The 115,343-nt window shown below is 56.0% G+C and carries 99 protein-coding genes and 3 tRNA genes (2 of these 102 only partly in view); 45 read left to right on the top strand and 57 right to left on the bottom strand.

Annotated features, from left to right (window positions below):
• The 3 genes from DUD43_RS13615 to DUD43_RS13625 form a co-directional block, all read right to left on the bottom strand.
• On the bottom strand, positions 1-1,120 hold the 5' portion of the coding sequence (locus DUD43_RS13615; protein ID WP_153230698.1) for a replication-associated recombination protein A. Its footprint begins 194 nt before the window's first position; 1,120 of the gene's 1,314 nt are visible here — the first part of the coding sequence; the start codon lies at positions 1,118-1,120; its stop codon lies beyond the left edge, outside the window.
• Between the two features lie 124 nt (positions 1,121-1,244).
• A complete protein-coding gene (lolA, locus tag DUD43_RS13620) occupies positions 1,245-1,871 on the bottom strand; it encodes an outer membrane lipoprotein chaperone LolA (RefSeq protein WP_153230699.1) in 627 nt (208 codons plus the stop codon).
• Positions 1,861-4,236 (bottom strand): DNA translocase FtsK, encoded by a 2,376-nt coding sequence (locus tag DUD43_RS13625; RefSeq protein ID WP_035272127.1) that lies wholly within the window; start codon positions 4,234-4,236, stop codon positions 1,861-1,863. The genes lolA and DUD43_RS13625 overlap by 11 nt, the downstream gene beginning before the upstream one ends.
• 43 nt (positions 4,237-4,279) lie before the next feature.
• Between DUD43_RS13625 and trxB the strand changes: the two genes are divergently transcribed.
• Both trxB and DUD43_RS13635 read left to right on the top strand, forming a co-directional pair.
• A complete protein-coding gene (trxB, locus tag DUD43_RS13630) occupies positions 4,280-5,236 on the top strand; it encodes a thioredoxin-disulfide reductase (protein WP_035272125.1) in 957 nt (318 codons plus the stop codon).
• Complete coding sequence (locus tag DUD43_RS13635) at positions 5,223-5,990, top strand: Smr/MutS family protein (RefSeq protein ID WP_153230700.1); 768 nt, start codon at positions 5,223-5,225, stop codon at positions 5,988-5,990. Before trxB ends, DUD43_RS13635 begins: the two co-directional genes overlap by 14 nt.
• Positions 5,991-6,239: 249 nt before the next feature.
• On the opposite strand, the gene DUD43_RS13640 is transcribed toward DUD43_RS13635, so the two are convergent.
• From DUD43_RS13640 to DUD43_RS13655, 4 genes are all read right to left on the bottom strand, one after another.
• On the bottom strand, positions 6,240-6,566 hold the full coding sequence (locus DUD43_RS13640) for a tetratricopeptide repeat protein (protein WP_153230701.1): 327 nt from the start codon (positions 6,564-6,566) through the stop codon (positions 6,240-6,242).
• Between the two features lie 215 nt (positions 6,567-6,781).
• Complete coding sequence (locus DUD43_RS13645; protein ID WP_035272122.1) at positions 6,782-7,828, bottom strand: peptidase M29; 1,047 nt, start codon at positions 7,826-7,828, stop codon at positions 6,782-6,784.
• A 68-nt stretch (positions 7,829-7,896) separates the two neighbouring features.
• Positions 7,897-9,228 carry an MFS transporter gene (locus DUD43_RS13650; protein ID WP_228125793.1) on the bottom strand — a complete coding sequence of 444 codons (1,332 nt, stop codon included), beginning with the start codon at positions 9,226-9,228 and terminating at the stop codon, positions 7,897-7,899.
• A gap of 59 nt (positions 9,229-9,287) precedes the next feature.
• A complete protein-coding gene (locus DUD43_RS13655; protein WP_035272120.1) occupies positions 9,288-9,785 on the bottom strand; it encodes a flavin reductase family protein in 498 nt (165 codons plus the stop codon).
• Between the two features lie 292 nt (positions 9,786-10,077).
• Here DUD43_RS13655 and DUD43_RS13660 point away from each other — a divergent pair, with 292 nt between their 5' ends.
• Together DUD43_RS13660 and DUD43_RS13665 are read left to right on the top strand one after the other, a co-directional pair.
• The gene (locus DUD43_RS13660) at positions 10,078-10,383 is read left to right on the top strand and encodes a Dabb family protein (protein ID WP_035272119.1); all 306 of its coding nucleotides are present in this window, start codon (positions 10,078-10,080) and stop codon (positions 10,381-10,383) included.
• A 147-nt stretch (positions 10,384-10,530) separates the two neighbouring features.
• Complete coding sequence (locus DUD43_RS13665) at positions 10,531-11,427, top strand: PaaX family transcriptional regulator C-terminal domain-containing protein (protein WP_153230702.1); 897 nt, start codon at positions 10,531-10,533, stop codon at positions 11,425-11,427.
• Between the two features lie 14 nt (positions 11,428-11,441).
• Here the strand turns inward: DUD43_RS13665 and DUD43_RS13670 are convergent, their stop codons facing one another.
• From DUD43_RS13670 to icd, 3 genes are all read right to left on the bottom strand, one after another.
• Entirely contained in the window at positions 11,442-12,776 is a 1,335-nt protein-coding gene (locus DUD43_RS13670; RefSeq protein WP_153230703.1) for a carboxylesterase family protein, read from the bottom strand.
• A 3-nt stretch (positions 12,777-12,779) separates the two neighbouring features.
• Positions 12,780-14,015: an acyl-CoA dehydrogenase gene (locus DUD43_RS13675; RefSeq protein WP_153230704.1), complete on the bottom strand. Its 1,236-nt coding sequence runs from the start codon at positions 14,013-14,015 to the stop codon at positions 12,780-12,782.
• 309 nt (positions 14,016-14,324) lie between these two features.
• The gene (gene icd / locus DUD43_RS13680; RefSeq protein ID WP_153230705.1) at positions 14,325-15,581 is read right to left on the bottom strand and encodes an NADP-dependent isocitrate dehydrogenase; all 1,257 of its coding nucleotides are present in this window, start codon (positions 15,579-15,581) and stop codon (positions 14,325-14,327) included.
• 267 nt (positions 15,582-15,848) lie between these two features.
• Here icd and DUD43_RS13685 point away from each other — a divergent pair, with 267 nt between their 5' ends.
• Positions 15,849-16,277 (top strand): DUF1841 family protein, encoded by a 429-nt coding sequence (locus tag DUD43_RS13685; protein ID WP_035272115.1) that lies wholly within the window; start codon positions 15,849-15,851, stop codon positions 16,275-16,277.
• A gap of 14 nt (positions 16,278-16,291) precedes the next feature.
• On the opposite strand, the gene DUD43_RS13690 is transcribed toward DUD43_RS13685, so the two are convergent.
• Positions 16,292-16,660, bottom strand: coding sequence for a c-type cytochrome (locus DUD43_RS13690; protein WP_153230706.1), 369 nt, complete (start codon positions 16,658-16,660; stop codon positions 16,292-16,294).
• A gap of 16 nt (positions 16,661-16,676) precedes the next feature.
• Positions 16,677-17,033, bottom strand: a complete 357-nt coding sequence (locus tag DUD43_RS13695) for a c-type cytochrome (RefSeq protein WP_152602615.1) — start codon at positions 17,031-17,033, stop codon at positions 16,677-16,679.
• 217 nt (positions 17,034-17,250) lie between these two features.
• Between DUD43_RS13695 and DUD43_RS13700 the strand changes: the two genes are divergently transcribed.
• The 9 genes from DUD43_RS13700 to DUD43_RS13740 all read left to right on the top strand — a co-directional run bounded on the left by DUD43_RS13700 (position 17,251) and on the right by DUD43_RS13740 (position 26,715).
• Positions 17,251-18,108 (top strand): AAA family ATPase, encoded by an 858-nt coding sequence (locus DUD43_RS13700; RefSeq protein WP_153230707.1) that lies wholly within the window; start codon positions 17,251-17,253, stop codon positions 18,106-18,108.
• 1 nt (position 18,109) lies between these two features.
• On the top strand, positions 18,110-18,730 hold the full coding sequence (locus DUD43_RS13705) for a GNAT family N-acetyltransferase (RefSeq protein WP_153230708.1): 621 nt from the start codon (positions 18,110-18,112) through the stop codon (positions 18,728-18,730).
• Entirely contained in the window at positions 18,720-19,892 is a 1,173-nt protein-coding gene (locus DUD43_RS13710) for a vWA domain-containing protein (RefSeq protein ID WP_153230709.1), read from the top strand. The genes DUD43_RS13705 and DUD43_RS13710 overlap by 11 nt, the downstream gene beginning before the upstream one ends.
• Before the next feature lie 436 nt (positions 19,893-20,328).
• Complete coding sequence (locus DUD43_RS13715) at positions 20,329-20,805, top strand: hypothetical protein (protein ID WP_153230710.1); 477 nt, start codon at positions 20,329-20,331, stop codon at positions 20,803-20,805.
• Positions 20,806-21,457: 652 nt separating this feature from the next.
• Entirely contained in the window at positions 21,458-21,925 is a 468-nt protein-coding gene (locus tag DUD43_RS13720) for a hypothetical protein (protein WP_153230711.1), read from the top strand.
• Between the two features lie 134 nt (positions 21,926-22,059).
• Positions 22,060-22,728, top strand: a complete 669-nt coding sequence (locus DUD43_RS13725) for an ABC transporter ATP-binding protein (RefSeq protein WP_153230712.1) — start codon at positions 22,060-22,062, stop codon at positions 22,726-22,728.
• Positions 22,718-23,974 (top strand): ABC transporter permease, encoded by a 1,257-nt coding sequence (locus DUD43_RS13730; RefSeq protein WP_153230713.1) that lies wholly within the window; start codon positions 22,718-22,720, stop codon positions 23,972-23,974. Before DUD43_RS13725 ends, DUD43_RS13730 begins: the two co-directional genes overlap by 11 nt.
• Positions 23,967-25,454, top strand: coding sequence for a TolC family protein (locus tag DUD43_RS13735; RefSeq protein ID WP_153230714.1), 1,488 nt, complete (start codon positions 23,967-23,969; stop codon positions 25,452-25,454). The genes DUD43_RS13730 and DUD43_RS13735 overlap by 8 nt, the downstream gene beginning before the upstream one ends.
• Entirely contained in the window at positions 25,447-26,715 is a 1,269-nt protein-coding gene (locus DUD43_RS13740) for an efflux RND transporter periplasmic adaptor subunit (protein ID WP_153230715.1), read from the top strand. Before DUD43_RS13735 ends, DUD43_RS13740 begins: the two co-directional genes overlap by 8 nt.
• A gap of 116 nt (positions 26,716-26,831) precedes the next feature.
• Here the strand turns inward: DUD43_RS13740 and DUD43_RS13745 are convergent, their stop codons facing one another.
• The 15 genes from DUD43_RS13745 to DUD43_RS13815 all read right to left on the bottom strand — a co-directional run bounded on the left by DUD43_RS13745 (position 26,832) and on the right by DUD43_RS13815 (position 41,399).
• A complete protein-coding gene (locus tag DUD43_RS13745; RefSeq protein WP_194273396.1) occupies positions 26,832-27,539 on the bottom strand; it encodes a DUF2968 domain-containing protein in 708 nt (235 codons plus the stop codon).
• 60 nt (positions 27,540-27,599) lie between these two features.
• Positions 27,600-29,003: a sigma 54-interacting transcriptional regulator gene (locus DUD43_RS13750; protein WP_153230716.1), complete on the bottom strand. Its 1,404-nt coding sequence runs from the start codon at positions 29,001-29,003 to the stop codon at positions 27,600-27,602.
• A 20-nt stretch (positions 29,004-29,023) separates the two neighbouring features.
• On the bottom strand, positions 29,024-31,096 hold the full coding sequence (locus DUD43_RS13755) for a pilus assembly protein TadG-related protein (protein WP_153230717.1): 2,073 nt from the start codon (positions 31,094-31,096) through the stop codon (positions 29,024-29,026).
• 34 nt (positions 31,097-31,130) lie between these two features.
• Positions 31,131-31,619: a DUF3613 domain-containing protein gene (locus DUD43_RS13760; RefSeq protein ID WP_153230718.1), complete on the bottom strand. Its 489-nt coding sequence runs from the start codon at positions 31,617-31,619 to the stop codon at positions 31,131-31,133.
• Positions 31,620-31,644: 25 nt separating this feature from the next.
• Positions 31,645-32,643 (bottom strand): tetratricopeptide repeat protein, encoded by a 999-nt coding sequence (locus DUD43_RS13765; RefSeq protein ID WP_153230719.1) that lies wholly within the window; start codon positions 32,641-32,643, stop codon positions 31,645-31,647.
• 5 nt (positions 32,644-32,648) lie between these two features.
• A complete protein-coding gene (locus DUD43_RS13770) occupies positions 32,649-33,629 on the bottom strand; it encodes a type II secretion system F family protein (protein ID WP_153230720.1) in 981 nt (326 codons plus the stop codon).
• A gap of 9 nt (positions 33,630-33,638) precedes the next feature.
• Positions 33,639-34,562, bottom strand: a complete 924-nt coding sequence (locus DUD43_RS13775; RefSeq protein WP_060186403.1) for a type II secretion system F family protein — start codon at positions 34,560-34,562, stop codon at positions 33,639-33,641.
• Entirely contained in the window at positions 34,563-35,897 is a 1,335-nt protein-coding gene (locus DUD43_RS13780) for a CpaF family protein (RefSeq protein WP_045930274.1), read from the bottom strand.
• A 27-nt stretch (positions 35,898-35,924) separates the two neighbouring features.
• On the bottom strand, positions 35,925-37,202 hold the full coding sequence (locus DUD43_RS13785) for an AAA family ATPase (RefSeq protein ID WP_228125794.1): 1,278 nt from the start codon (positions 37,200-37,202) through the stop codon (positions 35,925-35,927).
• 17 nt (positions 37,203-37,219) lie between these two features.
• Entirely contained in the window at positions 37,220-38,554 is a 1,335-nt protein-coding gene (locus DUD43_RS13790; RefSeq protein WP_153230721.1) for a type II and III secretion system protein family protein, read from the bottom strand.
• A gap of 84 nt (positions 38,555-38,638) precedes the next feature.
• Positions 38,639-39,592, bottom strand: a complete 954-nt coding sequence (gene cpaB / locus DUD43_RS13795) for a Flp pilus assembly protein CpaB (protein ID WP_153230722.1) — start codon at positions 39,590-39,592, stop codon at positions 38,639-38,641.
• The gene (locus tag DUD43_RS13800) at positions 39,592-40,080 is read right to left on the bottom strand and encodes a TadE/TadG family type IV pilus assembly protein (RefSeq protein WP_153230723.1); all 489 of its coding nucleotides are present in this window, start codon (positions 40,078-40,080) and stop codon (positions 39,592-39,594) included. Before DUD43_RS13800 ends, cpaB begins: the two co-directional genes overlap by 1 nt.
• Positions 40,077-40,616, bottom strand: a complete 540-nt coding sequence (locus tag DUD43_RS13805; RefSeq protein ID WP_228125795.1) for a TadE/TadG family type IV pilus assembly protein — start codon at positions 40,614-40,616, stop codon at positions 40,077-40,079. Before DUD43_RS13805 ends, DUD43_RS13800 begins: the two co-directional genes overlap by 4 nt.
• Complete coding sequence (locus DUD43_RS13810; RefSeq protein ID WP_228125796.1) at positions 40,598-41,107, bottom strand: A24 family peptidase; 510 nt, start codon at positions 41,105-41,107, stop codon at positions 40,598-40,600. Before DUD43_RS13810 ends, DUD43_RS13805 begins: the two co-directional genes overlap by 19 nt.
• A gap of 70 nt (positions 41,108-41,177) precedes the next feature.
• The gene (locus tag DUD43_RS13815; protein WP_153230724.1) at positions 41,178-41,399 is read right to left on the bottom strand and encodes a Flp family type IVb pilin; all 222 of its coding nucleotides are present in this window, start codon (positions 41,397-41,399) and stop codon (positions 41,178-41,180) included.
• A gap of 683 nt (positions 41,400-42,082) precedes the next feature.
• Between DUD43_RS13815 and DUD43_RS13820 the strand changes: the two genes are divergently transcribed.
• The 7 genes from DUD43_RS13820 (at position 42,083) to DUD43_RS13850 (ending at position 53,963) form a co-directional block, all read left to right on the top strand.
• Complete coding sequence (locus tag DUD43_RS13820; protein WP_228125797.1) at positions 42,083-43,834, top strand: ShlB/FhaC/HecB family hemolysin secretion/activation protein; 1,752 nt, start codon at positions 42,083-42,085, stop codon at positions 43,832-43,834.
• Positions 43,835-44,172: 338 nt separating this feature from the next.
• A complete protein-coding gene (locus DUD43_RS13825) occupies positions 44,173-45,936 on the top strand; it encodes a collagen-like triple helix repeat-containing protein (protein WP_228125798.1) in 1,764 nt (587 codons plus the stop codon).
• Positions 45,933-46,523, top strand: a complete 591-nt coding sequence (locus DUD43_RS13830) for a MarR family winged helix-turn-helix transcriptional regulator (RefSeq protein ID WP_228125799.1) — start codon at positions 45,933-45,935, stop codon at positions 46,521-46,523. The genes DUD43_RS13825 and DUD43_RS13830 overlap by 4 nt, the downstream gene beginning before the upstream one ends.
• A gap of 233 nt (positions 46,524-46,756) precedes the next feature.
• Positions 46,757-48,763, top strand: coding sequence for a collagen-like triple helix repeat-containing protein (locus tag DUD43_RS13835; protein ID WP_228125800.1), 2,007 nt, complete (start codon positions 46,757-46,759; stop codon positions 48,761-48,763).
• Between the two features lie 102 nt (positions 48,764-48,865).
• On the top strand, positions 48,866-50,401 hold the full coding sequence (locus DUD43_RS13840; RefSeq protein WP_194273397.1) for a hypothetical protein: 1,536 nt from the start codon (positions 48,866-48,868) through the stop codon (positions 50,399-50,401).
• Between the two features lie 84 nt (positions 50,402-50,485).
• The gene (locus DUD43_RS13845) at positions 50,486-50,938 is read left to right on the top strand and encodes a MarR family winged helix-turn-helix transcriptional regulator (RefSeq protein WP_228125801.1); all 453 of its coding nucleotides are present in this window, start codon (positions 50,486-50,488) and stop codon (positions 50,936-50,938) included.
• Between the two features lie 175 nt (positions 50,939-51,113).
• Positions 51,114-53,963 (top strand): M16 family metallopeptidase, encoded by a 2,850-nt coding sequence (locus DUD43_RS13850; protein ID WP_153230727.1) that lies wholly within the window; start codon positions 51,114-51,116, stop codon positions 53,961-53,963.
• Positions 53,964-54,054: 91 nt separating this feature from the next.
• Here the strand turns inward: DUD43_RS13850 and dnaJ are convergent, their stop codons facing one another.
• From dnaJ to hrcA, 5 genes are all read right to left on the bottom strand, one after another.
• Entirely contained in the window at positions 54,055-55,188 is a 1,134-nt protein-coding gene (gene dnaJ, locus DUD43_RS13855; RefSeq protein WP_009459542.1) for a molecular chaperone DnaJ, read from the bottom strand.
• A gap of 102 nt (positions 55,189-55,290) precedes the next feature.
• Positions 55,291-57,216, bottom strand: a complete 1,926-nt coding sequence (gene dnaK, locus DUD43_RS13860) for a molecular chaperone DnaK (protein WP_153230728.1) — start codon at positions 57,214-57,216, stop codon at positions 55,291-55,293.
• A gap of 174 nt (positions 57,217-57,390) precedes the next feature.
• The gene (grpE, locus tag DUD43_RS13865) at positions 57,391-57,975 is read right to left on the bottom strand and encodes a nucleotide exchange factor GrpE (protein ID WP_153230729.1); all 585 of its coding nucleotides are present in this window, start codon (positions 57,973-57,975) and stop codon (positions 57,391-57,393) included.
• A gap of 116 nt (positions 57,976-58,091) precedes the next feature.
• On the bottom strand, positions 58,092-59,177 hold the full coding sequence (gene hemH, locus DUD43_RS13870) for a ferrochelatase (protein ID WP_153230730.1): 1,086 nt from the start codon (positions 59,175-59,177) through the stop codon (positions 58,092-58,094).
• A gap of 63 nt (positions 59,178-59,240) precedes the next feature.
• Entirely contained in the window at positions 59,241-60,254 is a 1,014-nt protein-coding gene (gene hrcA, locus DUD43_RS13875; RefSeq protein ID WP_153230731.1) for a heat-inducible transcriptional repressor HrcA, read from the bottom strand.
• A 127-nt stretch (positions 60,255-60,381) separates the two neighbouring features.
• On the opposite strand from hrcA, the gene DUD43_RS13880 reads away from it, so the two are divergent.
• On the top strand, positions 60,382-61,281 hold the full coding sequence (locus tag DUD43_RS13880; RefSeq protein WP_153230732.1) for an NAD kinase: 900 nt from the start codon (positions 60,382-60,384) through the stop codon (positions 61,279-61,281).
• A gap of 6 nt (positions 61,282-61,287) precedes the next feature.
• Positions 61,288-62,937 carry a DNA repair protein RecN gene (recN, locus tag DUD43_RS13885; protein ID WP_153230733.1) on the top strand — a complete coding sequence of 550 codons (1,650 nt, stop codon included), beginning with the start codon at positions 61,288-61,290 and terminating at the stop codon, positions 62,935-62,937.
• A 176-nt stretch (positions 62,938-63,113) separates the two neighbouring features.
• Here recN and fur read toward each other — a convergent pair whose 3' ends face one another.
• Complete coding sequence (gene fur, locus DUD43_RS13890) at positions 63,114-63,569, bottom strand: ferric iron uptake transcriptional regulator (RefSeq protein ID WP_035272094.1); 456 nt, start codon at positions 63,567-63,569, stop codon at positions 63,114-63,116.
• A gap of 179 nt (positions 63,570-63,748) precedes the next feature.
• Here fur and DUD43_RS13895 point away from each other — a divergent pair, with 179 nt between their 5' ends.
• From DUD43_RS13895 to DUD43_RS13905, 3 genes are all read left to right on the top strand, one after another.
• Positions 63,749-64,183: an outer membrane protein assembly factor BamE gene (locus DUD43_RS13895; protein ID WP_416202951.1), complete on the top strand. Its 435-nt coding sequence runs from the start codon at positions 63,749-63,751 to the stop codon at positions 64,181-64,183.
• 25 nt (positions 64,184-64,208) lie between these two features.
• A complete protein-coding gene (gene dapB, locus DUD43_RS13900; RefSeq protein WP_153230735.1) occupies positions 64,209-65,000 on the top strand; it encodes a 4-hydroxy-tetrahydrodipicolinate reductase in 792 nt (263 codons plus the stop codon).
• A 243-nt stretch (positions 65,001-65,243) separates the two neighbouring features.
• On the top strand, positions 65,244-66,059 hold the full coding sequence (locus DUD43_RS13905; protein ID WP_153230736.1) for a sterol desaturase family protein: 816 nt from the start codon (positions 65,244-65,246) through the stop codon (positions 66,057-66,059).
• An 18-nt stretch (positions 66,060-66,077) separates the two neighbouring features.
• Here DUD43_RS13905 and DUD43_RS13910 read toward each other — a convergent pair whose 3' ends face one another.
• Entirely contained in the window at positions 66,078-66,800 is a 723-nt protein-coding gene (locus DUD43_RS13910) for a GntR family transcriptional regulator (protein ID WP_153230737.1), read from the bottom strand.
• Between the two features lie 136 nt (positions 66,801-66,936).
• Here DUD43_RS13910 and DUD43_RS13915 point away from each other — a divergent pair, with 136 nt between their 5' ends.
• The 3 genes from DUD43_RS13915 (at position 66,937) to DUD43_RS13925 (ending at position 70,423) form a co-directional block, all read left to right on the top strand.
• Positions 66,937-67,662, top strand: a complete 726-nt coding sequence (locus DUD43_RS13915) for an alpha/beta fold hydrolase (protein WP_153230738.1) — start codon at positions 66,937-66,939, stop codon at positions 67,660-67,662.
• Positions 67,659-68,906, top strand: coding sequence for an iron-containing alcohol dehydrogenase (locus tag DUD43_RS13920; protein ID WP_153230739.1), 1,248 nt, complete (start codon positions 67,659-67,661; stop codon positions 68,904-68,906). The genes DUD43_RS13915 and DUD43_RS13920 overlap by 4 nt, the downstream gene beginning before the upstream one ends.
• Positions 68,907-69,061: 155 nt before the next feature.
• The gene (locus tag DUD43_RS13925; RefSeq protein WP_021446915.1) at positions 69,062-70,423 is read left to right on the top strand and encodes an MFS transporter; all 1,362 of its coding nucleotides are present in this window, start codon (positions 69,062-69,064) and stop codon (positions 70,421-70,423) included.
• A 100-nt stretch (positions 70,424-70,523) separates the two neighbouring features.
• Here the strand turns inward: DUD43_RS13925 and DUD43_RS13930 are convergent, their stop codons facing one another.
• On the bottom strand, positions 70,524-71,813 hold the full coding sequence (locus DUD43_RS13930) for a C4-dicarboxylate transporter DctA (protein ID WP_153230740.1): 1,290 nt from the start codon (positions 71,811-71,813) through the stop codon (positions 70,524-70,526).
• Positions 71,814-71,984: 171 nt separating this feature from the next.
• Here DUD43_RS13930 and DUD43_RS13935 point away from each other — a divergent pair, with 171 nt between their 5' ends.
• Positions 71,985-72,656, top strand: coding sequence for a GntR family transcriptional regulator (locus DUD43_RS13935; protein WP_153230741.1), 672 nt, complete (start codon positions 71,985-71,987; stop codon positions 72,654-72,656).
• Here the strand turns inward: DUD43_RS13935 and murB are convergent.
• A complete protein-coding gene (murB, locus tag DUD43_RS13940; protein WP_153230742.1) occupies positions 72,653-73,663 on the bottom strand; it encodes a UDP-N-acetylmuramate dehydrogenase in 1,011 nt (336 codons plus the stop codon). The genes DUD43_RS13935 and murB overlap by 4 nt on opposite strands.
• Before the next feature lie 314 nt (positions 73,664-73,977).
• On the opposite strand from murB, the gene DUD43_RS13945 reads away from it, so the two are divergent.
• The 3 genes from DUD43_RS13945 to DUD43_RS13955 all read left to right on the top strand — a co-directional run bounded on the left by DUD43_RS13945 (position 73,978) and on the right by DUD43_RS13955 (position 74,282).
• A tRNA-Gly gene (locus tag DUD43_RS13945) sits at positions 73,978-74,053 on the top strand.
• A gap of 42 nt (positions 74,054-74,095) precedes the next feature.
• Positions 74,096-74,169: transfer RNA gene (locus DUD43_RS13950), tRNA-Cys, on the top strand.
• Between the two features lie 37 nt (positions 74,170-74,206).
• Positions 74,207-74,282: transfer RNA gene (locus tag DUD43_RS13955), tRNA-Gly, on the top strand.
• A 50-nt stretch (positions 74,283-74,332) separates the two neighbouring features.
• On the opposite strand, the gene DUD43_RS13960 is transcribed toward DUD43_RS13955, so the two are convergent.
• A complete protein-coding gene (locus DUD43_RS13960) occupies positions 74,333-75,985 on the bottom strand; it encodes a GMC family oxidoreductase (protein ID WP_153230743.1) in 1,653 nt (550 codons plus the stop codon).
• Positions 75,986-76,164: 179 nt separating this feature from the next.
• Between DUD43_RS13960 and feaR the strand changes: the two genes are divergently transcribed.
• Complete coding sequence (gene feaR, locus DUD43_RS13965) at positions 76,165-77,091, top strand: transcriptional regulator FeaR (RefSeq protein ID WP_153230744.1); 927 nt, start codon at positions 76,165-76,167, stop codon at positions 77,089-77,091.
• A 321-nt stretch (positions 77,092-77,412) separates the two neighbouring features.
• Positions 77,413-79,239: an esterase/lipase family protein gene (locus DUD43_RS13970; protein ID WP_228125803.1), complete on the top strand. Its 1,827-nt coding sequence runs from the start codon at positions 77,413-77,415 to the stop codon at positions 79,237-79,239.
• A gap of 180 nt (positions 79,240-79,419) precedes the next feature.
• On the opposite strand, the gene DUD43_RS13975 is transcribed toward DUD43_RS13970, so the two are convergent.
• The 7 genes from DUD43_RS13975 to DUD43_RS14005 all read right to left on the bottom strand — a co-directional run bounded on the left by DUD43_RS13975 (position 79,420) and on the right by DUD43_RS14005 (position 86,937).
• Positions 79,420-80,826: an efflux transporter outer membrane subunit gene (locus tag DUD43_RS13975; protein ID WP_153230746.1), complete on the bottom strand. Its 1,407-nt coding sequence runs from the start codon at positions 80,824-80,826 to the stop codon at positions 79,420-79,422.
• Entirely contained in the window at positions 80,823-82,007 is a 1,185-nt protein-coding gene (locus DUD43_RS13980) for an HlyD family secretion protein (RefSeq protein ID WP_228125804.1), read from the bottom strand. Before DUD43_RS13980 ends, DUD43_RS13975 begins: the two co-directional genes overlap by 4 nt.
• A 15-nt stretch (positions 82,008-82,022) precedes the next feature.
• Entirely contained in the window at positions 82,023-83,675 is a 1,653-nt protein-coding gene (locus DUD43_RS13985; RefSeq protein WP_153230747.1) for an MFS transporter, read from the bottom strand.
• The gene (locus DUD43_RS13990) at positions 83,672-84,271 is read right to left on the bottom strand and encodes a TetR/AcrR family transcriptional regulator (RefSeq protein WP_009459745.1); all 600 of its coding nucleotides are present in this window, start codon (positions 84,269-84,271) and stop codon (positions 83,672-83,674) included. The genes DUD43_RS13985 and DUD43_RS13990 overlap by 4 nt, the downstream gene beginning before the upstream one ends.
• 216 nt (positions 84,272-84,487) lie before the next feature.
• Positions 84,488-85,072 carry a hypothetical protein gene (locus tag DUD43_RS13995; protein ID WP_228125805.1) on the bottom strand — a complete coding sequence of 195 codons (585 nt, stop codon included), beginning with the start codon at positions 85,070-85,072 and terminating at the stop codon, positions 84,488-84,490.
• Between the two features lie 120 nt (positions 85,073-85,192).
• On the bottom strand, positions 85,193-86,359 hold the full coding sequence (locus DUD43_RS14000) for an MFS transporter (RefSeq protein WP_153230749.1): 1,167 nt from the start codon (positions 86,357-86,359) through the stop codon (positions 85,193-85,195).
• A gap of 62 nt (positions 86,360-86,421) precedes the next feature.
• Positions 86,422-86,937: a MarR family winged helix-turn-helix transcriptional regulator gene (locus tag DUD43_RS14005; RefSeq protein WP_109088201.1), complete on the bottom strand. Its 516-nt coding sequence runs from the start codon at positions 86,935-86,937 to the stop codon at positions 86,422-86,424.
• Between the two features lie 258 nt (positions 86,938-87,195).
• Here DUD43_RS14005 and DUD43_RS14010 point away from each other — a divergent pair, with 258 nt between their 5' ends.
• From DUD43_RS14010 to DUD43_RS14020, 3 genes are all read left to right on the top strand, one after another.
• Entirely contained in the window at positions 87,196-88,341 is a 1,146-nt protein-coding gene (locus DUD43_RS14010) for an aromatic ring-hydroxylating oxygenase subunit alpha (RefSeq protein ID WP_194273398.1), read from the top strand.
• The gene (locus tag DUD43_RS14015) at positions 88,341-89,579 is read left to right on the top strand and encodes an MFS transporter (RefSeq protein WP_153230751.1); all 1,239 of its coding nucleotides are present in this window, start codon (positions 88,341-88,343) and stop codon (positions 89,577-89,579) included. Before DUD43_RS14010 ends, DUD43_RS14015 begins: the two co-directional genes overlap by 1 nt.
• Positions 89,580-89,697: 118 nt before the next feature.
• Entirely contained in the window at positions 89,698-90,222 is a 525-nt protein-coding gene (locus DUD43_RS14020; RefSeq protein ID WP_153230752.1) for a DinB family protein, read from the top strand.
• Positions 90,223-90,393: 171 nt separating this feature from the next.
• Here the strand turns inward: DUD43_RS14020 and DUD43_RS14025 are convergent, their stop codons facing one another.
• The 3 genes from DUD43_RS14025 to DUD43_RS14035 all read right to left on the bottom strand — a co-directional run bounded on the left by DUD43_RS14025 (position 90,394) and on the right by DUD43_RS14035 (position 94,997).
• Positions 90,394-92,520 (bottom strand): TonB-dependent siderophore receptor, encoded by a 2,127-nt coding sequence (locus DUD43_RS14025; protein WP_322742801.1) that lies wholly within the window; start codon positions 92,518-92,520, stop codon positions 90,394-90,396.
• A 185-nt stretch (positions 92,521-92,705) separates the two neighbouring features.
• Positions 92,706-93,884: a multidrug effflux MFS transporter gene (locus tag DUD43_RS14030; protein WP_153231647.1), complete on the bottom strand. Its 1,179-nt coding sequence runs from the start codon at positions 93,882-93,884 to the stop codon at positions 92,706-92,708.
• Positions 93,885-94,052: 168 nt separating this feature from the next.
• Positions 94,053-94,997, bottom strand: a complete 945-nt coding sequence (locus DUD43_RS14035) for a helix-turn-helix transcriptional regulator (protein ID WP_153230754.1) — start codon at positions 94,995-94,997, stop codon at positions 94,053-94,055.
• Positions 94,998-95,267: 270 nt separating this feature from the next.
• Here DUD43_RS14035 and fdnG point away from each other — a divergent pair, with 270 nt between their 5' ends.
• The 5 genes from fdnG (at position 95,268) to DUD43_RS14060 (ending at position 101,985) form a co-directional block, all read left to right on the top strand.
• Positions 95,268-98,360: a formate dehydrogenase-N subunit alpha gene (fdnG, locus tag DUD43_RS14040; protein ID WP_153230755.1), complete on the top strand. Its 3,093-nt coding sequence runs from the start codon at positions 95,268-95,270 to the stop codon at positions 98,358-98,360.
• Positions 98,357-99,271 carry a formate dehydrogenase subunit beta gene (gene fdxH, locus DUD43_RS14045; RefSeq protein WP_153230756.1) on the top strand — a complete coding sequence of 305 codons (915 nt, stop codon included), beginning with the start codon at positions 98,357-98,359 and terminating at the stop codon, positions 99,269-99,271. The genes fdnG and fdxH overlap by 4 nt, the downstream gene beginning before the upstream one ends.
• Positions 99,255-99,908, top strand: coding sequence for a formate dehydrogenase subunit gamma (locus DUD43_RS14050; protein WP_153230757.1), 654 nt, complete (start codon positions 99,255-99,257; stop codon positions 99,906-99,908). The genes fdxH and DUD43_RS14050 overlap by 17 nt, the downstream gene beginning before the upstream one ends.
• Positions 99,905-100,777 carry a formate dehydrogenase accessory protein FdhE gene (fdhE, locus tag DUD43_RS14055; RefSeq protein WP_153230758.1) on the top strand — a complete coding sequence of 291 codons (873 nt, stop codon included), beginning with the start codon at positions 99,905-99,907 and terminating at the stop codon, positions 100,775-100,777. The genes DUD43_RS14050 and fdhE overlap by 4 nt, the downstream gene beginning before the upstream one ends.
• 302 nt (positions 100,778-101,079) lie before the next feature.
• Positions 101,080-101,985 carry an alpha/beta hydrolase gene (locus DUD43_RS14060; RefSeq protein ID WP_153231648.1) on the top strand — a complete coding sequence of 302 codons (906 nt, stop codon included), beginning with the start codon at positions 101,080-101,082 and terminating at the stop codon, positions 101,983-101,985.
• A gap of 51 nt (positions 101,986-102,036) precedes the next feature.
• Here DUD43_RS14060 and DUD43_RS14065 read toward each other — a convergent pair whose 3' ends face one another.
• From DUD43_RS14065 to DUD43_RS14110, 10 genes are all read right to left on the bottom strand, one after another.
• Positions 102,037-103,788 carry a DUF4153 domain-containing protein gene (locus DUD43_RS14065; RefSeq protein ID WP_153230759.1) on the bottom strand — a complete coding sequence of 584 codons (1,752 nt, stop codon included), beginning with the start codon at positions 103,786-103,788 and terminating at the stop codon, positions 102,037-102,039.
• A gap of 192 nt (positions 103,789-103,980) precedes the next feature.
• Positions 103,981-104,685, bottom strand: coding sequence for an RES family NAD+ phosphorylase (locus tag DUD43_RS14070; RefSeq protein ID WP_153230760.1), 705 nt, complete (start codon positions 104,683-104,685; stop codon positions 103,981-103,983).
• Positions 104,678-105,352 carry a hypothetical protein gene (locus DUD43_RS14075; RefSeq protein WP_153230761.1) on the bottom strand — a complete coding sequence of 225 codons (675 nt, stop codon included), beginning with the start codon at positions 105,350-105,352 and terminating at the stop codon, positions 104,678-104,680. Before DUD43_RS14075 ends, DUD43_RS14070 begins: the two co-directional genes overlap by 8 nt.
• Positions 105,353-105,668: 316 nt before the next feature.
• A complete protein-coding gene (locus tag DUD43_RS14080) occupies positions 105,669-106,823 on the bottom strand; it encodes an iron-containing alcohol dehydrogenase (RefSeq protein ID WP_035272065.1) in 1,155 nt (384 codons plus the stop codon).
• A gap of 11 nt (positions 106,824-106,834) precedes the next feature.
• Positions 106,835-107,497 carry an ABC transporter ATP-binding protein gene (locus tag DUD43_RS14085; RefSeq protein WP_042487268.1) on the bottom strand — a complete coding sequence of 221 codons (663 nt, stop codon included), beginning with the start codon at positions 107,495-107,497 and terminating at the stop codon, positions 106,835-106,837.
• A complete protein-coding gene (locus DUD43_RS14090; protein WP_009459230.1) occupies positions 107,487-108,236 on the bottom strand; it encodes an ABC transporter ATP-binding protein in 750 nt (249 codons plus the stop codon). The genes DUD43_RS14085 and DUD43_RS14090 overlap by 11 nt, the downstream gene beginning before the upstream one ends.
• Positions 108,233-109,219: a branched-chain amino acid ABC transporter permease gene (locus tag DUD43_RS14095; RefSeq protein ID WP_153230762.1), complete on the bottom strand. Its 987-nt coding sequence runs from the start codon at positions 109,217-109,219 to the stop codon at positions 108,233-108,235. Before DUD43_RS14095 ends, DUD43_RS14090 begins: the two co-directional genes overlap by 4 nt.
• Positions 109,216-110,112, bottom strand: coding sequence for a branched-chain amino acid ABC transporter permease (locus DUD43_RS14100; protein ID WP_035272061.1), 897 nt, complete (start codon positions 110,110-110,112; stop codon positions 109,216-109,218). The genes DUD43_RS14095 and DUD43_RS14100 overlap by 4 nt, the downstream gene beginning before the upstream one ends.
• A 173-nt stretch (positions 110,113-110,285) precedes the next feature.
• The gene (locus tag DUD43_RS14105) at positions 110,286-111,584 is read right to left on the bottom strand and encodes an ABC transporter substrate-binding protein (RefSeq protein ID WP_153230763.1); all 1,299 of its coding nucleotides are present in this window, start codon (positions 111,582-111,584) and stop codon (positions 110,286-110,288) included.
• Positions 111,585-111,681: 97 nt separating this feature from the next.
• Positions 111,682-113,157, bottom strand: a complete 1,476-nt coding sequence (locus DUD43_RS14110) for an NAD-dependent succinate-semialdehyde dehydrogenase (RefSeq protein ID WP_153230764.1) — start codon at positions 113,155-113,157, stop codon at positions 111,682-111,684.
• Between the two features lie 300 nt (positions 113,158-113,457).
• On the opposite strand from DUD43_RS14110, the gene DUD43_RS14115 reads away from it, so the two are divergent.
• Together DUD43_RS14115 and dbpA are read left to right on the top strand one after the other, a co-directional pair.
• Positions 113,458-114,246: an IclR family transcriptional regulator gene (locus DUD43_RS14115; protein WP_228125806.1), complete on the top strand. Its 789-nt coding sequence runs from the start codon at positions 113,458-113,460 to the stop codon at positions 114,244-114,246.
• A gap of 218 nt (positions 114,247-114,464) precedes the next feature.
• Positions 114,465-115,343, top strand: partial view of an ATP-dependent RNA helicase DbpA gene (gene dbpA / locus DUD43_RS14120; RefSeq protein ID WP_153230765.1) — the 5' portion only. 522 nt of this gene lie beyond the right edge of the window; only the first 879 of its 1,401 coding nucleotides appear in the window; it begins with the start codon at positions 114,465-114,467; its stop codon lies beyond the right edge, outside the window.

The following is a 115,343-nucleotide window of genomic DNA, read 5'->3' on the forward strand; positions in this document are numbered from 1 at the left end:
GCTCTTTCATCAGCTTGGTCGGTGCGTTGCGCAAATGCACAGGCACTTCGCGGCTTTTATCCTGCTTCACAAAGGCTCGGGCCTGGTTGTAGGCCATATAGCCGGCATTGCTCTTGGCTGCGATCGCCAGGTAAATCACGGCCTGCCCTAGTGCCAGCTCTCCTTCGGGGCTGCCCAGGCGCTCGAAGGTCAAGGCAGCATCGTTGGCAATTTGCATGGCGCGCGGATCGGCCAGACCGATATCCTCCCAAGCCATGCGTATGATACGGCGCGACAAATAACGGGCGTCTGCCCCACCGTCCAGCATCCGGGTCAACCAATACAAGGCCGCATCCGGGTTGGAGCCACGCACCGACTTATGCAAAGCAGAAATCTGGTCGTAGAAATTGTCGCCCCCCTTGTCAAAACGCCGTGAGTTCAAAGTCAGCGCGTTTTGCAGGAAGTCTGTCGTGACCAGCTCGGTGCCGGAGGTCTTGGCGGCCGTATTGGTCTGTTCCAGCAGGTTCAAGAAGCGGCGGGCATCGCCATCGGCATAGCCGATCAGGGTGTCAACGGCTTGATCCTCAAACTCCAGACCATCCAGCGCGTTCTGCTCCTGTACTCGGCGCAGCAACAACTTCAGCTCATCATCCGTCAAAGACTTGAGCACATAGACCTGTGCCCGCGACAGCAAGGCCGAATTGACCTCGAACGACGGGTTTTCTGTGGTGGCACCAATAAAGGTCACCAAGCCGCTTTCAGCATAAGGGAGCAGCGCGTCTTGCTGGGACTTGTTGAAGCGATGTATCTCGTCCACAAACAGGATGGTGTGCTTGCCCATGGCCAGATTCTGCTGGGCCTGCTCCATGGCAGCACGAATATCTTTCACACCCGAAAAAACGGCGGACAAGGCGATGAACTCGCACTCGAATGCACTGGCCGTCAAACGCGCCAGCGTGGTTTTACCCACACCCGGCGGCCCCCAGAAAATCATGGAATGCGGTTTTCCGGACTGAAAAGCCAAACGTAGTGGCTTGCCCTCGCCCAACAGGTGAGACTGCCCCACCACCTGATCCAGAGTTTTGGGGCGCAGTGCTTCGGCTAAGGGTGCGGAGGGTTCTTGAGCGAACAAATCACGCATGGCGATCGCCCTTCCTAAAATGGCAAGACCTGGCCAAACGAGCCAGGTCTGTATTGAAAACTTGATTTGCTGGAGTCAGCAAGAGGCTAACCCCGGCTATCTCTGCGCAAGAACAGATTGCGCCTCAAGGCATGGAGACAACATCAACCCCGGCAGGTGCCTTGAATGTAAAAGTGCCCAAGGTAATACGGGGATTAGGGTCCAGATTGGTGAAGTCGATATAGGTAGTTTGCCCAAACGAATCCTGCAATTCCAGACGACGCGGCTCACGACCTTTGAAGCCGATATCCACGTAAGAGAAACCCGCATCACTTTGCAAAGGCGTTGCCCGGATCCACTCCAAGCCATCTCGTGCATCTTGCTCGGCCAGGCGGAAGGACTCTTCCAGATTGCCCGTGCCAAACAGGATCGCGGCAGGCGAAGCGCCAATGGATTGATCCACACCGCGCTCGGTGACCTGGGCCAGATCCGGGTCGTATTGGTAAAGCACCTTGCCGTCCGACACAATCAACTGCTCATAAGGACGTTGCACATGCCATTTGAACTGGCCGGGGCGCTGAAACACGAATTGCCCGGATTGCGGTGCCCCTTTGGACTGGCCGTTGCTATCGACCGTACGCTGGGAAAACTCGCCTTTTGCAGCACGTACATCCTGCACAAAAGAGCGCAATTGTTCGCTGGCCGAAGCGGCCATGGTCAAGGCAGGTATAGCGGCCAGCAGCATGCTGACCAGCAGTGTCTTAATCTTCATCTTTGGCACCTCCTGCGGGGACCAGAATTTCGCGGTTACCGTTGGGCTGCATGGCCGATACCAAACCAGCCTGCTCCATTTGTTCCAGCAGTCGGGCTGCCCGGTTGTAACCGATACGCAAATGACGCTGCACCGAGGAAATCGAAGCGCGGCGATTCTTGATAATGACTTGAACGGCCTGGTCGTACAGCGGGTCTGCTTCAGCATCTGCCATGCCGGTCGCCGGATTGACGCCATCAGCCGATTCGCCTTCGATAGCACCTTCCAGCAGGCCCTCGATGTAATCGGGCTCGCCATGTTCTTTCAGGTGCTCAACCACGCGGTGAACTTCCTCATCGCTGACAAAAGCGCCGTGCACCCGTTTGGGCAAACCTGTACCGGGAGGCAAATAGAGCATATCGCCCATGCCCAACAGGGTTTCCGCCCCCATCTGATCCAGAATGGTGCGCGAGTCGATCTTGGAGGACACCTGGAAAGCGATACGGGTTGGAATGTTCGCCTTGATCAGACCCGTAATGACATCCACGCTAGGACGCTGCGTCGCCAGAATCAGGTGAATACCAGCCGCACGAGCCTTCTGGGCCAAACGGGCAATCAACTCTTCGATCTTCTTGCCCTGCACCATCATCAGGTCAGCCAGCTCGTCAATGATGACGACGATCATGGGCAGAACGGACAACGGCTCGGGAGCATCCGGCGTCAAGGAGAAAGGATTGGGGATAGGCTCTTCACGCTTTTGCGCTTCGCGTATCTTGGCGTTGTAACCGGCCAGATTGCGCACGCCCAGCTTGCTCATCAAGCGGTAGCGTTTTTCCATTTCGGCCACACACCAGTTCAAGGCGTTGGACGCCAAACGCATGTCCGTGACCACCGGAGCCAGCAAATGAGGAATGCCTTCATAGACACTCATTTCCAGCATCTTGGGGTCGATCAGAATCAGGCGCACATCTGCCGGGTCTGCCTTGTACAGCAGCGACAGAATCATGGCGTTAATCCCCACGGACTTACCGGAGCCGGTTGTACCAGCCACCAGCAGGTGAGGCATCTTGGCCAGATCCGCGACCACGGGTTTGCCGGCAATATCCTTGCCCAACGCCATGGTCAGCAAAGAAGCACTGCTGTGATAGGTTTGCGAGCCAACGATTTCTTCCAGACGCACCATTTGGCGACGGGGGTTGGGCAGCTCCAGGCCCATCAGATTCTTGCCGGGAATGGTTTCCACCACCCGGATGCTAACCAGACTCAAGGCGCGGGCCAGGTCTTTGGCCAGATTCACGATCTGGCTACCTTTCACGCCAGTAGCAGGTTCAATCTCGTAGCGCGTAATAACCGGACCCGCCTGGGCAGTCACCACGGTTACCGAAACACCAAAGTCCGACAATTTCTTTTCAATCAGACGGGAGGTGAACTCAATGGTTTCCGGCGACACCGTTTCCACATTGTCAGAGGCGGGGTCCAGCAGGGACAACGGCGGTAAATCGCCCGCTTCGCCAGCCTGACGAGGTGCCTTGAACAAGGTCTGCTGCTTTTCTTTCTCGACGCGCTCGGATTTGGGGACGGCCACAAAAGCAGGTTCGATACGAACAGGCTGTTCGTGTACCAGTTGCTCCTGCTTGGCGACCACACTTTCGGTACGCTCGGCACGTTTGACTTCGCCCACGCGACGATCCTGACGAGCCGACCACAAGGTCATCACACGACGAATCGCCCCTTCGATGAAGCCACCCAGGCGTTCAGCCAGCGTCAGCCAGGAGAAACCGAAGAACAAACTGGCCCCACCGGCGAGCAGGCCCATCAGCACCAAAGTGGCACCGCCAAAGCCTATCGAAGTTACTAATAGTTGCGATAATAATTGGCCTAACTGCCCGCCAGCTCCCGCCGGGAGCTGCCATTGCTGGCCCAGGTCTTTAAAAAACAGCGATTCCAGGCCCATGCTGCCCAGAAACAAAAAGAAAAAGCCTATGCCAATTTCCCAACGCACCCGAGGCAGAACATCCTCGTTTTTGGTGCTGGGCAAGAGCAAGGCGGTCAGACGATAAAAGCCCACGGCCACGCGCTGCACCAGCAGCACCACCCAGAGCCAGGCCGTCAGACCAAATAGAAACAAGAGAAAATCAGCGATATGGGCACCAAAAATGCCCCCGCCGTTTTGGGTCAGCCCCGAATGCACGGAGTGCGACCAGCCGGGATCGCCCGGATCCCAGGTTGCCAGTACCAGGCCCAGCCAGGCTGCCAAAGCAGCGAAGATAATCCACCGTGCTTCGCGCAGCAGTCCTGTCAGGCGCTGTTGCAGGGCTGAAGGCCCATTACGCACATTTTTGGATGACCGGGACGAACGAGGGGATGTTGCAGGTATTCTTGCCATGGACTCATTATAATTGGAGATCGTCTTTTTCGGATTTTCTGTGATGTCGACTACTAAGCACGCAAAAGTACTCATTCTGGGCTCAGGCCCGGCCGGCTATACCGCAGCGATCTACGCAGCCCGCGCCAACCTCAACCCCGTCTTGGTTACTGGCATGGAGCAAGGTGGCCAACTGATGACCACCACGGATGTAGATAACTGGCCAGCCGATGCCCAAGGTGTCCAGGGACCTGATCTTATGGCACGTTTCCAGGCTCATGCAGAACGATTCGAAACAGAATTAATCTTTGACATGGTGTCCTCGGTTGATCTGTCCACCCGCCCACTGACCCTGAATGGTGATAGTGGCACAGTCTACACCTGCGATTCGCTGATTATTGCGACAGGCGCCTCGGCTCAGTACCTGGGTCTGCCAACAGAACAGGAATTCATGGGCCGTGGTGTGTCCGGCTGCGCAACGTGTGACGGTTTCTTCTACAAGAACCAGGACGTGGCCGTGGTCGGTGGTGGCAATACTGCCGTGGAAGAAGCCCTGTACCTGTCCAATATTTGCAAGACCGTGACGCTGATACACCGTCGCGATACCTTCCGTTCCGAACCCATCCTGACCGACAAGCTGATGGATCGCGTCAAGAACGGCAATATTCGCCTGAAACTGCACAGCGAACTGCAGGAAGTGCTGGGTGACGCTTCTGGTGTGACAGGTGTGCGCATCGTCAACAACCAGACCCAGGCCACGGAAGATTTGGCTGTGACCGGCGCCTTTATCGCCATCGGCCACAAGCCCAACACCGGGATTTTTGAAGGCAAGCTGGATATGCACGACGGCTACATCACTACCCGTAGCGGTCTGAAAGGCATGGCCACCATGACTTCCGTTCCTGGCGTATTTGCCGCGGGCGACGTGCAAGACAATATCTATCGTCAGGCAATTACCAGTGCAGCCAGCGGTTGCATGGCCGCCCTGGACGCACAGCGCTGGTTGGATGAAAACAAGTAAGCCCAAAGCCGTAGGCCGTAGCCTGGCAGACCTGAAGAAGTTGCAAGGTCAGGTCCGCCAGGATCTCAATCCGCCGCCGGCCCCCGCCCGTCCTCAGGCTCGCAAGCGCCCTCGCCCACCGGATCCCGGTGGCAAGCCTGCCAAACTGGCCCCTGCCAGTAACGCTACAGCGGCCGAAGACCCCATTTCTTTCTTGGACCCCAGCGACAGGGCCTGGCTACGCCAGTCCATGCGTGACGTCGCTCCCTTGAAAAAACGCGGTCAAAGCATGGTCATGAGCCGCCCTGCGGCCAGCCCGGAACAGCTGGAGCAACGTCGTCGTCACGCGGTGGGTGCGCCGGTCAATACACCCGCCCTGCCCCAAGCCTCTGACCAATATGTCAGTGTGCAAGGTGAAAGCAACGATATACGACACTTGCGTGCAGGCTGTGGCACTGATGTCTTGCGCGATCTGGAACGCAACCGTTGGCCTATTGAGTCCAGCCTGGATTTGCATGGCTCCGATCTGGAGCAGGCGCGCGAACGTTTGGACAACTTTCTGCGCTCCTGTCTGGAACACGGTGTGCGCTGCGTACGAATTGTCCATGGCACGGGCTACGGCTCGCGCAATGGCGAACCCGTTCTGCGTCATGCCGTGCGTCGCTGGTTGACCCAGTTGCCCAGCGTTCTGGCTTATATGGAATGCGCGCCCAATGAAGGTGGCCAAGGTGCTGTCAAACTGGTGCTGCAAGCCATGTCTGAACCCGGTGTTTGATTTTTTTCATTAGGTACAGACGTAAAAAAGGCCAGCTTTCGCTGGCCTTTTTTTTGTTGTTGTTATGTTGTACTGCCTATTGCTTTTATAATAGTGACCGTTTTATTTCGGTCTTTATTGCCCAGCTTTGCGGGGCTATGTCTCCTCACCTGCATGAAACGTATTGTGCCCCATTTATAAAGCTGTCACACTTAGGGAATGCACTGATACCCGCATGGTAAGAAAATATCAGTCGCCCATTCGCCGTCTTTATTCTGCGGCCTGGCCCAAGGCCTTCACGGCCCGCTTCAAAAACACCTGCATTTCTTTCTCAGCCTGCTTGTCGCCCTGTTCCTGGGCAATCACCAAGCCCTGCTCCAGAATTTCCTTGGCCTGTTTGAATTGTTCCAGGTTCACCAACACCCGCCCCAAAAGCTTCCAGGCAGCGGTGTAACGCGGATTCATTTCCACGGCTTTGGATAAATGCTCACGAGCCGCTTCCAGATCGCCCTCGCCCATACAGGCATTACCCAGGCCAAAGCGCAGCAAGGCATTATCCTTGCCTGCAGCCAGTAGTTTCTCCAATCCTTCGCGCATAATCCGTACCCTTGAAAACAAAGCAAGGCTGGGTCGTACCGCTTTCATGCAAAACAGAATAGCGACAACGACGAGCCTGAACAGCTTGATGACTATTGAACGGTATAGCCATAAACCATTGAGCTTGGTTTTGTACCACGGAATATCAAAGGGTGGCCCCAGCAGGTCGGGCTCTGTAGGCCCATTCCCCTGCGGGTGCCACCCTTATTAGCGCTTTAGGCCAGATCGCCTTGCAACACACCCTTGCTGACGACTTCACGGCCATCCAGGCTAACCGTGCAATTGCGCATCGGGTAGTCGAAATGACAATCGGAGAAACGCCCTGCTGCGGGATTCGCGCCGGTAGAAAAAAGGAAGTTGCCGGCAAAGGCGCGCAACTCGGTTCCGTTGGTATCGCGCTTGTCATACATGGCCATGGAATCCCAACGTGCCGCAGGAGCCATACCCCAGCCCACATGACTGACCGCATAGGCATCCTTGTCATTCCAGCTGGCGTAATAGGAACGGATCAAATCCGCGTCCACGCCCTTGCCCTCGATGGCCACCACATAATCGTTTTCGATACGCAGAGTCACAGCCGACTCCAGATAGCGCTTGAAGGTCAGGTTCACATCTCCGCTATCGAGCACCAGCGTGCCATTCACACTGCCATTACTGGGGTAGCAAATGCACAGACCGGCAGGCCAATAACCAAAGCTGCCCGGTTTGTCGGCAATCCCGGCACTGCCACGTCCGATCACACCTGCCAGGCTGACTGTCAGATCCGTACCGGCCTCGGAGCTGATGTGCATGACACTGGCATCGGTAATCAGCTTGCCGCCAATATCGCACTTGCTTTGCAAATAAGGGCTGGGTTTGACGCGCTCCAGAATCTCGGGATGCTCGTCGCTGATCATCATGATGCGGGCACCTTTGGCCAGTAGTGCGGCACGCTCGGGCGAGTGCAGCAGCCCTTCAACTGTGCAATCTACGATGAACTGGCTGCCTGCCAAAGCCTGAACAATCGGGTCCATGCCTTCCAGAGCCAGAGAAGTCCCGGTCGAGCGCAGGGCAATATTGCTTTTCAGACGTGGCGAGACCAGTTTCACATGACAAACCCGTGCGCCCATTTGCGTCAGGGCCAACTCGGCCAGCTCGGCCAGCACGGAGCGCGATTGCGTCTCGGACAGCACGACAGCCATCTCGCCGGGCTGCACCTTGCACAGTCCAAACACTTCTACAAAATCAGCAATCCACTTGCCTTCAATATGCTCACGCAACATCTCACTACTCCTAGAAAATTCAAAAAAGGCGCTGCGCAGCTTTTTCAGCCGGGCAGCGCCTGTACACATCAGTCGTGCAAATCCTTGCCCTTGGTCTCGGGCGAGGCAATGGTGGCCCACAAGGCCAGCACGCACAGGCCGATCAGGTACCAGTCAAAAACCTGCTTTTGATTGATGGAATGCAGCCAGGCTTGCAAATAGGGAGCGGTCCCGCCCGTCAGGGCACCGGCGACCGAATACGGCAATCCCATGGCAACCGCACGGATACGAGTGGGAAACTGCTCGGGGAAAAAAGCGGGCATGATGGCCGTGGGTGCCGAGATCAAGAGCATGCCGCCTGCCATGAACACCACCAGACGCCAGATCTCGCCCTGACCGCCGGTCAGCACCATGGTCAGCGGGATGATGCTGATGATGGAGCCGATGGAAAAGAAGTACCAGTTCGCCTTGCGGCCAAAACGATCCGAAAATGCGCCCCAGAAAATCAGGCACAGGATCAGGAACAGATTGGCCCCTACCCCCACCCACATCACCTTGGCGGCAGGCATGCCCAGAGAGGTGATGGCAAAGGTGGGCGCCATGATGGCCCAGACGTAATACAGGACGGTGCCGCCTGCCGACAAGGCAAACACGCGCAGGCAGGCGCTGCGGTACTTCCAGACCTCCGCCCAGAACACGCGCGCGCCAGGGCGTGCCGTTTTGCCCGACGCTTCCGCTGCCGCCTGACGGGCTTTGAACATGGGGGTTTCATCCAGCTTTCTGCGCAGATACAGCGCATATACCCCCAAGGCACCACCCAATACAAAAGGCACCCGCCATGCCCAGGCCCGAACGACCTCTTCACCCAGCAAGCTGGTCAGGCAGGCACTGAGCAATACAGCCGCCAGAACTCCGATCGTGACAAACACAAAGACAGAGGAAGACCACAGCCCGCGTTTGTGGGCAGGCGCCATTTCGGTGACGTAAGTGAAAGAAGACACCACTTCCCCACCATGACCAATGCCTTGCAACAAGCGGCCCATCAACAAGAACAAGGCGGCAATCGGTCCCACCATGTCATAAGTAGGCGCAATACCAATCACCAAGCTGCCCAGAGCGGTTACCAGCATGGACAGGGTCATGGTGAAGCGCCGCCCCTTGCGGTCGGCCAGCCAGCCAAAAAAGATACCTCCCAGCGGGCGCATGAAAAAGCCCACCGCAAATACTGCCAGCGTGCCCAGCAAGGCCGCCAGCGGGTCCTCGCTATGAAAAAACTGCTTGGCAAAATAGGCGGCAAAAATCGAATACGCCGTCCAGTCGTACCACTCCAGGGCGTTACCCGCCCCAACCCCCAAAATAACGCGTCGACGCTGCGCAGCAGTCATGGGCTGCTCGCGCAAAGATGATGTATGTGCGTCCAAGAGATGTCCCCTTCACTGTGATAGTTATGCTTCTTGTTTATTGTTTTTGATACGGCGGCTTAAGCCACCAACTGCGTGAAACGAGAACGATGAAAGATCAGTGGCGAGATTTCGCGCTCGATCTGCACATCGTGGATAAGCAATTGCACGGCATCATGGTCCCCAGCCGGATGCACTTGAAAAACACTGCAGTCAAACCAGACTGATGCCCCTTGTATATGGACGGCCCCCTCCTCGGTCAGCTCGACCTCGATATCGCTAAAGCGGCTGTCCTTGTCCGGCCCGGCCAGCTGACGGCAAATAGCCGCATGTTCAGCACTCAAAATTGATACCCCCAGACGCGAGGCGCGAGACAGCAGCGCCCAGGTCGAGGAACTTTTCTGCACAAAAAAGGCGGCCAAAGGCGGATCCAGCGATACCCCTACGGAAAAACTGGACGCAACAATGACTTGCGGCTTGCCATCGAGCACAGCCGCAATGGCGGCAACCCCTGATGGAAAGTGTCCGAAGGCTTCGCGTACCGCCCTGGCTCCCAACCCACTTATGTTTTCTTTCATGACGATGACTCTGCTCAGACGTTAAAGACCCAAAACCCAAAATGAGGCGAGCGCTCCTGCAGCCTGCTCGCTTGGCCTCAATTCTGTTTCGATCGTCATTTATTTGCAATAACAAAATCATCAACCAAGGATGTTTTTTGTTGATTTTAGGTATTAACCCTATGAAAAATCGTCGTTTTAAAAGCTATAGGCCTATACAATTCATCTAAATTTTATTGCGTATTATCTTTCGTCATTATTTATTTGCAACAATAAAACAGGCCAATGCCTCCTCCCAAGCATAAAGGACAGCATGTATCTACATATCGTTTTGATGGCGCCCCACACCCCGCTCAGCCCGGAGCTGGTCCCCAAGCTGGATCACGCCTTTATCCGCATACGCCAGGAGTGCCCAGGCATAGAGCGCTTTGAGTGGGTGCCGAATTTGTCGCGCAGCTCTGCGCGCTATAGCCATGCCCTGCTGTCTGTATTCCGCACTCAGGAAGCTCTGGATGCTTACAGAGAAAGCGATGCTCATCAGGCCATGCTGGATGCCATCGCTCCGCACATTCAGGACATCGTGGTGCTGGACAGCGTGCTGGAGGAAAACCTGCCCTGAGAATTCCCAGCCGCCACCCAGGCACACAAGACGTAACAAGCCCCCATGCGGCTGCGCTAGCGCCGCCGGGGCACGCACGGTAAAATGGCCCGCTACAAACCTACTATCAAAAATGGGTAGCAATCAGCCCCACCACCGGAAAACAGAATGAAAGCAAGCGTCGCGATTGATGAGTTCATCGCCAGCCGAGACCCTGGCGAGCACGAGCAACTTGCCCCGCATCACTACATTCTGACGCTCTACGGTCTGTTCGCCCGCCCCACTGGCGTCATCATTCCCGTGGCCAGCGTGGTCCAACTGCTGGCCGACCTGGGTGCTGAACCGTCCAGCGTGCGATCCGCCATTTCCCGACTCAAGAAAAAAGGTGTGCTGGTCAGCCAGCAAGCCGCCTCCGGTAAAGGCTATGCCTTGGCCGCCGAGCTGGAACCGCATATGCAAGCCGGTGACGAGCGAATTTTCTCCTCGCCCTCCATGAATATTCGGGACCCCTGGCTGCTGGTGTCCTTCTCCGTGCCCGAAAGCGAACGCCAGAACCGTCACAAGATTCGTACCGGCTTGGCCCGCATGGGTTTTGGCACGGTGAATGCGGGCCTGTATATAGGACCGGCGCGCTTGCAGGCGGAAGCTGTCGAGTACATACGCGAACACCAGCTCTGGCCTTACATCGAGCTATTCACCTGCGAGCCCAGCGGCCTGAGCGATATTCAGGAAAAGATTTCCCGCTGGTGGAATTGGGACAAGCTGGCCAATGAGTACCAGTCCTTTTTGAACTCGTATCAGCACGAGGTTGATGTCTGGCAAACCGCTTTGCGCCAAGGCACGGGCGACCCTCTGGAAGCCTTCCGACTCTATATGCCCATGGTGACACGCTGGCGCCGACTGCCCTTTCTGGATCCTGGCCTGGCGCCCGAGCTATTGCCTGACAACTGGGTCGGCAATACGGCCCGTAAATTGTTTGGTGATTTGCATCGACTGCTTAGCCCCTTGAGCTCGCAACACGTGCAGCAGGCCATTCCAAACTGGAAGGCCCGCGGCACGGAGTAAGCCCACTCCTTTCGTTACGCCCCTGCAAAGCGAGCGATGTCGCCCATCAAGTCCTGGGCGACGCGTTCAAACCGCTCCTGCGTCACCCCCTGCATCATGGGTGCATCCTGCCAGGCCTGGAAATTGCCAAACTGAAACGGCAAATCAAAACAATGCCCACTGAACACCGCCTCAAGCGGGCTTTGTTCCGTGAAGTCACTCCAAACCACAGAATGCCCCGCTGCCTTCAGGCTGGCCGCATACTGCGTAGGGAAACGCTGGAACTGCAACCAGGACGAGGCTGCCACCACTTGCTGATACGGCGCCAGGCCCGATTCCGCTCCCTGATACGCCCCATTTCGCAGCAGGCTGTCTGGTAAATCCTCTACAGGCCATACCCCCAAAGCCTGATCAACCTGCTCTTGCGTCGCCTGCCGATGAAAAGGCACGTCAAAAAAGAACACCGAGGACTCTTGGGCAGTACAGCGCAAATACACCGCCTGTGCATGACAGGCTTGCGCCGCCCAGTCAGGATTCAATAAATCCGGTGGCATCCCGGCACTAGCCACCGGCAAGAATGCCGAAGGAGCGTGAGCCAAACGTGGCGGCTCTTTGTCCAGGGCCATCATGCCGTGCTGCATCAAGGTATCCACGTCCGCTGTCAGCCACTGATCTCCCAGGCTTTGTCGCACGCGTTCCGTGGTTTTTCTTTGCTGCTCGGGCGACCACGGCGTGCGTGTTCCCATGCTGAGCAAAGCCACACGATCAATCCAACCTCGTGTGGACTCCAGCACGCTAAGCAAATGCGCATACCAACCACCCGCCGACTGCCCCATCAAGGTGATCTTGTCCGGATCGCCACCAAAGGCGTGGATACGATCCTTCACCCATTGCAGCGCCAAGAGCAAATCGGCTGCTGGCAAAGGCAAGTCGTCCGCTTGTGCATCACCCAAGTGCCCCAAGGCACCGAGACGGTAATTCACATTGACCACCACCATGCCCTGCGCTGCCAGGCGGGTGCCATCGTACCAATCCAAAGAAGCACCGCCACTCATCCAGGCACCGCCGTGGATAAAGAACAGCACGGGCAGACCTTGCGCTTGGGCGGGTGCCCACACATTCAGAAAATAAGCGTCTTCAGATTGTGGATTGGCACTGCCTGCGCCCATGACCGCAGCAAGACGGCTGGGGCGCTGCGGAAATAAAGGCACCTGATCCAGAGATGTCGCTGCCACTCGCCCCGTCGCCGCCTGCGCCGCCTCAAAACGGCGCGTGCCTTGGGCGTAACGCAGGCCATACCAGGCCTGCACCTCTACGCCATCGGCACGACAACGGCGCGAGGGAGCATTGATCAGCAATGTCGCCGTCATGGCTTAGAGCTTGTTGGAAATATAAGGCGTACCGGTCATGCCGTTGCCGTGCAGCTCGTACCCCATAGGCGCGGTAATCGAGGCATGGCGAGTACCTGTATTAATGTCCCGCCACATGCGGCCCAGCAGACTGTTTTCCGCAAAGGAGGCCGTGCCATGCAACCAGCACAGATTATTCACCGCATCCACCAGCTCGTGTCCGGCATGGCCGATCCCGGCGCGATGGCGGGCGCGCAGTTCCAAAGGCATGGGTACTGTGCCGGAGGCAGCAGCATCAATTTGAGTCGCAGCGCGTTCCAGCAATAAGCGGGCACCATCAATCTGGATACTGGCTGTGCCCAGGTTCTGCACAAACGCCCCCGAGTCCGACTGTTTCTTGTAATGGGTATAGGTAATGCCGCGCTTGCCACTGACACCACTGGTGAAATCTACGGCGGCTTGAGCCGCTCCCAACGATGGCGCTTGAATGCAGGTCGACATGGTCAGGTGCGGCGTCAAACGACGACCAAATGTGGCCGAGGGGTCTTGCTCCTGCACATCCCCCATCAATTGCTGAAACGTGATCAGGCGCTCTTTGGGCACCCACAGGTTTTCAGCCACCATGGTGTTGGAGCCCGAACCGCGCATACCGATGGTGTACCAGGTGTCCTGAATTTCAAACTCATCACGACGCATCAGCACAAAGCCCACGGTAGGCTCGACCAGCTCGCTTTCCTTGATGAACAGAATCCCCAGCGCCCAGTCCGAGTGATTGCTGTTCGAAGCAAAAGGCCACTTGCCCGTAATGCGCCAGCCATCGCCATCCGGCGTTGCCGTGCCTTGCGGCTGGGCAAAAATGGACGCGGCACGGATAGGGCCATCTGCAAACACCTCATCCAGCATGGCATCGCTAAAGCGGTTGGCCAGCATGACCGAACCATTCGAGATCACCACACACCAGGCAGCCGCCGGATCGTAATAGCCCACGGCGCTGGCGCACTGCAAGAGCATGTCCGCCCCACCCTCGTAACCACCGTAGCGCTTCAAGGCCGAAATGCGCCAGGCACCGGTGGACTCCAAAGCCTGAACGGCCTCATCCGACAACATGCGATTACGGTCAGCCTGTGGGGCCAGCTCGCGTAACAGCGGGCCGATTTCGTGGATACGCCCCAGAATCTCCTCAGTCTCCTGACGGGATGGTGCCTGGGTAACGGTGACCCGCTCGCGCTCGGCAACCAATGTAGCTCCTGTGATAGCCATAACTGCTCCTTAGAATTATTTGATATGGCAAATTTATAGCTATCGTCAGTTAATCGCAATATCAATAATTATAGAAACCGTCAAAACAGCTTGTTTTATTGGGTTTATTCGGGTTTTCACCTAGTAAAAATTACGTCCTATCTTTATTTTTAATTGCATAAAACTAACGATCAAAAATAATTTGAGCATAACCTCAGAAGAGAAAGACAGGAGTGGAACGGCCTGCCAAAGCATGAGACGAAAAAAAACCGCCGACCCGAAGGTCGGCGGTTTCTCATGTAGAGAACTGACTTTAACAGCCTGTTTTCATTACATGTTTTCGATCATGACATCGCCAAAACCGGAGCAGGACACTTGAGTAGCGCCTTCCATCAGACGGGCAAAGTCATATGTCACTTTACGCGAGGTGATGGATTTTTCCATGCTGGAGATGATCAGATCAGCAGCTTCAGTCCAGCCCATATGACGCAGCATCATTTCGGCGGACAGAATCAGCGAACCTGGGTTCACGTAGTCTTTGCCAGCGTACTTGGGAGCCGTACCGTGGGTAGCTTCGAACATGGCTACGGAGTCGGACAGGTTGGCGCCGGGAGCGATACCAATACCACCCACTTGAGCAGCCAGAGCGTCGGAGATGTAGTCGCCGTTCAGGTTCAGTGTGGCGATAACGTCGTACTCGGCAGGACGCAGCAGGATCTGTTGCAAGAAGGCGTCAGCAATCGAATCCTTGACGATGATCTCGCGACCGGTCTTGGGATTCTTGAATTTGCACCATGGGCCGCCGTCGATCAATTCAGCGCCGAATTCTTTTTGAGCCAGTTCGTAAGCCCAATCACGGAAGCCACCTTCGGTGAACTTCATGATGTTGCCCTTGTGAACGATGGTCACGGAAGAGCGATCGTTGTCGATGGCGTACTGGATGGCCTTGCGCACCAGGCGCTCGGTACCTTCGCGGGACACAGGCTTGACACCGATACCGGAGGTATTGGGGAAGCGGATCTTGTTCACGCCCAGGGTGTTTTGCAGGAAGTCGATCAGCTTCTTGGCGCTTTCGGACTCAGCAGCAAATTCGATACCGGCGTAAATGTCTTCGGAGTTCTCGCGGAAAATAACCATTTCGGTCTTTTCTGGCTCACGCACAGGCGAAGGAACACCCTTGAAGTAGCGCACTGGGCGCAGGCAGACGTACAGGTCCAGTTGCTGACGCAGGGCCACGTTCAGGGAACGGATGCCGCCGCCAACGGGAGTCGTCAGAGGGCCTTTGATGGATACGACGTAGTCTTTAACGGCATCCAGGGTTTCTTCTGGCAGCCACACGTCGGAACCGTACACCTTGGTGGATTTTTCACCGGCGAACACTTCCATCCATTCGATCTTGCGCTTGCCAGCGTAAGCTTTGGCAACCGCAGCGTCGACCACCTTGATCATGACTGGCGAAATATCCACGCCCGTACCATCACCCTCGATGTAAGGAATAATGGGTTGATCGGGAACATTCAGGGAAAAATCCGCGTTAACTGTAATTTTCTGCCCCGACGCGGGGATCTTGATATGCTGATAGGACATGGATGCTCCAGTTGTGCTCCAATATTAGGGATAGCTAAACACGGAACGCTTTTGCGTTTCCGAAGTCTTATATAAGAGTTTAACTTAATTCGCGCGTATTCAGGCACCTGTAAACTCAAAGCTTGCCAAAAATGCTTGCATTCTTGACAACTTATCCATTCTACACGGCCCCGATTGCAGCTTGTGCCGGCCTTGCGCCCCCACCGTTTCACGTCAAACGCGCGCCGAAGATTCGTATTTTCCGACTATTTTTTTCTCGATTCCACCATGTTCAACCCCTCTCGCGAGCAGGTTCGCCAATTTTTCATTGAAGCTTGGGACAAGCACCAAAGTGGTCATCTGCTGACCGCTTTGGAAACCATGGCGGTGGATCTGGTGCAACAGCACCCTGAATACCACGACGACTTGCGCAACGCCGACGCCGTCAACCAGGACTATTCCGTGGAACAAGGGCGCAGCAACCCCTTCCTGCACCTGTCCATGCATCTGGCCATCAATGAGCAGCTATCCATTGACCAGCCTCCGGGCATCAAGGGCGCGTATCAGCGCTTGCTGGCCAAGCACGACCAGCACGCCGCAGCGCATATCATCATGGAAGCGCTGGGCGAGGTGATCTGGGAGGCACAACGTCTGGGCACACCGCTGAACAACGAGCGCTATATCGAATTGATCTTGCGCCACAGCACACGCGACTAAAGCCACAGGCTGCTTTACTTTCTATTGCTCAAGGGGCCGGGCTGACGCGACAGCCAGACAGAAATACTGTCAATATCCGCCTGGCTCATGGTGTTGGCCATCGCCCCCATCACCGCATTCTTGCGAATATTGGACGTTGCCGGTGCCCCGGCCTGACCACGCTGATAGGCCATCAGGGCCTGCCGCAAATAATCCGCATGCTGGCCTGCCAGAATGGGATATTCCGGGTTCAAGGGCGTTTTCGCATCGTCACCATGACAGGATGCGCAGTTCAGATTCTTCCAGGCTTCCCCGCCTGCCTTGGCCAGATCTTCAGCAGCCATTGCCTGACCACCCACTACGCTCATCAGCCCCATTGCCACCAGCAAGACTGTTTTTCTCATACGTGCCTCCCCGTCCTTAAGGTTTGTTGCCCGCGTAATACGCGGCAATATCCGCCATGTCCTGTTCGGACAAGCTCAGCGCAATGGCTTGCATGGTGGGGAAGGTTCGAGCACCGCTGGCATACTCCTTGAGCGCTGCTTCTATATAAGCAGCCCCCTGCCCGGCAATCATGGGGACGTGATAGACCTCGGGAAAGCTTGCCTTGTAACCAGGCAAGCCATGACAGCCTATACACATGGAGATCTTGTCGCGCGCTGCCTCGGGATTGGCCTTGATCGGCTCGGAATCCTGCGCCTGAGCTGCTGACAGCAGACAGGAGCTTGAGGCCAGAAGAAAGAAAGAGACATACCGCTTCATTTGCAACTTCATCATCGCTATTCGCTTTGTCGTGGAGTTGAAAACGGTCCGGGTCAGGCTCTGCGTCTATTGCAGCAAAAGGTGAATCAACGCGACACCTGGCTCTGTGATGCTGACCGACGAGTACTGAGTCGATTGTATGATAATTGCCAAGGATGACTGATACTAGTATTTATACCCGAGTTTCTATTCTTGACAGATCAACATTTTAAGTACAAGTTTGAGCCGACTTATGACTACTGCGACCCGTTTTGAAGGCACCGATCAATACGTTGCCACTGATGATTTGAAGCTGGCTGTCAACGCCGCCCTGACACTGCAACGCCCTTTGCTGATCAAAGGTGAGCCCGGTACCGGAAAAACCTTGCTGGCGGTAGAAGTGGCCCGCGCACTGGGACGCCCCCTGCTGCAATGGCACATCAAGTCCACCACTAAAGCGCATCAGGGACTGTATGAATATGACGCTGTCTCGCGTCTGCGTGATTCCCAATTGGGCGATGAAAAAGTCCGCGATATTGGCAACTACATTGTTCAAGGCACCCTGTGGCAAGCCTTCGAGTCCGACGAACCCACCGTGGTGCTGATCGACGAAATCGACAAGGCCGATATCGAGTTCCCCAATGACTTGCTGCAGGAACTGGACCGCATGGAGTTTCATGTTTACGAGACTCGCCAGACCGTTACCGCGCGTCATCGCCCCTTGATCATCATTACGTCCAATAACGAAAAAGATCTGCCCGACGCCTTCCTGCGCCGCTGTTTCTTCCACTACATTCGCTTCCCCGAACGCGAGACCATGGAACAGATTGTGGCCGTGCACTACCCCAATCTGCGCAGCGATATTCTGTCCAGCGCCCTGGACACCTTCTTTGCCCTGCGTGATGTCCCTGGCCTGAAGAAGAAACCCTCCACCTCGGAATTTCTGGATTGGCTGCGTCTGCTGCTGGCCAACGACATTCCTGCCGATGCCCTGCACGAGCTGGATGAAGGCCTGCCTCCCATGGCCGGAGCCTTGCTGAAGAACGAACAGGACTTGTCCTTGATGCAGCGCCTGGCCGCCATGAGCCAACGCAGCCAGCGCCGGAGCTGATATGCAAACAAGCGCTTTTTCCCAAGCCATCGCTCCCCTGACGCTGGAAGGATGGGGAGTGCGTCTGGAGCCTTTACAACTGGCGCATGTGGAATTGCTGGAAGCGGCTGCGACCGATGGCGAGCTTTGGAATGTGCGTGTGACCAGCGTCCCCGCTCCAGGCCAGGCCCAAGACTATGTGCAAAAGGCGCTAGACGGTCTGGATCAAGGCCATATGCTGCCCTTTCTGGTGCGTGACCTGACAACCGACCGAGCTGTCGGCACCACGCGCTATCACGACATTATTGCGCCAGTGGCCCGCCTGGAAATCGGCTACACCTGGTACGCTCGCAGCGCCCAGCGCAGTCACATCAATACCGCGGCCAAGCTGCTCTTGCTGCAACATGCATTCGAGACCCTGGGAGCCGGAGTCGTAGGCTGGCGCACGGACCATCTGAACTTCAAATCCCAACAAGCGATCACCCGCCTGGGGGCGCGTTTTGATGGGCGGATTCGCCACCACGCCATGCGCCGCGACGGCACGATACGCGACACCATGTTCTACAGCCTGATGGCAGGCGAGTGGCCCGATACCCGCGCCCACTTGCTGGACAAACTAAGGCAGTACGGCCATGTTGCTTGATTTCTTCTACCACCTGCGCGAACGCGGCCTGCCGGTTTCCATTCAGGAACACCTGACGCTGCTGGACGCCCTGTGCAAAGGCATCATGCCGCCCACGCTGGACGACTTCTATCATCTGTCCAGACTGGTGCTGATCAAGGACGAAACGCTGTACGACCGCTTTGATCTGGCCTTTGGCGAGTTCTATCAACCGCAGCTGGAAGCGCTGGCCAAAGATAAAACCCTGCCCGAGGACTGGCTGCGTAAAACCTTGACGCGCAACCTGACCCCGGAACAAAAAGCCGCGCTGGAAAAGCATGGCCTTGAAAAACTGCTGGAGATGTTCAAGGAACGCCTGAAAGAGCAGCAAGGGCGACATGCAGGTGGCAACAAATGGATTGGCACGGGCGGCTCTTCACCTTTTGGACACGGCGGCTATCACCCCGAAGGTATCCGTATCGGCGGCCCTTCTGCGGGGAACCGTACGGCCATCAAGGTCTGGGAAAAGCGCGAGTTCGTGGATTACGACGACCAGCAAGAGCTGGGCACACGCAACTTCAAAATGGCGTTGCGACGCCTGCGCCGCTTTGCCCGCCAGGGCGCCCCCACCGAGCTGGATCTGGACAGCACCATACGCGAGACAGCTCGCAACGCCGGCATGCTGGATCTGCAAATGCAGGCCGAGCGACAAAACCGCGTTAATGTGCTGATGCTGCTGGATATAGGCGGCAGCATGGATGATCACATCGCTCAGGTGGAAGCCCTGTTCTCGGCCGCGCGTTCCGAATTCAAACACCTGGAGGCCTACTACTTCCATAACTGCGTGTATGAATCGGTATGGCGGAACAACTCACGCCGCCAAAGCGAAAGGCTGGAAACATGGGACTTGCTGCGCAAGTACAACGAGGACTGGCGCATCATTATTGTGGGTGACGCCACCATGAGTCCTTACGAGATCATGGCTCCAGGCGGTTCTGTTGAGCACTACAACAAGGAAACCGGCGCAGCCTGGCTGCAAAGGCTGAACGACCACTGGCCCCGCGTTGCCTGGCTCAACCCCGAGCCGCAGGCTTACTGGCCCTACCGCCAGTCCATCGCCATCATTCAGAACCTGATGTCCGACCATATGTACCCCGTTACCAGCGCAGGGCTGGAAGAGGCGATGCGGTACTTGTCCCGCTAGCTTTAGACTTCTATCCAGCAGGAAATTAAAAGACCCGAGTTTCGGGTCTTTTTTTGTTTGGAGCCATGGGATCAAAATCAATAAGAATGGGGTTAACCCAGCAGAAAATGGCTAACAGAAAGCCTAAAAAAACCGCCAATAAAGAAAACTTTATTATATAAATTTTTGTTATTTACAAATAACAAAAAACCATAAACAAAAAAGTTAGCCGCAAAAAATTATAAATATAAAACCAATTTAACATAGGAAAAAATTTAGAAAAACAAAAGATAGAGATTAAAAATTAAGGCGGCAAACAAAAAAAACACAAAGCCTACCAAACAAAATAAAAAAATGTAGACTTCAAAAAAAGCAATAAATTATAAAAATCCTTTATCAGCACCAAGCACCAAGCACCAAGCACCAAGCACCCTTTATTTTTACGGAGAACGTCAAAATGAAACTTAAAAAACTAGCTTTTAAGTGGGTCGTAGGAGCTGCATTGCTGGGCCCTACTCTTGCCCTTGCCTATCCCACCGCACCTCTTACCGTCACCGTTAAGAACCTGGGATCAGTGCCTATTGAATTAAAGCGGATCAACTCCGGCGATAACATCGCCATAGACTATGGTGTACCTACGCCGCAAACCTTCATTGCACCTGCGAGCTCAGACACTTACACCATCGCGTTCAGCTATGAACTAGAGAGGTTAATAGTGTTTCTTCCTTACCAAGGGAAAGGTCCATACCCATCCTCGCCAGATAAAAAATGTGGTTTTCGAGCAGTCCATCAATACCCTCTTAACCCACTTGCACCTCACCCAGCTCCGACTGTGAGTGTCTTGGGTTCAGAAGGTGGAGCAACGTGCACAGCAACGGTGACTTCCTACAATCCCATAACTCATGCATGGGCCATTGAAGTGACGATGCAATAAGGTAGCAACGTCATCATAAGTTAATTTTTGGCTATTTATAAAAATCCAATTTATATATATAACCGTAAGGAGTTATTCAATTGAAAACATGGGAAAACAAATTTATTTTTGCAGCCATTTTATCAATAACCCCTTTAGTAACTTTTGCGGAATCCACACCACCAATAACTATCACAATTAAAAACCAGGGAACCAAACCTATTAACTTAGAGATTGACACTTATACCTACAACATTGCTAAGACAAAAGCATCCCCAACCCCAAAAAAACAATCCCACCATCTGAATCCGATGAATATACTATCTCTTTAGGCTACTACGTTCCTATTTTTTCCGTATATCTACCTTATACAGAAGCTTTTCCCAGTTTAAAAAAATGTGGATTTCATGCCATTTACGACTATCCCAACAATAACAATGGTTTGATACCTACTCCAGTAGTTAATATTTTACATAGCGAAGGGGGGCTATTTGTACAGTTAACATCACATCTTACGACCCAATAACCCGTGCAGTATCTATTGAAGCAACAATGAAGTAAATTTTTTGAAAAATTAAATCCACCAACAACTAATCATAAAAAAATAATCAAAAAAAACTAAAACGCAAAAAATATTAAAAATAAAAAAAAACTTAAAATGGAGATAGTTAAAATGAAAATTTATAATTATTTTTTAGCCTTTTCTCTAAATACAGCAGTCATAATCCCGAGTGCAGTACAAGCCGCCCCCACTGCTACTGTCACCATTAAAAACCTGAGCACTGGCACGGTCTACAACACCGTGCAAAGTCTGGAAGAAATAGATACCTATGCGGCTGCCAATCCCAAGCCAGCAACATCAATTTCCTCCTCTGGCACCAATTCCTTTCAAGTAAATCCCAAGCCTGCAGGGCCCTTTTACCTTCTGGTTTTGAAGTATCAGGCCACCACACCACCGGCCACCGGAGGCAAGGAATGCTTTTTCACCTCAGGCTATATTTCCGAGCCTATCTTTGGGGGCATGACCGGACCCGAATGGGGCAAAGAGACTGAAGGCTCGGGTGGCGCAATTTGCACCGCGACAATTACCTCTACCGATCCAATTACTGGAAATTGGTCGGTTGAATTCACCATGCAGTAGTATTGAAAAATCAGCAGCGCTGATTATTTAAATACGGTGCCAAATAAAAATAACCATAAGGCACCTATTAATTTTTTAAAAAAACAGGATTAAAAAAACGTTCATAACATCGCAGTATCGAGACAAGTTTCTTCATGATTCAGCTGCAACACATTACGCACCATTATTCAACCGGTGCCTCTACCCAAGCCGTCCTGCACGATGTCAGCCTGTCCATTCCGGCTGGCCAGAGCTGTGCCCTTGTCGGTGCCTCCGGTTCAGGAAAAAGCACCCTGCTTAATTTGATTGGTTTGCTGGACGAGCCCACTCAGGGCCGCGTATTTCTGAATGGCCTGGACCAAACGGGAGCCTCTTCGGATCAGCGAGCCATGATGCGCAATCAGAGCATTGGTTTCGTGTTCCAAAGCTTCAATCTCTTGCCCCGCCTGGATGCTCTGGACAATGTGGCCTTGCCCCTGTTGTACCGTGGGCTGCCCCGCCAAACTGCTCGCGAAGCCGCCCAGATCCAGCTCAAGCAAGTTGGTTTGGAGCAGCGCAGTCACCATCTGCCTGCCGACCTGTCGGGCGGACAACGTCAACGGGTTGCCATTGCCCGTGCCCTGATCGGCAAGCCCGCCCTGTTACTGGCCGATGAACCTACCGGCAATCTGGACTCGCAAACAGCCGAGGACATCATGGCGCTGCTGCTGGCCCTGAATAAAGAGCATCACACCACGCTGATTGTGGTCACCCATGACAACACGATCGCCAGCCGTATGGCTCGTTGCCTGCATATGCGAGACGGTCGGGTGTATGAGGACTGAACCCAGCCTGCTTCATGCAAAATCTGCCCCCCTGCCCGATCACTCGGCCTACGGGCTGTCCGCAGCACAAATGCTGCAGGAGTCCTGGAGCAATCTGCGCCTGTTGGGGCGACGTTCCATTCTGGCGCTACTGGGTATTGCGATTGGCTGTGCCGCCGTCGTTGCCCTATCGACTATTGGGCACAATGCCCAGCAAGAAGCCATGCAAGTGTTCCGCAATATGGGCAGCGATCTGCTGATTGCCACCGTACAACCTTCCAGACATGCACCAAACCCGCCTGACACACCACTGCAACTCAATAGCAGCACCTTGCCACAGGCCGTACCCAGTCTGCGTAGCGTCACCCCCCTGATCCTGAACAGTGCAGAAATCCAGTGGCACAAGAAGATAGACGGAACAGTGATTCTGGCCAGCGACACCACTTTGAATCAGGCTTTGAATCTCCAGGTGGCACAAGGCCGATTGCTGAGCGACTTTGACCATCAAAGTACCTTCGCCGTATTGGGCGCCAAACGGGCGGCCGAGCTAAACCAGTTGGGTGCCACCGTAGAGGTGGGCAGCTCCATTCAGCTAGGTAATTATCTCTTTGAAGTCGTGGGGATTTTGCAGGAACAAGGCTGGAATCCGCTGATTCCCGTCTCTGTAGACCATGTCGTCCTGTTGCCTTTAGGCGGTGTAAAGCGCCTCAGCCCTAACCTGCACATCAGCAGTGTCATTGCGCGTAGCTACTCGGACGAACCACCGCCCCAGGCCGCTTCAGAACTACAGAGCTGGTTATCACAACAAATACCAGGCTTTGATATTCAGGTACAAAGCCCACAGCTGCTGGTTGCCAGCAAAGCCCAGCAGTCCCAGCTGTTCTCCTGGCTGCTGATCAGCCTGAGCGTGATCTCCCTGCTGGCCGGTGGCATAGGCGTGATGAATGTGATGGTGATGAGCGTCAGTGAACGCAGACAAGAGATCGGTGTGCGTATGGCCTTGGGAGCACGCGCTAAGGATATAGGCCGCCTGTTTTTGCTGGAGGCTGTCTTCTTGTCTATTGCAGGGGCTGTATTCGGTGCGTTGCTGGGTATAGGTGCTGCCTACTTGTTTGTGCTCTTTTCCAATTGGGCCGCTTTTTCCCTGTCCTGGCTTGCCCTGCCACTAGGGATAGGCAGTGCACTGGCCACCGGGCTGTTTTTTGGACTGTATCCTGCCTTGTCGGCAGCACGGTTGGAGCCCGTCAGGGCCTTGCGCCATGATTAAGCGTTACCTGCTTGCTCTCATCATGGGCCTCCTGTCAGGCCATTTTCCAGCCCAGGCGGCCCCCTCCTTGCAGCCCTCCCACGCGACCCGCCCAGGAGAACCATCGCCGACCGTGGATACCGTGTCGCTTCAGGCTCAAACCATAGAGCTGACGCTCAGTGATGCCATTTATCTTGGGCTACGCAATAACCGGGCGATTCGCAGCGCCTACCTGGATCGTGTTGCCCAAAAATTCAGTCTCTACGTCGCGGAAGACCGCTTCACTCCCAAGCTGATGCTGAACAGTACGTATCGCTCCAGCCGCAACCAGAGCGACCGCCTGCAAGACGCCAGTCTGACACCCACCGCAAGCTTGCTGACCCCGTATGGCACGCGTGTCAGTCTGGGTTGGGCCTATCACCACAACCAGGCCAAGCATGCTGGCTGGGCGCAGAATGACGGTGCCAATATTGCCGTGATCCAACCCTTGTTGCGGGGGGCAGGCAAAGACATTGCCACCGCCCCTGTGCGCCAGGCTCAGTTGGCCGAGCAGATCAACCGTCTGAATCTGAAGTCCACGGTTTCAGGCACCATCACCCAGATCATTGCCTCCTACCGCGCTCTGTTGCAGGCGCAGGAGCAAGTGAAGATCATGCAGGATTCACTGGATCGAGCGCATCGGCTCATTGAGGTCAACCGGGCACTGATCGCTGCAGGCCGCATGGCCGAGTTTGAAATCGTCCAGGCCGAGGCCGGTGTCGCCTCGCAAGAGCTGTCCTACGAAGAAACCCGCCATCAACTGGATATGACCCGCCTGGCCTTGCTGCAACTGCTGGCCCTGGATCTGCACACCCCTATTGTCGCGGCCGATGCGCTGCACGCGGAACGCATAGACATTCAAACCGAACAGGCCCTGCAGGAAGCGCTTTCCTCCCAGCCCTCCTACCTGAGCCAACTGATTGCTCGCGAACAAATCGCCATCAACCGGGACGTAGCCAACAACGATCAACTCTGGGATGTGTCGCTGATTGCCGGTGCCAGCCAGGCTCGTGATCGCGGCTCTTTTGGACATTCGGCTCGTAGCTGGAACAACTACATCGGCTTGCAGGTGGAGATTCCAATTGGTGATCCCAGCCGTCGTCAGGCACAGGTCCAGGCCGAGGTCAGCGTCAACAAGCAAGACATTCAGTTGGCCGAAGCCCGCCAGCAACTGACGCGCGATGTGACCAATGCCACGCGCAATATTGCCACCCGCTGGCGGCAATATGAAATTGCCCAGCGCAGCCTGGAACTGTCACGCCGCAAGCTGGATATTGAGCGCGAAAAACTGGCCGTGGGCCGCTCCAGCAACTTCCAGGTCTTGAGCTTTGAGAATGATCTGCGCAATGCCGAAAACTCCCGCCTGAACGCTTTGATCAGCTATCTGAATGCGCAGGCCGAGCTGGATCAAACCCTGGGCACCACCCTGCAAAGCTGGGACATTTCCTTGAACGATGACTAAACGCATGCATCCCAAACCCGAACGACGTCATAGCAAAATCTATCTGGCTTTGCTGATCGTCCTGCTCTTGATAGGCGGGACCTGGCTGGGACTGCGCACGCAGCCGGCCCCTCCCCCTCTATCAAGCGGCACCTGGCTGCTTATTCAGCCACAGACTCTGGAAAACACCCTGGGCCTGGTGGGCACCATAGAGCCTGTTCAGCAAGCCACGCTGGCCGCCCCTTTCAATGGTCTGATCCGCGAAGTGCTGGCGCAGGAAGGCCAGAATGTGGCCGCGGGCCAAACCCTGCTGCGCCTTGATCCGGGCCAGATCGAAATCCAGCTGCGACAAGCGCAATCAGAACTTCTGAAGGCCCAACGAGAACTGGAGCAATTGCAAAACTGGGATAGCAGCCCCGACGTTGCCCGCTCCAAACGAGCACTGCATGCGGCGCAGTCCAGCCTGGCGAACGTACAGGCGAATTTGCGAGATACCCGTGCGCTGTTTGAACGTGGCATCGTCGCCCGCATGGAGGTAGATACGCTGACCCAACAACTGCAAACCCAGGAACAAAGTCTGATTTCAGCAAAAGAAGAACTACGCCTGATTCAGGCTCGCGGACAAGGCGAGGACCGCAAGATTGCCGAGATGAGCTTGAGCAATGCTCAGGCTCGCTATCAGGACTTGCTAAGACAAGTTGAACAGCAAGACCTGAAAGCCCCCTTTGCCGGATTTGTGATTCCAGCAAAGAGCGCGGATGGCAGCAAGCCCTTGAGCCTGCAAACCGGCTTGCAAATCAGCCAAGGCACACCTGTACTCACCGTGGTGGGGCTGGAGCAGATCCAGGTTCTGACACAAGTATCGGAGATGGATGTACAGCAGCTGCAAATTGGCATGCCGGTACGCATCACAGGAGATGGCTTTCCAGGACAGACCTTGCAAGGCCAGATTGCCAGCATCGCCATACAAAGCAATACCACTGGCGGTCGCGGGGTCAGTTACGACGTGCGCGTCGCCGTTGACACACCCCTCTCCGAACTGAAAGACAAGCTGCGCCTGGGGATGAGCACCCGTTTGACGGTAACGCTGTGGCGCATGAAAGACGGCCTGGTGATTCCCTCGGAGGCCTTGAACACAGAGACTGACGGGACACGCTCTGTGCGCTGGCGAGCAGACGCAAGCAGCCCGGCTGAACAGATCAAGGTCATCCCTGGAAAAGCGACTTTGGGCGGCATCCAGGTTCGGGGGCTGAAGCCTGGAGAGGTCTATCTTCCAGGCTAAAGCCGCCAGTTCCACTTTCAAGATGTATTCAGCCCATTCCGGGCGTTCTGAGCAGATATAAAAAAACCCGCATCGTCATCAGACCATGCGGGTTTTGGCTCTAAGCTTTCTGATCTTTAGCGACCGCGTTGGCGCTGCAACATACCAGCACGCTGCTGTTCCAGATCCTTGATCTGACGCTGCAATTCACGCAACTGCTCACGGGCTTCGCGTTCCTGCTCAGCCAGGGCCTGGGCTTCGCGGCGGGACTCTTCACGCTGGGCAATGGCCAAGGCTTCTTGCTGACGCTGCAAAGCCAGATCGTTCTGCAACACAGTCAGCTGATCGGCGCTTTCATTCAATTGCTTTTCGGCTTTGGCAACTTCAGCCTGCAACTTGATGCGTTCCAGATCGGCGGCGGCGTAGTCCACCGTGTCCTGACGGTACTGGGTGTACATACGCTCGGCCAGAGATTCGTCGGTGGTCTTGAAGACGCGCCAGAACTCACGCTGCTGGAACAGGGCCACGTAGTAAGTCATGCTCTCGGCAGAGAACAGCAGGCTGGCACCAAAGCGACCGTTATAGGCAGTACGCAGTTCTTGTACGGCACGGGCCTGAATCAGCTGCTGCAGCTGAGCCACGGTGGTGTTGTGATAAGCCGGGGCTGCTGCCGGTGCAGGAGCCGGAGCCGCAACCGGGGCTACTTCTTCAACATCCTGTTCCTGGGTTTGTGCCACCACGGGCCGCTCTGGCTCCTGTACCAAAGACACCGAGCTGCACGCTGACAATAAAAGAAGTCCTCCCAAGGACAGCAACACCGCCGTCTTCTGACTAAGGTTCACCATACCCATCCCTTGATAATCAATTTTTTGTGTTTAGCTTGATACACAGAATCAGCCCGTATTCTAAACGCGGCTTGTCGCATCTTGTGCCTTTATGTTGAATTTGCGCATCTTTTCCCACAAGACTTTACGAGAAATCCCTAATACGGCCGCGGTATCCTGACGTCGCCAGTTCTGCGTATCCAGAACCGTGATGATGCGGGCGCGCTCTTCCTGCTCTTGCGCACTCAGACTGATAACGGGCTCGGGCCGCTCCAGAATGGGCGCCCCTTCTGGCAAAGCCAGAGCCGGGGCCATAACGGGTGCGTTGAAACGTTCCAGCACTTGTCGCAACTGCACCGACTCCCAGGCCCCAAACTGCTTGCTCATGACAGCAACGCGCTCCACCAGATTAGCCAGCTCACGCACATTGCCGTTAAAGCGCATACTGCCCACCGCATCCAGAACCCATTGAGGGATATCCTCGACATCGCACTCCAGAGCCTGTTCCAGCAAGGCGCAGAAAATGGCGATTTTTTCCTGGGAGCCTCGCTGCTCCAGATTCGGAATCAGCAGCTCAACCACGGCCAAACGGTAATACAAGTCCGCACGGAACTGGCCTTGTTGCACCAGCCCCAAGAGGTTTTTATTAGTAGCGGCCACCATACGAAAATCAACCGGAATCTGTTGCGTCGACCCCAGGCGCGTCACGGAACGCTGTTCCAGTACTCGCAGCAATTTGACCTGTTGATGCAGGGGCAAATCCCCGATTTCATCCAGGAACAAGGTGCCTTGATCCGCCTGCTCGAAATAACCTTTATGAGCACCGATCGCACCTGTAAAAGCCCCTTTCGCATGACCGAAGAAATGGGCTTCAAACAGGCCTTCAGGCACCGCCCCGCAGTTCACCGGAACAAAGGGCCCTTGCGCACGTGAAGAACGCTCGTGCAGCAATTGAGCAATACGTTCTTTACCCACGCCTGTTTCACCATGAATCAGAACACTGGCCCCGCTATCGGCGTACATATCCGCTTCAGCAATCAAGGCCCGCATCACGGGCGATACGGCTACTAATGGTTGAGGACCACCCTGCCCTTCGCGCTCGACCTGTGCGGTCAGCCCGGCCAGCTTGGCCACCAGAGTACGCAGCTCGGCCTGACTGAAGGACAGTGGCAAGGTATAGGAATAGGCCGAGGGGTAAAAACGCGGGTCGTAGCCTCGGTCCTCCGAGGCTACCCAGATCACCGGAATGGCGTGCTCAACCAGCCACTGGTGCTGCTCAAAGCGCCCCTGGGCCATCACGCTGACGGACACCAGGGCAACCGCATGGCGCGTGGGATGGCGCTCGGCGTCCAGCACCAAGGAAGGCTCTACGCGCATGACCGCTACCGAACTGGGCTCCATGGCGCGCTCGGCACGCGTCACCAGATCGGAGCTACCCTCCCAGACGTATAAAACAGGTTCATTACCCATAAAGCTGACGCTCATTGCTGTCTTCGCCTCCCGCCCTATTGCACCAGATAGGCAGTACCGCACTGCACATCGTGAAGTTTCACATCAGCCTCAACCAGGCTCAGGCCCAGCAACTTCAGCAGTTCTTCCAGCAGCGCACTCAAACCTTGCAATACAGGGTCTAACAAAGCGACCACCAGACTTAATACGGCACCTACCAGGTTGGAGTCTTTAAAGACCAGCACCTCGACCGCTCCTGTCCGGCAATCACGCATGGCTTTCTGGCCACCAATACCGCCAATCACGCAAGCCAGATCGCTCAAGGGAGCGCCCAGCAAGGTCGTCAGCAGGTTATCAACCAGGCCCAGAGTCCCGCCCAACACGCCAATCAAACCGTTCTGGCTCATGGTGCGGGACAGTTGCTCCATACGCTCCTTGGACCAGTTCATCTCGTTCACAACGGCAGAGATAGAGCGACCGGCCCCATCACCGACCAGACTTTCTGCCATCTGACGCTTGCCGGATGCACCACTCCAGGGCGTGTTCAGCAAATCGCCCAGAATGCCCGACAGAACCGCATCAGAGAGCAGGCGCACACTGCGAGACAGGTCCAGCTGAGTCGCGTTAACCGTTGCTTCCGACGGCTCGCCCGGAGGCGCAGTCAGCGTCACATGAACCGGGTTTTTAGTATCAATCAGGGGCAACGTCACCTTGGCCGTCAACGGCAGGATACCCAGCACATTGATGACACGATGGCGCTGGATCTGCCCGAAAGATTCGTCCTTGCAGCTATTGCTGGTCGAGAAGAAATCCGAATGCGGGAACTTGCCCAGACACACGTTCACCAGCGAGGATTTGACCGCAATCGTGGCCTGATTCTCGGCAATCGGGGCACGGCAGATATTGACCAGTTCGCCAGAGGCTTGGGACAACTCGATAATGACCGGCAAGCTGACTTCGGTTCCCAGCACTTTCAGAATCGGGCCTGCCAATGGAATCTTGGAAGTATCCAGATTCAGATAAACGCGCACACCTGCCGAGTTCGCTTTAGTGCCTATCCCGCCCATGGCGATGCTGGGCGGCTCCACAACCCGCACACGCAAATCCAGTGCGTTATTGAACATATTGGTCAAACCGGAAGGCAGCGCAGTCAGGTTCAAATCAATCAGATTCTTGCCATTGGCCACCACCAAACCGGTGTTGACCAGTTGCAGCACGTCCAGATTCACATTCAAGGCCGACAAGGGATCAACACCATTGATCAAGGCCAGAATACCGCCATCACCCAACAGCTTGACGGGCAAATCCAGGGGACCCACGCCCAGCAGCAAGCGTATGTATTCCTGCAATGCACCAACATCCAGACCCAATGTTTTTTGCTGATCCAGCAAGGCCAGACTGGCGCTGAGCAGATCGGCCAGGGTCAGTTGCTCCAACCGTGTCAGCTCCTCGGGTGTACCGACACCAGCGATGACGGTTGCGGGCAATCCCAAGGCTTTCAACAAACCAGCAGGTGTGATCTTGGCATTGACCAGACCTGCCGAGTCCAGCACCGTCAACTGATCCGGACGCAGGCCCACGCCGCGCAGCAGGTTATAGACCAGACCATTGCGCTTCAAGGACAAAAGGCGACTGCCCACGGAGAAGGTCGCGACCGGCTCGCTATTCTTGGCGGTAGCAACCGCTTCAATCACCGAAGAAGTGAAAAAAGGGAACAAGGAAGGCGGCTGATAGCTCAAATGCACGCGCACGGAATCAGCGGGCAAGGTGGACACAAAACGCTGGGCCGGATCACTTTGGCTGCTATTCCATTTACCGCAAAAGACTTTGGCACCATCACCCGTCAAACCCGCAGCAGGCGAATCGGGCTGGCTACGCAGGCTGAACCTGGCCATGCTTTCACCTTGCTGGCAGCCCAGAGCATCCCCGGAACCCAAGGCCTGCGCCCCCGCCAATGCCGCCAGGTCAGCCGCGTTTTGCAGCCCCCGCTTCACATGGAAGTTATGCCCCAGGTGCGCCGCACCCAGCAACACCAGTCCCACCAGCAATGCGGCGGCCGCAGGCACAATAATGGAACCTTGTTGCTTGTGTGCCTGCTCGCTCTGGGTTCGAGTTCTTCCCCATTTCATCTCGCTCTCCTGACCCACTCCAGCCCTGTTGGCTTTAATCACTACCGTTTGTTTTGATGCGCTCTTTCATGTATTCAGGAATGGGATGCTTGAAGCTCTCCAGATAGCGCTCCCAGGCCAGATTGGCCGCCGCCCCATGCACCGGCAAAACCTTGCCTTCACGATCCGGGTCCGCCTGCATGCTGAGCAGGCTGCGGGTATCAGGCCCCACTTCAAGGCGTGGTGGAATATGACGACGCTCGTTCTGTACATGCACGGGCAAGCCTTCCACTTCCGGCCAGGGGTGTACTTCCTCATCACTCAAGCGGTACTTCTCGTAAGGCTGGCGCTCAGCGGGCGTTGTGGCCGCAGCCGGAGCCGCCGGTGTATGCACACCCTGATTGCTGGCGGCGGCCGGGCTGGTGCTGACCGGGTACGTGCTGGTGCCTGAAACCATGGTTCCAGTCAGTGGAGCTTGTGTCTGCGCCCAGGCACTACTGGCCATCAACAAGGTGCAGCAGGCCAAAATGCGGGATCGGTTCATTGCGATATCCTTGAAAAAACGGCAATCAATTCATTGACGAGGACACAGGCCCCAGGCTTTCCAGCAAGGGACGATTCAGGCCCGCTTGCGTAGACGAAACCACGACCGCGGCAGGACGAGCCACGGCCGGGTTTTGTGCCTGGGTGGATCGGTTCAAGACCACCTGGCCCATCGCCGTCGGAGTAGCCGGACTCAATGCCACGGCCTGGGCTCTGGCCTGCTCATCCTTTGCAGCCGCTGCCATGCGCAGCTCCTGTTGTTTCTGCATTTGCTGACGGGCGTGCAATTGCTCCAGATCCTGTCCAATTTGTTCGGCCATCTGCACAATGGCTTGCTGGGTTGCGGCGTCCATACCTGCTTGCTGCATCACAAAACCAGCCCGTTGCGTTTCCTGGCTGACCAGCAAATACAAGGCCATATTGCTCAGGATCTTGGGGTTGTCCGGGGCCAGTTCAGCCGCCTTGCCCAAGGCCAGACGTGCCTCCTGAGGGCGACCGGAACGCAAGTAGGCATAAGCCAGATCGCTTTGCACAATCGCGTTCGTGGGGTCTTGCTGTGCCGCCTGTTTCAGGAAATGGGCGGCCTGATCAAAGTGCTCTTGCGAGCCGGCAATCAAACCCAAACCCTGATAAGCCCGTCCGGCAACCGGCGTATTCAACAGAGCCTTGAAGGTGTGCGCTGCCTGCTCCAGCTGTCCTGTTTGACGCTGTGCTTCAGCCCGCAACACCATGACTTCCGGGTCTGCGCCATATTCTTTTTCCATGGCTTCGGCATAGGCCAGGGACGCAAAGTAGCGGCCCTGTTTTTGCGTCTCTTCCAGCATGCGTACCGCCATCTGCTTGTCAGTCGGTTTGCGCTTTTCCCAATGCTCAATTTCCTTGCTCTGCAAAAAGGCTTCCTGTTCCTGTTGCTGACGCACCAGCTCGTAGGCGGAATCCGTGGTGGAACACGCCACCAGCAAGGTGCTGCCCAAACCCAGCGCAGCCCAGCGCATCAAGGGACGAATCCATGTCGACGTTTTCATCAAAGTCACCCTCCGGCCACTTGGCTCAAGCCACGGAACAAGGCCAGAAAACCTGACCCCGCAGTAATAATCAACAAGGCAGGCAGCAAGGTCAGCACCATGACGCCCGTCATCTTTACGGTCAATTTGCCCACCTTGGCTTTCAGCTCCAGACGACGCTGCTCGCGCAAGCGCACACCGAAGCGGTGCAAGGGTTCCTGCATCGCACCACCGTGCTGATCGACCTGCACAATCAGGCGGCAGATCACGGCCAGGTCCTCGTTGGTAAAGCCGCTGGCAATACGCTCCAAGGACTGTTCGCGAGTACGGCCACGAGCGTATTGCTCGACGGCAATCGTCAACTCGGAACCCATGACGGGAATCACGTCATGGAACTCGCGCTCGATAGTGTGCAAGGTCTGGTCCATGGACAGGCCCACGCCTTGCAGCAAACGCAGCAAGTCCACAAACAGGGGCAGCTCGGCCGCGATACGCAAACGACGCTGCGAGACCCGGCGCGCCAGCCACCATTTGGGCAGCATCCAGCCCAGGGCAAAGCCAAGAAACACGGACACAAACGGCACATATTCATTCAACCTGCGCGTCATGGGCAGCAAGCTGAACAAGACAATCAAGGCAATGCTCAGGCCCACTCGACTCAGGACGAAATACTGCCGCGCCACATCAATGTGCTTGAAGCCCCCATTCATGATCAGCAGGCGATCTTCCTCGCTCAGCAAGCTGGAGCCAAAGCGCCCTTTCAGCCAGCGCTCTCCCAGACTACCCGCCTGCATCTTGATCTGTTCCACCGTCTGGCGAGACTGGCTGGGCGCCTGCGTCATATGCGGCGCGCCTTTCAGGCGTTCATCCACCACCTGGCTCAAACGCAGGGCTTGCTGACGCTGTTGCCAATGGTGGTGAAACCACAAGGCAAACAGAATCAGGCCAGCCAGAGCGCAAGCCACAGCTCCCCAGACCAGAACGGTTTGTGCTTCCAAGGCCATCATGTCTTGCTCCTAGACATTGCGCGCCATCCAATACAGCCAATAACAACCCACACACTGCAAGACCGCTGCGAACAGCAGCATGCGAAACCCCACCGGGTCGTTCCACATGGTCAGGAACAGCTCGTTATTGAAAATCAGAATGTAGACACCGATCAGAATCGGTAATAAAGCCAGAATCCAGGCGGACAGGCGCACCTCGGCAGACAAGGCCACCAGCTCGCTACGGGCGTTTTCCCGGTCACGCATGAAGCCAGCCATACGTTCCATGGTCTGATCACTGCGACCACCAAAACGCATCGCCACACTGATCACCGCCGCCACCAGAAACAGCTCGTGCAGGCCATGCTGACGCGAAACGGCACGCAAGGCCACATCCAGATCCTGGCCGGAACGATGCAGGGAGTTTGCGTCCTGCAATACCTGGCCCAGAGGTTGCGGCGTGTTGTCAGCCGCATTCAAAAAGGCCGCCCCCATACTGTTGCCAATGGTGATCAGGCGCACCATCAGATCCAGAAAGTCCGGGATTTGCGAGACGATCTTGCGGTGACGCTTATCGCTGCGAAACCACAGAAAGGTATAAGCCCCCAGCACGGTGGCAAGCAGCATGGCCCCACCCGCAACGGGACCGACAAAGGCCAGCAACAAGGCAGGCGGCACCAGCGTGCCCAGCAAAAGAATCAGATAAAAACGGCGCGAGGGCTGAATGCCGGTGCGCAGCATGAATTCCCGCCACCCTTTGGGCGCCCCCAACCACGCATCCTGCGTGCTGGGCTGGGCTCGTACGCTGCTCTGTACCGCCGGGCGCAAAGCCAGCTGCTGCTCCAGCACCTGTGCCGAACGCTGGGCCTGCTGGCGCTGGGCACCCTTGGCCCAGAGCAGCACAGCGCCCAGCATCAGAATCACAGCCGCCAAAGCGATATACAAAGCCATCATTTAGCGTCTCCAATCCCAGAAACCACCACCTTCCTTAGGCGTGTTGTCCTGAGCCTGAACCTGCTCATTAGCCAACTGATCGCGGTACTGCATCAGCTTGCGGGTATGCGGATGAATGCCCAGGCTGACCCAGCGATCCTGCTCGGTGCCATCGTCCAGCACATAAGATTCGTGGCGATACAGTTCCTGCATGGCAATCACGCCATCGCCCATGCCGGTAATTTCAGTAATGGACAGCACCCGGCGCTTGCCATTGGGCAGACGACCAATCTGAATAATGAAGTCCAGCGCACTGGCAATCTGTCTGCGCAAGCTGTCTTCACTGCCCTGAAAGCCCGCAAAACCGGCCAGCATTTCCACGCGATACACACATTCGCGCGGCGAGTTGGCGTGGATAGTGGCCATGGAGCCTTCGTGGCCAGTATTCATGGCTTGCAGCATGTCAATAACCTCGGCACCCCGCACCTCACCCACGACCACCCGGTCCGGACGCATACGCAAGCTGTTGCGCAAGAGTTCCCGAATCGAGATCTCGCCGCTGCCGTCATACCCGGCCTGACGCGCTTCCAGACGCACCACGTGCGGGTGATTCAAGGCCAGTTCAGCGGTATCTTCTACTGTTACGACACGCTCGGTTTTGGGGATGTAAAAAGCTAGGGCATTCAGCAAGGACGTCTTGCCCGAGCTGGTCCCGCCCGAGATCAGAATGTTGCAACGCGATCTCACAGCGGCTTGCAGCAGTCGGTCCACCGGCTCGTCAAACGCGCCCAAACGCATCAAGTCTTCAGGCTTTAAGGGGTCCTTGCGGAACTTACGGATGGAGACCATGGGGCCATCCACCGCCAGGGGGTGAATGACCACGTTCAGGCGGCCACCATCCGGCAGGCGGGCATCCACCATCGGGACCGACTCGTCCAGTCTGCGCCCCAACGGAGCCAGAATGCGGCGCACGATACGCAGCACGTGCTGGTCATCCGTAAACCCGCTGGGCTCCTGACCCAACACGCCACCGCGCGACACAAACAGCTTGTCGTAGCCGTTGATCAGAATATCTTCAACCGCCGGATCTTCCAGCAGGTCTTCCAAAGGCCCCAGGCCCGCCAGTTCGCGGGTCAGTGCCTGCACGATCTCGCGCACTTCCTGTTCGTTGACGGGCACCCGTTTCAAGCGAACAAAGCTGGCTAATTCGATGCCAACAAAATCCTGTATGGCCTGCCGTGTCCAGCGGCCAAACTCGGCTCCCAACTCTTCGATGCGAGCCAGCAAATGTTCATGGGCCTGTTCCCGGACCTGAATCAGGTCGGGACGCCCACCGAGCAATGAAGTATTGTTCATGCCTTACTTTTCCATGCTTGGGCCTGTTCAGCCCCCGAACCTGAATTTCAACCGTCCCAAAACCGTACTGACCTTGTTTTGCGACAGCCCCTGCCTGCGTCCCGTCAAACCCGATGCCAGACTTTGCAGGGCACGGGTATACGGGTCCTTCTCATCCACTTGCACCAGAATCTTGCCCAGGCCAGCGCTGCGCATATGCCCAAGACGCCGATCCGGCAGCACAGCGGCCAGCTCCAGATCAAAGCGCTCGGCAATGGCTTGCCCCGAAAAGCCGTAAGCCGGATCAAACTGATTCACCACCAGGCGCACATTAGCCAGCGCATCAAACTGCGCACGCAAGGCCATGAACTCGGCCAGGGACACCAGGGCCCCCATGCTTTGGTCAGTGACGACCAGCACCTCGTCCACCAGCGATTCCAGCTCCACCAGAAAGCGCGGGTTGGGAAAGCCACCGGCATCAATCACCAGGCAGCCCATGCGTTCACGCAAGTAACTGCACAGACCCAGCGAATCTTCCAGACTGATTTGATTCAAGGTGTTCACGTCGGCAGGCAAAGACAGCAGATTCAAGCCGCTGCTGTGTTGCGCCAGTGCCGAATGCAGCATGGTGTCGTCCATGCGGTGACGCTGCGAGGCCGCCTGAATGAAGTCAAAATCCGAACCCAGGCCCATGTACAAGGCGCAGTCCCCGGTGGGTGCGCCCAGATCCAGCAAACCGACTCGCTCGGACAGCGGCACCAATTCCACCGGCAAGGGCTTGGACGAGGTCAAACCTCGTACTTCCTTGCCCATGCGGTTCATCTCTTGCTGCAAGAGCCAGGCCAGACTGCTGGCGGCGGTACTGCAACCGACACCAATACGCGCGCCCATCAACAGCACACTGCGAAAAGGCTTGTCCAGCAAAGGGCTGTGCTGGGTCTGGCCCAGCTTTTCAATCAGCACCTGCAACTGATGATGCAGATCCTCGTTCGTATCCAGATTCAGGAACTCGTTGGCGCCAGCCCGCAAGGCATTGACGGGGCCTTGAGGCACGGATGCCCGCCCTACAGCCACACGCTGCACACTGGCATCAAGTCGTGCCAGACTGCGCACCAAAGTCACGACCTGCCCGTTCTCTTCCCCATGCTGTCCATGAACAAAGTCAAAAAACACCAAAGGTTCCGCTTGCTTGGCCAGCTCCCGGCGCAAACTCTCGGTCGTGGGCTCAATCGCCCTTACCGTCAGCAACCCGGCGGCTGCCGTGTTGATCATCACAGCCAGCTCGGGGTGCTCTGTACACAAGAGGTATTCCCGGTATCGTTGCACGTCACCACTCCACGCGCTTAGCGCGAAAACCCTGGCATCTGCTCGTAACCATGGCGGCCCAGCAAGAAGTAGCCCCAGGCATTGGGAGCGTCATCCAGTTTTTCCTGACGACCACCCGGCAAGGCAATCGTGGCGCCTTTCTGGATAGGTTTGATCAGACGGGGAGTGACAACAATGACCAGTTCCAGCTCTTTCTGGCTGTACTGCACGTTGCGGAAAAAACTGCCCAGAATCGGCAAATCACCCAGAAAGGGGATCTTTTTGACGGCAGCGGCGGTTTGGCGCGACACCAGACCACTGATGATGTAGCTCTGGCCATCACCCAGCTCGATGGTCGTATCGGCTCGACGGGTACGCAAAGAAGGCATCACGCCACCACCGGGCATTTGCACCACATTCGAGTAATCCAGATCACTGGCTTCAGGGGCAACCTTCAGGGCAATACGTTCGGGAGACAACACCGTTGGCGTTACCGTCAGACCGATCCCGAAAGGTTTGTACTCCACCGTCGTTGTTCCCAAACCGCCCGAACTGGGGATAGGGATTTCGCCACCGGACAGAAAGCTGGCGCTGTGACCGGACATAGCCACCAAAGTCGGCTCAGCCAGCACACGGGCCAGGCCATTTTGCTCCAGCAGATTCAAGGTCGCACTGAAGTTGCTCGAGTTGTACCCCAGGCTCAATCCACCCGTTAAAGCCTTGGGCAACAAGTTCACCCCGCCCGACCAGGGCTTGCCGCCAATGGCATTGGCACTCAGGCCAATGTCTTTCATGACTTCGCGGGAAACTTCCACCACTTTGACTTCCACCTGTACCATGCCGCTGGTGCTGACCTCGGACAGGTCCAGCACCGGCGCATCCGGACCAGCGCCGGAACGTGCGGCGGCCATGGCATCCTGATGGTCCAGCAAAGACGGGCTGCTGCCGGTAATCAAAGCCTGTTGCCCGGCGCTGGAGACCTGCGCCGACATGGGCCGACCTGATTGCGCCAGTTGCTGTTGCACCTGACTGGTTACTTCAATCGTCCAGCGATCCGGATTCGTGCGGCCTGGCATCCAGACACGCAAATCCGCCGTGCCTGCGCGCTTACCGATCAGGAGCACCTCACCACGCTGCCCGGCCGATGCGGACAGAATTTGCACATCCGCCACGCTTTCATCGCTGATCGCCACACGCTGCGGCACTTGCGACAAACGCAAAATATCCTGATCGTTGGCTACCAGGCGTATCACCTTCTGGCTGGCGCTGGTTTGAGCCGTTTGCGCCATGACAGGCACCGGTGCCAAACCCGACAAGCAGAGCGCATACCAGCACCCCAAACCCAGACCTGCTTTTTTGATTTTCTGTCTCATGTGTTTAATCCATGCTGCCTTGCGTCGCGTCCCGTCAGCCCTCACTGGCAGGCTGACCCGTCCCCACAACAAGCTCTGTATTGCTTAATACTGAATGACCTCTAAACGGCCCCCGCGGATGACTTCCGTACGGCGCACTGGCGCAGCATGCGGTTCTCCACTGGCCAGGGCTCGTGCCTGCACCTGTTCTTTTTCGGTCTGGCTGATCGCAAACTCACGCAAGCCCAAACCGGCCATGGCGCGGTTGTCCGGCAGTTTCAAGGCATCGCGCTGATCGGCATCCAGACCAGCACGCGCGGGAATCAAGCCCGCAAATTCAGGGAACAAGGAAGCGTCCGGCAGGCTCTCGTCCTTGGGAGCACGCAGGACCAGTTGCAGGCTGCCGCTTCGGCTGGCCAGCAAGAGTTCATTCACCGATTCCAGGGGAACGGCCAGCATGGCGTGGCGCGCCTGGGTCTCGGCACGATTGGTCGCATTGGCTTCTGCCGGATCTGGCCCGGACAACGAGGCACCACCATAAGCCAGTACGCGTACGCGTGGCATCAACAAGCGGGCCTGGGTGTCTTTGACTTCGTTGCCGCTGTTGAAGGTAATGAAGATATCGACCAGATCACCCGGCTCTACCCGATGGCTGGCACCGGTAATCACATCAATGGGAATGCTGACGGCGCGCTCGCCCTCTTCCAGGTAGCTGGCCAGACTTTTGGCGATGAAGCTGCTCAACACAGGCTGCCCCTGGCCCAGGTCAAAACGCAGGGTTTTGCCGCTCAAGGCTTCCAGCGTGTTGAAGGATTGCGCAGGAGCCGCAGGCCACTGTGCCAATTCCAGGGCATCAGCCTGCAAGGTTTCCCCGGCTTTCAGATCCCGTTTGAGCACGACCACCGCCTGCAGGTTAGCTGCGGGCTCTACGCTTTGCGTGCTGAGCACAGGCTGGACCACCTCGGGTTTAGGCTTCATGCCCAGGTACAAGGCAAACGCAACCAATACGGCTGCGATCAGCAATAAAAGGACTGCCGCCCCCTTCATAATGCCGCTCATTAATGTGGTCTCCTGAGTACGAGTAGTGTCTTGGCGCTTAAGCTGCGCAGTTGATCTGCCTGATCCTCTTGCGGTCTGAGCAGATCCAGGGTTGTAGAAAGAATTCCGGGTTCAATCTCCAGCTTCAGGGAAAGCTGGGCGCAGTCGTACTGAGGCTCCGAGGCACAGGCCTGGGATTGAACATCCGCACTCAGGTCGCCAAACCAGTGCAAGAACGCATCGCTCTTGGCTTGGCCCCTGCCATAGTTCCTGGCCAGTTCCTGATTCACAAAGGGTGCGAGCTCATCGGCGTTTTTGACCTGCATGGTCGCTTGGCGAGAAAGGTCACCGACCAGATGGTCCATTTTTTGTTTGGCCAGAAACAAGGAGCTGAAGGTGATGATGCCGCTGAAGATCAACAACAGAATCCCGACCATCAAGGCAAACTCGATGGCGGCAACGCCTTGCTGGCGTTGTGCGGCAGGAAGGAAATGGACTACGCGCGTCATGGCGTACTCCCCGCTGCGCCCACTTCACCGGCGACCAGCAGATTGATCTGCGCATGGCCCTTCAGTTGTTCGGGAACCACCAGCGCAAACAAGGTATCGGGAGCAAAACGGGGAATCAGCGGGGCTTGCAGGTAGTCGTACACAATGCCTACACGCAACTCATCACTGAGCAGATCCGTGGTGATGCGTACATGCTCAGTCCCCACCCAACTGCTTAACCACTGAACCTGATCGGCGGCCACTTCCTTGGCCCGATTGGCACGTGCTTGCAGGCGATCTGGACTGAGCATAGGGCCACCTGCCCCTGCGCCGGGCTCAAGCAAGGCAGCGCGGGCACCGGATTCGGCCGCAAAATTAAGAGATTGCTGAGCGGTCATGATCAGACCGAATGTCAGCAAGCCATACATGAAGAGAAACAACAATGGAAAAACCAATGCAAATTCCAGCGCGTAGGCCCCGTATTGGTATTTTTTATCTACGCCACGCCGCTTTGCTAATTGGCCCTCTCGTGGGGGCTTTATTGATTTTGAATCCATACCCACCCCATTGTTGCAAGGGATAACCACGCCCCTAAAGGCACACTACGTGCCTTGACTCGGGTTCCCGGCAAAGCAAATCCGTACTTACGTTCCAAGGATGGAATCAGCACCAGTACCAAGGCATGCAAACCGGCCAGTACCGTGCCAAACAACACCACCATGCCTGCTTCTTTCCACCCCAGGGCCAGGCCCAGCACAGCCATCAGCTTCACATCGGCCGCACCCATCAAACGTAATAACCAGATTGGATAAAACACGATCAAGGCGGCAGCAAAACCAATCAGGGAGTCCATCCAGCCCGCCACCCATCCCCAGGGAAGGCCATAGGACACACTGACAAGAACCTTGTGCAGCAGAACCGCCAAACCATAAAAAACTAATAAAGCATTAGGAATTTTCCGGAGTTTCAGATCGTTGTAGATAATCTGAACGGAAAAGAAAAGCAGAATGAAAATAAAAGAAAGCTTAATTAAAACGGGCATAAGCATCAGCCATTCAAGCTAAAAATCTCAGCCACACTTGAATTGGCTGATGCTCAAACAAAACTACTCTTATTAATTAGCCTGCACCACCTGAACCACCCGAACCACCAGCACTACTGGCTCCACTTGTCCCGGCCCTCACAGACTCAGAAACCTTAGTAAACATAGCACGCAGATCAGCACCCAGTGCTGTCAAGGCAGCAATAATCGCCACAGCGATCAGCCCTGCGATCAGGCCGTACTCAATAGCCGTTGCACCGTCTTCATCATTCCAGAATTGCTGAAGTTGAGTCTTCATGACTGTCCCCATTTAAAAAGAAAAAATCACCCTCAATAGCGAGGATTAGAGGCCCCTTGGGGCACAACACTTTGCCAACTTTGGCAACTTCCACTGCTAACTGTTATCAATTTTTGTATTTTTCAGATGAAATCATCCTAAACCCATGTATGTCTATGTTTTTACTAGGGTTTACGTGTAACAAACATCAAATACACAAACGAATTCTAGCCCAAAGATACGAAAAACGCATGATTGTGTATTTACAACAGCTGAAATCTCATGGAAAAAGGCCAAAAAACAGCTAATTTGAAACCTTTACTTACCTATATTGTGTCAAAGCTTGTTAATGTTACTGTTTTTATCATTTCAGAATGCAACAAGAATACATACATCATGCTCTCTCAACGTAGCGGGACGTCAACTTTAATTACTTGAAAGAAAGTAGCTTTTTTTCAATTTATTGCTGCCAGCAAGGGAAAACCCGTGCAGCCTCAAGTAAGCATGAATACAGAGATAAAGGACTGTTTGCTAACGAGCTAAATCAGGGCTATTTTTTTTACGTTTCAAAATGTAATAGTTAAAGTGTTTTAAAGCACTAAGAGGAAATACCCTGCTTTCAAACAGCAAAAAGTGACAGCGAAGATAAACTACGGCACAGTAGAAAAAAGCGCCCGATTTACAGCGAATAATGATTAATGAATATGAATCCCAAGCATCACTTGTCACTGGCCTTCCTTAGAAAAAATAATCCCAGCCTGATTGTGAGCCTGGGATTATTTGTGGGCCTGGCCACCACCTGTTCAGAAAGTTGGGCGGATGCCCCCTTGCGGGGGAACCCGGTCGACTCCTTGCCGCCCATTAATGCCCCAGCCCCCAGCACGCGTGCACCGTCTTTAAACATTCCACCCGCTGCCGCCCAGAGTCAGTTGCAGCAACAGCTACAACTGCAAGTGGTGGTACGCAGCTTTGATGTCAGCGGCAGTCGCAGTATTCCTTTTGAGCAAGTCACCGCTATTCTGGAACCCCTGGCCGGTAAAACGCTCAGCATTGCCCAGCTGATCAACGAGGTGAACAAGATCACCGCCTTGTATCAGCAGCAGGGCTACCCCCTGTCTTTTGCCATCTTGCAGCAGCAGGACTTCTCGCAAGGGCATGTCAAGGTCACAGTGGTGGAAGGCCATGTAGGCAGCGTTCGCATTGAAGGCGATCCAGGCCGCAGCCAAGCCCGCATCGAACGCATCGCCCAGGCCATGGTGGATGAAAAACCGCTTACCCAACGCACGCTGGAGCGCACCATGAATCTGCTGCGCACCGTGCCCGGCCTGAAAATAGATCCCAAGCTGGACATGCCCGTACGCACCGATGGTGCCTCGGAGCTGGTCATCAATGCGCAGCACAAATCTTTCAGCGCCAATGCCAGTGTCGCGGAAATGGGCTCCAGCAAACAGGCGCTGGTGCAATTAAGCGCCAATAGCCTGACACCTTTAGGCGAAGAGCTGAAGCTGACTGCCGCCATTCCCACCAGTTCCGAAGACGTGAAGTACGTCAGCGGCAACCTGACCATTCCCCTGACTGGCAATGGCTTGAATCTGGAAATTGATGGCTATCACTACCGCTCCAAGCCGCGCGATGAAGTGCTGGAAAGCCAGGGCTGGAACCGCAAAGTCATCAACGAGCGCATCGGGGCGGCGATCAGCTACCCCTTTATTTTGAACAATCAGCGCAGCCTAAAAGGGACAGCAGGCTTTTATGCCAGCCGTTCCCTGGACGATTACACCCATAAGACGCTGGAGAATGCCTGGATAGAGAACACCACGGACGTGCGCGCGCTGAAGGCCGAAATGCGCTATACCGATGCCTCCCAGCGCCAGTCTCGCGAGGTCAATCTGGGGGTGTACAAGGGTCTGGATGCCATGGGTGCACGAAAGACCTTGAACACTTATTTGCAGCGTGACGCCGAGTCCGATCTGGACCTGAACTTCACCCGCTGGACAGCCTCCTTCAAGCAGAATCTGGCCTTGCCCGGTCAATTTGGCATGAGCTTTTCAGCCAGCGGCCAGTACAGCTCAAACGTCTTGCCGAACTCTGAGCAGGTTTCTTTTGGTGCCTGGCGGCATGGTTATGGCTATCCGCAAGGCGAGCTCGCCGGCGACAAGGGCGTAGGTGCTACGCTGGAAATCAACCGACGCTTTACGAACTCCTCCACCTGGCTCAATAACATTCAACCCTATATTGCCTACGACTGGGCTCGTGCCTGGTACAACCTGGACCGGCTCAACAGCTACAACAACCGCAGCCTGCGTTCCGCTGCCATTGGGGTGCGGCTGTCCAATAACAAACACTATCTGTTTGATATCAACATCGCCAAACCGCTGGGGGATTTGCCGGTCAACTCCGACAAACGCAAAGTTCGCTTGAACACCAACTTTCTGTTCTTCTACGACGGCTTTTAACAATCTTCCTGCAGGCACTGTTACTGCCAATTTTTCCTTCAGGCCATCGCAAGATGGCCTTTTTTGTTTTCCATCTCGGCAGATTTTGGCCTCAGGTGTTACGAAAAACGTTACGTAACAGGAACGGAACACCCCACAGAAACGGCCCCAAACAAGCTTGAACCGACCTTGGAATTTATTGAAACCCTTATCCAAAAAAACAGAAAATCACCACAACACACTGATTAATAACAATAAAAACAAAACAAAACAGCAAAAACAAAACTTGGCACGTTACTTGCTTCATGTCTATCAACAGCCCCTGGAGGGCGTGCTTACACTTCAAATCGGAGTCAGACATGAAAGCAAGGAATTCAGCAAGAAACGCCTCGGTACAACGCAACTTGCAACGTGCCGTTGTCGCTACATTGGTCATCAGCGCCGCCGTTCTGGCCGGCTGCTCCTCGCGCGGCGGTGTGCGCGACGGTCTGGATGTGTCGGTTCGCCCACCCGTGGTTGACCCCAACCTGCCCAACCCCGGCGACGGCGGTACCGGCGGTGGCGACAATGGCGGCGGCAATAACGGCGGAAACAACGGTGGTGGCAAAGGCAATGGCCTGACCCAAAATGCACTGGGCAATCTGGGCCAGGCCGTCGACAACGTGGTGCCCTTGAACCTGAGCAAAACAGGCGATCAGCTAGGCAAAACGCTGGATGGTGCCCTGAAACCCGTCACCAATATCGTGACAGATGCCACCCGCACCGTCGGTGGTGTGACCGGCCTGGGACAACCCGTCAACGGCCTGACCACTCAAGTCGGCGGTGTTGTGACCAATCTGGGCGATCAACTGGGCAAAACCGGCCTGCCCCTGAATCTGGGTGAGGGTGCAGGCGGCCTGCTGTCCCATCTGGGTCAGGCTGTGGGTTCGGTCGGCGGCTTGCTGGTCAACGATCCCAAGAACCCCAATCCATTGGGCAACACACTGCACCACGCCACCAAAGGCGTAGAAGTGCTGACCGGCTCCTTGCTGGGTGAAGGCAGCCTGCTGCATCCACTGACAGCACAACTAGGCCTAGGCGGTATCTTGCTGGCAGATGGCGGTGAGCCTGTCCTGCAACCTGCACTTGGCAATGTCGGACAAACCGTAGACAACATTCTGCCGCTGGGCCTGAACCCGATTCTGGGTGATGTGGGTGGCGCTTTGGACAACACTGTGGCGCCTGTAGTTGCCACCGTCACCAATGTGACTCAACAAGTGGGTGATGGCCTGGGTGTTGGCCAACCGATCAACGCCTTGCTGGGTGGTGTCGGTAGCGCTTTGGGTAATATGGGCAGCCAACTGGACAATGCAGCACCACTGAGACTGGGCGGTGTGGTGAACCATCTGGGTCAAGCCGTCGCCTCGGTAGGCGGCGTGTTGCACAAGACAGATGCGAACACCAATCCCTTGGGTGATACCTTGAATCACGCCACCCAGGCCGTCGCTTCCCTGACGGGTGGACTGGGCGGCATCACAGGCGGAGAAGGTGGCGGTTTACTGGCTCCCGTGACCGGATTGTTGGGTGGTCTGGGTGGTGGCGAAGGAGCTAACGGTGGCTTGCTGGCTCCTGTAACCGGCCTGCTGGGTGGTTTGACGGGTGGCTTGGGTGGCGGTGAAGGCGCCAACGGCGGTTTGCTGGCCCCGGTCACCAACCTGGTCGGTGGTTTGACAGGCGGACTGGGTGGCGGTGAAGGCGCCAATGGCGGATTGCTGGCCCCGGTCACCAACCTGGTCGGTGGCTTGACGGGCGGACTGGGCGGCGGTGACGGTGCTAACGGCGGCTTGCTCGCTCCCGTCACCAACCTGGTCGGTGGTTTGACAGGCGGACTGGGTGGCGGTGAAGGCGCCAATGGCGGATTGTTGGCTCCGGTCACCAATCTGGTCGGCGGCTTGACGGGCGGACTGGACGGCGGTGACGGTGCTAACGGTGGCTTGCTGGCTCCAGTTACAGGTCTCTTGGGTGGCATTACAGGCAGTGTTTCGGTTGGTGGCGACGCAGCCGGTGGCGGACAAGCCAATGGCGGCCTGCTGGCTCCGGTAACGGGCCTGGTCGGTGGCCTGCTGGGAGGTGGCCGGAAATGATGAATAAAGTCATGAACCCGGTCAGTTTGCCAGTGAGCTTTCACCCTGGCGCGCAAAGCGCCGGGGCCCGCTCCAACTGGTCTTCACACAATGATGAGCACAGCATGTTGTCGGAAAAGATGTTGATGGATCTGGGCAAGATGCTGGGCCGTCAGTTCACCATCTACGCAGAAGCTCTGAAAGCCAGCTTGGCTGAAGAAGCGAATATCCCCTTGAATGACTTCAAGGCCTTGGAATACATCATGGAGTTCGATGCTTTGCCAACGGGCCAACTGGCTCACTTGATGGACTTGAGTGCCAGTGGTGTCAGCGCCCTGATCAACCGTCTGGAACACCGGGGCTACATCACCCGCGGCCGTCATCCCCTGGATAAGCGCGTAATTGCCTTGCACCCGGTAATGGACAAATGCCGTGAAGTCCTGGCTGTGAAAGAGCGCGCTATCAACCAGGCAATCAACACAGCAGCGAACCAGAACCCGGCTCAGCTGATTGCCATGTACGACTTTCTGGTCGATAGCATGAGCACCTTCAGGCAGAACACCAAAGCCTGGCTGGATGCCAAAGCCCTGGTGCCTCGAGCCTCCTGAGCACCCTGCTCTGCCCCTAAGGAACCGCTGCTTGTCAGCGGTTCTTTTTTTGTTACGTAACACGTTCCGCCCAGGCCCCAAAACCCGTAACAAATAGCCCTCTTTTTTTCTCCTACTTCTTGTCAAACCCAGAGCACACGAGGCTTGCAGACACCTCCATAAATTGGCACGCGAATTGCTTTAACTAGATTCAGGAAGCAAGCAAGTACCCCGATCATTTATTGGAGCAAGCAATGCATAAAAATACAGACAGCAAGAAACCAGGCCTGCGCCTGACCCTCCTGGCCACCTTGATGGTCAGCACTTTGGCTTTGACCGCCTGCAGCAGCACCACAGGTGGCGGCTCGTCGGGCGGTTCCGACAACCCTGTCCCAACCAACCCAGATCCTGGTACCGGAGGCGGTACAGGTGGCGGAGATAACGGTGGCGGCACGGGGGGTGGAGACAACGGTGGTGGCACCGGCGGTGGTGACAACGGCGGCGGCGACAACGGCGGTGGTGACAACGGCGGTGGCGACAACGGCGGCGGCGATAACGGCGGTGGTGACAACGGCGGTGGTGACAACGGCGGTGGCGACAACGGCGGTGGCGACAACGGCGGCGGCGATAACGGCGGTGGCGACAACGGCGGTGGCGACAACGGCGGTGGTGATAACGGCGGTGGTGATAACGGCGGCAACCCTCCCACTCGCACTCCAGGCGCACTGGAAACCACTCTGAATAATGTCGGCGAAGCCGTCGATAACGTATTGCCAATTGGTCTACAAGATACCGGCGGCAAACTGGGCAAGACACTGGACAAGGTCGTCTCTCCCGTCGTCAACACAGCCACAGGCCTGACTCAACAGATTGGCGGCGCAACTGGCCTGGGCCAACCCGTGAACAGCCTGCTGGGTCAAACAGGTGGCGTTGTTGCCAACCTGGGCGAACAGTTGGGCAATAGCGGTCTGCCTCTGAATCTGGGCCAGGGCGTGGGCGGTCTTCTGAACGGGTTGGGTAATGCGGTAGGTAGCGCAGGTGGCTTGCTGCATGCGGATGCCAGCAACCCCAACCCACTGACAGCAGTACTGGGGCACGCAACTGGCGGTGTAGCCGCCCTGACCGACTCCCTGCTGGGCGAAGGCAGCTTGCTGTACCCCATCACCGGCCAACTGGGTCTGGGTGGTTTACTGAACGGTACGGATGCCGCCCCCATTCTTGAGCCCTCCTTGGCCAACGTGGGTCAAACCGTCGACAACATCTTGCCGATTGGCTTGAACCCCATCCTGGGCAATGTCGGTGAGACCCTGGATACCGTGGTGGCCCCCGTAGGTGCCACGGTCACTCATGTCACTCAACAAGTAAGTGATGGCCTGGGAGTTGGTCAGCCGATCAATGCCTTGCTGGGCGGAGTAGGCAGTGCCTTGGCCAATGTAGGCACTCAACTGGATAGCGCAGCCTCTCTGGGTCTGGGCGGTGCGATCGGCAACCTGGGCCAGGCAGTGACTTCGGTCGGTGGTCTGGTTCACCAAACCGATAGCAATACGAACCCGCTGGGCAACACCCTGAATCGCGCCACACAAGCCGTCGCCTCCCTGACCGGTGGGCTGACAGGTAATGGCGAAGGCGGCTTGCTCTCCCCTGTCACCGGCTTGCTCGGCGGCCTGACGGGCGGTTTGGGTGGTGGTGAAGGCGCCAATGGCGGTTTGCTGGCTCCCGTCACAGGGCTGCTCGGTGGTTTGACGGGTGGACTGGGTGGTGGCGAAGGCGCTAACGGCGGGCTACTGGCCCCCGTGACCAACCTGGTCGGTGGTCTGACCGGAGGTTTGGGCGGTGGTGAAGGTGCCAACGGCGGTTTGCTGGCTCCTGTTACCAACCTGGTCGGTGGTTTGACCGGCGGTCTGGGCGGTGGTGAAGGTGCCAACGGCGGTTTGCTGGCTCCCGTTACCAATCTGGTCGGTGGGTTGACCGGTGGACTGGGTGGTGGTGAAGGTGCCAACGGCGGTTTGCTGGCTCCTGTGACCAACCTGGTCGGTGGTCTGACTGGCGGCCTGAATGGTGGCGATGCCGCTAACGGTGGCTTGCTGGCTCCTGTAACTGGTTTGGTCAGCGGACTGCTGGGCGGTGTCACTGCCTCGGTTGAAGTGGGCGCCTCTGGCAGCGTAAGCGCTGGTGGTGGAGCCGCTGCAGGCAGCAACAACGGCGGCTTGCTGGCCCCGGTAACCGGCCTTCTCGGTGGCTTGCTGGGCAGTCCTCGCTAAGCAACAGGCTGGGGCGTACACCGCCCCAGCCCTTATCCTCAGGAACTCACCCATTCACTTCTGAAATGCCTGAGCAATCCTGATCTTCAGATGGAGTACGTCATGACTACAAAGACACGTTTTACATCCAGCAGGATCGTTTTGCTCAGCCTGACAGCCAGTCTGTTTTCCATGACTGCTCAGGCCGATTTGCTGGGTGGTATTCCTCTAACGATTCCAACGAATCTGAACCTGAATCAGAACCTGATGACTACTACCCCACCTCCAGGCCTATTTGAAACCGGCCTGGGGAATGTAGGGCAAGCAGTAGATAACTTCGCTCCCTTGGGTCTGTACCAGCCCGCTGGCTTCGTTGGACAGGCTGTGGATGGACAAACCACGCGCACTCTGGACTATTTCAGACGCATGAGAGACGCCCTCAGTCTAGGCTACGTTTATACCGATACAGTCAAACCTGTCGTGAACACCGCCCAAACTGTCCTGGACCAAGCAGGAAACAGTATTCAACAAACCCCTCTGCCACTGAACGCCGGGCAAGCTGGTGGCCGATTATTGACGGGCCTTAGTGATACCGTCGAGAGCGTGGGAGCCCTATTGCAAGGCGATCCCAATGGCCCAGACCCTTTAATCTCGGTTGTCGGGCATGCAACTGGCACTGTAGCGGCGGTCACCGATTCTCTTTTTAAAGGCGGCAACCCGCCCCCAACTTCTGTCGCAAGCCGAAGTCCAAACCCAAATATAGCCAACACGATGGCTACCCCTCATGGACCTATGGAAACAGCGTTGATGAATACCGGCCAAGCTGCAGACAACATCCTTCCCTTCGGGATGAAACGTGGTGGGCAGTACGTTGGAGCGACCCTTGATGGGCTTGTAAACATAAAAGAATTAGATATCGCGAGAAATCGAATCCTTGAGGCGATTGATAAAGGGTACGTCCTGAATGCAGTGGGTGAGCCAATTACAATCTCGGCTGAAGCTATCGATGTTCTGGGCAATATCATTGAAAACGCCAACCTCCCACTCAACGCAGGACAAGCAGCTGGCACCTTGCTTCATGGAGTCAGTGACACGGTCGGTAGCGCAAGAGGCCTGCTCCATAGCGACCCCAACAATCCCTACCCAATCAGCTCCACGTTGGAAAACTTAACGGGTAGCCTTGCCGCTACAACCGATGCTCTCTTGCATGGCGGCAATCAGCTGCAACCTTTGCTCGGCGCTCAAACTACGGCACTCAATAGCAATGCCGGTTTATTAGCCCCCGTCACCAATCTGGTCGATGGGCTGACAGGCGGATTGACTGGTGGCAATACCGGCGCGAATGGCCTTCTGGCTCCCGTCACTAATCTGGCCGACTCCCTGACTGGAGGGCTGACAGGCGGCAGTGAAGCAAACGCTGGCCTGCTCGCCCCTGTCACCAACCTGGTCAGCAGCGTGACTGGCGGTCTTGGTGGAGACAGTGCCAACAGCCAGGGCTTGCTGGCTCCCATCACCGGTCTGCTGGGCAATGGTTTGCTTAGCCCACCCGCAGCCGCGACCGAAACGCCTCCCGGCAACACGGTCGCCGCCCCCCATGTCGGTCTGCTAAGCCCCGTCACGGGTCTGGTTAACGGTTTGCTGGGCGCTCCCCCGCGCTAAGGATGTGTGCATATGCCCAATAAACAGCCCCTGACAACTGAATGGACCGAGCCGGAAGCAAGGGATGAGGTTTTATCAGGGCATATGCAAAACGACATTGTGCGCATGATGCTGCGTCAGTTTGATATCTACCAGGAAGCCAACAAGCACCAATTGGCACAAGCAGCGGGTTTGAGCCTGAATGAATACAAGGCACTGGAATTTGTGCTGGAGCTCAAACCCCTGTCTCCCGGCAAACTAGCCCAGTTGTTGGACCTGAGCCCCAGTGGTACGCAAGCTCTGATCACTCGTCTGGAAAGTGCCGGGTATTTGCTGCGCAAGCCGCACCCGCGCGACGGGCGCATGACCAGCCTGTATCCCAACCCGGAACGCTGCAAACGCCTGATCGCTGAGATGGATCTGCCCGCATATCACATCATGGAGGCCACGGCACACTACAACCCCAAGCAGTTAAGTGCGCTGTACGACTTTCTCTCCAAGAGCCTTGCTCACCTGCGCAAGAATGCATTGGAAAGACTGAAACACAAACCCAACTAAAAGAGTGGCATCGTTTTCTTGCTGTTTTGCCCACCAGTGTCCCTGGTGGGCTTTTTTTTGTTAAGCCCCGCTAATTGCAGGGAGCGCTGCCTACCCAGCTAAACGGCCCCATGCTACAAAAGACACTGGTCGGCTGAGCTGGCTTTTTCATCGCTAAAACCGTAAGGATGTGTTCATGAAACTCTCTGTACTGATTGCCGCCCTGCGCCTGCGCCATCTTGCAGGGGCTGCGTTGCTGTCCAGTTCGCTGGCAGCCTATGCCCTGCCCGCAGGTCTGGCCCAAGGCCCCTCTGTCGAAGGCGTCACTCAATACACTCTGGACAATGGCCTGCGCCTTGTTCTGGCCCCAGACGACTCCAAACCCACGACCACCGTCAACATGACGTACCTGGTCGGCTCACGACACGAGAACTACGGGCAAACCGGCATGGCTCACCTGCTGGAACACATGCTGTTTCGCGGTACGCCTACCTTGCGCAATGCGCTGGGTGAATTCTCCAAGCGCGGCCTGGAAGCCAACGGCACCACCTCCAGCGACCGCACCAATTACTTCGCCAGCTTCGCCGCGGATCCCGAAACCCTGAAGTGGTATCTGGACTGGCAGGCCGACGTGATGGTCAACGCCCTGATCGACAAGCAGGATCTGGAAGCGGAAATGCCCGTGGTGCGCAATGAAATGGAAAGCGGTGAAAACAGCCCTTTCCGTGTTCTGATGCAAAAGCTGACAGCCGCTGCCTACCAATGGCATAGCTACGGCAAAACCACGATTGGTGCCCGCTCCGACGTGGAAAACGTGGATATTGAACAGCTGCGCAAGTTCTACCACGACTACTATCAGCCCGATAATGCCGTGCTGTTTGTGACCGGGCAGTTCGACACAGAGCAAACGCTGGACAATATTGCCAAAGCCTTTGGCTCCATCCCCAAACCCACTCGCACGTTGCGCCCCGAATACACAGTTGAACCCGTCCAGGACGGCACGCGCACGGTGACCTTGCGCCGTCACGGTGGTGCACCGCTGATCATGTCGCTGTATCACCTGCCCAGCGCCGCCAGCCCGGAATACATGAACTTGAGCCTGGGTATCAGCGCTTTGGGCGACACCCCCAGCGGGCAGCTGTACAAGAATCTGGTCAACAAGAACCTGGCCACCAGCGTATTCAGCTTTGATTCCGAAAGCCACGATCCGGGCTACGCCCTGTTTGGTGCCGAGCTGAAACCCGATATGGATCAGCAAAAGGCCTTGAAGGCCATGAATGACACGCTGGAAGGCTTGGCCAAGTCCCCGTTGAAAGATACGGATCTGGAACGCATCCGCAGCCAGTGGATGACGGGCTGGACACAAACCTATGCCAACCCGTCCAGCCTGGCCAGCGCGCTGTCAGAAGCAGCAGCCAGCGGCGACTGGCGTTTGTTCTTCCTGCAGCGCGACCGGGTAGAAGCCGCCAAGCTGCCACAAGTTCAAAAGGCCCTGGAGACCTGGCTGGTCGCCAGCAACCGCAGCAATGGTTTGTACATCCCCACGGAAAAACCGCTGCGCGCTCCTGAAGCCACCACCGTTGATGTAGCCAAGCTGGTGCAGGACTACACGGGCAAGGACGGTGGCAAGACAGTAGAAGCCTTTGATCCTAGCCCGGCCAACATCATGGCTCGCACCGATCTGCAGCCCTTGTCCTTGGGCAAGGATCTGGGTGAAGTGAAAATGGCACTGCTGCCCAAGGGCACTCGCGCAGAACGCGTGGAAGCGCGCTTGTCCTTCAAGTTTGGTTCGCCTGATCAGCTCAAGAACCAGACCGCTACCGCTGCGGCTGTCGCCAGCCTGCTGAGCACCGGCACCAAGAAACTGAACCGGGAACAGATTTCCGACCAGTTCACCGCCATGCAAACTCAGTTCAGCACCAGCGGCTCCAATGGTCGCTTGTACCTGACGCTGTCCTCCAACCGCGAGAACCTGCCGAAAGCCATTGCTCTGGCGCTGGACGTGCTGCGCAACGCAAACTTCCCCGAAGACGAGCTGAAGAAATATCAGCAAGCCGTGGTCACCGATCTGAAATCGGCCAGCACCGAGCCTGCTGCTTTGGCAAGCCAGACGATTGAACGCTATACCAACCCATGGCCCAAAGACGATATCCGCTACACGCCCAGCTTTGAAGAAGGCATAGAGCGAGTCCAGGCGGTAAGCATCAAACAGGTGCGAGACTTCCATCAAAAGTTCTACGGTACGGGTGATGTCGCCTTTAGCGCCGTGGGTGACTTTGACAAGGAAGAGGTTCGCAAGGCTTTGGCTGATGGCTTGAAAGGCTGGCGCAAAGCCCCGGCCTACCAGCGTCCGGACAATCCGCTGCAAACCGTGGCTCCCAAGGTCTTTGACATCAACACCCCGGACAAGGCCAACGCTTTCTATCTGGCGGATCTGGGCCTGAAGCTGCAAGACAGCGATGCCGACTTCCCGGCTGTCTATCTGGCCAACTACTTGCTGGGTCTGTCCGAGACCTCACGCCTGTGGAACCGCGTGCGTGTGGAAGATGGCCTGTCCTACAACGTACGCAGCCAGGTGGATGCGTCCAGCTATGAGCCTAATGGTACGTGGACGGTGTATGCCATTCACGCTCCCAGCAATAGCGAAAAGCTGGGCAAGACCATCAACGAAGTGCTGGCGCAAACACTGAAAGATGGCTTTAGCGAGCAAGAGGTCAAGGAAGGCGTGAATGCCTTGCTGAACTACCGTCGCTTGTCGCGCAGCCAGGACACCGTCGTCAGCAGCGCCTGGTTGAATTACCTGGATCTGGGCCGCAGCTTTGAATGGTCCGAAAAAATGGACCAGGATCTGCAAAAGCTCAATGCAGAACAGGTCAATGCCGTTCTTCGCAAATACCTGAAGCCCAAGGAAATGGTAGTGGCAATTGCCGCCGACCATGAGCGCCAGAAGCAAGGTGCTGCGGCGCCTGAGGCTCAGGCAGCAGAGCAAGAGGCACCCGCTCCAGCTCCAACTGGCGTCCCAGCGGCTCTGGAAGCTCAACCCTGATGGATGCAGCACAAGGCCTGCTCAGGCAGGCATAAAAAAAAGCCCGGTACTTTCGTACCGGGCTTTTTTATTTTGCTTTCCCTTGCAGGATTCAGGAGAAGAAACCCTTCACCTTGTCCGTCCAGGATTCGCTTTTGGGCGAGTGCTTGACGCCACCATCGCTCAAGGCCTGTTCAAACTGACGCAGCAATTTCTTTTGCTCTTCGTTCAGACGTACAGGTGTCTCGATCTGAATGTGGCAGTACAAGTCACCGGGGTAGCTGGAGCGCAAGCCCTTGATACCCTTACCGCGCAAACGGAAGGTCTTGCCCACTTGGGTGCCTTCAGGGATGGTGATCTCGCCACGCCCTGTCAGGGTAGGCACTTCCACCGTTCCGCCCAAGGCCGCCGTGGTAAAGGGGATGGTCAGCTCGCAATGCAGATCCTCGCCATCACGCTGGAAAATACCGTGCGGCTTGATGCGGATTTCCACATACAAGTCACCGGCAGGACCACCGTTTACGCCAGGTTCGCCATTGCCGCTGGAGCGAATGCGCATGCCATCATCAATACCGGCCGGAATCTTGACCTGCAAAGTCTTGGTCTTTTTGACCTTGCCTTCGCCGTGACACACCACGCAGGGATCAGGAATTTCCTTGCCGCTACCGTGACAGGTCGGGCAGGTTTGCTGCATGCTGAAAATGCCCTGCTGCATGCGGACTGCGCCACTGCCTTGGCAGGTACGGCAAGTCTGTGCAGAGGTACCGGGCTTGGCACCCGAACCCGAGCAGGTTTCGCAGTTTTCCCAGCTAGGTACACGAATTTCAGTATCAAAACCGGCTGCTGCCTGCTCCAGGCTGATATCCAGCGAATAGCGCAAGTCCGCACCACGGTAAACCTGAGGGCCACCGCCGCGACGTCCGCCGCCACCACCAAAGATTTCGCCAAAAATATCGCCAAAGGCGTCTGCAAATCCGGCCCCGCCCATGCCGCCACCCATACCGCCCATGCCGGCATTGGGATCGACTCCGGCATGACCATAGCGGTCATAGGCTTCGCGTTTCTGTTCGTCGGACAGGATCTCGTACGCTTCCTTGGCTTCCTTGAACTTTTCCTCGGCGTCCTTGCTATCCGGATTACGGTCAGGGTGGAACTTCATGGCCAGCTTGCGATACGCCTTGCGGATTTCATCCTGCGTCGCATTTTTGGCCACACCGAGAATTTCGTATAAATCGCGTTTTGCCATGTTTGATTAACGACGTCTAAACGCCGCTGTTTGAATAATAATGCCCGATCTCCAGCGTATGCCGCCAAAGATCGGGCCAGGGAACCTTATTCAGGCTCGCAATTACTGATCGCGTTTGACTTCTTTAAAGTCAGCGTCGACCACGTTCTCGTCGGCGGGCTGCTGGGCTGTACCTTCAGCACCTTCCTGTGCTGCGGCTTGAGCCTGCATGTCGGCGTACATCTTCTCGCCCAGTTTCTGCGAGGCCACACCCAGTGCTTCCACCTTGGCGTCGATGGCTTCCTTATCGCCTTCTTTCAGAGTTTCCTCCAGATCAGCGATTGCCTTTTCGATGGCTTCTTTCTCTTCCGCTTCCAGCTTGTCGCCGTAGTCCGTCATGGACTTGCGGGTCGAGTGGATCAAGGCTTCAGCCTGGTTGCGAGCAACTGCCAGTTCAGCGATACGGTGGTCTTCAGCCGCGTTCACTTCGGCATCTTTCACCATGCGTTCGATCTCCTCGTCGGACAAACCGGAGTTTGCCTTGATAGTGATCTTGTTCTCTTTGCCTGTGCCCTTGTCTTTGGCGGACACGTGCAAGATACCGTTGGCGTCGATGTCGAAGGTCACTTCAATCTGTGGCAGGCCACGTGCTGCTGGTGGAATACCTTCCAGATTGAACTCGCCCAGAGCCTTGTTACCGGCAGCGATTTCACGCTCGCCCTGGAACACCTTGATGGTCACAGCAGGCTGGTTATCGTCAGCCGTGGAGAACACTTGCGAATGACGCGTAGGAATCGTGGTGTTCTTCTGGATCATCTTGGTCATGACGCCACCCAGGGTTTCAATACCCAGGGACAGAGGAGTCACGTCCAGCAGCAAAACGTCAGTACGGTCGCCCGACAACACGGAACCTTGAATGGCTGCACCAGCGGCAACAGCTTCATCAGGGTTGATGTCTTTACGTGGTTCACGGCCAAAGAACTCTTTAACGCGCTCTTGCACCTTGGGCATACGGCTCATACCGCCGACCAGGATGACGTCGTCGATTTCCGAAACCTTCACACCGGCGTCCTTGATGGCCACGCGGCAAGGCTCGATCGTGCGTTCGATCAGGTCTTCAACCAGCGCTTCCAGCTTGGCGCGAGTGATCTTCAGGTTCAAGTGCTTGGGACCGGAAGCGTCTGCCGTAATGTAAGGCAAGTTGATTTCGGTCTGCTGCGTGGAGGACAGCTCAATCTTGGCTTTTTCAGCGGACTCTTTCAGGCGCTGCAAGGCCAGCACGTCTTTGGACAGATCCACGCCGCTTTCTTTCTTGAACTCGGCAATGATGTAGTCAATGATGCGCTTGTCAAAGTCTTCGCCACCCAGGAAGGTGTCACCGTTGGTGGAGAGTACTTCAAACTGTTTCTCGCCATCGATATCAGCGATTTCGATGATGGACACGTCAAACGTACCGCCGCCCAAGTCATACACAGCAATCTTGCGATCACCCTTTTCAGCCTTGTCCAGACCGAAAGCCAAAGCCGCAGCGGTTGGCTCGTTGATGATGCGCTTGACTTCCAGACCAGCAATGCGGCCTGCGTCCTTGGTTGCCTGACGCTGGCTGTCGTTAAAGTAAGCAGGCACGGTAATCACGGCCTCGGTTACTTCTTCGCCCAGGTAGTCTTCGGCGGTTTTCTTCATTTTGCGCAAGATGTCGGCGGACACTTGCTGAGGTGCCATCTTCTTGCCTTGAGCTTCCACCCATGCGTCGCCGTTGTCGGCAGCAGCAATGGTGTAAGGCACGTGCTCGATGTCCGTCTGAACTGCCTTTTCAGTGAACTTACGACCGATCAAACGCTTGACAGCGAAGATGGTGTTGGTGGGGTTGGTGACCGCCTGGCGTTTGGCAGGAGCGCCAACCAGGATTTCGCCATCCTGCATGTAAGCCACGATGGAAGGGGTCGTGCGACCGCCTTCGGCATTTTCGATAATACGAACCTGGTCGCCATCCAACACCGATACACAGCTATTGGTGGTTCCAAGGTCAATACCAATGATTTTGCCCATGATTTTTTACCTGACTAAAAGATTGATTGCGAAAGCAAATTATTTGATGAAATGCATATGGGGAACTCTCCGTGCATTTCAAGAGCAGTGGCCTTATTTTTTTCACTATGCAAGCAGCAGGTCCGAAAAAGCATTCATTCCGGACAGCCTGCTGACACAGTCAGGCTGGCTCTATTACTTGGGGGCCGACACCATCACCAAAGCGGGACGCAAAACGCGATCCGAAATGGTGTAGCCCTTTTGCAGCAACTGGGCAACCGCGCCTTCTTCAAACTCCGAAGGCACAGCCGAAATGGCTTGATGCAGGTGCGGATCAAACTTGTCACCGGCTTGTGGAGCCACTTCTTTCAGGTTGTTGCGCTCAAAAGCCTTGTTCAGCTGACGCAAGGTGGTTTCCACGCCTTCTTTCCAGGCGTCCGTGCTTTGCTCGGTCTGGGCCAGGGCGGCTTCCAGACTGTCGCGCACGGGGATCAGGCTTTCAGCAAAGGACTCGGTACCGAACTTGCGGGCTTTAGAGACATCATCATCCGCACGACGGCGAATGTTTTCCACTTCGGCCTTGGCACGCAGCAACTGGTCGTAGTACTGCGACACTTTTTCCTGGGCCTGGGCCAACTCGGTGGCCAGATCAGCCGAACTTTCTTCCGGCTGCTGAGCCAAAATCTCTGGCTGGTCTTGCCCGACAGCAGATGCCTGCTCAGGCGTGTTTTCCGTCACTTCCCCGTCCAGAGGCTTATTGGGATCGGCATGTGTAGCCATTCGATGTATCTCCACTACAGAATTCGTTGATCGCATAAAAATGGGGGCATCTGCCCCCAGTTCAAGACCTGCCTGCATATTTTGCTGGCCAGGCCCTTCAAAAACTTCAAATACCGCTATCGGGCTGGCACCAGACGACTGGGTAACCAGCCTCCCAGGTGCTGCACGGCCAGCCGTCCCAGGCCCTCAATCCATTGTGGATCGTCATTCAGACAAGGGATGTAATGGAACTCGCGACCGCCCTCTTCCAGGAAGGCATCGCGGCATTCCACCTGGATTTCTTCCAGTGTTTCCAGACAATCGGCCAGAAAGCCGGGGCAGACAGCATCCACACGCCCCACGCCCTGCTTGCCCCATTCGCGCAACGTTGGCTCGGTATAGGGTTCCAGCCAGCGCTGCGCGCCAAAGCGGCTTTGAAAGGCCATATGCACGTCTACGGCAGGCTCATCCAGCGCCGCACGCAAGGCGTCCGCGGTTTCGCGGCAGTCGCGGTAATAAGGGTCACCCAGCTCCACGCAGCGGCGCGGCAAACCGTGAAAACTCAATAACAAACGCTCTGGCTTGCCATGCTCGTCCCAATAACGACGAATCTGCGCCGCCAGCGCGCCGATATAATCCGGGTGCGTGTGATAACGCTTGAGGAAACGCAGCTCAGGCTGATTGCGCTGCTTGCTGAGATGTTCGGACACACAGTCCACCGCCGTGGCCGTGGTGCTGGCCGCATACTGCGGATACAGGGGCAGGCTCAAAATTCGCTCGCAGCCCGCTGCTTTCAATTTATCCAGACCGCTGGCAATGGACGGGTTGCCATAACGCATACCCAGCTCCACCTTCACATCGTGGCCTTGTGATTGCAGCAGCTCCTGCAGGCCATCTGCCTGTGCCTGGCTGTAGACCAGCAAGGGCGCACCTTCAGGCAACCAGATGTCCTTGTAGCGCGGTGCCAGCTTGCTGGGGCGGCGCGGCAAGATGAACAGACGCAGAATGATCTGCCAGAGCGGCTGCGGGATTTCAATAACCCGGGGGTCGGACAGAAACTCGCCCAGATAACGACGAATGGACGCGGCATCCGGCTGGTCCGGTGTACCCAGATTAACCAGCAAAATACCGACAGGTCCGGCCTCGCGTACCGGAGCCTGGGCATTGAACATATCGGCGTCCTGCGCTTCGGGCAAATAAGGAGAGGCAAACAACTTGGGCATGATGATTAGTGCGTTAGACAGCCAGATTGCCTTCAGCCCAACAACAGGCTGAAGGTCCAACCCTTAACTGGCAGAGTGATGGCTCAAGGCATTGGACAATAGCCGAGCCGTAATGTCCACGATAGGAATCACACGATCATACGCCATCCGGGATGGCCCGATCACACCCAGTGTGCCCACGACCTTGCCATCCACGCCATACGGCGCGGTAATGACGGACACATCGTCCAAGGGCAAAAGCTGGGAATCCCCACCGATATAAATCTGCACGCCATCGGCCTGACTGGAGACATCCAGCAAGTGCAGCAGATCGGTTTTCTTCTCGAACAGGGAAAACAGGCGGCGCAAACGGTCCATGTCCGCCACCATCTCTGTCACGTTCAACAGCTTGCTTTCACCGGCAATCACCACAGCTTCTTCGCTATCGGGTTGATGACTGCCCACATCCACGGCTTGTTGCATCAGACGCGAAATATCCACCTGCAAGGAACTGAGTTCCTGCGACAAGGCCAGCTTGACTGACTCGAAGGACATGCCCGAGAAATGCTGATTGAAGAAGTTGCTGGCCTCGACCAGTTCCTGCTCCAGATAATCACGCGGCACAAACAGGATACGGTTTTGCACGTCGCCATCCGGCGTGACGATAATCAGCAACACCCGCTTGTCGGACAGGCGAATGAATTCAATCTGCCTGAAGGTCTGCGCTTTTTTCGGCGCCAGCACCACACCGGCAAACTGCGACAGATTCGATAGCAAGGAAGCCGCGGAACTCACGGCCCGGTTGGGCTCGTCAAAAGGCAGGTACTGGCTAAGGTTGCGAGCATCGGGCCGCTCGAAACGTTCGGCAGCCAGGAGACGATCCACAAACAAACGGTAGCCCTTGGGCGTGGGAATACGCCCCGCCGAGGTGTGCGGGCTATGAATCAGGCCCAGGCCTTCCAGCTCGGCCATCACATTACGAATCGTGGCCGGGGAAAAATCAAAAATGGTTGATAAGGTACGGGACCCTACCGGCTGACCGTCGGCAATGTAGCGTTCGATCAGCACCTTCAACAAGGCATTTGCTCTGTCATCCATGTCGCGTACGTCACTTAAAAACACCAGCTCTGCATGATAAAGGGGAGAATCTTACAGCCAAGCCTAGAGTGGCAACTCTATAATCCACTGATCGCCATTATTTCATTAATCATAAGGTTTTCGCCCCATGCATTTCAAAACGGTTGCCATTGTTGGCAGATACCAGGACTCCGGCTTGGATGCGCCCATCCGATCGCTGGCTAAAACCCTGGTCAACACTGGTTGCTCGGTGCTGTTGGAGGCCACAACCGCCCAGAATGCCGGTATTACCGAACTGCCCATCAGCGATTATGCCCAAATTGGCGAGCGCGCCGATCTGGCCATCGTCATGGGTGGGGATGGCACCATGATAGGCGCTGCCCGTGAATTAGCCCACAGCAAGGTTCCCCTGATCGGGATTAACCATGGTCGCCTGGGCTTTATTACCGATATTCCCTTGAATGACGCCAACGACGCCTTGCTCAGCGTTCTGAAAGGCGAGTACGACATTGAAGAGCGTTCCATGCTGGAAGGCCGCGTGGTGCGTGATGGGGAAGTGCTGTATTCGGGCGTGGCCCTGAACGATGTAGTCATCAACCGCGCCGGCCGCGGTGGCATGATCGAGCTGCGCGTCGAGCTTGATGGCGTCTTCATGTACCGCCAACGCTCCGACGGCCTGATCATCTCCACCCCCACAGGTTCGACCGCCTATGCGCTGGCCGCCAGCGGCCCCTTGCTGCACCCTTCCGTGAAGGCCTTTTTGCTGGTGCCGGTTGCACCGCAAACCCTGTCGCACCGCCCTATTGTGCTGCCCGACACCGGCACCCTGAACCTGACCATTACAGCTCTGGGCCGGGTGGAATCGGGTGGCAGCGTGCACTTTGACATGCAAACCTGGTCGGACTGTCAGCAGGGAGACCGCATTGACGTGCGTCGCTCCCAGGACACCATTCGCTTTATCCATCCCAAGGGCTACAGCTTTTTTTCCACCCTGCGTCAGAAGCTGGGCTGGAATCACATCCCTTTGCCTAACGACGAAAACGAATAAACCCCTATGCTCCGTACCCTGCACGTTCGAGACTTTGTGATCGTGGATCAAGCCACGATTGATTTCGACTCCGGCTTCACGGTTTTTTCCGGGGAGACCGGCGCTGGCAAATCCATTCTGATTGACGCGCTCTCCCTGGTGCTGGGGGCACGCGGCGATGCCAAAGCCATCCGCGAGGGCTGTCCGCGCACCGAAGTCAGCGCGCACTTCGACTGCGAACAAGACATTCAGAGCTGGCTCAGCGAGCGTGACTTCGATGTCGCGGACGAGCTGATCCTGCGCCGCCTGATCGATCAGCAAGGTCGCAACCGCAGCTACATCAATGGCAGCGCAGCCACCTTGACGCAGTTGCGCGAACTGGGTGAGTTGCTGGTGGATATCCACGGTCAGCACGCTCATCAAAGCCTGATGAACCCTCAAAGCCAGTACGATCTGCTCGACAGCCAGGGCGGCCATTTGCCCATGGCGCGCCAAGTAGCGCAGTCCTGGCAGCAATTGAGTCAGGCACGCAAAGCCGTCGAACAAGCCAGCCAAAGTGCCGAACAGGGCAAGCGCGAGCAGGAACGTCTGGAGTGGCAGATTAACGAGCTCTCCAGCCTGAATCTGCGGGCAGGTGAATGGGACCAGCTGCAACAAGAACACACCCGCCTGTCCCACGCCCAGGCCCTGATCGACGGCAGTGCACTGGCCCTGACGGCTCTGGACGGCGAGGAAACCTCGGTACAACAATTGCTGGGTAAAGCCAGCCACGAAATGAGCGCCCTGCTGCGCCATGATCCTGGCCTGCAGGCCATTGTGGATGCGCTGGAGTCGGCACAAATTGCGGTCACCGAAGCGGCGTCGGACCTGAACAGCTATCTAAGTGATATGGAGCTGGACCCCGAACGACTGGCTCAGGCAGAAGAACGGGTTTCCGCCATTTTCAGTGCCGCGCGCAAACTGAAAGTGGAGCCCGAAGAACTGCCCAGCCTGCTGGAAACCTGGCAGGAACAGTTGGCACAGTTACAGCAGTCTTTTGATCTGGAAGCCTTGCAAGCCAAAGCCCTGCAAGCGGAAAAACAATATCAGGAGCTTAGCGGCAAGCTAAGCACGGCAAGACGCAAAACCAGTGTGCAACTGAGCAAACAGGTTAGCCAGGCGATGCAATCCATGGCCATGCAAGGCGGTCGCTTCGAGGTTGCCCTGACCGCTTGCGCACCTCAAGTTCACGGCGTGGAGCAAGTGGAATTTCTGGTTGCTGGTCATGAAGGGGTGACACCACGCCCGCTGGCCAAAGTGGCCTCGGGGGGTGAACTGGCCCGAATTTCCCTGGCGCTATCGGTTATCGCCAGCCAGGCAGCACGTGTGCCTACCTTGATTTTTGACGAGGTGGATACGGGTGTGGGTGGCGCGGTGGCCGAAGTAGTGGGACGTTTGCTACAAGAGCTGGGTGCACGTCATCAGGTTCTGTGTGTGACCCACCTGCCCCAGGTGGCTGCCTGCGGCAACCATCATTTGAAGGTCGAGAAAACGACGGAGCAAGGCCAGACTTTTTCCTCTATCCGTCCTTTGGCGCAAGACGAACGCGTGGACGAAATCGCCCGTATGCTGGGTGGTCTGGAAATTACGCAAACAACGCGTGAGCATGCGCGGGAAATGCTGGCACGTCAGCGTTAAGCGCTGTTGAAACGCAAGCTAAACCACCAGCGCCTGAGGCAGCTGGTGGTTTTTTTGTATCCAATCGTGAGGCCCTGTGGCCCGGATCTGATTGTTCTTTGAATTTTCAGGATGCCGTCCTGGCTATCCTGCCCCCAATCATCAGATCCCGTACCGGCGGGCCCTCTACAAATGAATTAACTGCGCAAGGTAGGCTTGGCCTGCTTGCCTGCTTCCGAGCACTTGGGGCAAATGCCGTACAACAGCATCGTGTGGCTCTCCAGCACAAAACCGTGGTCTTTGGCGACCTGGTGCTGGCGGGCTTCGATATTGCTGTCAGTAAACTCTTCCACAACGCCGCAATTGGTGCAGATCAGGTGATCGTGGTGATCGCCGTCATTCAGTTCAAAGACGGCCTTGCCGCCGTCAAACTGGCTGCGCACCAAAATGCCGGCTTGCTCGAACTGGGTCAGCACACGGTAAACCGTGGCCAAACCAATATCGACTTCCTCGGCAATGAGCAGACGGTATACGTCTTCAGCGCTCAGGTGTCGTTGACCGTCCTGATCGGAGCGGCGAAAAATATCCAGAATCTTCAGGCGCGGAAAAGTCGCCTTAAGCCCCATGTTCTTCAGTTCATTTTGATCGTTCATGGCTAAATTATCGCATCTTGATGGGGATGGATCTCAAGTCCGTTCTGGTTGAAAACCAGCTCGTCTTGAGGCGGTTCAACGCGCAATTCATGCGCTTTTTCCTAAACCCTTATATGATAACGATTTTATTCCTACTGGGGCATTTCGTGCAGAAGAAGGCCAATTCATTCACTCCTGTCATCCGCGCCATACTCGCAGCCAGCCTGGCTGCCGCCGCCCTGAGCGCCTGCGGATCCTCTAAATGGGGCTTCCCATACCGCGCCGACATTCAGCAGGGGAACTGGATCACTGCCGAGCAAGTGGCCCGCCTGCAACCAGGTATGACTCGCGAACAGGTCCGCTATCTATTGGGTTCGCCCACCTTGCAGGACATTTTCCACGCCGACCGTTGGGACTACCCTTACCTGAACCAGCCTGGCTACGGCAAGAGCGAACAGCGCACCTTTACCGTCTGGTTTGAAGGCGACACCCTGGTTCGCTGGCAAGGCGACGAGCAACCTGACCGCCAGCCCTTCGAGCGCAGCGACACAGGCAGAAAACACACCCCGCCTCCCGCTGACGCCGACAAAGCCGCCCCCACGCCCAGCGTGAGCGGCAACCAGCCCACGCTTTAAGCTTTACGTTAAGGACACCGGATACATGCGCATTGCCATTGCTGGCGCAGACGGCCGTATGGGCCGTATGCTGATTGAAGCTGTTTTGAACAGTACCGACCTGACTCTGGCCGTTGCCTTGGACCATAGCGGCTCCAAAGCAATTGGTCAGGACGCAGGAGCCTTTTTGGGTAAAGACACCGGCATCAAGGTCACGGACGACCTGAACGCCCTGGCCCAAGCGGATTGCCTGATCGACTTCACTCGTCCTGAAGGCACCATGGCTCATCTGGACGCCTGCATGCAGCACGGCACCCGTCTGGTCATTGGCACCACCGGCTTTTCCGAAGCAGAGAAACAACAGATTCTGGCGGCTGGCCGCGAGATTGCCATTGTCTTCGCTCCGAACATGAGCGTGGGCGTCAATGCCACCCTGAAGCTGATCGAAATGGCAGCTGCCCTGCTGAACCAGGGCTACGACGCCGAGGTGTTTGAAGCCCACCACCGCAACAAGGTTGATGCGCCATCGGGCACGGCCCTGGCCATGGGTGAAGCTATCGCCAAAACCTGGGGCGAGTCCCTGAACGATGTAGCCGACTGGGCCCGTCACGGTCACACCGGCGCCCGTCAGGATGGCCGCATTGGGTTCTCCGTTGTCCGTGGTGGCGACATTGTGGGCGACCACACCGTGTTTTTCTGCGGTGAAGGCGAACGCATCGAGATCTCGCACCGCTCCAGCAGCCGTGCCGGTTATGCCAATGGCAGCCTGCGTGCCGCCCGATTCCTGGGCGATAAAAGCACTGGCCTGTACAACATGCAGGACGTGCTGGGCCTGTAAGTTCCTGACTTGCAAACGCTCTGATAAAAAGCCGGCTTTCGAGCCGGCTTTTTTATCTGTGTTCATGCCAAATCAACTCTAAAAAAATCCCTTCTACCAAGCTCCACCGGGCTTGCCGTCCTGAAGCGCCCTCCTGCCAGATCACCTCCCCCCCTGTTTTCCCTGCTTGACGCAGAAAAAAATATCACTAATATGTTAGTTGGATATTTAAAGAATAAACCTTTTCCGCAGGAGACAACTGACATGATGAGCGAACGCCAACGCAAGTTCCGAGAGGACTACAAATCCAATATCAGCCCCGCCTACAACGGTATTGTTCACGTTGCTGTGACCTACATCGTGGGGCTGGCAGCGATTTACTACAGCATCACCCAGCTAGGCCCGATAGGTTGGGAGTGGCTGATTGTGATCCCCGTTTTTCTGGCGGGTAATTTTGTTGAATGGGCCATGCACCGTTATGTGATGCACCGACGCATCAACATCATTGGCTTGCGGGAAATCTACGAGCGCCACACCCGCCAGCATCACCAGTACTTCACCGACAACGAAGCCACCATTGATTCCAGCAAGGAGTTCCGGATTGTGTTTTTCCCCTGGCGCGTTCTGGCAACGCTGGGCGTAGGCGGCGGGATTCTGGGCTGGCTGGCTGCCACCGTCATCAACCCCAATGCAGGCTATTTTGTATTCATGACCATGGTGGCGCAGTACCTGGTGTACGAGGCCTTTCACTACTGCTGTCATGTGCATGAGAACAGCTTTGTGCGCAATATGCCCTTCATCAACACCATTCGCCGCCATCATACGGCCCACCACAATCAGGGCATCATGATGAAGTACAACATGAACCTGACTTTCCCGATTGCAGACTGGGCCATGGGCACCACGGATCTGCGTCGCGGCCTGCTTGGCCACCTGTTCAATGGCTATAGCGAAAAGCACGTCAAGGAAGAACTCAAGCCCATTATTCGCCGCTTCCGTTTTGAGGATACTGGCGACACCACGGACGGCCCGGCCCTGAAACAAGAAGAGGCCCACGCCCTGGAGCGCGGTCTGGCCTAGCCAAGGCCCTTACTGTATTTACAAGCTGGAAATCAGGGTGGTACGGGCGAGTTCCTCGATGTAGTCCATCAAAAGGTCCAGGCTTTGACCCGCCTGGTCCATATCGCCCCCGGCAATGGACATGGCCAAGTTGGCATGCAGTCTGCCCATCTGCGTCAAATCCGGATTTTGCTGATAGTGGCAGAACCAGAAACGGCGGGACAGACCATGTGTCAGACGCATCGCTGCCTCGGCAAACTCATTGCGAGCCGCCTCGATTTCCAGCTCATTCAAACGTCGATCTGCCCGGATAAAACTGACTTCATCGTTCTGGGTGGCGGCTTCCAGGAAAGCATCATGCAAGCTCTTGAATTGCTCGCGTTGATCTCGTGTCGCCCGTTTGGCCGCACTACGGCAGATCAGACGTTCGATTTCCCGTCGTGTCTCGATCAGGCGCAATTGCTTGGGCATGTCCAGCTCCGGAATCAACAGCCCGCGCTGCGGCAAGACCAGCATCAAATGCTCGCGTGCCAGCCGTTGAATGGCCTCCCGAATCGGTGTACGGCCAATCTCGAACATCTGGCTCAAGGTCAGCTCGGACACAATGCTACCCGGCGGCAACTTCAGGGTAATGATGGCTTCTTCCAAACGCTCGTAAGCAATGTCCGTGAGCTTGGGCTTGGGTTCCGTCAAGGCCTTGATATCCAAGGCCTCATCCTGAGCCTGCCCTTTTCCCGCTACCTTCCGCTTGCTTGTGACCATGCTAACCCTGCCTTTAAAACGCAGCGTTTGCTGCTGACACCCCAACTCTGACGCCTGCCCTGGCCTTGCAAGTACACGGCCGGAGCTGGGCAACAGCCTCATATCTTAGTTGTATTTATCTACTCCAGGAAGCCACATGAGCATTGCCTGCGATTCAAAACAAGCCGCCATCATTGCCGTGCATGGGATTCAGGGCACCCATCGCAGCTGGTTACCAGTAGCCCAAGCCAGCTCGGATTTGATGTCCTGGCACACCCCGGACTTGCGAGGCCGAGGCGAGGCATTTCGTGGCTCCAGCCAGGAAGATTACGGGCTGGACGGCTTTATGCACGATCTGCGCGCCAGCATTCGAGCCCTGCCCGAACACACGCCTTATGTCCTGGCAGGCTGGAGCCTGGGCGTCTCTGTGGTACTGCAAACCTGTCTGACGCTGCTGGACGAACAGGCCCCACTGCCGCAAGCGCTGGTGTTGTTATCGGGCACAGCCAGCCTGAATCAGACCCAATGGTTCAAGGCCCAGGACACACCTGCCTTGCTGCAAGAAATTGCAGAGCGGGAGCAACGCCTGGGCCTGCTTGAAGCCGCCGGTCATCAGGACGTGGCCTGGACCTGGCTGGCGAATCGGCATCACGACCTGTACGCGCAGCTACCCCGTATTTCCATCCCCTCTTTGATCATCCATGGCGAGCAGGATCAGGACTGCCCCATTGAGCACGCCCGCCTGTTGGCGCAAGCCCTGCCGCAAGCCACTTTGCACAGCCTGCCTGATGCGGGCCACAGCATTCTGGGCTCGCACACAGAGCTGATCGCCTCCCTGATAGAACCCTTCTGCTCCCTACACACTGCAAGGACTTCCGTATGAACAAGCATGTTTTCTTTTGCCCACCACCCCGCACCTTGATGGGGCGCGGCTGCCGCCATGAACTGCCTGCCCTGATTGCGCATTTGGGCTGGCGTCGCGGCTTATTGATTACCGACCGTTTTTTCACCATTCAAACCACTTGGGTTCAGGACCACATCGAAGCCTGTAGAGAACTGGGTATTGAGGTCGTTGTTTTTGATGGTGGCGAACCAGATCCTTCCACCATCTTGTGCGATCAGGCCACGCTGCAAATACGTGCTCATTTAGCCGATCACCCTATTGATTACGTCTTGGCTTTAGGTGGTGGCAGCAATATAGATCTGGCCAAAGCACTGTGTCTGACCGTCCCCACCGGGGAGTCCATACGCGCGTACAGCGGCACCTGGCCAGCACACACCAAACCTCTGCCTCTGATCGCCTTGCCCACCACTTCAGGCACAGGATCAGAAGCAACACCGGGGGCCATTCTGGTCGACCCCGACAATGCCACCAAGATCGCCGTCATGGGCAATGCGCTGCGCCCCGCCATTGCGGTCATCGATCCGGAACTCAGCGATAGCTGCCCACCACGCGTTACTGCCGACGCCGGCATCGATGCCCTGACCCACGCAATTGAATCCTTTGTGACTCAGGAGGCCAGCCTGTTTGACCGTGGTGGCAGCCCGGACCCTGGCTATAGCGGCCGATCCAGCCTGACCATGATGTTTGCACGCGAATCCATACGCCTGTGCGGCCAGTACATGCTGCGAGCCTATCGCGACGGCACGGACACCGAAGCCCGTGATGGCATGGCCAGTGCCAGCTACTATGCCGCCCTGTCCTACGGCACGGCAGGCCTGAATGCAGTGCACGGCATTGCCTACGCACTGGCAGGTTTGACGCATCAATCCCACGGCACCACCAATGCCGTACTGCTGCCCTACGTTCTGGACGAACTGCGCGAAACCCGTGCCACCGATCTGCTGGAAGTCGCCCAACTACTGGGCATGCCCACCGACAAACCAGAGGACACCTTGCTGGCGCTGCCCGCCTATGTGCGTTCGCTGGTGGAGCTGCTGGACATCCCCTCTGACCTGAGCCAATGCGGCGTACAGGAACATCAGCTGGAACGCCTGTTGAGCGATGCCCTGCAAGTGACCCGTCTTGCCAAAGCCTTCCCGGTTGCTGACTGCGCCAGCGCCTATCAACGCATTATTCAACACGCTTTTGAAGGCACGTTGGCCGGAGCACTCACCCACAATTAATTAGCCAGCTAAGTACATACCATTATTTAATCTTAAAATAGATACTACTAGTATCCATGTAATATATCAGTAGAAGAAAAAAGGCCTGCCTTGGCCTGACGGCAGGTCACCTACACATAAAACCCGCCACAAGAGCGGACCTACAGGAGACACCTATGACAGCCGTATCCCCCAATGTGGCCAATCGCCTGGAGCGATTACCCATGACACGCTATCAACGCATGCTGTTCGGTATTATCGCGACCGCCTGGTTCTTTGATTCCATGGACCTGGGCATCATGACTTTTGTTTTAGGTTCCATCAAAGCAGAAATGGGGCTCAGCACCGCGCAGGCGGGGATGCTGGCCAGCTCCAGCTTTTTAGGCATGTTTTTGGGGGCTGCCATTGCGGGCATGCTGGCAGACAAGTACGGGCGCAAACCCGTCTTTCAATGGAGCATGATTTTCTGGGGCGTAGGCAGCCTGGCCTGTGGCCTGTCCCAAAACGTCGAGCAGTTGATGGCGTTTCGGGTGCTGCTGGGGTTTGGCATGGGGATGGAGTTTCCCATTGGCCTGGCCATGGTCTCGGAGATTGTGCCTGCTAAAAGTCGCGGTCGATATATTGCGATTCTGGAAGGCTTCTGGCCGCTGGGCTTTATCAGCGCCGGGATTCTGACTTACCTGAGCCTGGACTATATAGGCTGGCGCGGGATCTTCATTGCCCTGTCTATCCCTGCCCTGTTTGTGTTTGTGATTCGCCGCTGGGTTCCTGAATCCCCACGCTGGCTGGAAGAGGCAGGCCATAACGACCGCGCCGAACAAGTCACAACGGCCTTTGAACATAAAGTCATTCAGGCCAATGGCGGCCAGGCTCTGCCCTCCCCCCTGCCTCCCACTCCCTGTGAGAAGCTGAAGCGTGGTGCGCTGTTTGCCCAGCTCTGGCAAGGCCAATACGCCCGTCGCACCCTGATGCTGTGGATGCTGTGGTTCTTCTCCTTGCTGGGCTACTACGGCCTGACCACCTGGCTGGGCGCGTTGCTGCAACAAGCCGGGTATGAAGTCACCAAGTCCGTTACCTACACCATTTATATTTCCCTGGCCGGTATTCCAGGCTTCATCTTCTCGGCCTGGTTGCTGGAGAAATGGGGTCGCAAGGCAACCATGGTCTTGATGCTGTTCGGTAGCGCAGGCTGCGCCTTTATCTATGGCCACGTCGCCACCAGTCAGGCACCTGTTGCGCAACTGATTGGTGCTGGTTTGTGCATGCAATTCTTCATGTTTGGCATGTGGTCGGTTTTGTATGCCTACACCCCCGAGCTGTACCCCACACGCACACGCAGCACAGGCGCTGGTTTTGCATCCTCTATTGGCCGACTGGGTTCCTTGTTCGGACCGTTGCTGGTGGGCTTTATCCTGCCCTGGACCGGCCATGCAGGTGTCTTCACCCTGGGCGCTATTTCCTTCTCGATTGCGGCTTTGGTGGTGATCGCACTGGGCGTGGAAACCAAGGGGCGTTCGCTGGAGGAAGTTTCGGCTTAAACAGCTGATTCAATTGAAGATTAATTGACTTAAGGCTCAATAGAAAACCCGTGTCAGCCTATGCAGGTGACACGGGTTTTCAGCTCATGAACGGCTCGGCTTAATTGCCATCACTGTCCTGGCTCAGATCAACGTGAACACGCCCATCCAAAACAGCATGAGCCCGCTCTCGGTCCACGTCACCTTCCCAGGCGCCCACCACCACGGTTCCTACGCAATTACCAATCAAGTTGGTCAAGGCCCGCGCCATGCCCATGAACCAGTCAACGGACAAAACCAGCACCAGGCCAATGGCCGGGATAGCAGGAACCGCACTCAAGGTCGCTGCCAGAATCACAATGGCAGACCCCGGTACACCGTGCGCCCCTTTGGAGGTCAACATGGAAATGGCCAAAATGGTCATCAAATCGATAAAGGACAAGGGGGTATTGGTTGCCTGTGCAATAAACACGGCGGCCAAGGTCAGGTAAATCGAAAATCCATCCAGGTTGAAGGAGTAACCCGTCGGCACCACCAAGCCTACGGTGGATTGCTTGATGCCCATGCGTTCCAGCTTGCGCATCACTTGAGGCAAAACCGCATCAGACGACGCGGTTCCCAACACAACCAGCAGTTCCTCTCGCAAATACTTCAACAGTTTGATAATGCTGAAACCAGTCATGCGCAAGATCAGACCCAGCACGCCCAGCACAAAAATGGCGCAAGTCACATAGAACAACACCACCAGCAGGCCCAACTTGCCCAAGGTACCCAGTCCGTACTGACCTACCGTAAAGGCCACCGCCCCCAACACACCCAAGGGTGCCAAACGGACGATAAAACCAATAATCTTGAAAAACACATGGGACAGTGTTTCCACCGCCGATGCTACGGGACGGCCGCGCTCACCCAGCAAGGCCACGGCCAAACCAAACAAGATCGCAATCAGCAGCACTTGCAAAATATCGCCCGAAGCGAAGGCATCCACAAACGTAGTCGGGATAATCTTCATCAAGAAACCGACCGTATCCGTACTTTGCTCAACCCGCGAGGTATACGCCGCCATGGCGCTGGCATCCAGCGTGCTGGGATCCACATTCATCCCATGACCAGGAGTAAAGAAATAGCCCAGCAAAATCCCCAAAGCCAAAGCAAAAGTAGTGACCACCTCGAAGTAAATCAGGGCCTTCACTCCAACACGCCCCACTTTCTTCAAATCGCTGCTGCCACAAATTCCGTGTACCACGACACAAAACACCAAGGGCGCCACGATCATCTTGATCAGCTTGATAAAACCATCACCAAAGGGCTTGAGAGAAGCGGCAAACTCCGGCCAGATCACCCCTACCAAGACTCCCAATATCAAGGCCACAATGACCTGCCCAAACAAGGTTCTGTATAAAAAATGCATGTTTGTCTCCTGTGGTTTTGTAAGAGCTACCGTTTTCTACCGCCAATACCTGAAACTAAAATTTCATCTGACATGTCAGCATATATCCAATATGAAATACCGAATATAATTAAAATCGAATATGCACAAGCAGTCGTAAAAACCCCTACAAGTACAAACCGGAGACGCTAAATGAGTATTCCCTCCTCCTCTGATGACACATTGCTGGCCACCCAGGCATTCCAGGCATTTCGTCATTTATTGGCTACAGGGCAGGTACGTGCGGGGCAGATGGTGTCGATGGCGGAGCTGATGAAATTAAGCGACTTCCCACTGGCTCCAGTGCGTGAAGCCGTCAAGCGCGCGGCGGCTGCCGGGCTGGTTTCTATCCTGCCCAAGCGGGGAGTTCTGGTTCTGGAGGCGACCACAGAGGCGCTACGGGAATGTTTCCAGTTGCGCTGTGTCTTTGATCAGGAGGGGGCCAGGATACTGGCTAGCTGTGCCAAGCAGCCCGCACTGGAGAGCTTGCGAGACAAACACGAGAAGATTCTGGAGCAGGCGCAAAGCGGCCTGGTCACCACCGCCTTGCAGATTCAGGCCATGGAAGTGGACTGGGCCTTGCATCGCTACTTAGCTCAAGCGCTGCAGAACCGCTCGGCCATGACGATTTACGAAGAAAACTGTGATCGCATCAATGTGCTGCAGCACTCGCGCCGCCCCTTACCCGAGCGCATTGTGCCCGCCATGAAGGAGCATTTGCAGATTCTGGATACTTTACAGGCAGGAAACCCCGAAGCAGCCATGGAAGCCGTGCGCCACCATCTGGCACAAACACTGCGATGGTGGGGCGCGGTCGACGCTTAATTCACAATAACGGGCTCTTGTTCCAGCTCCACGCCGAAACGCTCTCGAACAGAGCCCCGAATCGCCTGGGCCAAGCGCTCAATATCATGCGCGGTCCCGCCACCATGGTTCACCAATACCAAAGCCTGACGGTCATGCACACCCACTGCGCCATCACGCTTGCCTTTCCAGCCACACTGGTCAATCAACCAGCCCGCCGCTAATTTGCATTGACCTTGCCCAACCTCATAAGAAACCAGATTGGGCCATTGCTGATTCAAGGCATCACGCTGCTCGGTCTGCACAAGGGGGTTCTTGAAGAAGCTACCCGCATTACCCAAAACACGAGGGTCAGGTAATTTTTGACGACGAATCTCGCAGACTGCATCAAAAATGCTTTGCGGGTCTGGCTCGCCCGCCAGATGAGCCTGCTTATTAAGATCGGGATATTCCAGCACCGGCGTCCACTGACGCGGCAAGGCAAAACGCACTGCCAGAATCAACCAGCTACCAGCCGGATCATGCTTGAAGCGGCTGTCTCTATAAGCAAAGCCACATTCGGCCGCAGACAGTTCCACCTCTTTGCCTTCTTTAAAGCTCCAGGCCAGCACACTGTGCACTCGTTGCTCCAGTTCCAGGCCATAAGCACCAATATTCTGAACCGGGGCCGCGCCCACCGTACCGGGAATCAAAGCCAGGTTTTCCAGACCAGGCCAGCCCTGATCCAAGCAATGCTGCACAAAGTCATGCCAGCACTCACCCGCCTGCGCCTCCACAATATAGGCATCGTCCCGCTCTTGCAGTAAACAGATCCCTTTGCTTTCTACCTTGATCACCAGGGCATCCACTTGCTCGGCCAGCACCACATTGCTGCCACCGCCCAGCACAAAGACACGCTCCCCTTGCTCCACCAGCGCTTGCAAGGTTGGGAGCTGGGTAACATTGTCATACACCACCAGGTCGCGCGCGCGGCTGCCCAAACCCAAGGTATTAAAAGAGCTCAAATCCACATTACGCTGCCTGTCCACGGCCCTGTCCCACGATCAAAGAAAGCAGTAAGCATAGCTCGGACAGAAGATTTCCCGGAAAAATTTACAGAATCTATTGACAAACTTCTTTCCTGCAGTCTATAGTTACGTTCTTGCTTAGGGCAGCGTCGGTTTCGCAGCAAAAAGCAGTTTGAAGCAGGCTGGTTTGTTAGGCAGTACTGATAAAAAGCTTAGGCAAAATATCAAAAACACTTGACAAGCAAAGATAGCCACTCTAAACTAGCTTTCTTTACTTAATAAGCACTAGCTAATAAGTAAAGCGCTGAAAACAGATTCAATCTGCACAGCAAAATGCGGGAGTAGCTCAGTTGGTAGAGCGCAACCTTGCCAAGGTTGAGGTCGCGAGTTCGAGACTCGTCTCCCGCTCCAGATTCCTAAGGGAAGCCTAGGCTTCCTTTTTTAATCGACCACGGCGCAATGGCAGAGTGGTTATGCAGCGGATTGCAAATCCGTCTAGGTCGGTTCGATTCCGGCTTGCGCCTCCAGTAATTCTGGTCACAAGTCGGTAGTGCAGTAAAAAATGCGGGAGTAGCTCAGTTGGTAGAGCGCAACCTTGCCAAGGTTGAGGTCGCGAGTTCGAGACTCGTCTCCCGCTCCAAATTTAAAAAGCCCAAACTTCGGTTTGGGCTTTTTTCTTTTCTGCTACCTTCAGACCTGCTTCAACCAGGACGCAGGCTCACGAATCGGCTCGGGTCTGGAAGCCGCCAAAGGCCGACCCAATATCTGTGCCGCTCCACGTTCCCCGATCATGATGGCCGTCGCGTTGGTATTGCCGCTGGTCACCATAGGGCAAACCGATAAATCCACCACGCGCAGATTGGGTACACCATGCACGCGCAAATCCAGACCTGTCACCGAGCTGGCGCTATCCTGCCCCAATCGGCACGTGCCAGTCGGGTGATAAACCGTCTTGATGTTTTGCCGTACAAACGCTTCCAGCGCTTTGGTATCCCGCCAATCCATGTCTTCTGGCGCGGTCACCTTCTTGATCAAGGCCTTGAGCGACGGTTGTTCCATCAGCCTTAACCCAATCTGTACCGCCCGAATCTGTCCTTCCAGATCAGCCTGTGTCCCTAAATAATTAGGATCAATCAGGGGCTGATCTTGCGGGTCCTTACTGCGCAAACGCAGTTGTCCTCTTGCCTCAGGCCGAACGTGGCCTGTCTTGACGGTCAAACCGTGCTCCTGCGCCGGTGGCTTTTCCCCTGGCGTATTGTCAAAGTTATCCAGCACGGGCAGGAACATCAGTTGGATATCCGGCCGCCCGACACCCAGGCTGTCGATGAAAGCCCCACCCTCCAGGACATTCGTGGTCAGCAAGCCGCTACGGAACGCCGCCCATTGAAACATGTGGCTAATAGCGCGCAGGCCTTTGTCCTCGCCAAGCAGGCTATTGCTGGCGTGCGTCGTCGCATTCAAGGACACGTGCAAATGGTCATGCAGATTCTTGCCAACGGGCAGGTCCAGCAAGGTATCGATTCCCAGCTCGGATAAATGTTCTTTGGGGCCTATACCAGACTGCATCAGGATCTTGGGGCTACCAAAGGCACCCGCACTAAGAATGACCTCATTACGCACCCAGGCCGTTTGCACACTGCCCTGCTTCTCGCTGAACTCCACCCCAACCGCACGGCCTTCGCTGAACAGCACTTTGTGCGTCAGGGCACCTGTAATCACGGTCAGCTTGTTATTGCCCCGCACACGCTTCAAATACGCTTTGGATGTGCTGCAACGCTCTCCAGAACGCGTGGTTGTCTGGTAGTAACCTACCCCTTGCTGCGATGCCCCATTGAAGTCATTGACATACTCAAGCCCCATTTCCTGGCCCGCACGCACAAAAGCCTGCGTCATGGGGTGACGAAAGCGGTTCTCGCTGACACCCAGATAGCCACCTGCCCGATGGTACTCCCCGCTCAAGCTTTCATTGTCCTCAGCGAACTTGAAGTACGGCAGCACGTCCCGTGCACCCCACCCAGGCACAGCCCATTCATCGAAATCCTCTTGCTGGCCACGGATGTAAATCATGCCGTTCACCGAACTGCCCCCGCCCAGCACCTTGCCTTGCGCAATGATCATCTCGCGGCCATTGCAGTGAGGTTGGGGGATCGTCATATAAGGCCAGGACTTTTGCTGGAACACCTTGACCACGGTTGCCGGGATGGTGTGAAACAGGCTGCTGTCCGGCCCGCCCGCCTCCAGCAACAAGACAGTGCCCGCATTTTGCTCAATCAGACGCGTGGCCACCACGCAGCCGGCTGAGCCGCCCCCTATCACGATATAGTCATATTCTTGTCTGGACATGTTTAGGCCTCAAGGAAAATATTTCCTGAGGATTCTAGAAGCACGGACAGCGTGCCCATTGACTCTCCACGACACAGGCTTGACCCTGCCTGCCAAACTAAGTGAAAACCATAGGAGCAAGCGACCCGCCGATCGGTAGAATATTCCACGAGGAATGCAATCTCCCGAGACGATCATCCATGACTACTCAAAACCAGTACGCTTTCGAGCACTGGAACGACTTGGTCCAGGCCGTATGCAGCCGATTGGTGACACGCCGCCCCAGCAGGGAAACCCCCTTTTTCGGGAATTTCCAGGTCAATGACTTCGGCGGGTTGGACATCGCTGACATCCGCACCAACGCCAACCTAATCCGCTGCGAACACGGTAGCCTGACTCGCGGCGATGATCGTTTCTATTTCCTCGTCCTGCAACGCCAGGGCACCATGGCCATCCGTACCGATCGCGAGCAGTTCATCCTGCGTCCCGGCGACCTGGCCTTGCTGGATTCCGCCCAGCCTTACGAAATGCGCTCGCCGGACATCATCAACCAGCTCTCCGTGCACCTGGACCGCCAGGCCTTTGACCAATACGTGCCCTTCTACGCGAACCGCTTCGGCAAGCTGGAACACAAGGACTTTCATGGGCAGCTGTTGCAGTCCTTGCTGCGCCAGCTCAGCGTCATGAGCCCGCAGTCCTACGCACCGCTTGACCCACAGCACGGCGCATCGTTGCAAAACACCCTGATTACGCTTCTGGCCCCCTTGCTCAAGAACGACGGTCCACTCTTGGAGAAGCATGATTTGCGCGGCCTGGCAGAGCGCATGATCGAACAAACCCTGCATGAACCTCTCAGCCCCAAGGAGCTTGCCAGCCGCTTGAAAATTTCGGTCCGGCAACTACATCGGCAGTTTGAGCAAGGCGACGAGACTTTGCAGCGCTATACATTGCGACGACGCCTGGAACGCTGCGCCCAAGAGCTCAGCGCTCCCGACAAATGGGATACACCGGCAGCCCACATTGCCAGTCAGTGGGGCTTTAGCGACTCCGCTTACTTTTCACGTGCCTTCAAAAAACGCTTTGGCCTGCCGCCAGCCGCCTACCGCGCCCGCAGCAAAGAAAACTAAGCACGCTTTGCACGGCCCAGATCCGGCTGCTGCCAGTACCAGGCCTATGGGTTAATATCGCATTTCGCACACGGATACATTCAGCAGATCTGCCGATTTGACGCCGCAGGACCGCTGCTTGAGTCCGTATCACGGCAATAAGCTCCTCTAAACCTGTCAACAAACCCACTGCAGAACGTGATGGCCTTGATGAATCCTGTACGGAACACGCTGCTTGACCTGGCACCGGTACAAGCCATCACGACAAGCCTGAAGCGGCTTATATCTGGCGGGTACAGGGGCGGGCTACACAAGGCTGGGGCCATCACATTTCTGGCCGTAATGCTTAGCGGCTGCGCCGGCGTCAAGATCGCCACCGTCAGCACCGAGGACTACATTGCCCAACGCCGTGGCGACATCCTGACCACCAACAAGCTCAGCGCCTCTGCACGCGATACGCTGACCAGTCTGGCAATCGCGCCCGAGCAATGCGCTAAAGATATCCCCCACTGCTCTTCCAGACTGACAGAGCTATGGAATCTGGACACCGAGCAGCGCATGGCCACCCTGGCCGAGATCTGGACGCAAGAAGCCTTGCGTTTGCAGGGACGGCGCAATGCCCGGCCGGACTTCTCGGCCGAGTTGTTCGATGCCTATCTGCAAAGCGCCCGCTACGCCTACGCCTATCTGTTCTTCACGGATCGCAGGCCGGGGGACCGAGCTTTTGAGGATCGCCAGACCCAGGTACGGGACTACTACAACTACGCCGTGCAGCAAGCGACCATGCTGCTGTTCGCCAAGTATCACGACACCAGCTACGCCTTCCAGAAAACCATAGCGATTGGTCAATGGCGTATTCGTGGTGACCTGTCCCAGGTACGCAATGCCACCGCTCCTCAGCCTCATGAGCTGATTCCCGCCTCGCAACTGACGTTCCGTGGCGTGCGCAGCATTTATCGGCGCGACGGCTTCGGGGCCGAGATGGTGGTGGTGAACGACTCCCAGGACATCAGCCCCACCACGTTCCAGAGCACGTACAGCGAGCCGCCTTTCCAGGCCGTAACCGGGATTATTACCTTCCCCGGCGAAACGCTGTCCCAGGTTCTGCAAACCCGCGACGCCACAATTATTGGCTACGATCCGTACCAGCAAACCAGCGTCAAACTGAAAGACGTTCAAGTGCCCTTGGCGGCCAATTACACCTCTGCCTACGGTCTATGGCTGGCGCGCTCGGACTTCTCGACCCAGGCTTTGCGTACCGTTCTGGGACGGGACGGCGGTATTGAGGCTCCGCATGTATTCCTGCTGCAACCCTATGACCCGAATCGCCGCGTCATCATCATGCTGCACGGTCTGGCCAGCAGCCCGGAAGCCTGGATTAACGTCGCCAATGAGGTGCTGGGCGATGAGGAGTTACGGGATCGCTATCAGATCTGGCAGGTCTACTATCCAACCAATCTGCCCCTGCCCTACAACAATGCCGAGATTCGGAAAGCTCTGACTGAAACCTTCCGGCATTTTGACCCGAGCAGAAAGGCCATCGCCTCGAACAATATTGTGGTGATCGGTCATAGCATGGGCGGAGTGCTGGGACGTTTGCTGGTGTCCTCGTCGGACAATCTGCTGGAAGACGCGGCCCGCGACCGCTATCAAATGGATGATGTCAGCATTGCCAAAATGAATCAGGAGTTCGGCAATGTGGTGCACTTCTCTCCCCTGCCGGGTGTGACGACAGCGATCTTTATTGCCGCGCCCCACAAGGGCACGCCGTTTGCAGGAAATCGTATTTCCCGCTTGGCAGCAGCGCTGATTACCTTGCCGGTTACGGTGGTGACCCAGCTCAACAAGCTGAGCCAGGTGGCTGTCGGCAATACGCCCGCCAAAGATGAAATGCTGATTCTGCCCAATGGCGTGGAAAGTCTGCGCGACAGCGATCCCTTCATGCAGATCACCTCCAGAATGCCGATCTCCACGCAAGTGCGGTACCACAGCATTATTGCCAACGACACGCCCAAGAAAGACCTGCTGTATTCGGACGACGGGCTGGTGCCGTATCAAAGCTCCCACCTGCCTGGGGCAACGTCGGAACTGGTGATTCCCTTCTCCCATAGCGTGCAGGAGACGCCCGAGGCGATTCTGGAAATTCGGCGGATTTTGCGGGAGCAGTAGCAAGGAGTAGGAAGGAAGGAAGGAAGGAAGGAAGGAAGGAAGGAAGGCGGAGTTGCTTCTTGGTGTTGCTGTTGCTTTTGCTGTTGCTGCTACTAATGCAGTCCAAGGCTCAGACCCCTGACATCATCCCAAGAACACACATATTCCACCTGACAGAGCACCTCTACCTTCTCCTTCAAGTTACTCCCGCTTCATCGCCTTTTCATAATCCCAGCCGCCGCCCAGCGCCTTGTACAGATCCACCATATTCTGCAACTGGCTTTCCCGAACGGCGATGACCTGGTTTTCTGCCTCGTACAGATTACGCTGCGCATCCAGCTGTTCCAGATAAGAGGCATAGCCAGCTTCGTAGCGATTGCGGGCGTGTTCCAAGGAACGCTTCAATACATCCCGGCGCGCGGTTACGTGGCTTAATTCTTCCGCAAAACGACGTTGGCCCGCCAAGGCATTTTCTACTTCCGAAAAAGCCGTCAACACAACGCCACGATACGCAAAGGCCGCCTCATCACGCTGGGCAGTGGCAGAGTCAAACTGCGCCTGCAAACGGCCACGATCAAAAATAGGCGCCAGAATGCTGCCGCCCAGACTCCAGATCTTGGTCGGGTCATAACTCAAGGCGCTGACGTATAAAGCCCCAGCCCGTGCCGACAAGGAAACCTGCGGCAAAAAGGCAGCCCGGCTGGCTGCCATGGATGCGTCTCTGGAAGCCAAACCCAGCTCGGCTCGCGCAATATCAGGACGACGGCGCAGCAACTCGGAAGGCAAACCAGCACCCGGTGCAGGCAACACTAAAGCCGCCAAGGTGGAACTGGCGTTCTGCTGATAAGCCGCAGGCAGTTCACCGGACAAGAGGCGCAAGGCATTGTGATGACGGCTGATAGCCAATTCCAGTTGAGGAATATGCTGCTCTACCGCTTCCAGCTCGGACTGGGCCTGGGTCAATTCCAGTTGAGAGATATAGCCCGCATCAAACTTTTCCTGCGCCAGTCGCAAGGCTTCCGTTCGGGATGTAGAGGTGGCCTTGGCTTGCTGCAACTGCGCATCCAGACCCAGCAAGGCAATATAGGTACGGGCTGTCTCGGAGGCCACACTCAAGGCAATCGCATCGTAATCCGCCTGCGTGGCGGACAGCTTGAGTTCAGCCGCTTTCGCCTGCGAACTCAAACGCCCCCATAAATCCAGCTCCCAATTCAATTGCACGGCAGGCTGCACGGCACGGCTGATTGCCATACCGCTTGGTCCCAATGCCCGCTCTGCATGCGCGCCCGTATCAAAGGACAATGACGGCCCCAAGGACGAGTCCGCCAACTGCACGGCTGCCCTGGCCTGCTCGATACGAGTGGCGGCACTCAAGATATCGTTATTACGTGCCAGGGCGGCTTCCACAACCGCACTCAAACCCGGATCATTAAAAGCTTTCCACCAAGCCGAATCAACAACAGTGCCTTCAGAGGCTGTGCCTATCCACTCCGATGGCGTCGCGACCTGTGCCTGCTCGGGTGCGGCCCGGTATGCAGGCATACAACCGGACAAGAGCGCCGCGCCACTTAACAAGGCCATGCCATACGTTCTTGCAGACAGGATCATTGTTCATGCTCCTGCTCTTTCTGATCAGGCTTATCCGAAGTATCCACCTTGGCTATCACGGACATGCCGGGTCGCAAACGCTCCATACCGGGCTGATCGGCATCAATCGCAATTCGTACAGGCAGACGCTGAACAACCTTGGTGAAGTTCCCGCTGGCATTGTCCGCGCGCAGTACGGAAAACTCGGAACCTGTGGCCGGAGCAATACGCTCTACATGGCCTTGAAACTCTACGCCATCCAGACCATCCACGGTAAACCGTGCCAGCTGACCCACGTGAATACCCGCGGTTTGCGTTTCCTTGAAATTCGCCACCACCCAACGTGCATCAGGCACCAGAAACAGCAGTTGCGAACCCGCCGTCACATACTGCCCCTGACGCACGGATGCCTCGCTGACCTGACCGGCTGCGGGCGCTGTCACCACGGTGTTATCCATATCAATACGAGCCAAGCCCAGGGCCGCCTCGGCGGACTTCACCTTGGCCTGCAAGGTAGCCCGAGCCACCTCGGTGGACTTGATGGTTTCTTCAGCAATCGCAATGTTCGCCTTGGCTTGCAGCATATTGCCGCGCCCCAGCTCGGCAGTCGCGACAGCCTGATCTCGCTCTCGCACCGAGATCGAACCCTTGTTTGCCAATTCCCTGGCACGATTACGATCCGCCTCGGAGCGGCGGGCTTCCGCCTGAGCCGACACCAAGGCTGCCTTGCGCGCATCCAGGCTGGCACGGTTTTGTGCCTGGGCTTGATCCAGGTTCGCCAATTCCGCCAAAGCCGCATCCAGCTGAGCCTGCGCCTGATTCAGTTTTTCTTTATAGATGCGGTCGTCAATATGCACCAAAGGCTGGCCCGCCTGGACTCGTTCAAAGTCCTGCACCAGTACCTCGGACACATAGCCGCTTACCTGCGGTGCCAGCACCGTCATCTGCCCACGCACATAGGCGTTGTCAGTGGTGACGCGAGTGGTTTTGAATGGCCCCAGGTTCCAGGCCCACAGGATCAAGAGCAAACCGCCCAGCAGCACAAACGCCATCGCAATGACGCTGCGTTTGCTGGGTTTGATGACCTTGGGGGGCAGAGAAGGTGCATTGGTCGGACCCAGCTTGCCATCGTTATCCGAGTCTGTCGGCGCGGCAAGCTCACTATTGCGATCCTGATTTTCAGATGAAGTGTCTTGACTCATAAATACGGACTACGTTTAGGAATTCGAAGAAGTGCCAGCAGCGGCTTGCGCTCGTCTGGACTGAATAGCGGGGCCAGCAGCCAGCAACACGGGCCACAACAGAAAGCCCGTCGCCAGAATGCCAATCAACAGAAAAACATCGTTGTAAGCCCTGACATTGGCTTCACGGCGAGCAATCTGTGCCAGTTGGGCCGTACCCGTCGCCGCCCGCAACATGGGATCAGTCACCATCGGCCCCACGGCCTGTTGCTGCTGTTTCAAGCGGTTGGCCACCAAGGGTTCGGCCACATTCACATGGCTGACAATGGCCGCGTAATGGTGCTGCTGCCGTTGCTGCTCAAAAGTGCTCAAGGTCGCAGTGCCCATCAATCCGCCCAAGGTCTGGGTGACATTGAGCAGCACGATGAAAGTCACGATATGGTCGGGGCCATACTTGAAGGCCTGCTTGAAGCCAATCATCACCAAGGGCCCCATGAACATGCCTGCGCCAATGGACAATACAAACTGGCTATAGAAAAAGTCCTGCGGACGGTCCAGACTGGTGCGCCCAAAGTCCATGAAGCTGGAGATGCCAATCAGCAAAATCGCGGCAAACACCTGCACCAGAATCGTCTTGGGCCCGAAGGTGACGGCACTGAGCACAATGCCGCACACGATGCCCACGAACACCACCCAGAACAAAGGCTGCATCTGCTCCGAGCCCATGCCCAAAGAGCGCAACATATTGACCATGCCGTAATTCTGCTCGGTCGTGATGAAGCGCAAAATCATGGCGCCAACGGCAAAGTAAATGGTGGAACCCTGCGCCAGCCAGCGCACCTTCAGCAAAGGATTGACGCGGTGATACTCCAGAAACGAGCAGACGGTGAACAGGAACAAGGACGCCATTGCCATCCAGGCCAGGCTTGTGTCGTTGAACCACCAGCGGATATAGCCTTGCGTCAAAAACGCAATCAGCAAACCGGCAGCCGGCGCGAACAAGGCGAAGGCCAGGAAGTCCAGTTTTTCAAACGCCTTGATCTGATAGCCGGGGGGCAACTTCAACAGCACCACTGCCGCAAAGGAACACAAGGCCATACCCGCTTCAAAGCTGTACAGGCCGTGCCAATTCCCCAGCTCTATCAAGGACGGCGACAGCACCCAGGCCAAGGGCGTAGCCATTTGCGTGATACTTACCCCCAGCACCAAAGCCTTGCCTAGCAGGCGTCTGGGGAAAGCTTGCAGCATGTACAAGACGCCCAAGGTGCTGGCCGCCGCGCCAGAAAACCCACTGGCACCACGCAGAAAAATCAGTGATTCAGCACTATTAATGGACAAGTGCAGCAAGGCCAGAACGGCATACAAACCCAGGCCAATCTCGGCAAACAAACGCATGCCATATTGCTGCCTGAACTTGAACACCAGCAGATTGGCGGTGATATTGACCATGGCATAGGCAGCAGGTAACCAGGCGGCCTCGGAAGGCGTCAATCCCAATTCCCCTTGCAAGGTCGGCAAATTCACCGACACCAGGGCATTGCCCAAACCACCAGTCAAACCAACCAGAATCGCAACCAGACCATAGGCTACGCGTATATGCGATTCGTGGTGAGGAGCCGATGGCGAGCCCGGCATGAAGGGCTTTTCATGGTCTTCCCAATGCGGGTGCGGCTTGATGTACTGACTCATTCAGGCTCCCAATCAGGAGCATTGCGGTCGACCTGCAACAAGACACCTTCGCACAAGAACTTCAAAGAGCGTTTGACGAACAGCAGCCTTTCCTTGTCCGTACGCCCCCGCAAGCTGGCGGCCAGCATGCCAATCAACAAGGGAATATCCGTGGGCTGCAAAGCCGGGTTGCACTGCCCGGCGGCCTGCCCCATTGCCAAGGGTTCGCGCGCCAGATCAACCAACCGTGCGCGTACCCCCACAATGGTGGGGTGATTGGGGTCAATCGCCTTCCAGTAATCCGACATGGGAGCCGACTCCAGCGCGAACCCTGCCAGCACCTGCATCAAGACCTTGAAGTCCTGGGCATTGCCTTTGCGCTTGCTTAAAAAGCGCTCTTCAATCCGGTCGGCTGCCCTTATCAGCAGCGCCTCCATCAAGGCAGCCCGATCAGGGAAGTTGCGATAAAGCGTTGCCCGCCCCACCCCCGCCTGCGACACGACCTGATCCAAAGGGGCCGTGACACCGCACTTGCTAAAGACCGTATTGGCCGCATCCAGCAACAGTTCCCGGCGTTCCAAGGCATCAGAACGATTAGGTAAATTCCGGTTTTTCATTCCGAAATTATACGGACAGTTTTGTCCGCTTAAAAAGAGGAAAGATTAAAGAAATGGTAAGAAACGATATTCCATATATGAAATAAAAGTGGAGCAAGGCTTGAAACAAACAAGCGCAGCCTTGGCCTGAACGGCTAAAACTGCGCTTGCACAAAGACCTTCCAAACCGGAACCAGGGCCTTGTCAAAGGAGCGTCAAATACACCTTGAGGTCGGCTTAAACACCTTTATTACCCTTAGCAAAATCCGTCTTTTGCTGCTTCAGCCAGCTATCATGCAGCCACTTCTCTGTCTTGCGATGTCCAGGGAAAGTAATCCAGGTAATGTCACGCTCGAACACCATGGGCTGCTCATCCGGCCCAACAATGACCCAGAACCACAGGCGATCCTCCAGGTTGCGCGCCTTCACTTTCATGCCGGTCAAGGTCACTGTCTCGGTACGTCCATTCCGCTCCACGCGGATAGGCTCATCATGGGTATCGACCCAATGAATCTCCATTTTTGGCAGCAGGTCAGGGGCATGCTCCTTCAAGAAAGCACGGGCGATCGCCTCACTACGTTCGGCGCTGGGCAAGGGCCGGTCCACCAGATCCAAAGAGATATGCGCAAAGCCTTTCAGCCGCCCGGACTCAGACACGACGGAGCTGAAGTGCTCACCTTCCAAACCTGAATTTCGACCATCTTCACGCTCATAACGGGTCAATACAACGGCTTCACCATCCACACTGACAGCACCTTGGGCCACCTGAACGTAAGCTTCTGGAACAAAGGCGGCAGCTGGATTATTGATTGTGGTACTCATGACATTCTCCGTAGTAGAAAGGCTGTTCTGTGCCTGCACAGGAAAAGCCCAGGCAGCTTGCAGCGTTGCAACAGCAAGCGCAGCAGAAAGGGGAAGACGAACTCGCATCGTTGCGGACTCCTAGTTGGAAAAAACGGCGTAGATCGCGCAGATGGCCAATACGCCAGCAAGCAGCAAATAGGTGCTGGCCAAAGCCATATCCGCAGTCTGTTGAGCCAGCCACGGCCCCAGACTTGCGCCAATAAACAGCACAAAGGTGTAGAGCGACACGGCCAATCCCCGCACCGAGATATCGCTGACCCCTGCCACTCGAGCAATCAAGCTAGGAACGCTGATACCCAGCCCGGCCACAAACAGGAAACTGGCGCCCAGCAAAGCCATCAGGTGCTCTTCCCCAGCCCATGCACTCAAGGCCAAGCCGGTGGCAGCACACACTAATCCAGCGCACAAGGTTCGCTGCGGCCCTAACTTCGGCATCACGACAGCCACCAGCAGGGGCGTCAAAAAAGCAGGCGCCACCACAGCCCGTGTCATCAAAGGAGAAATTCCCAACTGCGCAAATTTCATTCCGAGCTTGCTATCCAAGGTCATGTAGAAAGCAACGAAACACATCAGCAGGAAGAATGCAGGCAGGTAAACACGGCGCAATCGTGCATCAGCCAACAAGCCACCTATGGCTTTGTAATTGCTGAAAAATCCGCTTGAGCCTTGGCCCGCCTGCATATCAACGGGTTTCTTCCACAAGCACCAGGCCGTCAAGGCGAATACAAGACACAGCGGCCAAAAGGCAGCCGCCAGGCCCCAAGGTCCAGCAACCAGTCCGCCATAAATCTGCCCCAGCAAACCAGCGGAAAGAAATGCCGTACTCATCCAGGCCACACTCCACACCCTTTGACGTGGGCTGCCTCGCTCTGCCAGATAAGCTATCGCTACGGGAGGGAAAGAAGAGGCCGCCAAGCCTTGCAACACACGGCCGACCATTAGGGACCAGGAGGTACTTGCTACGGCCAGCACCGCTGTCGCCCCAACCAGGGCCAGCAGGCCTGCGACCATGACATTGCGACGCCCCACTCGATCGGACAGGGGACCAAAGATCAGAAACCCGGCTGCGTAGGCAAACCCAAAGCTGCTCACCATGCCCGTCGCATCAATGCCATGGGTTTGCTTCAAGGCCCCAAGAATGGGCAAAGGCAGGTAAAGCAGCGAAACCACCGCTAAAGCGCAGACAACCATCAAGGCACGCAAACCTGTCCCGACAGCTTGCGGATCACTAGCAGATACTTTCATGATAAATGTTCCTGGCTGTTATACAGCAAGCTACATATTTATTTAAAAAAAACGGCCGACAATCAGCCGCCGTTTGTCTTGGGCAAGATGCCTTGTTGATTGAGCTTGAGCATCAAGCGCACAAGCACATCGCGTTCTTGCGCATCGAAATGACTCATCAGTTCAGCAACCCACACATAGTGAGCCGGCAAGGCTTTACCCAAAACCTCGGCCCCATGTTCTGTCAGGCGAACCAACCAGGCACGACGATCCTGAGGGTGTTGCTCCCGATCACATAAACCGGCAACTTCCATGCGATCAATAATGCGAGTCATCGTCTGCGACGTTACCGACACCCCATCTGCCAGCGTGCCTATGCTCAAGCCATCCGGATTGCGTTTAAGCAGAATCAGCACAAAAAACTGCGTCTGCGACAAGCCGGAAGTGCGATCAAGATTGGCCTCAAAAGCCGACAACATTTCACTGGTAGCCGAAGCCCAGATAAGCCAAGCCTGCAACCCATCCACATCCGGGTTGCGGTACTCGACGCCCATCTTTACCAGAGTGTCGTAGCTAGGAAGGTCCTTGAGTTCAAACATCGCGCTGCCACATAACGATCATGGCTGAAATGTAGCTGACTACTTATATTTAGGTCAAGAGCTGAAATCATCAAAAGTCCTAATGCAGTCAGCCCATCCAATGACAATCACAAATACAGCCCTAACAAAAAAATTACAACAAGATATAGCCCTTGTATCCCACCCATAGAAAAAACAAAGAGTTACGAACTAAAATTCATATTTTCATAAATGAAAAATGATAAGAGATACCATATTGAGATAACTAAAGGAGACAATATGGAACTAGAAAATTCCCTCAAGAAAGTTTTTCTTGATATTAACGAAGCTCAACGACCACCTGCATTTGTATATCAATCAAAAAGCTGGGCCCAGAGAGAGAGAAATTTCCTATTTCAAAACTCCTGGCACTTCGCATGCCTAAGCAATGACATAAAAGAACCGGGAAGCTACATATTAAAAACCTATTTAGATACCAACATAATAACAATAAGGGGGTCAGACTTAAAAATAAGATCGTTCATAAACTCCTGCAGACATCACGGAGCACCTGTAATTGAAAAAGACAGTGGAAAAATAAAACAAATAACATGCCCATACCACAAATGGACATATAGCACCGAAGGAAAAATAAAAAAAACAACCGGATACGAAATTAACAATAAATGCAAAAACGAAAAAAATTTAGACCTAGTTGAAATACCATGTGAAACCAGAGAAAACATGGTTTTTATATGCTTAGAAAAATCCCCAACATTAGGAATAGATCAATTTCTAGGAAACTATCTAGAAAAAATAGCCAGGCCCCACTCCACCAAGGATATGAGGTGCGTGCAGCGGCGAAAATATCAAATCAAAGCCAACTGGAAACTCTATACTGAAGTAGATATGGAAACCCTACACACTCCTTTCATACATACAGAATCCATTGGTAAACAGGCAGTTGAGGGGATAGATTCAGAAGGACAATGGATGGGGGTTTTCCATTTATCAAAAGAAACAGCAGCACTTAAACCAAAAGATAAACATTTACAGCTTCCCCCAAACAAAGATTCCTATGGAGAGGGGTTGAAAGGAACTCACTTCTGCATAATATTTCCAGGATTTTTTGTAATAAATAGCATTGATTGCATGTGGTGGATACAGAAAATACCGATAAACGAAACAGAAACAAGCATAGAAGTTGGTTATGCGTTCGATGAATCAATAATAGAAACAAAAGAATTTAAAGAAAACTGTGAAAAATACTTTGAACGACTAGACCAAGTAATACGTGAGGATGACATGATCGTTCAATACCAACAAAAAGGACTACACAATGAAGTCACAGGAAATTACACTGATGCAGAAAAAAATGTTCATAAATTCGATAAAAAAATAATTAAAATTATTCTTTCGAGTGAATTCAGCGACGAGAAAAGCTAATGAAGAGCAAAAAGAATGCAAGCCTCATCAGCTACCTCCTGCTATCCAGCGCATTTTTCATTGGTTTTTTCAACCGCTTTTCCCCCGCCACGTTTTCCTCGTACATAGCCGACAGTCTGGAACTACGTCTAGCAGTTGTAGGGAGCATTGCAGCCCTGCATTTCTGGGTCTACACCCTGATGCAAGTCCCCGCAGGCATGGTGGTTGATCGTTATGGAATCCGAATTCCCGCTGTAGTCGGAACCTTGCTATCCGGGCTGGGAACCATCATTTTGGGCAGCGCCCAGAACTATGGAATGGCACTTTTGGGACCAGGCCTTGTAGGACTGGGGATGTCCTTAGTCTTTGTGTCCGTCATGAAAAACAATGCCATCTGGTTCGATGGCAGCAAGTTCGGGTTTATCACCGGACTGACAATGTTGATTGGCACCTTGGGGGCCGTGTTCTCTGAGGCCCCCTCTTTATTCATCCTGAGCTATGTCAGTTGGAGGCAGGCCTTTATTGGCGTCGGTGCGGTCACCCTTGTGCTCGCTGTTTTGATTTTTTGCTTATGGCGCGCTCCAAACACTGGGGCCCCCGAGACACCTAAAACCACTAAAACAATTCACCAGCCCCCTGGTGGCACTTGGCCCTCTATTGTCTCCAACAAGCAACTGGGCCTGATCATGCTGGCTATCTCTGGCACAAATGGCACGTTTTATGCTTTTTCAGGACTATGGGGCACGCATTTATTTACTCGTGCGATGAGCATCTCCGCCCTGGATGCGTCCATGATCATCACGGTTGCTTTACTGATCTACGGTTTCTCGTCCCTGTTTTTTGGAAAGATTTCCGATCAGTTCCAAACCAGAAAGCTGTTTATCTGGGTATCCGCCTTGCTCAACACACTCGCCTGGCTGTACTTGATGCTTATCCCCAGTCCCGGCTTGTACACCGCGTATCTGTGCTTTGCGCTGATAGGCCTGTCCAGCGGTGTACAGGTGGTCGTCTGTTTTGCTGCGGTTAAGGAAAGTGTACCGGCCAATATCACGGGATCCGCAATTGCTTATGTGAACATGGGGGTGTTTTTAGTCACAGCCATTATTCAGTCCTTGTATGGATGGCTGGTTTCACATCTTCTATCGCTTTCCCTGTCCACCGAAGCAGCCTACATAGGCGGCTTGTCTTTGGCTGTCGTCATCAGCTTGCTGGGCTTGCTCAGCTCTTTGGGCGTACGTGAAACCTATCCGAGAACATAAAAAACGGAAGTCGTTCCGCAAACCGTTTACTCTATGTCGTGCGGCTGCATAAGATGCTGGAGATACGCATTTCCAGCATTTTTTAAAATGCCAATCACGCTGCCCGGAAACTCTTTCCATGACACCCCAAACCGCCATCCGCATGGCTTCGTACAACAGCCAGATGAACCAACGTCTTTACGACGCCGCTGCGAGTCTTTCTGCGCAGGACTTGCATCAGGAACGTGGGGCCTTCTTTGGTTCGCTGTTCAAGACCATGATGCACATTGCAGTTGGGGACACTGTCTGGCTGCATCGCTTTGCCCAGCATCCTGATGCCCACACTTTGCGCGAAGAAATCGGGGTGTTTGCCAAGCCCTGTGCACTGGATCAGCAGTTGTTTAGCACCTTGGCGGAACTGGATCAGTACCGTCGCAAACTGGACCTGATCATTATTGATTGGGCGGCCACACTGACAGTGAAACAACTGGGCCAAACGCTACGCTATAGCAATATGGCGGGCCAAGGCATGGAGAAGGACTTTGCGCTTTTGGTGACGCACTTTTTTAATCACCAGACTCACCATCGTGGCCAGGCCAGCACCTTGTTGTATCAAGCGGGTGTCGATATTGGCGTGACTGATTTATTGGCTTTGGTGTCCTGAGTGTTGTAGCCCACAGGCCTCAAAGCAGCCGGACAGCGCTGTGCTTGTAGTCCTTGAGCCACAAGATTTCCATATCCGAGATACAACAGCTGACGTATCTGCTTCCAATGAAAAAAGCCTGCTTGTTATCGCCAAGCAGGCTTTTGCTTCAGGCACTACAGCCTTCCCCTCTTAATACTGCGCCCGCAAAGACAGCATCACGTTCTGCGGTGCTCCGTACCAGCCCTGGTTATAAAAGCCGATCTGCGAGTAGTACTTCTTGTCGAACAGGTTGTTCACATTCAAGGTGGCCGAGACGCGCTTGTTGAAGTCATAACTGGCCATCAGATTCACAATGGCGTAGCTGCCCTGCTCTACTTTCACGGCCTGTCTGTCAGGGCCAGTGGCGTTCTGATACATACGATTTTGCCAATCAATACCACCACCGACTGTCAGGCCTTGCCAGTCGCCCTGCAAGCGATACGTGGTGTAGAGCTTGAACAAGGTGCGCGGCTTGCTGGTGTTGATAGGTTTGCCTTGTGCATCCTTAGCGGTAAAGGTCGTCAGGCTGCTGGCCAGATTCCAGCCAGGAAGCAATTCGCCCCCTATTTCCAGCTCCACCCCTTCTACTTTGGCACCTGATACAGGACGATAGGCAGGTGTATTAGGTGGTGCGCCAATGACGTTATTGCCAGTCGCTTCAGCCAGATTATCCTGGCGGGTCTGGAACAGCGACAAAGCGCCGTTTACACGACCATCAAGCCAGGCGGCCTTGATGCCCAGCTCATAACTTTTGCCGGTAATGGGATCCAGAATCTGGCCTTGTTCATTACGGGCATTTTGCGGCTTGAAAATTTCCGTATAGCTGGCGTAGGCCGTATAGGTATCGTTGAAGTCGTAGATCAGACCGGCATAGGGGACAAACTGATCTTTATGGCGATACTGACGCTTAGTGCCAAAGTAGGTTTGATCGGTTTCCCAATTGCTGATGCGGCCGCCCACCATCAAGCGCAGATTGTCCATCAAGGCAAAGCGTCCTACCGCATAGGCCCCGGACTGCTTACTGACCAGGTCATCTGCCTGACTAGGTTCGCTAGACCAATTCGGCTCGGGTACACGGCCCGGCTCGTAGAAACTCCCTGCATTCGGCACTGGCGCCAGTGCGCGATATTGCGGAAAGTCCACGCGGTCCTCGGAGCTCATCCAGCCCAGAGAAAACTCATGCTCTCTGCCAAACAACTCAAACGGACCGGACAAGGACGCATTGAAAGCTTTGCGACGTACATCGCCCTTGTAATACGAAAAGGAGTTCGCTGTTCCCAGACCGGTTTCACGGTCGGGATAGCCGCCCCTGAAGATTTGTTTCATGGACGCATCCGTCACCGACTGGTTATAGGTAACGCGCAGCTTCAAATCGTTGGTGAACTGATGGCTTAGGTCAATAAAGCCCGTAGTGGTGTCATTTTCAATACGCGCCCATTTGGCATTATTGGAAACCGAGCGATCAAAATCCGTACGGGTGCCATCGCTATAGAACAAGGGAAAGCCGCTGCCAAAGCCGTTATTGGCACTGGATTGGTAAGCCACGCCGCCTGTCAGTTCCATGCCGGGCATAAGGTCCGCGGTGATGACACCATACAAGGTACGCGTCTTGGTATCTTGCAGATCGGTATAGCTGTCAGCCTTGCCATACGCCCCGACCAAACGTGCACGAATGCGGCCGTCTTTGGTGATGGGGGTAGAAATATCGGCATAGCCACGAGCAAAATTCCAGCTGCCTACGCTGGCACCGGCAGAGGCCGCAAAGTCACGCAAGGGACGTTTACGCACATAATTCACTGCCGCCGACGGGTTCCCTGCCCCGGTCATCAAGCCGGTTGCGCCTCGCACCACTTCGACCCGATCAAAAACCACCAGATCCAGATTGCTTTCACCAAAAGCCCAAGGTGACAAAATAGGCTGCGTCCACCCATCAAACTGATAGTTATCGACATCAAAGCCGCGAGCCGAAAAGGAATAACGGTTGGTATCGCTACGCGTGACCGACATGCCGGGCGCACTTTGCAGGGCGTCCGCCGTTGTCTGCATGCCGCGATCATCCATCATTTTCCGGGTGACCACGCTGACCGATTGCGGCGTCTCCTTGATAGAAAGAGACAGGCCCGTGGCCGTGCTCATGGCCTTGGTAGTGTAGGAGGGATCGGTTTCCGTCACTCCAGGGTCTCGATTGCCCTTGACGGTAATGGCAGACAATTCCGCTGGCGCATCAGCGGCTGTGCCCTGCGCCCAGACCGGACCGCCAGCAGCAGCCAGCAACATGGCCGAACGAGTTAAGGAAGCAAGCAAGCGCAGTCTTGAACGAGCAGAACAGGTAGAAACAGCAGGCATGAACGTGGATCTCAGGACAGGTTTTAGATGCGAACAATTATCATCTACGGAATTTGCAAGAGCGTATCCCTAAACGCAGAAACGCTATTCCAAATATCAGTCCTGTCGCTTTCTTCCTAGGCTGAGCGTCGATCAGCGCCTTGTTGCAGCCAAAACCAGCTAATTGCACTCAGCACTACGCAGATCAGCATGGCAGCAGACATACGCAAGGGCTGCCCATAAACCCACGGCACCAGCCAGCCACTGACAACAGAAAACGTGGTCATCTGGCAAAAGCCCAGTAAGGATGCCGCCAGCCCTGCCCGGCTGGGCACTTGAGCCAGGATGCGCATGGTCACCACCGGCATCTGCATGGCCAGACCCGCAGTGAAGAAAGCAGGCAGCAACACTGCCCAAGGCAAGGCGGGGTGCGCAGCGCTGCTGGCCAGATACCAGGTGTAGGCAGCGCAACTGCTCAGCATCAGGCCATAGGCACGGCGAATAATCCGGATATCCCCCCAGTACCGCACGAGATGGGCAGACGCCAATGCACCCAGCATGGCCCCAATCACCAAAGGCACAAACAGCACGGCAAAGGCCGTTTCGGGAAGATTCAGGGTATGGGAAATGAAATCCGGCGCAGCGCCGATCAGAAAGGCCTGGGCTCCGACCAGCAGACTTAAAGCCAGGCTCATGCCCATGAACGAAACATCCCCCAGCAATTGCGCGATATCGCTACGCAATTGACGCCAGGCCAAGGGCTGGCGCTGGCTGCTGGGCAAGGTTTCAGGCAAGCGACGCATGCACAAATAGCAAGCCGCCGCTGCCAAGACGGCCAGCATCCAGAACACCGAACGCCAGCCCAAATGGGCAATCAGCTGGCCGCCCACAATCGGGGCCAGAGCGGGCGACACATTGAAGACCACAACGATATAAGACAGTGTCCGTTGCGCCTGTTCGCCTTGATAGCAATCCCGCACCATAGCCTGACCGATCACCAGGCCAGCCCCAGCCGACAAGCCTTGCAGCACCCGAGCTGCAAGGAGCCAATCCATGTTGGGTGCCAAAGCCGCCATTACCGAGCCGGTGATATACACCAGCAAGGACGCCAGAATCACGGGCTTGCGCCCCCAGGCATCGGACAGGGTGCCATGCAGCAGCAACATCGCCGCATAGGCCGACATATACACACCCAGGGTCTGCTGCACGCTTTCAGGCGGCACCTGAAACTCGCGCTCCAGGGCGCTGAAAGCAGGTAAATAAGCGTCAATCGTGGCAGGCGCAACGCAGGCCAGCAGGCCCAGAATCAGCACCATCAAGGGATAGGGAGGAAGCGAGGAAGGCAACACAGCTCTGTCTGAAACAAGAAAAAAACGCCCCGTAAAGGGGACAATCTCTTTCAGGATGGACGAGGCAAGCCGGACTGGGTAATGGCAAATGCCTAAAGAGCTTTGAACAATGACAGAGCTGGCCGCCCTGCTGTTTCAATTCAATTCGCTGGGCGAAATCCCGTAGCGTTCACGAAAGGCGGTGGCGAAATTGGTGGCATGGCGATAACCCACAAAGTGAGCCGCCTGCTGCACACTCCAGCCCTGGGCCAGATAATCGCGCGCCAGCTCCAGGCGGCGTTCACGCAACCAGCCAAATACCGAGCACTGGTAGGTAGCCTGGAACTTCACCCGCAAGGTACTGGGACTCATGCAGGCCAGCTTGGCCAGATCCGCCAAAGTGTGGTCTTCACCCGGCGCGTTGTACAAGCGCTCCCGCACCCGTTCCAGCAATTGCCGGTCACGAGCCATGGCGGGCGATTCTTTAACAGGCTTTTGAGCCAGGCCATCCAGCGCATGGGCCAGCACTTGCAGGCTGACTCCCTCCAGAAGCAAATCGTATGTGGCTCCCTGCCAGGGGCTATCGATCAAATGCTCCAGCGTGCTCAGCAAATGCGGTGGTACCGTCCATTGCTGCATGCGCAAACCCGAAGGGCCCATCAGTTTGGACAAGGTATCGGCCAGCCGCGAATCCCCTACACCTTCAGGAGAACTCAAGGAGATATTGATGCTGCGCAGTCGCTGCCCCGCAGGGTGAATACCCGTCATGGCCACGGCATCGCTGTGCGCAATGCTGATGCCGCTTTGTGCCACCAGACTCTGTGAAGTCTGACTGGCAAACTGGGTCTGCGCCCGGCCTTGCAACATCACAATGGCCGAAAACTGCGGAGCGCTGATTGAACTGGATTCGTAATGATGATGCGTCACGATGTCCGACAGCACCAGCTTGATGCCGGGCCGGACTTCATGCTCCTGCACGCGTCCTTCCGCAATGCAAAGCTCTTCCCTACCCCGATCCGGGCCCGCGTAATGAGGCAAGCGATAGCGGAATCCCGCCGGACTACCGAGCCGATCAAAGTCCGACACCGTGAATCTGATCATAGGAATAAAGAGAGGAAGGCGCCCCTGCCCGATCCGCCCGAAGCTCTGCTTTTTTGGGCAGATGGCGGCAGCAGGATAAGAAAAACCCAAGTGAGAATAGCATACATTCTCAACTATATGGCGACTTTCACAGTGCCCTTTATGCCACAACTATTGCCTTTTCAAGGACCTATATGCCAATAGCCAAGCACCTTATATTCAGACTGCTATAATCCGGCCCGGCAACTAGTGATCCTTTTGCCACTACCTTTTTTGCAAGAAGAATCCTTCATGAATAACACCGTGCCAAGTTTTGGTCGGCGTCAATTTCTCAAAATTCTTGGTGCTGGGGCAGCTGCGCTGTCAGCTACCGCGATGGGACTTTCGACAGCCGCCGCCCAGGTTTCTGCCGCCGTCCGCCCGTACAAACTCCTTCGATCCAAAGAGACACGCAACAACTGTACTTACTGTTCAGTGGGCTGCGGCATTCTGATGTATTCGATGGGGGACGGGGCAAAAAACGCCAAGCCGCGCATCTTCCACATTGAAGGCGACCCGGATCACCCGGTCAGCCGTGGCTCGCTTTGCCCGAAAGGCGCAGGCCTGCTGGACATGATTCATTCCAAAAACCGGCTGCTGCACCCCGAATACCGCGCGCCAGGCTCCAAAGAATGGGTCAAGATCAGCTGGAGCGAGGCCACCAAGCGCATCGCCCGTTTGCTGAAAGACGACCGCGACGCCAACTTCATTGCCAAGAACGAGAAAGGCCAGGTTGTGAACCGCTGGCTATCTTCGGGCTTTCTGGCTTCCTCGGCCGCATCCAACGAAACCGGCCTGCTGGACTTCAAATTTACCCGTGCCCTGGGGATGCTGGGCATCGACTGTCAGGCGCGGCTCTGTCACGCCCCGACCGTGTCGGCCCTGGCCCCCAGCTTTGGGCGCGGTGCCATGACCAACCACTGGGTGGACATCAAGAACGCCAACGTGGTGATTGTGATGGGCGGCAACCCTGCCGAAGCCCACCCGGTCGGTTTCAAATGGGTGATCGAGGCCAAGATCAAGAACAAGGCCAAGGTCATTGTGGTGGACCCGCGCTTTAACCGCACGGCGGCCGTGGCGGACATCTTCTCGCCCATCCGCGCTGGCTCGGACACCGCCTTTTTGATGGGCATGGTGCGCTGGCTGCTGGAGAACGACAAGATTCAGCACGAGTACGTGCGCTCCTACACCAACGCCTCCCTGATCGTGCGCGACGACTTCACCTTTGACGAAGGGGTGTTCTCGGGCTTTAACCCGCAAACCAAGGTGTACGACAAGTCCTCCTGGACCTATGCAGTGGACGAGAACGGCGAAGTGATGCGCGACATGAGCATGACGCATCCACGCTCCGTGCTGCAGCTGTTGAAAACCCACGTGGACCGCTACACGCCCGAAGTCGTGGAGAACATTACCGGCGTCAAACAGGCCGATTTCCTGCAGATTGCCGAAATCATTGGTTCCTGTTCGGCCAAGAACAAAACCCTGACCTGGCTGTATGCGCTGGGCTGGACGCACCACACGGGTGGCGCACAGATTATTCGTGGCGCCGCCATGATTCAGCTTTTGCTGGGCAATATCGGCATGGCCGGTGGCGGCGTGAACGCCTTGCGCGGTCACTCCAATATCCAGGGCTATACCGACCTGGGCCTGCTGTCCTTGCGTGTGCCAGGTTATATGAACCTGCCCTCGGACAATCAGCAGACACTGGCGCAGTACCTGGAAGAAACCACGCCCAAGGATGTGTTGCCCGGTCAGGTGAACTACTGGAAAAACACACCCAAGTTCTTCATCTCCCTGCTAAAGAACCTGTACGGCAAGCACGCCACGCAAGCCAACGATTTTGCCTTTGACCTGCTGCCCAAATGGGATCGCAGCTACGACATGCTGGCCTACTTCGACATGATGTATGAAGGCAAAGTCAACGGTTACTTCGCCCAAGGCTTTAACCCGCTGGCCGCGATGCCGGACAAGAACAAGACGTCCAAGGCCCTGTCCAAGCTGAAGTTCCTGGTTATTGTGGACCCGCTGGTCACCGAGACCTCGAACTTCTGGCGCAATGAAGGCCAGTTCAACGACATCAAGACTGAAGAAGTGATGACAGAGGTGTTCCGCCTGCCATCGAACTGTTTTGCTGAAGAGGACGGTTCCATCGTGAACTCGGGCCGCTGGTTGCAATGGCACTATGCCGGTCAGCAACCTCCGGGGCTGGCCCGTCATGACCCCAATATTCTGGGCGAAATCATGATGGAACTGCGTCGCCTGTACGAAGAAGAAGGCGGTGCCTGTCCCGAGCAAATCCTGAGCATGACCTGGGACGCCGACACCTATCACGACCCGCATTTCCCGCATCCGGAAGAAGTGGCCAAAGAGGCCAATGGCTATGCGCTGGCTGACGTTTTCGACGAGAACGGCAAGCAGATTCTGCGCAAGGGCCAATTGCTGGACAGCTTCGCGCAATTGCGCGACGACGGCACCACCCAAAGCTATTGCTGGGTGTTTGCCGGTTCCTGGACAGAGAAAGGCAACCAGATGGCCAATCGGGACAATACTGACACGGGCCTGGGCAACACTCCCGGCTGGGCATGGGCCTGGCCTGCCAACCGGCGCATTCTGTACAACCGTGCGTCCATGGATGAAATGGGTAAGCCATGGGATGAACATCGCCAGATTCTGCATTGGGACGGCAAGCAATGGACCGGGGCGGATATTCCGGATTTCCCGGCCAACCTGCCTCCAGGCAGCCCGGCTGCGCCTTTCATCATGCTGCCCGAAGGTCTGGGTCGCCTGTTCTCGGAAAAAGGCATTAATGACGGCCCCTTCCCGGAACACTACGAGCCGGTGGAAAGCCCGATTGCGAAGAACCCGCTGCACGAAAAAGTGACGCATAACCCGACAGCCCGGATTCTTTCCAACGATGCCGAGCGCATGGGGAATCGTCACGACTATCCCTATGTGGCCACCACCTACTCCATTACCGAGCTGTTCCGCCACTGGACCAAGCATTCCTATCTGAATGCCATGTTGCAGCCTGAACAGTTTGTGGAAATTGGCGAGCAACTGGCCGCTGAAAAAGACATCCGTCACGGCGACACCGTCAAAGTCACGACCAAGCGCGGCTACATCACCGCCAAGGCCGTGGTGACCAAGCGCATGCGCACCCTGACCGTTGCCGGTCAGGAAGTGCAGCAAATTGGTATCCCCTGCCACTGGGGTTTTGAAGGTGAAACCCGCAAGGGCTTCCTGGCCAATACGCTATCCCCCGGCGTAGGTGATGCCAATACGCAAACACCGGAGTTCAAAGCCTTTCTGGTCAATGTCGAGAAAATGAAGGGAGCCACGGCATGAATTCGCAAAACATAGTGCGCCGTTCGGCCACCAACTCGGTCACGCCTGCCCCGCAGGTGCGTGACCACCAGATGGAAGTCGCCAAGCTGATTGACGTGTCCATCTGCATCGGCTGCAAGGCTTGCCAGGTTGCCTGCAATGAGTGGAACGACTTGCGTGGTCAGGTTGAGGAAAACGTCGGCGTGTACGACAACCCCAGCGACCTGAGCCCCGACAGCTGGACCCTGATGCGCTTTACCGAGCACGAGGACGAAGCAGGCAAACTGGAATGGCTGATCCGCAAGGACGGCTGCATGCACTGCGAAGACCCTGGTTGTCTGAAAGCCTGCCCGGTTCCCGGTGCGATTGTTCAGTATGCCAATGGCATTGTGGATTTCCAGTCCGACCTGTGTGTGGGCTGCGGTTACTGCGTGGCAGGCTGTCCTTTTGACGTGCCGCGTATTTCCAAGAAAGACAATAAGGCCTACAAGTGCACCCTGTGTTCGGACCGCGTTTCCGTAGGTCAGGCTCCAGCTTGCGCGAAAACCTGCCCAACCGGCGCCATTGCGTTTGGCTCGAAACAGGAAATGCAGGATCTGGCCCTTAGCCGTATCGAGGACCTGAACGAGCGTGGCTATGAGAACGCCGGCCTGTACGATCCTCAAGGTGTAGGCGGCACCCACGTCATGTACGTGCTGCAACACGCGGACGATCCACAGCGCTATGCCGGTCTGCCCAAAGACCCGCACATCAGCTCGGTAGTAGGTGGCTGGAAAGATGTGCTCAAACCTGCCGCTGCAGTAGCAGGGGCTGTGGCGGTAGCGGGTATGGCGGCCCACTTCATCGGCGTGGGCCCCAACAGTATTGACGAAGACAAAGAGCACGCGGACAACACGGAAACGGAAGGAGGCGATCATGTCCAAGAAAAATAATCTTGTTCTGCGCACCAAGTTCCCCGAGCGACTGTGCCACTGGGCCGTCGTGCTGTGTTTTTTCCTGGCAGCGACCTCGGGCTTGTCCTGGTTCTTTCCCTCTTTTTCCTGGTTAAGTTCCTTTCTGGGCACCCCGCAACTGGCACGTGTTCTGCATCCCTTTTTAGGGATCGCCGTTTTCGTTGGCCTTTGCTATATGTTCGTCCGCTTTGTGAAGTACAACCTGCCAGCCAAAACAGACCTGATCTGGTTCCGTAACGTCAAAGGCGTGATCCTGAACAACGCCAAGCAGCCTTTGAAAATCGGCAAATACAATGCCGGTCAGAAAGTGCTGTTCTGGCTGATCATGCTATCCATCCTCACGCTGCTGGTATCGGGCCTGATCATGTGGCGCGCCTACTTTGCCGAGTTCTTCTCCATTCCCGTACTGCGTCTGGCCATCCTGATCCACTCCGTGGCCGGGATCGGGCTGATCCTGCTGATTCTGGGCCATATTTATCTGGCGATCTGGGTGCGTGGCTCCATCACCGGCATGGTGACAGGCTATGTCTCCAAAGCCTGGATACGTCATCACCACGATCGCTGGCATGACGAACTGCAAGCGGCAAAGAAAGACGTGAAGGAAGGCAAGGCATGAACGAAGTCCCTGTTCGCCGCTCGGTTCCATCAGAGGAATCGACGCGGCATTTCGATCCCATCCTGCGGCCTGAATTGCATGAGCTGTATACCGCCCGCGCATCCCGTTTGCGCGAACTGGCTCAAGGACATGAGCTGGAAGCCTACCTGCGTCTGGCTGCCGATGTAGCCCAGGCTCAGGCCACGGTGTGCCAGCAAGGGCAGTCCGATGCCAGCGCTGTGAATCCGGCAGAGATTGCGCGCCAAGGTGCCTGGACGGCCCATCTGGATGCGCTGCTGGAACAACTGGCACCGCAAGCTTCGCCCACTATTGCCCCGCATCTGGATGCCCTGCGTGCCATGAGCGCCCAGGCTCGTCTAGAGGCAGGTCTGGCCCTGGCCCAAAACCAGTTCGGCGCTGTCTCCCAGGCTCTGGCTCCTTTCTTGTGGGCAGCCTTGTCTCTGGAAGTGGCTTTGGCTGCACGGGCAGTGCCTTTGCCCATGGCCAGCAATGAAGAGTCCGCCAGTTGCCCGGTCTGCGGCGGTGTTCCTGTTGCCAGCCTGATCTACAAAGGCACCCGCCAAGGTCTGCGCTATCTGCACTGCTCCTTGTGCGAATGCGAATGGCATATGGTTCGTGCCAAATGCACCAACTGCGCCGATGCAGGCGATCTGGACTACCTGAGCTTCGATACCACTGAAGCCGTGGTACGCGCAGAAAGCTGTGGTCACTGCCATAGCTATCTGAAAGTGATCTCGCAGGAACGCGAGCCAGGTGCTGAAACTGTTGCAGACGATCTGGCCAGCCTGGTACTGGATGATGCGGCAACTGAAGAGGGGTATGGTCGCACCGGCCTGAACCCCTTTGCATTGCCTGATCAGGCTCTGTAAAGAAAAGCCCGGACTGGCTACAGGCTGATCCGGGCTTTTTTTCATCTGTTTCGCTACCTGCTTCAGTCTCTGCACCAGGCACACCCTGTGCACTCCCCTCTTCGCTGCACGGTCAAAAGCAGGCAGCAAACCACCATTACTAACTAACAAGCTGCCAATAGCCAACAATGGGCTATGGACAGCAGACTATTAGCGCCCTCATCATATAGATACGATTTGTTGTCCGGGTATTTGTTTTCTGCCTGTCAGCAAGCCCTATAATCAAGAATGATTCCCGTTTAGCCTTCTGCGATCTGACCTTGATGAAGACTTTCCTGCCCCGCTTTCTTCTCAGTGCCGCCACACTCTGCCTGGCCTGCACACTGCCCGCCCAAGCCCAACAAAGCACACGCCCCTGGAACGAATCGGTGGGCCTGACCATCGTGGACCAGCAACAAAGCCTGTACCGCTTTGAGACGCTGATCATGTCCTCGGAAGACGGCAAACGGCACTACAAAATACAGATAGGCACCCCGAACCGCCCCGCCCCCGCACGCGGTCATCCGGTGATTTATATGGTGGATGGCAATGCCGCCATGGCCAGTATTGATGTGGACGACCTGAAAGCCATCAGCGCCCTGTCTGCGCCGGTACTGGTTGCCATTGGCTACGACACCGAAGCGCGTCACGATGTGATTGCCCGCTCCTTCGACTACACGCCTCCCGTCACGGAAAACGGCATCAGCAAGCCGGTGGAAGTACGGGGTCGTTCAGGAGGCGGTGCGGATATTTTTCTGGACTATATAGAAACGCACATCAAGCCCGCAGTGGAACAACGCGAGCCTATTGATCGCTCCCGCCAGACCCTGTGGGGCCACTCTTACGGCGGCCTGTTCACCTTGCACACCCTGTTCACTCATCCTGATCTGTACCAGCGATACGTGGCGGGTGATCCTTCCCTGTGGTGGCATGACGGGATTCTGGTCAAGACGGCTCAGGCTTTTGATACGACGCTGGCCAAGGACAAGCAAATTGCCATCATGGTGGGCGGACAACGCCGCAGTACATCCATGAGCAATGCCGCAGCCCAATGGTCCACACAGGATTTGGCCAAGCATTTGCGAGAGGCCGGGCTGAACGTCAGCTACGAGAACTTCAGCGAACTGAACCACGGCCAGATGCTGGCCGCCTCCTTGAAACCCGCCCTGCGAATTGCGGCCCAGCCGTGATGCCTTCGAACCGAAAGCATCACCACAGAGCACCACATCAGCGCCCTGCCATCAAGGGCGCTGAGCCGCCCCCACAAAGCCGCCATCAGGCAACTTCAATACATTGAAAGGCGCCGGTTCAATCACCGCTCCCTTGGCGTGAATGCCATCAATAACGTCGCCCATATTGTCCAGAGACAAGCCGGGCGTGAAACCTGTCGCCTTCTCCCATCCCCCTTCTGCTGTCTGCACAAACACAGCACCCAGATTCATGGGATTGTTGACCGACAGAACAATTGCTTCGTCTCCAGCTTCGTCCGGCAACAAATCCACAAATACCAGCAAGCAACCGGCATGATCACCCGGCGTTCGAGTCTCGCAAGCCTTGGCGAGATAAGCGATATCCCAGCCTGGATAGGTTTCAATAAAAGACTGGCGCAAAGGATGATCAGCCGGGGAGCTGGGCAAGGAGCTCAAAAGCATCTGCCGCGCCTTGTCCTCACCTATGTTCCAGACCTCCAGCTCCTGATCCGGCACAGCTTCTTCAGACCCTTCCTCGGACCTGCCGACCAACAGGTTTTTCTCGACCACATAGTCCATGGCCTTCTGTCCTGGCAGTCCCCAATACATTCTCATTTCCGTATCCGGGAAATCATCCACGCTTAGCGTACCGGCCTCCAGCCTAGCCACTTGCGAAGCCGCCGAAATCGCTTCGGGAGAGCCAATGCGAAGCAGCCAGATAATGGCCAGCACAATCAGGGCCAGCGCCATCCCCACATTGGAACGACGTACTCGCGCCATCCAGTTTTGAGGGTGGCAGGCAGCCCAGAAGTAGCTCAAACCATAGCCCGCCGCGACCAGCGCTGCCGTCGTTACCAGAACACGACTTGGGGTCCAGCCATATTGAGCAACCCGCATCCATATCGCCCACAAGGCAACGCCCGCCAGCACCGGCATGACAAAGCCCAGCAAACGGGCCGAAGCGCGCAACAAAGGAGTTGCGCTAGCATTCGTGTCCTCGTCCGCAACAACAGAAGACACCAGAGTGGAGGCTCCCAGGACGGCCGCCACGCACAGGGCGGCCAGTGGCAAACCTTCACCCGTACGCCAGGGCAAGGCCACGATGAACACCACCATCACCACCAGCAAAACCGGGGTCAGCAAACGCAGCAGCTTCAGCAACAGAATCGGAGACAGATAGCCGCCGTCCGAATCCGAGGCAAGCGCCAGACCCGCGCCCACCAAGGCACCAGACACCACAGCCGCAACCGTAGGCTCCAGCAGCACATCCCCCAAAAGGGTAATGCCGACAAAGCTGAGCAGCATATGGCACGCCATCAACACGCCCCAAGCCAGGCCGCAGAAGAACAAGGCCACCGCCCAGGAACACACCATGGACCAGCTAAGCTCGAACAAGCGACGGTAATCAGCCCAGTCCCGTGGATGCTCTACCAGAATGGCAAGAAACGGCAGAGTAATGGTCGCCAGCAGCCCCATTGCCACCCACATCTGCGGTGCCCGCCAAAAAAAGGCGACCTCTGAATACCCTCCCTGCGCCTGCAAGATCAGCGCTGCACTGGCTACGCCCAAACCCAGGGACACCAGCAAGGCCTTGCGCATAGAAATGTGCATCAACAAGGTGAAAGACGCTACGCCGAAGATTCCCACAGCCAGCAGCAAGGAAACCCAGAGATACTCGCCAGAGGCAGGCGCCATCATCAGATTGCTGAAGGCCACCCATTCAAGCAGACCCAGCAAAGCCCCGGCCAGACATAAAGTCAGCGTCCGCCGGTTTTGTAAGGAAGAAAGTGAAATCGCAATCATGGTGAGTAAAAAGCAGTCGATTCAACAATGACAGCAGATGGAAAAACACCATTGCTGACGGCGTCAGGACATAGGGTGATAGCCCGTGTCATGCCCTGCGGAACCCGGCTAGTTTAGTACGGTGGAGCACCGCCCTTTGTCCCGGACAGAACTGCTCTTGTAAGCAGAAGTTAGGCCTGAAATACGGCTTGCTTACACGCTACCTAGAACGATCAACACCCCGATCCGTTCGGCCAGATCCAGTACGGCATCGTAGCTGGCCGGGTCTTCGCTCAAACTATGGGATGGGCCTTGAGGCTTCAAGGCGCTTTTGGCAATGCGATCCCCAAATAGCATCACGGCCCGTGCCGAATCATCCTGCCGGGACACCCAGCACAAGCCTTGCGCCTGCGGACATTGCTGATAAATCGCGGCAGCCCACAGACGGGTTGCCGGATACTGATCTTTTTCGGTGTCGATCAGTTGCTTGCGTGTCACACCCAGTTTCCTTAGCGGGACACTGGCCAGATCGACCAGAACCAAAGGCGCATTCAGCAGCACGGTGGAATGCACCTGTCCCAGCAGCTTTTTCTTGTCATAGCTTTTAAAGCCAGCAGCGTGCGGCACGTCATGAAAGACGGTTTCCATCATGGCGCAATCGCGGCTGGTGCCACCGTACAAGGTAGGAATGGCCCTGCCCTTCTCATCCTGAATCGGACTGAAACGCGCATTGCCCTGCGTACCAGGGTTGAATTGGGTCGCCAAATATTTATCTTGATGAACGCGGTGCAGTAACTGCCCTTTGGGCCATTCCATCAAGGTCAAACGCAACTCGCCGCCGGGAACGGAGATTCCTGATCCCTCCTCCTGCGGACTATGCTTTTTATCAGCGACCGCGGGCAAAGCTGGCTTAGCCATGAGCCACGGCTTGCACTTCGTCCTGAGCCGCGGCAATGACCTTTTCCGGTGCAGAGATCAACAAGTCCTGCGGCCGCTTGCCACCCAAAAAACTATTGCTGGACATGAACCAGTAGGCCATGCCCCAGCTATCTTTATGTCCGGCCAGAATCTCCAGAACCTGGGCCAACGGTTTGGCAGGACGGAAGCTGGTAGCCGGGTCCAGGCCATAGCCGGGAAAGTAATCCGCGCCACCATGATTGATGGCAAAAATCTGCCCCTGCTTCTTCCACTTATTAGGCTGGGCGCTAGGGTTGCGGGTACTTAAGCCAGCCAGTTGCGCCACATCAGCAGCACTAAGCCAATCCCCGCTTTCCAGCACCGCTGTGCGGGCCTGAACCAGCATGGCGGCTTCTTTCAGCAGACGGGGCGATGGCGGCGTGCGGGGCACCAGAACTTCAGCCAGACGCTCCAGCGACTCCTTGTCCTGACGCTCCTGCAAGACCTCGAACATGGACGAGGCCACATTGGTGAAGTTCTCTGCCAAAGCCTTGAAAGCGGCGGGCTTGATGTGATCAAAAGCCAGCACCAACACCTGCTCGGCCTTGGACCGTCCTAAACTTGCCTTAACCTCTTTGGGCGTACCCACCAAGGTCGAGACACTGGGGCTACTTACCAGGACGCTCATGGATAGACTCCTTTAAGGTTATTTATGATGAATCATAATACCATAACCCTGATAACCCAAAAATCACGACTAGTACAAACAGTTCATCCCAAAGTACGACCTGCTCGTTCGTTCCGACACTCATCAAGCAGACACAGCACCGTTGTTCTGCCGCCGACCAAGGCGGAAATCGAAGCGTCATAGCTCACAGCTACTCCCCCCTAACTTCCACTCCCTCTCTCTATTAGCGTCGATACCACCATTTCGCAGGCAAAAAAAAGCCTGAGCCGGCACAGCACCAGACTCAGGCAAAAAGGTTTCCGCTGTTAGCGGTCTATCAGAACGCGGCGCTGTAAATAGCGAAAGCGTCGTCTTCGGTCACGTCGCGGGGGTTGTTGCCCAGCAGACGGGTTTGTTTCATGGCTTCCTGGGCCATACGGCGCAGGTCGCTTTCCTTGATGCCGACTTCGCGCAGTTGACGCTCAATGCCGGTATCAATGGCGATCTGTTCCATGAAGTTGATGAAGGCTTCGGTCTTGGAGGCCTCATCACCCTGGATGCCAGGGATCAGCACTTCAGCCAGTTCGGCATACAGCGGAGCAGCGGCCGGAGCGTTGAAGCGCAGAACGTGTGGCAGAACCAGCGAGTTCGACAAGCCATGTGGCACGTGGAAAATACCGCCGATCGGGTAAGCCAGAGCGTGTACGGCACCCACGGGGGCGTTCGCAAAAGCCTGGCCAGCCAAGGTCGCGCCCAGCAGGATGTCCTGACGTGCGGCGGCATCCTTGCCGTTACGACAAACGTGCACCAGCTTGCCACCAATCAGACGCAGGGCCTGTTTGGCCAGGTTGTCCGAAAGCGGGTTTTTCAGGATACGGCTGGTGTAGGCCTCGATGGCGTGCACCATGGCGTCGATACCGGTCGCCGCCGTAATACGGGGAGGCAGGCCCAATGTCAGTTCCGAGTCCAGAATGGCCAGATCTGCGTACAGCTCGGGAGCCACCACGCCGGATTTGGTGGTTTCGCCGGTGGTCACGATGGAAATAGGCGTCACTTCCGAGCCTGTTCCCGCCGTGGTCGGGATCTGCACCAGGGGCAGGCGCGAGCCGCGCACATTATCAATGCCGTACATCTCTTGCAGGGGCTGGTCAGACGCCAGCAGGACGGCCAGCAGTTTGGCCACGTCCATGGACGAACCGCCACCCAGGCCAACGACGATTTCCGTCTTGGCCTGGCGAGCGCGCTCAGTTGCCTGCAAAACAATGTGCTCTGGAGGATCGGCAATAACATCGTCAATCACTTGCACGGTCCAGCCGTTAGCTTTCAGATCAGCCAGGGCAGGATCCAGCAAGCCGCTTTCGTGCAGGAATCGGTCGGTCACCAGACAAACGCGCTCTTGCGAGTAGCGCTTGCGCAGGATCTGACCGAGCCGGGCAGCGGCTCCGCTTTCAACATAAATAGCGGGGGTGGTTCTGAACTCGAATGCCGACATGGGCTTTCTCCTTATGGTATGGCGGGCTGCGGTACTTCGATACGGCCGCGGTCCATCCGGTAGGTGTAATCAATCACATTGCCCGCGTGCTGCAAGTCAGCACCGGACAACAAAGCACTGAAGCCCTCTTTGCTCAACTCGCCCACCACTTCTGCAATACGCTTGGACAGCGCAGGAGCGACACCTTCAAAAGGCTCGTCCAGCAAAAGCAGCTTGTCGGCAGTCATCAAGGCACGGCCAATTGCGACCAGCTTTTGTTGACCACCCGACAATTGCAGGGCGCGGCGTGGGCCGAAGACTTTCAATTCAGGGATGATGCGCCAGACACGTTCCAGACGCTCTTCAATATCCTGGGATTTCAGAGCCCAGGCGGGCAGGCGGATGTTCTCTTCCACGCTCAGCTCGGGGATCAGCTTGCGATCCTCGGGGGCAAAACCCATGCCCAGGCTGGTGCGACGGTAAGCAGGCATCTTGGCCAGTTCCTGACCATCAAACATGACCGAGCCATTGTCCACGGCCAGCAAGCCCATCACGGTACGCATCAGCGTGGTTTTACCCGCGCCGTTACGACCGGCCAGACCCACGATCTGGCCTTGGCGCACTTGCAGGTTTACCTGGCGCAGAATGCTGGTTGGGCCAATACGTACATCCAGATTTTTGACATCAAGCAGCATTATCGGCCTCCTGTTTATTGCGTCCCACCGGCTCGCCGATGATGTATTCACGAACCTGCTCATGGGCCAGCACTTCATCAGGAGTGCCGTTGGCCAAAATGGTGCCGTCGTAGAAAGCCAGCACGCGATCGCTGTAGCGACGCACGATTTCCATATCGTGCTCCACAAACAGAACCGTCACGCCCGCATCACGGACCACTTTCATGACACGGTCCATCACTTCAAATTTCTCGTCACTGGCCACGCCACTGGTGGGCTCGTCCAGCAAGAGCACTTTAGGCTGGGCCACCATGGCCAGCGCGATGTCCAGCAGCTTGCGAATCCCTTCAGGCAAGGTGCCTGCCTGGGACTGGGCGAAGGCACTCAAGCCAAAACGCTCCAGAATCGCACTGGCTTCGGACAAGGGCTGTTTGGCTACACCCAAGGCAATTTCCACGTTTTCCAAAGCGTTCAGGGATGTGAACAGCTGAGGAATCTGGAAAGAACGGGCGATACCCATACGGGTCACTTCTCGTGGTGGCAAACCCGTGATCTCGCGACCGGCAAAAAAGATATTGCCGGAGTCCGGCTTCATGTAGCCGGTCAACATGTTCACGAAGGTGGTTTTACCTGCGCCATTGGTACCGATCAGGCCCGTAATGGTTTGCGCATGGATATCAACGGTCATATCGCGTGCAGCGTGGACAGCGCCAAACTGCTTGCACAAACCTTTAGCGGAAATCAAGGGTGACTGACTCATGAGCGGGCCCCTGTCGGTGAAGAAGAATCGTTGGAGGTAGCAGCCGCATTGCGACGGTTCAGAATACTGATCAGGCCACCGGGCAAGAACACAATCAGGGCCAACATGCTGACACCCATCACAATCTGCCAGGTGTTAGGAGCATATTGGTAAGCCAGTGTGCGAATCAGTTCCAGGCTCAAAGCACCCAGGAAAGGCGCGTAAGCATTACGAGTACCGCCCAGCACAGCAATAAAGATGAACTCGCCGGAGGTAGTCCAGAACGCCAGTTCAGGGTCCACGTGACCGATGCTCAGCGAGGACAGGGCACCGCCCAGACCAGCCAGAGCGGCAGCCAGCACGTAGCTCAAATGAATATTGCGGTAGGCCGAAGCACCCAGGTATTCAACACGGATTTCATTGTCCTTGATTGCAGGTCCCAGACGACCGGCACGGCTGCGCAGAAAGCCTTGCATGGCCCACAGCACAAAACCCACCAGCACCACGGTCAGGACAAACACGCCTGGACGCGACAGGATTTCAGCAAAAGCACCCCACATGAAGGAAGGCGCGTGCACGTTAAAGCCGTCACTGCCACCCAGGCTAGGGTTACGCACCAGCAGGCCGTACATGATCATGGACAAGGCCAGGCTCAGCATGGCAAAGAAGATGTCGCGGTAGCGAGCCAGCAGGAAACCCAGCACCCAGGCCAGCAGCGCAGCGCAAGCAGCGGCAAATGGCAGCAGGATGATGGCTTCACGCCAGTCCAGGTAGTTCATGGCCATACCGACACCATAGGCGCCGATGCAGTAGTACAGACCTTGACCGAAAGAGGCCAGGCCCGAGCGCAGCAAGAGCACCACGCCCAGGGCAACCAGGCCCTTGGCCAGCGCCACAGTAATCAGGAACTGCCAGGATGGCAAGCCAAAGCCCACAATCAGGGCGGCCACCGTAATGACCAGGGCAATCATGCCCTGCTTAAGCGTAATGTTGGTCTTGTTCATATCTTTCGGGCCTCGGCGGCAGCAAACAATCCTTTAGGACGGACGGCCAACACCAGTGCCATTACCGCGTAGATGGAGAAAAGTTCGATTTCGGGCCAGTAATGCACGGCAAAGGAGCGCACCAGACCAACAATCACGGCCCCAAGAGCGGCACCGGGCAAGGAACCCAGACCACCGATCACGACCACGGCGAAGGCCATCACAATGACCTCGACACCCATGCCGGGAGCAACAGAAATAGTAGGAGCGGTCAGCGCACCACCCAGGGCGGCCAGCGTGGCACCGGCAATAAAGGTCAGCAGGAAGTAGCGTTGCACGTTAATGCCCATGGCCTGGCTGACTTCGCGGTCATGAATCACGGCCAGCAAGATGCGGCCCTGGCGCGAATACTTCAGGAACAAGGTCAGGAACAGGCCGGCCAGAATGGCAGCCACAACAATCACAAAGCTGTAGGTGGGGTAGAACAGGTCGCCGAATTCGACGTTACCCAACAGACCGTAAGGTTCGGCGATCACATAAGGATCCACGCCCCAGACCAGCTTGACGGTATCTTCCAGAATCAGGAAGACCGCATAGGTAATCAGCAAAGAGACAACAGGTTCTTCCTGGTAGAAGAAGCGCAGCAAGCCATATTCAATGACAAGACCCAGGACCAGACCGGCGATAACCGCGGCCAGGATCAGCATCAGATAGCTGCCATAAGGGCTTTGATCGGTAGAGAGCCACTGCGTCACCATGGTGACGGCGGTATAGGCGCCAATGGTATAGAGGCTGCCGTGGGCCATGTTCAGGATCTTCATCACACCATAGATCAGCGTGAGTCCGACCGCGACCAGAAACAGCCAGGCGGCGTACATGATGCCATCTATTAGGGCAGCAGAAAGAAGAGACATAGTCGGTTTCTGTGGAAATGGAATAAAAAATGCCACCACGCCTTCAGCGCGCTTCCCCTTATGGGAGAAGCTTTTACCTTGGCGTGGCCTAGCGGTAAAAACCGGACATGCAAAACAGGATCTTGCATGCCCGGATTTTCAGGGCAGCGTCCTTTTCAGGACGCCTGCTCGGATCAGTACTTCAGACCGCCCTTGATCCAGTCGATGGACTTCACGCCTTCGGGTGGAGTCACTTCTTCAGGTTTGAAGTGACGCAGGTCGGTAAAGCTGATCACGCCCTTGTCGTTTTTCACCACGCCCAAGGTCGTACCTTGAACAGCTTGGTGACCTTGACCCAGGGACATGGTCACGTCGCCCGATGGGCTCTCGAAAGTCAGGTGTTCAAAGGCGCTGACCACTTGTTCGGTGGAAGGAGCTTTGCCTTCGTTGGCAGCCTGAGCTTTTTCGTAAGCCGCTTTCAGACCCAGCAGGGTTTGCGTCATCTTGTAGGATGGGTAGCTAGGATCTGCATTGAATTGCTCGCGGTAGCTGGCACGCAACCAACGGTTCAATTCATTGTCAGGAGCGAAAGCAGCGTGTGGGCCACGAGCACCGATGATGGTGCCGGTAGGGATCTGGTTGTTGGCACGGTGTGTCGCGGTTTCACCAGCGGTCAGCACGGTCAAAGTGTTGCGGAACAGACCGCGTGGCAGAGCCTGCACCACGAAGCCTTCCAGATCGCCACCCCAGAAGCTGGAGTGAATCACTTCAGGACGAGCGGCCATCAGGGACGAAATTTCGGCATTGTACTGACCGGCGCCCAGTTTAGGCATTTGCGAAGTCTTGGCTTCTACACCGGGTTTGAGGGCTTGCAGTGTGCCTTCAAAGTCGTGCCAGGCGTCCTGACCCCAGGCGTAGTTCTGGTTGATACCGGCGTAGCTCTTCAACTCGGGGTTGCGCTCCAGCACAAAGCGGGCAGCCGCCACGTTGTCCATGGTGGCGTGGGCCACAGGACGGAACACGTATTTGTAGCTGGCATCTTCAAACAGGCGAGGTGTGCCGCAATCGAAAATCAGCGTCAGTTTTTTCAGCTCTTCAGCAACGGGGGCCACGGCCAGACAATCGCCCGAGGAGATGTAGCCAACCACGATGTCCACGTTCTGTTGCTGAACCAGGTTGCGGTATTCGCTAACCTGTTTGGCTGTACCGCCGTTCTCGTCGATAAAGACCAGTTCAATCGGTGCGCCACCCAGACCCTTGGTGTTGTAAGGGGCCGGTACTTTACCGTCGTTCAGTTGAGCAGCGGTCAGTTCAGCGGCGTTCTTGGCAGGCACGCCAAAAGGACCGGAGGCAGCGCCGGACAAGAAAGTAACCACACCAATCTTGATGGGTTTGACATCATCAGCATTGGCAGTCGTGCTGGCCATGATGCCAGCGGTGGCCAGTGTCAGGGCCAAAGTCAATTTTCGTGGGGTTGCAGACAGGATAGACATAGCGTCTCCTTTATTTAGCTTATTGTGGGTTTCTGCTGATGGGGCGCTCTATAAGAGCGGCCCCCTTCGCTGCGCTGGGGCGCGGGCATGTATCAACTTACAGCTGCTGGCACATGTATTTGATTTCCAGGTACTCGTCGATTCCGTAACGGGAGCCTTCGCGACCCAGACCGGATTGCTTGACGCCACCAAACGGAGCCACTTCGTTGGAAATCAAACCGGTATTGACGCCGACCATGCCGTATTCCAGCGCTTCGCCCATGCGCCAGGCACGTGCGTTGTCGCGGGTGAACAGGTAGGCAGCAAGACCATATTCGGTGTCATTGGCCATCGCGATCGCTTCGGCTTCGTCTTTGAAGCGGAACAAAGGCGCCACAGGGCCAAACAATTCTTCACGAGCCACGCGCATGGCAGGCGTTGCATCACCCAGCACGGTGGGCGAGAAGTACGTACCGCCCAGAGGATGAGGCTGACCACCTTGCAGAACGCTGGCGCCGTGCTCGACGGCGTCATCAATCAATTCGCGCAGACGGTTGACGGCTTTTTGCTCGATCAACGGACCTTGCTCCACGCCCTCTTCCATGCCGTTGCCCACTTTCAGGGCCGCAACACGTTCGCTCAATGCCTTGGCAAAGCGATCGTAAATACCGTCTTGCACCAGGAAGCGGTTGGCACACACGCAAGTCTGGCCGCTGTTGCGGTACTTGGAGGCCATGGCGCCTTCAATGGCGGCGTCCAGATCTGCATCGTCAAACACGATAAACGGTGCATTGCCACCCAGCTCCAGGGACAGACGCTTGATGGTAGGAGCACATTGCGCCATCAACAAACGACCCACTTCGGTCGAGCCGGTAAAGGACAGCTTGCGCACAATCGGGCTGGCGGTCAGAACGGCACCCACCACGCGGGACTGGCCTGTCACCAACTGGAATACACCAGCAGGAATGCCAACACGCTCGGCCAGTACGGCCAGCGCGACAGCGGTCAGGGGAGTCAGGTCGGCAGGACGAACAATAATGCTGCAACCGGCGGCCAGAGCAGGAGCCACCTTGCGGGTAATCATGGCCGCAGGGAAGTTCCAGGGAGTAATGGCCGCACACACGCCTACGGGCTGCTTGACCACCACAATGCGTTTGTCCGACTGAGGGTGACCCATCACGTCGCCGTACACGCGCTTGGCCTCTTCGCTGAACCACTCCACAAAGGAAGCGGCGTACAGCACTTCACCACGAGCCTCGGCCCAGGGCTTGCCCTGTTCCATCGTCATGATGGTGGCCAGGTCGTCTGCATTGGCAACCATGGCGTCGAACCAGGCGCGCAACAACTTGGCACGTTCGTGCCCGCTGCGTGCCTTCCATTCGCGCTGAGCCACTTCAGCATCGCTGATGACCGCTTCAATTTCTTGTGTGGCCAGGCTGGCGACATTGGCCAGGCACTCACCCGTAGCAGGATTCAGAACGGCAAATGTATTGCCATCACCTGCGCTGACCCAACCCTGAGCGGTCCAGGACTGATCTTTTGCCAGGCTGGGATCCTTCAGTTTGCTAATCAATGATGCCGCGATATTGTTCATTATGCTGAACCTGTTTCTCTTATAGTGAACTTGATAGAATTATAGGAGCCGAAAAAACGCGACGTCAACGAATCGGCTTACGGGTTTACCCGTAGAAGATCAGTCGCCGTATTTTTTGTTTTGGGGTGTTTGAGGGCACAATGGAACGCTGGCATCAAAGCGGCAAATCTGGCCTAATTCAGGACCTGTGCGTCTGGTCCGGTCGGCTCGCCCGTGTGATGCGTCAAGCGGTACTGACGGACCCTTACCCCTGTTTCCAGAGTTCAGCCCCCGGGGCTTATGGACTTCCTGTGTGTTGTTATGGAGTTAGTCGTAGTGGAAGAGAAGAAACTGGTTCCGGCTGTAGTACGTGCAGTCACCGTACTGGACGAATTGGCGGCCTCACCGGAGCCCCTGTCATTTACGGACCTGGTCAAACGTCTGGGTATGCCCAAAAGCTCCCTCTATGGTCTGTGCACCACCTTGCTGGATCTGCACCTGATTCGTAAGCTGGAAAATGGCAGTTTCACCCTGGGCACACACGTGATGGGTTGGGCCAATGCCTTCCTGTCTCAACTGGACCTGACGCAAGAGTTCTTTGCGGCCTGGGACGATATGCGCGTCCTGCCTGAAGAGACCATTACCCTGTCCATTCTGGATGGCGAGGATGTGGTCTACATCGCCTGCCGCAACGGAACCCGCCCGCTGGGTTTCACGTTCCGCGCCGGGATGCGTTTGCCAGCGGTCTATACCGCAACGGGCAAGGCCATGCTCAGCACCTTGCCGGGCTCGGAACTGGAACAGGCCCTGAATCATCCCTGGCCCGAGCCACTGACCGGACATGGTCCGCGCAGCAAGGATGACTTGATGGTGGAACTGAACGATGTGCAGCGCCTGGGTTACTCCGTGGATGCCTGTGGCGTACGCGATGGCATGCACTGCTTTGGAGCAGCCGTGTTTGATTCCAATAACCGCGCCGCCGTGGCCGGAGTGGCCGTCAGTTTGCTGACCCAGGAAGCGGATGAAGCGGCACAACGCCGTGCCGGTGAAGCCATGCGCAAACTGGCTAATCGCCTGTCGGAGCGCCTGGGGGCATCGCGCAAGGCATAAGCTTTTTCAAGCGCGTACAGCACACTGTAAAAACAAGGGGCCGCGCAAGCAGCCCCTTTTGTTTGAATTACTTCTTGATCCCTGGGGCCTCCCGGAAGGTGATACCAGTAATTTGCCTGCTTGCCGGTATCCAGTCGCATTCCCTGCTTTCTATTTCCCAGCTATCAGCCTGCAAACGGTAAACTGTCGCTAAATCCTTTATTTTGCAGTTCTTTTTGATGTCGCCCATCGTGCCCCATACCTCTTTCAGTACCCTTCCCCTTCTGCCCGCCTTGCTTGAAACCCTGGATAGCCTGGGTTTTGAAAAAATGACGGCAATTCAGGAACAGAGCCTGCCGCTGATTCTGCAAGGCCGTGACCTGATTGCCCAAGCCAAGACCGGCAGCGGCAAAACCGCCGCATTTGGCCTGGGTCTGTTGCAAACTCTCAACCCCAGCAAGCTGACACCGCAAGCCCTGGTGATCTGTCCCACGCGCGAGCTGGCCGATCAGGTCACAACCGAGCTGCGCCGTCTGGCCCGCCAGATTCCTAACGTACGCATGCTGACGCTGTGTGGTGGCGTGCCCTCGCGCCCGCAAACAGAAGCCTTGCGCAATGGCGCTCACGTGGTGGTGGGAACACCGGGCCGGATTCAGGACCATCTGGAGCGCGGCAATCTGGACTTGTCTGCCCTGAAAACCCTGGTGCTGGACGAAGCCGACCGCATGGTGGATATGGGCTTTCACGACGACATCGTGGCCATTGCCTCGCACTGCCCACCCCGTCGTCAAACTCTGCTGTTTTCGGCCACCTACCCGGAAAACATCCGCAAGCTCAGCGCCCGCTTTCTGAAAAACCCCGCAGAAGTCAAAGTGGAAGCGCTGCACGATGCCAGCCAGATCGAACAGATTTTTTACGAAGTTCACCCCGAGCAGCGCCTGTCTGCCGTGGTGACACTGCTGGAGCATTTCCGCCCCGCCTCCACCCTGATTTTCTGCAACACCAAAATGCGTTGCCAGGAAGTGGTGGAAGAACTGCAATCCGAAGACATCCAGGCCCTGGCATTAACCGGCGACCTGGAACAGCGTGATCGCGATGAAATTCTGGTGCAGTTTTCC

Origin of the sequence: Alcaligenes faecalis (assembly GCF_009497775.1) — a bacterium.
Classification (GTDB): Bacteria; Pseudomonadota; Gammaproteobacteria; order Burkholderiales; family Burkholderiaceae_B; genus Alcaligenes; species Alcaligenes faecalis_D.

What these genes read in the sequence shown, in the direction of transcription:
- DUD43_RS13970 (WP_228125803.1), top strand. Translation starts at nt 77,413, where the DNA reads ATGCTTAGCGGCTGCGCCGGCGTCAAGATCGCCACCGTCAGCACCGAG.
- DUD43_RS14020 (WP_153230752.1), top strand. Translation starts at nt 89,698, where the DNA reads ATGACACCCCAAACCGCCATCCGCATGGCTTCGTACAACAGCCAGATG.
- DUD43_RS13765 (WP_153230719.1), bottom strand. Translation starts at nt 32,643, where the DNA reads ATGAAAACGTCGACATGGATTCGTCCCTTGATGCGCTGGGCTGCGCTG.
- DUD43_RS13660 (WP_035272119.1), top strand. Translation starts at nt 10,078, where the DNA reads ATGTATCTACATATCGTTTTGATGGCGCCCCACACCCCGCTCAGCCCG.
- DUD43_RS14085 (WP_042487268.1), bottom strand. Translation starts at nt 107,497, where the DNA reads ATGCTGCTTGATGTCAAAAATCTGGATGTACGTATTGGCCCAACCAGC.
- DUD43_RS13700 (WP_153230707.1), top strand. Translation starts at nt 17,251, where the DNA reads ATGACTACTGCGACCCGTTTTGAAGGCACCGATCAATACGTTGCCACT.
- dapB (WP_153230735.1), top strand. Translation starts at nt 64,209, where the DNA reads ATGCGCATTGCCATTGCTGGCGCAGACGGCCGTATGGGCCGTATGCTG.
- DUD43_RS13805 (WP_228125795.1), bottom strand. Translation starts at nt 40,616, where the DNA reads ATGGATTCAAAATCAATAAAGCCCCCACGAGAGGGCCAATTAGCAAAG.
- DUD43_RS13780 (WP_045930274.1), bottom strand. Translation starts at nt 35,897, where the DNA reads ATGAACAATACTTCATTGCTCGGTGGGCGTCCCGACCTGATTCAGGTC.
- DUD43_RS14075 (WP_153230761.1), bottom strand. Translation starts at nt 105,352, where the DNA reads ATGAGCGTCCTGGTAAGTAGCCCCAGTGTCTCGACCTTGGTGGGTACG.
- DUD43_RS13715 (WP_153230710.1), top strand. Translation starts at nt 20,329, where the DNA reads ATGAAACTTAAAAAACTAGCTTTTAAGTGGGTCGTAGGAGCTGCATTG.
- DUD43_RS14030 (WP_153231647.1), bottom strand. Translation starts at nt 93,884, where the DNA reads ATGGTGCTGATTCTGGGCCTGCTGGCCTGCGTTGCGCCTGCCACGATT.
- DUD43_RS14080 (WP_035272065.1), bottom strand. Translation starts at nt 106,823, where the DNA reads ATGTCGGCATTCGAGTTCAGAACCACCCCCGCTATTTATGTTGAAAGC.
- DUD43_RS13720 (WP_153230711.1), top strand. Translation starts at nt 21,458, where the DNA reads ATGAAAATTTATAATTATTTTTTAGCCTTTTCTCTAAATACAGCAGTC.
- hrcA (WP_153230731.1), bottom strand. Translation starts at nt 60,254, where the DNA reads ATGGATGACAGAGCAAATGCCTTGTTGAAGGTGCTGATCGAACGCTAC.
- DUD43_RS14060 (WP_153231648.1), top strand. Translation starts at nt 101,080, where the DNA reads ATGAAGACTTTCCTGCCCCGCTTTCTTCTCAGTGCCGCCACACTCTGC.
- DUD43_RS13685 (WP_035272115.1), top strand. Translation starts at nt 15,849, where the DNA reads ATGTTCAACCCCTCTCGCGAGCAGGTTCGCCAATTTTTCATTGAAGCT.
- DUD43_RS13905 (WP_153230736.1), top strand. Translation starts at nt 65,244, where the DNA reads ATGATGAGCGAACGCCAACGCAAGTTCCGAGAGGACTACAAATCCAAT.
- DUD43_RS13960 (WP_153230743.1), bottom strand. Translation starts at nt 75,985, where the DNA reads ATGTCCAGACAAGAATATGACTATATCGTGATAGGGGGCGGCTCAGCC.
- DUD43_RS14050 (WP_153230757.1), top strand. Translation starts at nt 99,255, where the DNA reads ATGTCCAAGAAAAATAATCTTGTTCTGCGCACCAAGTTCCCCGAGCGA.
- icd (WP_153230705.1), bottom strand. Translation starts at nt 15,581, where the DNA reads ATGTCCTATCAGCATATCAAGATCCCCGCGTCGGGGCAGAAAATTACA.
- dnaK (WP_153230728.1), bottom strand. Translation starts at nt 57,216, where the DNA reads ATGGGCAAAATCATTGGTATTGACCTTGGAACCACCAATAGCTGTGTA.
- feaR (WP_153230744.1), top strand. Translation starts at nt 76,165, where the DNA reads ATGACTACTCAAAACCAGTACGCTTTCGAGCACTGGAACGACTTGGTC.
- fur (WP_035272094.1), bottom strand. Translation starts at nt 63,569, where the DNA reads ATGAACGATCAAAATGAACTGAAGAACATGGGGCTTAAGGCGACTTTT.
- cpaB (WP_153230722.1), bottom strand. Translation starts at nt 39,592, where the DNA reads ATGAGCGGCATTATGAAGGGGGCGGCAGTCCTTTTATTGCTGATCGCA.
- trxB (WP_035272125.1), top strand. Translation starts at nt 4,280, where the DNA reads ATGTCGACTACTAAGCACGCAAAAGTACTCATTCTGGGCTCAGGCCCG.
- fdnG (WP_153230755.1), top strand. Translation starts at nt 95,268, where the DNA reads ATGAATAACACCGTGCCAAGTTTTGGTCGGCGTCAATTTCTCAAAATT.
- DUD43_RS13925 (WP_021446915.1), top strand. Translation starts at nt 69,062, where the DNA reads ATGACAGCCGTATCCCCCAATGTGGCCAATCGCCTGGAGCGATTACCC.
- DUD43_RS13640 (WP_153230701.1), bottom strand. Translation starts at nt 6,566, where the DNA reads ATGCGCGAAGGATTGGAGAAACTACTGGCTGCAGGCAAGGATAATGCC.
- lolA (WP_153230699.1), bottom strand. Translation starts at nt 1,871, where the DNA reads ATGAAGATTAAGACACTGCTGGTCAGCATGCTGCTGGCCGCTATACCT.
- DUD43_RS13740 (WP_153230715.1), top strand. Translation starts at nt 25,447, where the DNA reads ATGACTAAACGCATGCATCCCAAACCCGAACGACGTCATAGCAAAATC.
- DUD43_RS13775 (WP_060186403.1), bottom strand. Translation starts at nt 34,562, where the DNA reads ATGATGGCTTTGTATATCGCTTTGGCGGCTGTGATTCTGATGCTGGGC.
- DUD43_RS13790 (WP_153230721.1), bottom strand. Translation starts at nt 38,554, where the DNA reads ATGAGACAGAAAATCAAAAAAGCAGGTCTGGGTTTGGGGTGCTGGTAT.
- DUD43_RS13625 (WP_035272127.1), bottom strand. Translation starts at nt 4,236, where the DNA reads ATGGCAAGAATACCTGCAACATCCCCTCGTTCGTCCCGGTCATCCAAA.
- DUD43_RS14035 (WP_153230754.1), bottom strand. Translation starts at nt 94,997, where the DNA reads ATGATCAGATTCACGGTGTCGGACTTTGATCGGCTCGGTAGTCCGGCG.
- DUD43_RS13820 (WP_228125797.1), top strand. Translation starts at nt 42,083, where the DNA reads ATGAATCCCAAGCATCACTTGTCACTGGCCTTCCTTAGAAAAAATAAT.
- DUD43_RS14070 (WP_153230760.1), bottom strand. Translation starts at nt 104,685, where the DNA reads ATGGCTAAGCCAGCTTTGCCCGCGGTCGCTGATAAAAAGCATAGTCCG.
- DUD43_RS13745 (WP_194273396.1), bottom strand. Translation starts at nt 27,539, where the DNA reads ATGGTGAACCTTAGTCAGAAGACGGCGGTGTTGCTGTCCTTGGGAGGA.
- DUD43_RS13995 (WP_228125805.1), bottom strand. Translation starts at nt 85,072, where the DNA reads ATGAGTACCACAATCAATAATCCAGCTGCCGCCTTTGTTCCAGAAGCT.
- DUD43_RS13980 (WP_228125804.1), bottom strand. Translation starts at nt 82,007, where the DNA reads ATGAGTCAAGACACTTCATCTGAAAATCAGGATCGCAATAGTGAGCTT.
- DUD43_RS13665 (WP_153230702.1), top strand. Translation starts at nt 10,531, where the DNA reads ATGAAAGCAAGCGTCGCGATTGATGAGTTCATCGCCAGCCGAGACCCT.
- DUD43_RS14010 (WP_194273398.1), top strand. Translation starts at nt 87,196, where the DNA reads ATGGAACTAGAAAATTCCCTCAAGAAAGTTTTTCTTGATATTAACGAA.
- fdhE (WP_153230758.1), top strand. Translation starts at nt 99,905, where the DNA reads ATGAACGAAGTCCCTGTTCGCCGCTCGGTTCCATCAGAGGAATCGACG.
- DUD43_RS13835 (WP_228125800.1), top strand. Translation starts at nt 46,757, where the DNA reads ATGCATAAAAATACAGACAGCAAGAAACCAGGCCTGCGCCTGACCCTC.
- DUD43_RS13750 (WP_153230716.1), bottom strand. Translation starts at nt 29,003, where the DNA reads ATGAGCGTCAGCTTTATGGGTAATGAACCTGTTTTATACGTCTGGGAG.
- DUD43_RS13635 (WP_153230700.1), top strand. Translation starts at nt 5,223, where the DNA reads ATGAAAACAAGTAAGCCCAAAGCCGTAGGCCGTAGCCTGGCAGACCTG.
- DUD43_RS13920 (WP_153230739.1), top strand. Translation starts at nt 67,659, where the DNA reads ATGAACAAGCATGTTTTCTTTTGCCCACCACCCCGCACCTTGATGGGG.
- DUD43_RS14005 (WP_109088201.1), bottom strand. Translation starts at nt 86,937, where the DNA reads ATGTTTGAACTCAAGGACCTTCCTAGCTACGACACTCTGGTAAAGATG.
- DUD43_RS13710 (WP_153230709.1), top strand. Translation starts at nt 18,720, where the DNA reads ATGTTGCTTGATTTCTTCTACCACCTGCGCGAACGCGGCCTGCCGGTT.
- DUD43_RS14095 (WP_153230762.1), bottom strand. Translation starts at nt 109,219, where the DNA reads ATGAACAAGACCAACATTACGCTTAAGCAGGGCATGATTGCCCTGGTC.
- recN (WP_153230733.1), top strand. Translation starts at nt 61,288, where the DNA reads ATGCTCCGTACCCTGCACGTTCGAGACTTTGTGATCGTGGATCAAGCC.
- hemH (WP_153230730.1), bottom strand. Translation starts at nt 59,177, where the DNA reads ATGCCCAAGTTGTTTGCCTCTCCTTATTTGCCCGAAGCGCAGGACGCC.
- DUD43_RS13840 (WP_194273397.1), top strand. Translation starts at nt 48,866, where the DNA reads ATGACTACAAAGACACGTTTTACATCCAGCAGGATCGTTTTGCTCAGC.
- DUD43_RS13730 (WP_153230713.1), top strand. Translation starts at nt 22,718, where the DNA reads ATGAGGACTGAACCCAGCCTGCTTCATGCAAAATCTGCCCCCCTGCCC.
- DUD43_RS13655 (WP_035272120.1), bottom strand. Translation starts at nt 9,785, where the DNA reads ATGAAAGAAAACATAAGTGGGTTGGGAGCCAGGGCGGTACGCGAAGCC.
- DUD43_RS14000 (WP_153230749.1), bottom strand. Translation starts at nt 86,359, where the DNA reads ATGAAAGTATCTGCTAGTGATCCGCAAGCTGTCGGGACAGGTTTGCGT.
- DUD43_RS13985 (WP_153230747.1), bottom strand. Translation starts at nt 83,675, where the DNA reads ATGAGTCAGTACATCAAGCCGCACCCGCATTGGGAAGACCATGAAAAG.
- dnaJ (WP_009459542.1), bottom strand. Translation starts at nt 55,188, where the DNA reads ATGGCAAAACGCGATTTATACGAAATTCTCGGTGTGGCCAAAAATGCG.
- DUD43_RS13810 (WP_228125796.1), bottom strand. Translation starts at nt 41,107, where the DNA reads ATGCTTATGCCCGTTTTAATTAAGCTTTCTTTTATTTTCATTCTGCTT.
- DUD43_RS13990 (WP_009459745.1), bottom strand. Translation starts at nt 84,271, where the DNA reads ATGAAAAACCGGAATTTACCTAATCGTTCTGATGCCTTGGAACGCCGG.
- DUD43_RS13675 (WP_153230704.1), bottom strand. Translation starts at nt 14,015, where the DNA reads ATGGCTATCACAGGAGCTACATTGGTTGCCGAGCGCGAGCGGGTCACC.
- DUD43_RS13690 (WP_153230706.1), bottom strand. Translation starts at nt 16,660, where the DNA reads ATGAGAAAAACAGTCTTGCTGGTGGCAATGGGGCTGATGAGCGTAGTG.
- DUD43_RS13845 (WP_228125801.1), top strand. Translation starts at nt 50,486, where the DNA reads ATGCAAAACGACATTGTGCGCATGATGCTGCGTCAGTTTGATATCTAC.
- DUD43_RS13935 (WP_153230741.1), top strand. Translation starts at nt 71,985, where the DNA reads ATGAGTATTCCCTCCTCCTCTGATGACACATTGCTGGCCACCCAGGCA.
- DUD43_RS14090 (WP_009459230.1), bottom strand. Translation starts at nt 108,236, where the DNA reads ATGAGTCAGTCACCCTTGATTTCCGCTAAAGGTTTGTGCAAGCAGTTT.
- DUD43_RS13815 (WP_153230724.1), bottom strand. Translation starts at nt 41,399, where the DNA reads ATGAAGACTCAACTTCAGCAATTCTGGAATGATGAAGACGGTGCAACG.
- DUD43_RS13850 (WP_153230727.1), top strand. Translation starts at nt 51,114, where the DNA reads ATGAAACTCTCTGTACTGATTGCCGCCCTGCGCCTGCGCCATCTTGCA.
- DUD43_RS14025 (WP_322742801.1), bottom strand. Translation starts at nt 92,520, where the DNA reads ATGTTGCTGGCTGCTGCTGGCGGTCCGGTCTGGGCGCAGGGCACAGCC.
- DUD43_RS14100 (WP_035272061.1), bottom strand. Translation starts at nt 110,112, where the DNA reads ATGTCTCTTCTTTCTGCTGCCCTAATAGATGGCATCATGTACGCCGCC.
- DUD43_RS13880 (WP_153230732.1), top strand. Translation starts at nt 60,382, where the DNA reads ATGCATTTCAAAACGGTTGCCATTGTTGGCAGATACCAGGACTCCGGC.
- DUD43_RS13755 (WP_153230717.1), bottom strand. Translation starts at nt 31,096, where the DNA reads ATGAAATGGGGAAGAACTCGAACCCAGAGCGAGCAGGCACACAAGCAA.
- DUD43_RS14105 (WP_153230763.1), bottom strand. Translation starts at nt 111,584, where the DNA reads ATGTCTATCCTGTCTGCAACCCCACGAAAATTGACTTTGGCCCTGACA.
- DUD43_RS13705 (WP_153230708.1), top strand. Translation starts at nt 18,110, where the DNA reads ATGCAAACAAGCGCTTTTTCCCAAGCCATCGCTCCCCTGACGCTGGAA.
- DUD43_RS13760 (WP_153230718.1), bottom strand. Translation starts at nt 31,619, where the DNA reads ATGAACCGATCCCGCATTTTGGCCTGCTGCACCTTGTTGATGGCCAGT.
- DUD43_RS14015 (WP_153230751.1), top strand. Translation starts at nt 88,341, where the DNA reads ATGAAGAGCAAAAAGAATGCAAGCCTCATCAGCTACCTCCTGCTATCC.
- DUD43_RS13800 (WP_153230723.1), bottom strand. Translation starts at nt 40,080, where the DNA reads ATGACGCGCGTAGTCCATTTCCTTCCTGCCGCACAACGCCAGCAAGGC.
- DUD43_RS13645 (WP_035272122.1), bottom strand. Translation starts at nt 7,828, where the DNA reads ATGTTGCGTGAGCATATTGAAGGCAAGTGGATTGCTGATTTTGTAGAA.
- fdxH (WP_153230756.1), top strand. Translation starts at nt 98,357, where the DNA reads ATGAATTCGCAAAACATAGTGCGCCGTTCGGCCACCAACTCGGTCACG.
- grpE (WP_153230729.1), bottom strand. Translation starts at nt 57,975, where the DNA reads ATGGCTACACATGCCGATCCCAATAAGCCTCTGGACGGGGAAGTGACG.
- DUD43_RS13670 (WP_153230703.1), bottom strand. Translation starts at nt 12,776, where the DNA reads ATGACGGCGACATTGCTGATCAATGCTCCCTCGCGCCGTTGTCGTGCC.
- DUD43_RS14115 (WP_228125806.1), top strand. Translation starts at nt 113,458, where the DNA reads ATGGAGTTAGTCGTAGTGGAAGAGAAGAAACTGGTTCCGGCTGTAGTA.
- DUD43_RS13910 (WP_153230737.1), bottom strand. Translation starts at nt 66,800, where the DNA reads ATGGTCACAAGCAAGCGGAAGGTAGCGGGAAAAGGGCAGGCTCAGGAT.
- DUD43_RS13770 (WP_153230720.1), bottom strand. Translation starts at nt 33,629, where the DNA reads ATGATGGCCTTGGAAGCACAAACCGTTCTGGTCTGGGGAGCTGTGGCT.
- DUD43_RS14065 (WP_153230759.1), bottom strand. Translation starts at nt 103,788, where the DNA reads ATGATTGCGATTTCACTTTCTTCCTTACAAAACCGGCGGACGCTGACT.
- DUD43_RS13915 (WP_153230738.1), top strand. Translation starts at nt 66,937, where the DNA reads ATGAGCATTGCCTGCGATTCAAAACAAGCCGCCATCATTGCCGTGCAT.
- DUD43_RS13725 (WP_153230712.1), top strand. Translation starts at nt 22,060, where the DNA reads ATGATTCAGCTGCAACACATTACGCACCATTATTCAACCGGTGCCTCT.
- DUD43_RS13825 (WP_228125798.1), top strand. Translation starts at nt 44,173, where the DNA reads ATGAAAGCAAGGAATTCAGCAAGAAACGCCTCGGTACAACGCAACTTG.
- DUD43_RS13975 (WP_153230746.1), bottom strand. Translation starts at nt 80,826, where the DNA reads ATGATCCTGTCTGCAAGAACGTATGGCATGGCCTTGTTAAGTGGCGCG.
- DUD43_RS13830 (WP_228125799.1), top strand. Translation starts at nt 45,933, where the DNA reads ATGATGAATAAAGTCATGAACCCGGTCAGTTTGCCAGTGAGCTTTCAC.
- DUD43_RS13695 (WP_152602615.1), bottom strand. Translation starts at nt 17,033, where the DNA reads ATGATGAAGTTGCAAATGAAGCGGTATGTCTCTTTCTTTCTTCTGGCC.
- DUD43_RS13930 (WP_153230740.1), bottom strand. Translation starts at nt 71,813, where the DNA reads ATGCATTTTTTATACAGAACCTTGTTTGGGCAGGTCATTGTGGCCTTG.
- DUD43_RS13735 (WP_153230714.1), top strand. Translation starts at nt 23,967, where the DNA reads ATGATTAAGCGTTACCTGCTTGCTCTCATCATGGGCCTCCTGTCAGGC.
- DUD43_RS14110 (WP_153230764.1), bottom strand. Translation starts at nt 113,157, where the DNA reads ATGAACAATATCGCGGCATCATTGATTAGCAAACTGAAGGATCCCAGC.